This window comes from Pedobacter petrophilus (genome assembly GCF_009674725.1).
GTDB lineage: Bacteria > Bacteroidota > Bacteroidia > Sphingobacteriales > Sphingobacteriaceae > Pedobacter > Pedobacter petrophilus.
On the sequence record NZ_WKKH01000011.1, the window covers coordinates 1 to 115,343 of the forward strand.

103 protein-coding genes, 1 tRNA gene and 1 CRISPR repeat array (1 of these 105 running past the window's edge) are annotated in these 115,343 nt (G+C 39.8%); of the genes, 54 read left to right on the top strand and 50 right to left on the bottom strand.

Annotated elements, in window-relative coordinates; translation table 11 throughout:
- Positions 1-129 precede the first annotated feature (129 nt).
- Positions 130-5,189: a CRISPR direct-repeat array (repeat unit 46 nt; unit sequence GTTGTGATTTGCTTTCTTTCTTTGAACTACTGATATTTACAACAAC).
- A 113-nt stretch (positions 5,190-5,302) separates the two neighbouring features.
- The 4 genes from cas2 to cas9 are packed head-to-tail and all read right to left on the bottom strand — an operon-like array spanning position 5,303 to position 11,499.
- Complete coding sequence (gene cas2, locus GJU39_RS09050) at positions 5,303-5,608, bottom strand: CRISPR-associated endonuclease Cas2 (protein WP_245227750.1); 306 nt, start codon at positions 5,606-5,608, stop codon at positions 5,303-5,305.
- A 27-nt stretch (positions 5,609-5,635) separates the two neighbouring features.
- Positions 5,636-6,664, bottom strand: a complete 1,029-nt coding sequence (gene cas1 / locus GJU39_RS09055; protein WP_154280470.1) for a type II CRISPR-associated endonuclease Cas1 — start codon at positions 6,662-6,664, stop codon at positions 5,636-5,638.
- A 40-nt stretch (positions 6,665-6,704) separates the two neighbouring features.
- Positions 6,705-7,163, bottom strand: coding sequence for a DUF6155 family protein (locus GJU39_RS09060; protein ID WP_154280471.1), 459 nt, complete (start codon positions 7,161-7,163; stop codon positions 6,705-6,707).
- Between the two features lie 4 nt (positions 7,164-7,167).
- Entirely contained in the window at positions 7,168-11,499 is a 4,332-nt protein-coding gene (gene cas9, locus GJU39_RS09065) for a type II CRISPR RNA-guided endonuclease Cas9 (RefSeq protein WP_154280472.1), read from the bottom strand.
- A gap of 750 nt (positions 11,500-12,249) precedes the next feature.
- Between cas9 and guaB the strand changes: the two genes are divergently transcribed.
- The 4 genes from guaB to GJU39_RS09085 all read left to right on the top strand — a co-directional run bounded on the left by guaB (position 12,250) and on the right by GJU39_RS09085 (position 18,220).
- Positions 12,250-13,719: an IMP dehydrogenase gene (guaB, locus tag GJU39_RS09070; protein ID WP_154280473.1), complete on the top strand. Its 1,470-nt coding sequence runs from the start codon at positions 12,250-12,252 to the stop codon at positions 13,717-13,719.
- 524 nt (positions 13,720-14,243) lie between these two features.
- Complete coding sequence (locus GJU39_RS09075) at positions 14,244-16,823, top strand: TonB-dependent receptor (protein ID WP_154280474.1); 2,580 nt, start codon at positions 14,244-14,246, stop codon at positions 16,821-16,823.
- 286 nt (positions 16,824-17,109) lie between these two features.
- Positions 17,110-17,703 carry an LOG family protein gene (locus tag GJU39_RS09080; RefSeq protein WP_154280475.1) on the top strand — a complete coding sequence of 198 codons (594 nt, stop codon included), beginning with the start codon at positions 17,110-17,112 and terminating at the stop codon, positions 17,701-17,703.
- 55 nt (positions 17,704-17,758) lie between these two features.
- Complete coding sequence (locus GJU39_RS09085) at positions 17,759-18,220, top strand: MaoC family dehydratase (RefSeq protein WP_154280476.1); 462 nt, start codon at positions 17,759-17,761, stop codon at positions 18,218-18,220.
- 80 nt (positions 18,221-18,300) lie between these two features.
- On the opposite strand, the gene GJU39_RS09090 is transcribed toward GJU39_RS09085, so the two are convergent.
- Positions 18,301-18,741: a DUF2721 domain-containing protein gene (locus GJU39_RS09090; protein WP_154280477.1), complete on the bottom strand. Its 441-nt coding sequence runs from the start codon at positions 18,739-18,741 to the stop codon at positions 18,301-18,303.
- A 771-nt stretch (positions 18,742-19,512) separates the two neighbouring features.
- On the opposite strand from GJU39_RS09090, the gene GJU39_RS09095 reads away from it, so the two are divergent.
- The 6 genes from GJU39_RS09095 (at position 19,513) to GJU39_RS09120 (ending at position 26,050) form a co-directional block, all read left to right on the top strand.
- Positions 19,513-21,141, top strand: coding sequence for an acyl-CoA carboxylase subunit beta (locus tag GJU39_RS09095; protein WP_154280478.1), 1,629 nt, complete (start codon positions 19,513-19,515; stop codon positions 21,139-21,141).
- Positions 21,142-21,197: 56 nt separating this feature from the next.
- The gene (locus GJU39_RS09100; RefSeq protein ID WP_154280479.1) at positions 21,198-21,584 is read left to right on the top strand and encodes a DUF3060 domain-containing protein; all 387 of its coding nucleotides are present in this window, start codon (positions 21,198-21,200) and stop codon (positions 21,582-21,584) included.
- A 342-nt stretch (positions 21,585-21,926) separates the two neighbouring features.
- On the top strand, positions 21,927-22,238 hold the full coding sequence (locus GJU39_RS09105; RefSeq protein ID WP_154280480.1) for a hypothetical protein: 312 nt from the start codon (positions 21,927-21,929) through the stop codon (positions 22,236-22,238).
- Between the two features lie 149 nt (positions 22,239-22,387).
- Entirely contained in the window at positions 22,388-23,344 is a 957-nt protein-coding gene (gene trxB / locus GJU39_RS09110; protein WP_154280481.1) for a thioredoxin-disulfide reductase, read from the top strand.
- A 145-nt stretch (positions 23,345-23,489) separates the two neighbouring features.
- Positions 23,490-25,400 (top strand): beta-N-acetylhexosaminidase, encoded by a 1,911-nt coding sequence (locus GJU39_RS09115; RefSeq protein WP_154280482.1) that lies wholly within the window; start codon positions 23,490-23,492, stop codon positions 25,398-25,400.
- Positions 25,401-25,666: 266 nt separating this feature from the next.
- Complete coding sequence (locus GJU39_RS09120; RefSeq protein ID WP_154280483.1) at positions 25,667-26,050, top strand: diacylglycerol kinase family protein; 384 nt, start codon at positions 25,667-25,669, stop codon at positions 26,048-26,050.
- On the opposite strand, the gene GJU39_RS09125 is transcribed toward GJU39_RS09120, so the two are convergent.
- The 3 genes from GJU39_RS09125 to GJU39_RS09135 are packed head-to-tail and all read right to left on the bottom strand — an operon-like array spanning position 26,030 to position 27,716.
- On the bottom strand, positions 26,030-26,599 hold the full coding sequence (locus GJU39_RS09125) for a DUF922 domain-containing protein (protein ID WP_154280484.1): 570 nt from the start codon (positions 26,597-26,599) through the stop codon (positions 26,030-26,032). The genes GJU39_RS09120 and GJU39_RS09125 overlap by 21 nt on opposite strands.
- Before the next feature lie 27 nt (positions 26,600-26,626).
- On the bottom strand, positions 26,627-27,232 hold the full coding sequence (locus tag GJU39_RS09130) for a hypothetical protein (protein ID WP_154280485.1): 606 nt from the start codon (positions 27,230-27,232) through the stop codon (positions 26,627-26,629).
- Positions 27,219-27,716 carry an RNA polymerase sigma factor gene (locus GJU39_RS09135; protein WP_154280486.1) on the bottom strand — a complete coding sequence of 166 codons (498 nt, stop codon included), beginning with the start codon at positions 27,714-27,716 and terminating at the stop codon, positions 27,219-27,221. Before GJU39_RS09135 ends, GJU39_RS09130 begins: the two co-directional genes overlap by 14 nt.
- 160 nt (positions 27,717-27,876) lie before the next feature.
- On the opposite strand from GJU39_RS09135, the gene GJU39_RS09140 reads away from it, so the two are divergent.
- From GJU39_RS09140 to rpmA, 4 genes are all read left to right on the top strand, one after another.
- On the top strand, positions 27,877-29,259 hold the full coding sequence (locus GJU39_RS09140; protein WP_154280487.1) for a dicarboxylate/amino acid:cation symporter: 1,383 nt from the start codon (positions 27,877-27,879) through the stop codon (positions 29,257-29,259).
- A 135-nt stretch (positions 29,260-29,394) separates the two neighbouring features.
- Positions 29,395-29,895 (top strand): hypothetical protein, encoded by a 501-nt coding sequence (locus GJU39_RS09145; protein WP_342448190.1) that lies wholly within the window; start codon positions 29,395-29,397, stop codon positions 29,893-29,895.
- Positions 29,896-30,430: 535 nt separating this feature from the next.
- Positions 30,431-30,742 (top strand): 50S ribosomal protein L21, encoded by a 312-nt coding sequence (gene rplU / locus GJU39_RS09150; RefSeq protein WP_154280488.1) that lies wholly within the window; start codon positions 30,431-30,433, stop codon positions 30,740-30,742.
- Positions 30,743-30,793: 51 nt separating this feature from the next.
- Positions 30,794-31,195 carry a 50S ribosomal protein L27 gene (gene rpmA, locus GJU39_RS09155; protein ID WP_154280489.1) on the top strand — a complete coding sequence of 134 codons (402 nt, stop codon included), beginning with the start codon at positions 30,794-30,796 and terminating at the stop codon, positions 31,193-31,195.
- Between the two features lie 132 nt (positions 31,196-31,327).
- On the opposite strand, the gene GJU39_RS09160 is transcribed toward rpmA, so the two are convergent.
- The 5 genes from GJU39_RS09160 to GJU39_RS09180 all read right to left on the bottom strand — a co-directional run bounded on the left by GJU39_RS09160 (position 31,328) and on the right by GJU39_RS09180 (position 38,251).
- On the bottom strand, positions 31,328-32,302 hold the full coding sequence (locus GJU39_RS09160; protein WP_154280490.1) for a polyprenyl synthetase family protein: 975 nt from the start codon (positions 32,300-32,302) through the stop codon (positions 31,328-31,330).
- A 249-nt stretch (positions 32,303-32,551) separates the two neighbouring features.
- Positions 32,552-34,684 (bottom strand): ribonuclease R, encoded by a 2,133-nt coding sequence (gene rnr, locus GJU39_RS09165; protein ID WP_154280491.1) that lies wholly within the window; start codon positions 34,682-34,684, stop codon positions 32,552-32,554.
- A gap of 113 nt (positions 34,685-34,797) precedes the next feature.
- Positions 34,798-35,826 carry a sialidase family protein gene (locus GJU39_RS09170; protein ID WP_154280492.1) on the bottom strand — a complete coding sequence of 343 codons (1,029 nt, stop codon included), beginning with the start codon at positions 35,824-35,826 and terminating at the stop codon, positions 34,798-34,800.
- A 5-nt stretch (positions 35,827-35,831) separates the two neighbouring features.
- A complete protein-coding gene (locus GJU39_RS24105) occupies positions 35,832-37,538 on the bottom strand; it encodes an ABC transporter ATP-binding protein (protein WP_154280493.1) in 1,707 nt (568 codons plus the stop codon).
- Entirely contained in the window at positions 37,538-38,251 is a 714-nt protein-coding gene (locus GJU39_RS09180; protein ID WP_154280494.1) for a 3'-5' exonuclease, read from the bottom strand. Before GJU39_RS09180 ends, GJU39_RS24105 begins: the two co-directional genes overlap by 1 nt.
- A gap of 106 nt (positions 38,252-38,357) precedes the next feature.
- Between GJU39_RS09180 and GJU39_RS09185 the strand changes: the two genes are divergently transcribed.
- Positions 38,358-38,855: a DUF1579 domain-containing protein gene (locus GJU39_RS09185; RefSeq protein ID WP_154280495.1), complete on the top strand. Its 498-nt coding sequence runs from the start codon at positions 38,358-38,360 to the stop codon at positions 38,853-38,855.
- Positions 38,856-38,905: 50 nt separating this feature from the next.
- Here the strand turns inward: GJU39_RS09185 and GJU39_RS09190 are convergent, their stop codons facing one another.
- The 5 genes from GJU39_RS09190 to GJU39_RS09210 all read right to left on the bottom strand — a co-directional run bounded on the left by GJU39_RS09190 (position 38,906) and on the right by GJU39_RS09210 (position 42,710).
- Complete coding sequence (locus GJU39_RS09190) at positions 38,906-39,802, bottom strand: DUF72 domain-containing protein (RefSeq protein ID WP_154280496.1); 897 nt, start codon at positions 39,800-39,802, stop codon at positions 38,906-38,908.
- Positions 39,803-39,804: 2 nt separating this feature from the next.
- Complete coding sequence (locus GJU39_RS09195) at positions 39,805-40,167, bottom strand: DUF5615 family PIN-like protein (protein WP_154280497.1); 363 nt, start codon at positions 40,165-40,167, stop codon at positions 39,805-39,807.
- Positions 40,148-40,384 carry a DUF433 domain-containing protein gene (locus GJU39_RS09200; RefSeq protein ID WP_154280498.1) on the bottom strand — a complete coding sequence of 79 codons (237 nt, stop codon included), beginning with the start codon at positions 40,382-40,384 and terminating at the stop codon, positions 40,148-40,150. The genes GJU39_RS09195 and GJU39_RS09200 overlap by 20 nt, the downstream gene beginning before the upstream one ends.
- Positions 40,385-40,595: 211 nt before the next feature.
- Positions 40,596-41,984: an arginine decarboxylase gene (locus tag GJU39_RS09205; protein ID WP_154280499.1), complete on the bottom strand. Its 1,389-nt coding sequence runs from the start codon at positions 41,982-41,984 to the stop codon at positions 40,596-40,598.
- A gap of 363 nt (positions 41,985-42,347) precedes the next feature.
- Positions 42,348-42,710: a hypothetical protein gene (locus GJU39_RS09210; protein ID WP_154280500.1), complete on the bottom strand. Its 363-nt coding sequence runs from the start codon at positions 42,708-42,710 to the stop codon at positions 42,348-42,350.
- 193 nt (positions 42,711-42,903) lie between these two features.
- Between GJU39_RS09210 and GJU39_RS09215 the strand changes: the two genes are divergently transcribed.
- Positions 42,904-43,137, top strand: coding sequence for a hypothetical protein (locus GJU39_RS09215; protein ID WP_154280501.1), 234 nt, complete (start codon positions 42,904-42,906; stop codon positions 43,135-43,137).
- Between the two features lie 568 nt (positions 43,138-43,705).
- Here GJU39_RS09215 and GJU39_RS09220 read toward each other — a convergent pair.
- Positions 43,706-44,824, bottom strand: coding sequence for a sensor histidine kinase (locus GJU39_RS09220; protein ID WP_154280502.1), 1,119 nt, complete (start codon positions 44,822-44,824; stop codon positions 43,706-43,708).
- Between the two features lie 61 nt (positions 44,825-44,885).
- Between GJU39_RS09220 and GJU39_RS09225 the strand changes: the two genes are divergently transcribed.
- Together GJU39_RS09225 and GJU39_RS09230 are read left to right on the top strand one after the other, a co-directional pair.
- Positions 44,886-45,050 carry a hypothetical protein gene (locus tag GJU39_RS09225; protein ID WP_154280503.1) on the top strand — a complete coding sequence of 55 codons (165 nt, stop codon included), beginning with the start codon at positions 44,886-44,888 and terminating at the stop codon, positions 45,048-45,050.
- 103 nt (positions 45,051-45,153) lie between these two features.
- Positions 45,154-45,792 carry an NAD(P)H-binding protein gene (locus GJU39_RS09230; RefSeq protein WP_154280504.1) on the top strand — a complete coding sequence of 213 codons (639 nt, stop codon included), beginning with the start codon at positions 45,154-45,156 and terminating at the stop codon, positions 45,790-45,792.
- Positions 45,793-45,926: 134 nt separating this feature from the next.
- Here the strand turns inward: GJU39_RS09230 and GJU39_RS09235 are convergent, their stop codons facing one another.
- From GJU39_RS09235 to GJU39_RS09255, 5 genes are all read right to left on the bottom strand, one after another.
- Positions 45,927-47,078, bottom strand: a complete 1,152-nt coding sequence (locus GJU39_RS09235) for a cysteine desulfurase family protein (RefSeq protein ID WP_154280505.1) — start codon at positions 47,076-47,078, stop codon at positions 45,927-45,929.
- A 251-nt stretch (positions 47,079-47,329) separates the two neighbouring features.
- A complete protein-coding gene (locus GJU39_RS09240; RefSeq protein WP_154280506.1) occupies positions 47,330-47,791 on the bottom strand; it encodes an Lrp/AsnC family transcriptional regulator in 462 nt (153 codons plus the stop codon).
- A gap of 261 nt (positions 47,792-48,052) precedes the next feature.
- Positions 48,053-49,378, bottom strand: coding sequence for a sensor histidine kinase (locus tag GJU39_RS09245; RefSeq protein ID WP_154280507.1), 1,326 nt, complete (start codon positions 49,376-49,378; stop codon positions 48,053-48,055).
- Between the two features lie 5 nt (positions 49,379-49,383).
- Entirely contained in the window at positions 49,384-50,058 is a 675-nt protein-coding gene (locus GJU39_RS09250) for a response regulator (protein ID WP_154280508.1), read from the bottom strand.
- Between the two features lie 53 nt (positions 50,059-50,111).
- A complete protein-coding gene (locus tag GJU39_RS09255) occupies positions 50,112-50,864 on the bottom strand; it encodes a hypothetical protein (RefSeq protein ID WP_154280509.1) in 753 nt (250 codons plus the stop codon).
- Positions 50,865-51,011: 147 nt separating this feature from the next.
- On the opposite strand from GJU39_RS09255, the gene GJU39_RS09260 reads away from it, so the two are divergent.
- From GJU39_RS09260 to GJU39_RS09290, 8 genes are all read left to right on the top strand, one after another.
- Complete coding sequence (locus GJU39_RS09260; RefSeq protein ID WP_154280510.1) at positions 51,012-52,256, top strand: MFS transporter; 1,245 nt, start codon at positions 51,012-51,014, stop codon at positions 52,254-52,256.
- Between the two features lie 40 nt (positions 52,257-52,296).
- A complete protein-coding gene (locus GJU39_RS23555) occupies positions 52,297-52,524 on the top strand; it encodes a hypothetical protein (protein ID WP_209437614.1) in 228 nt (75 codons plus the stop codon).
- Positions 52,525-53,541, top strand: a complete 1,017-nt coding sequence (locus tag GJU39_RS09265) for an SLC13 family permease (RefSeq protein WP_209437615.1) — start codon at positions 52,525-52,527, stop codon at positions 53,539-53,541.
- Positions 53,542-53,857: 316 nt separating this feature from the next.
- Entirely contained in the window at positions 53,858-54,415 is a 558-nt protein-coding gene (locus GJU39_RS09270) for a hypothetical protein (protein WP_154280511.1), read from the top strand.
- Positions 54,416-54,716: 301 nt separating this feature from the next.
- Positions 54,717-55,100, top strand: coding sequence for a hypothetical protein (locus GJU39_RS09275; RefSeq protein ID WP_154280512.1), 384 nt, complete (start codon positions 54,717-54,719; stop codon positions 55,098-55,100).
- A 325-nt stretch (positions 55,101-55,425) separates the two neighbouring features.
- Entirely contained in the window at positions 55,426-55,914 is a 489-nt protein-coding gene (locus tag GJU39_RS09280; protein WP_154280513.1) for a hypothetical protein, read from the top strand.
- 129 nt (positions 55,915-56,043) lie between these two features.
- A complete protein-coding gene (locus tag GJU39_RS09285; protein WP_154280514.1) occupies positions 56,044-58,230 on the top strand; it encodes a TonB-dependent siderophore receptor in 2,187 nt (728 codons plus the stop codon).
- Positions 58,231-58,242: 12 nt separating this feature from the next.
- A complete protein-coding gene (locus tag GJU39_RS09290; protein WP_154280515.1) occupies positions 58,243-59,355 on the top strand; it encodes a PepSY-associated TM helix domain-containing protein in 1,113 nt (370 codons plus the stop codon).
- A 104-nt stretch (positions 59,356-59,459) separates the two neighbouring features.
- Here the strand turns inward: GJU39_RS09290 and GJU39_RS09295 are convergent, their stop codons facing one another.
- Positions 59,460-59,792 carry a winged helix-turn-helix transcriptional regulator gene (locus GJU39_RS09295; protein WP_154280516.1) on the bottom strand — a complete coding sequence of 111 codons (333 nt, stop codon included), beginning with the start codon at positions 59,790-59,792 and terminating at the stop codon, positions 59,460-59,462.
- 113 nt (positions 59,793-59,905) lie between these two features.
- On the opposite strand from GJU39_RS09295, the gene GJU39_RS09300 reads away from it, so the two are divergent.
- The gene (locus GJU39_RS09300) at positions 59,906-60,802 is read left to right on the top strand and encodes an SDR family oxidoreductase (protein WP_154280517.1); all 897 of its coding nucleotides are present in this window, start codon (positions 59,906-59,908) and stop codon (positions 60,800-60,802) included.
- Positions 60,803-61,036: 234 nt separating this feature from the next.
- Here GJU39_RS09300 and GJU39_RS09305 read toward each other — a convergent pair whose 3' ends face one another.
- The 3 genes from GJU39_RS09305 to GJU39_RS09315 form a co-directional block, all read right to left on the bottom strand.
- Positions 61,037-62,104 (bottom strand): DUF6588 family protein, encoded by a 1,068-nt coding sequence (locus GJU39_RS09305; RefSeq protein ID WP_154280518.1) that lies wholly within the window; start codon positions 62,102-62,104, stop codon positions 61,037-61,039.
- A 215-nt stretch (positions 62,105-62,319) separates the two neighbouring features.
- Positions 62,320-63,456 (bottom strand): Gfo/Idh/MocA family protein, encoded by a 1,137-nt coding sequence (locus GJU39_RS09310; RefSeq protein ID WP_154280519.1) that lies wholly within the window; start codon positions 63,454-63,456, stop codon positions 62,320-62,322.
- A 217-nt stretch (positions 63,457-63,673) separates the two neighbouring features.
- Entirely contained in the window at positions 63,674-64,834 is a 1,161-nt protein-coding gene (locus GJU39_RS09315) for an esterase (protein WP_154280520.1), read from the bottom strand.
- Between the two features lie 127 nt (positions 64,835-64,961).
- On the opposite strand from GJU39_RS09315, the gene GJU39_RS09320 reads away from it, so the two are divergent.
- Positions 64,962-65,243, top strand: coding sequence for a winged helix-turn-helix transcriptional regulator (locus GJU39_RS09320; protein WP_154280521.1), 282 nt, complete (start codon positions 64,962-64,964; stop codon positions 65,241-65,243).
- A gap of 126 nt (positions 65,244-65,369) precedes the next feature.
- Here GJU39_RS09320 and GJU39_RS09325 read toward each other — a convergent pair whose 3' ends face one another.
- The 5 genes from GJU39_RS09325 to GJU39_RS09345 all read right to left on the bottom strand — a co-directional run bounded on the left by GJU39_RS09325 (position 65,370) and on the right by GJU39_RS09345 (position 74,614).
- A complete protein-coding gene (locus tag GJU39_RS09325) occupies positions 65,370-66,188 on the bottom strand; it encodes an alpha/beta fold hydrolase (protein WP_154280522.1) in 819 nt (272 codons plus the stop codon).
- 326 nt (positions 66,189-66,514) lie between these two features.
- Entirely contained in the window at positions 66,515-68,470 is a 1,956-nt protein-coding gene (locus GJU39_RS09330) for a sigma 54-interacting response regulator (RefSeq protein WP_209437616.1), read from the bottom strand.
- A gap of 197 nt (positions 68,471-68,667) precedes the next feature.
- The gene (locus GJU39_RS24110) at positions 68,668-70,587 is read right to left on the bottom strand and encodes a sigma 54-interacting transcriptional regulator (RefSeq protein ID WP_167515670.1); all 1,920 of its coding nucleotides are present in this window, start codon (positions 70,585-70,587) and stop codon (positions 68,668-68,670) included.
- An 11-nt stretch (positions 70,588-70,598) separates the two neighbouring features.
- Complete coding sequence (locus GJU39_RS09340) at positions 70,599-72,929, bottom strand: tetratricopeptide repeat-containing sensor histidine kinase (RefSeq protein ID WP_154280525.1); 2,331 nt, start codon at positions 72,927-72,929, stop codon at positions 70,599-70,601.
- Positions 72,930-72,937: 8 nt separating this feature from the next.
- On the bottom strand, positions 72,938-74,614 hold the full coding sequence (locus GJU39_RS09345; protein ID WP_154280526.1) for a sigma-54 interaction domain-containing protein: 1,677 nt from the start codon (positions 74,612-74,614) through the stop codon (positions 72,938-72,940).
- A gap of 905 nt (positions 74,615-75,519) precedes the next feature.
- Here GJU39_RS09345 and GJU39_RS09350 point away from each other — a divergent pair.
- The 16 genes from GJU39_RS09350 to GJU39_RS09425 all read left to right on the top strand — a co-directional run bounded on the left by GJU39_RS09350 (position 75,520) and on the right by GJU39_RS09425 (position 91,513).
- Positions 75,520-76,152: a hydrolase gene (locus GJU39_RS09350; protein ID WP_154280527.1), complete on the top strand. Its 633-nt coding sequence runs from the start codon at positions 75,520-75,522 to the stop codon at positions 76,150-76,152.
- Positions 76,153-76,170: 18 nt separating this feature from the next.
- Positions 76,171-77,550: an alginate export family protein gene (locus GJU39_RS09355; protein WP_154280528.1), complete on the top strand. Its 1,380-nt coding sequence runs from the start codon at positions 76,171-76,173 to the stop codon at positions 77,548-77,550.
- Between the two features lie 11 nt (positions 77,551-77,561).
- Positions 77,562-78,305, top strand: a complete 744-nt coding sequence (locus GJU39_RS09360; RefSeq protein ID WP_154280529.1) for a M17 family peptidase N-terminal domain-containing protein — start codon at positions 77,562-77,564, stop codon at positions 78,303-78,305.
- A gap of 6 nt (positions 78,306-78,311) precedes the next feature.
- Positions 78,312-80,225 carry an amidohydrolase gene (locus GJU39_RS09365; RefSeq protein WP_245227752.1) on the top strand — a complete coding sequence of 638 codons (1,914 nt, stop codon included), beginning with the start codon at positions 78,312-78,314 and terminating at the stop codon, positions 80,223-80,225.
- Between the two features lie 2 nt (positions 80,226-80,227).
- Positions 80,228-80,668, top strand: coding sequence for a DoxX family protein (locus GJU39_RS09370; protein WP_154280530.1), 441 nt, complete (start codon positions 80,228-80,230; stop codon positions 80,666-80,668).
- 11 nt (positions 80,669-80,679) lie between these two features.
- Positions 80,680-81,153 carry a Dps family protein gene (locus tag GJU39_RS09375; protein ID WP_154280531.1) on the top strand — a complete coding sequence of 158 codons (474 nt, stop codon included), beginning with the start codon at positions 80,680-80,682 and terminating at the stop codon, positions 81,151-81,153.
- A 13-nt stretch (positions 81,154-81,166) separates the two neighbouring features.
- On the top strand, positions 81,167-81,856 hold the full coding sequence (locus tag GJU39_RS09380) for a YoaK family protein (RefSeq protein WP_154280532.1): 690 nt from the start codon (positions 81,167-81,169) through the stop codon (positions 81,854-81,856).
- 2 nt (positions 81,857-81,858) lie between these two features.
- Positions 81,859-84,156, top strand: coding sequence for a tetratricopeptide repeat-containing sensor histidine kinase (locus GJU39_RS09385; protein WP_154280533.1), 2,298 nt, complete (start codon positions 81,859-81,861; stop codon positions 84,154-84,156).
- A 17-nt stretch (positions 84,157-84,173) separates the two neighbouring features.
- Entirely contained in the window at positions 84,174-84,479 is a 306-nt protein-coding gene (locus GJU39_RS09390) for a GNAT family N-acetyltransferase (protein WP_154280534.1), read from the top strand.
- Between the two features lie 26 nt (positions 84,480-84,505).
- Complete coding sequence (locus GJU39_RS09395; RefSeq protein WP_154280535.1) at positions 84,506-85,441, top strand: ring-cleaving dioxygenase; 936 nt, start codon at positions 84,506-84,508, stop codon at positions 85,439-85,441.
- Between the two features lie 5 nt (positions 85,442-85,446).
- The gene (locus tag GJU39_RS09400) at positions 85,447-85,749 is read left to right on the top strand and encodes a GNAT family N-acetyltransferase (protein ID WP_154280536.1); all 303 of its coding nucleotides are present in this window, start codon (positions 85,447-85,449) and stop codon (positions 85,747-85,749) included.
- A 3-nt stretch (positions 85,750-85,752) separates the two neighbouring features.
- Complete coding sequence (locus GJU39_RS09405) at positions 85,753-86,367, top strand: alpha/beta hydrolase (RefSeq protein ID WP_154280537.1); 615 nt, start codon at positions 85,753-85,755, stop codon at positions 86,365-86,367.
- A gap of 1 nt (position 86,368) precedes the next feature.
- Complete coding sequence (locus tag GJU39_RS09410; RefSeq protein WP_154280538.1) at positions 86,369-86,995, top strand: TMEM175 family protein; 627 nt, start codon at positions 86,369-86,371, stop codon at positions 86,993-86,995.
- 26 nt (positions 86,996-87,021) lie between these two features.
- A complete protein-coding gene (locus GJU39_RS09415; protein ID WP_245227754.1) occupies positions 87,022-88,440 on the top strand; it encodes an alpha-L-fucosidase in 1,419 nt (472 codons plus the stop codon).
- An 11-nt stretch (positions 88,441-88,451) separates the two neighbouring features.
- Positions 88,452-89,405: a D-2-hydroxyacid dehydrogenase family protein gene (locus tag GJU39_RS09420; RefSeq protein WP_154280539.1), complete on the top strand. Its 954-nt coding sequence runs from the start codon at positions 88,452-88,454 to the stop codon at positions 89,403-89,405.
- Positions 89,406-89,830: 425 nt separating this feature from the next.
- Positions 89,831-91,513 (top strand): sigma-54 interaction domain-containing protein, encoded by a 1,683-nt coding sequence (locus GJU39_RS09425; protein WP_245227756.1) that lies wholly within the window; start codon positions 89,831-89,833, stop codon positions 91,511-91,513.
- 82 nt (positions 91,514-91,595) lie between these two features.
- Here GJU39_RS09425 and GJU39_RS09430 read toward each other — a convergent pair whose 3' ends face one another.
- Positions 91,596-91,775, bottom strand: coding sequence for a hypothetical protein (locus GJU39_RS09430; RefSeq protein WP_154280540.1), 180 nt, complete (start codon positions 91,773-91,775; stop codon positions 91,596-91,598).
- Positions 91,776-91,965: 190 nt separating this feature from the next.
- Between GJU39_RS09430 and GJU39_RS09435 the strand changes: the two genes are divergently transcribed.
- Genes GJU39_RS09435 through GJU39_RS09445 form a run of 3 tightly spaced genes read left to right on the top strand, consistent with a single transcriptional unit; the run spans position 91,966 to position 93,827 of the window.
- The gene (locus tag GJU39_RS09435) at positions 91,966-92,298 is read left to right on the top strand and encodes a phosphoribosylpyrophosphate synthetase (RefSeq protein ID WP_209437618.1); all 333 of its coding nucleotides are present in this window, start codon (positions 91,966-91,968) and stop codon (positions 92,296-92,298) included.
- Between the two features lie 10 nt (positions 92,299-92,308).
- A complete protein-coding gene (locus tag GJU39_RS09440; protein ID WP_154280541.1) occupies positions 92,309-93,553 on the top strand; it encodes an NAD(P)/FAD-dependent oxidoreductase in 1,245 nt (414 codons plus the stop codon).
- 1 nt (position 93,554) lies between these two features.
- Positions 93,555-93,827, top strand: a complete 273-nt coding sequence (locus GJU39_RS09445) for a UBP-type zinc finger domain-containing protein (RefSeq protein ID WP_154280542.1) — start codon at positions 93,555-93,557, stop codon at positions 93,825-93,827.
- Positions 93,828-94,015: 188 nt separating this feature from the next.
- Here the strand turns inward: GJU39_RS09445 and GJU39_RS09450 are convergent, their stop codons facing one another.
- Both GJU39_RS09450 and uvrA read right to left on the bottom strand, forming a co-directional pair.
- Positions 94,016-94,639, bottom strand: coding sequence for a carboxypeptidase-like regulatory domain-containing protein (locus GJU39_RS09450; RefSeq protein WP_209437619.1), 624 nt, complete (start codon positions 94,637-94,639; stop codon positions 94,016-94,018).
- Between the two features lie 214 nt (positions 94,640-94,853).
- Positions 94,854-97,346 carry an excinuclease ABC subunit UvrA gene (uvrA, locus tag GJU39_RS09455; RefSeq protein WP_245227758.1) on the bottom strand — a complete coding sequence of 831 codons (2,493 nt, stop codon included), beginning with the start codon at positions 97,344-97,346 and terminating at the stop codon, positions 94,854-94,856.
- 175 nt (positions 97,347-97,521) lie between these two features.
- Here uvrA and GJU39_RS09460 point away from each other — a divergent pair, with 175 nt between their 5' ends.
- The gene (locus GJU39_RS09460; protein ID WP_154280544.1) at positions 97,522-97,821 is read left to right on the top strand and encodes a hypothetical protein; all 300 of its coding nucleotides are present in this window, start codon (positions 97,522-97,524) and stop codon (positions 97,819-97,821) included.
- 15 nt (positions 97,822-97,836) lie between these two features.
- On the opposite strand, the gene GJU39_RS09465 is transcribed toward GJU39_RS09460, so the two are convergent.
- Together GJU39_RS09465 and GJU39_RS09470 are read right to left on the bottom strand one after the other, a co-directional pair.
- Positions 97,837-98,724: a helix-turn-helix domain-containing protein gene (locus GJU39_RS09465; RefSeq protein WP_154280545.1), complete on the bottom strand. Its 888-nt coding sequence runs from the start codon at positions 98,722-98,724 to the stop codon at positions 97,837-97,839.
- A gap of 194 nt (positions 98,725-98,918) precedes the next feature.
- Complete coding sequence (locus tag GJU39_RS09470) at positions 98,919-100,580, bottom strand: alpha-L-fucosidase (RefSeq protein WP_154280546.1); 1,662 nt, start codon at positions 100,578-100,580, stop codon at positions 98,919-98,921.
- 301 nt (positions 100,581-100,881) lie between these two features.
- Between GJU39_RS09470 and GJU39_RS09475 the strand changes: the two genes are divergently transcribed.
- Positions 100,882-102,288 (top strand): PQQ-dependent sugar dehydrogenase, encoded by a 1,407-nt coding sequence (locus GJU39_RS09475; protein ID WP_154280547.1) that lies wholly within the window; start codon positions 100,882-100,884, stop codon positions 102,286-102,288.
- 298 nt (positions 102,289-102,586) lie between these two features.
- Here the strand turns inward: GJU39_RS09475 and arsB are convergent, their stop codons facing one another.
- The 5 genes from arsB to GJU39_RS09500 form a co-directional block, all read right to left on the bottom strand.
- Positions 102,587-103,648 (bottom strand): ACR3 family arsenite efflux transporter, encoded by a 1,062-nt coding sequence (gene arsB / locus GJU39_RS09480; RefSeq protein WP_154280548.1) that lies wholly within the window; start codon positions 103,646-103,648, stop codon positions 102,587-102,589.
- Positions 103,635-104,069: an arsenate reductase ArsC gene (locus tag GJU39_RS09485; protein ID WP_154280549.1), complete on the bottom strand. Its 435-nt coding sequence runs from the start codon at positions 104,067-104,069 to the stop codon at positions 103,635-103,637. Before GJU39_RS09485 ends, arsB begins: the two co-directional genes overlap by 14 nt.
- Before the next feature lie 75 nt (positions 104,070-104,144).
- A complete protein-coding gene (locus tag GJU39_RS09490) occupies positions 104,145-104,609 on the bottom strand; it encodes a DUF6428 family protein (RefSeq protein ID WP_154280550.1) in 465 nt (154 codons plus the stop codon).
- A 53-nt stretch (positions 104,610-104,662) separates the two neighbouring features.
- A complete protein-coding gene (locus GJU39_RS09495; RefSeq protein WP_154280551.1) occupies positions 104,663-104,992 on the bottom strand; it encodes an ArsR/SmtB family transcription factor in 330 nt (109 codons plus the stop codon).
- A gap of 181 nt (positions 104,993-105,173) precedes the next feature.
- Positions 105,174-105,404: a hypothetical protein gene (locus tag GJU39_RS09500; RefSeq protein ID WP_154280552.1), complete on the bottom strand. Its 231-nt coding sequence runs from the start codon at positions 105,402-105,404 to the stop codon at positions 105,174-105,176.
- Positions 105,405-105,721: 317 nt separating this feature from the next.
- Between GJU39_RS09500 and kaiC the strand changes: the two genes are divergently transcribed.
- From kaiC to GJU39_RS09520, 4 genes are read left to right on the top strand one after another with little or no spacing between them, the layout of a single operon-like run.
- Entirely contained in the window at positions 105,722-107,473 is a 1,752-nt protein-coding gene (gene kaiC, locus GJU39_RS09505) for a circadian clock protein KaiC (protein ID WP_154280553.1), read from the top strand.
- Positions 107,473-107,760: a circadian clock protein KaiB gene (kaiB, locus tag GJU39_RS09510; RefSeq protein WP_209437620.1), complete on the top strand. Its 288-nt coding sequence runs from the start codon at positions 107,473-107,475 to the stop codon at positions 107,758-107,760. Before kaiC ends, kaiB begins: the two co-directional genes overlap by 1 nt.
- A gap of 28 nt (positions 107,761-107,788) precedes the next feature.
- A complete protein-coding gene (locus GJU39_RS09515) occupies positions 107,789-108,079 on the top strand; it encodes a circadian clock KaiB family protein (RefSeq protein ID WP_154280554.1) in 291 nt (96 codons plus the stop codon).
- On the top strand, positions 108,080-109,837 hold the full coding sequence (locus tag GJU39_RS09520; RefSeq protein ID WP_154280555.1) for a PAS domain-containing sensor histidine kinase: 1,758 nt from the start codon (positions 108,080-108,082) through the stop codon (positions 109,835-109,837). It begins immediately after the preceding gene.
- Between the two features lie 66 nt (positions 109,838-109,903).
- Here the strand turns inward: GJU39_RS09520 and GJU39_RS09525 are convergent, their stop codons facing one another.
- Entirely contained in the window at positions 109,904-110,332 is a 429-nt protein-coding gene (locus GJU39_RS09525) for a DUF1810 domain-containing protein (RefSeq protein WP_154280556.1), read from the bottom strand.
- Positions 110,333-110,874: 542 nt separating this feature from the next.
- Here GJU39_RS09525 and GJU39_RS09530 point away from each other — a divergent pair.
- Positions 110,875-111,843 (top strand): family 43 glycosylhydrolase, encoded by a 969-nt coding sequence (locus GJU39_RS09530; protein ID WP_154280557.1) that lies wholly within the window; start codon positions 110,875-110,877, stop codon positions 111,841-111,843.
- A 495-nt stretch (positions 111,844-112,338) separates the two neighbouring features.
- Here GJU39_RS09530 and GJU39_RS09535 read toward each other — a convergent pair.
- From GJU39_RS09535 to GJU39_RS09560, 6 genes are all read right to left on the bottom strand, one after another.
- A tRNA-Arg gene (locus tag GJU39_RS09535) sits at positions 112,339-112,412 on the bottom strand.
- A gap of 109 nt (positions 112,413-112,521) precedes the next feature.
- Entirely contained in the window at positions 112,522-112,959 is a 438-nt protein-coding gene (locus GJU39_RS09540; RefSeq protein WP_154280558.1) for a Fur family transcriptional regulator, read from the bottom strand.
- Positions 112,960-112,968: 9 nt separating this feature from the next.
- Positions 112,969-113,418 (bottom strand): hypothetical protein, encoded by a 450-nt coding sequence (locus GJU39_RS09545; protein WP_245227760.1) that lies wholly within the window; start codon positions 113,416-113,418, stop codon positions 112,969-112,971.
- Positions 113,415-113,858, bottom strand: a complete 444-nt coding sequence (locus GJU39_RS09550) for a hypothetical protein (protein ID WP_154280559.1) — start codon at positions 113,856-113,858, stop codon at positions 113,415-113,417. The genes GJU39_RS09545 and GJU39_RS09550 overlap by 4 nt, the downstream gene beginning before the upstream one ends.
- Positions 113,855-115,066, bottom strand: coding sequence for an ABC transporter permease (locus tag GJU39_RS09555; protein WP_154280560.1), 1,212 nt, complete (start codon positions 115,064-115,066; stop codon positions 113,855-113,857). The genes GJU39_RS09550 and GJU39_RS09555 overlap by 4 nt, the downstream gene beginning before the upstream one ends.
- Positions 115,066-115,343, bottom strand: the 3' end of a protein-coding gene (locus GJU39_RS09560) for an ABC transporter ATP-binding protein (protein ID WP_154280561.1). It continues 349 nt past the right edge of the window; the window shows 278 of its 627 coding nt (coding positions 350-627); the start codon falls outside the window, past its right edge; its stop codon occupies positions 115,066-115,068. The genes GJU39_RS09555 and GJU39_RS09560 overlap by 1 nt, the downstream gene beginning before the upstream one ends.

The window sequence follows — 115,343 nt, forward strand, 5'->3', positions numbered from 1 at the left end:
TAAAAGCTTTAAATGGTTTTACCGTAAACCGGAATTGGAAAACATAATTGGGGGGTCAACATGCTCCAGAATATCCAAACTACTGATATTTACAACAACAGCCCCAATTAAAGAAACCCCTGATAAGTTGTTGTGATTTGCTTTCTTTCTTTGAACTACTGATATTTACAACAACTCAAAAAGGATTGAAGTAATTTCTCGATACGTTGTGATTTGCTTTCTTTCTTTGAACTACTGATATTTACAACAACGATACCGTAACGGACGAACCGCAAACGCTTGTTGTGATTTGCTTTCTTTCTTTGAACTACTGATATTTACAACAACTTGCTGACGGTATTTTATATGTAATTGATTGTTGTGATTTGCTTTCTTTCTTTGAACTACTGATATTTACAACAACCCAAATATTAACATTATTTGCTTTAAGATAGTTGTGATTTGCTTTCTTTCTTTGAACTACTGATATTTACAACAACCTTTGGGATGAAGATTATGAGGTGTTCTTGGTTGTGATTTGCTTTCTTTCTTTGAACTACTGATATTTACAACAACATCAGGGAAATGATCCCAAAGGTTGGAAGTGTTGTGATTTGCTTTCTTTCTTTGAACTACTGATATTTACAACAACTAAAACACGAAACTTATTTTGTCCAAATCCGTTGTGATTTGCTTTCTTTCTTTGAACTACTGATATTTACAACAACTTTTCATTATGCTGTTAGTTTTAGTCCATCGTTGTGATTTGCTTTCTTTCTTTGAACTACTGATATTTACAACAACTAAAGGAGGGCATTAAAGATATGTCACTTAGTTGTGATTTGCTTTCTTTCTTTGAACTACTGATATTTACAACAACAAAAAAAGATAGCGTCGATAAGTCGAAAAAGTTGTGATTTGCTTTCTTTCTTTGAACTACTGATATTTACAACAACAAATTGATATACGCGATAACACCATTTCCAGTTGTGATTTGCTTTCTTTCTTTGAACTACTGATATTTACAACAACCTTTGCCATTCAGAACAATAACAGGCTACAGTTGTGATTTGCTTTCTTTCTTTGAACTACTGATATTTACAACAACAAACTTTGGGCCTTATTCAAACCAAGGATTGTTGTGATTTGCTTTCTTTCTTTGAACTACTGATATTTACAACAACGCGACGAAAAAGTGCGCAAGCGCATTCATAGTTGTGATTTGCTTTCTTTCTTTGAACTACTGATATTTACAACAACGGGCGTTACGGAAGAAAACGTGGTCGAACAGTTGTGATTTGCTTTCTTTCTTTGAACTACTGATATTTACAACAACGGTAACTTCCGCGATAGTGTGGGTAACTACGTTGTGATTTGCTTTCTTTCTTTGAACTACTGATATTTACAACAACGCCGACCGCGAAGAAAAACGCTTGGCAAAGGTTGTGATTTGCTTTCTTTCTTTGAACTACTGATATTTACAACAACTCATAAACAATATCAAAGCCAGTTGGCACTGTTGTGATTTGCTTTCTTTCTTTGAACTACTGATATTTACAACAACCCACCGCCAGAAACATCAATAAACTGGCTTGTTGTGATTTGCTTTCTTTCTTTGAACTACTGATATTTACAACAACCGAGCTCGTAGCAAAAGCGATAGCGCACGAGTTGTGATTTGCTTTCTTTCTTTGAACTACTGATATTTACAACAACAACTAAAGATGCTTTATCAATCATGAATAAGTTGTGATTTGCTTTCTTTCTTTGAACTACTGATATTTACAACAACTAGAGAGTTTTGCAACATTAGATCCTTCGTGTTGTGATTTGCTTTCTTTCTTTGAACTACTGATATTTACAACAACATTTAAGAGATTTTGTTAAAGAGCATACTAGTTGTGATTTGCTTTCTTTCTTTGAACTACTGATATTTACAACAACCGCCCTGATAGATCGGCTTTAGCGTTCCTTGTTGTGATTTGCTTTCTTTCTTTGAACTACTGATATTTACAACAACACTACTTTGAAAAGTATCGCATACATTTTAGTTGTGATTTGCTTTCTTTCTTTGAACTACTGATATTTACAACAACGAGGCTTCTGGTATTGAGAGAGAGTCACAGGTTGTGATTTGCTTTCTTTCTTTGAACTACTGATATTTACAACAACGACTAAAACAAATTTACGGCACTCAATATGTTGTGATTTGCTTTCTTTCTTTGAACTACTGATATTTACAACAACTCCTGGTTATTACCAATGGTTATTGCTTTAGTTGTGATTTGCTTTCTTTCTTTGAACTACTGATATTTACAACAACTATTGGCGCGTTTTTTGTCTTTTCAATTATGTTGTGATTTGCTTTCTTTCTTTGAACTACTGATATTTACAACAACCTCCGTCCAGTATTGCGTCGTTGTCGGCCAGTTGTGATTTGCTTTCTTTCTTTGAACTACTGATATTTACAACAACGTGGTGGAAATGCCAAGCAATCCAAGCGAAGTTGTGATTTGCTTTCTTTCTTTGAACTACTGATATTTACAACAACCATCAGATATCGAATGTGAATCGCTAGCGAGTTGTGATTTGCTTTCTTTCTTTGAACTACTGATATTTACAACAACTATGAAAAATTATTTCAGTCATTACGAAAGGTTGTGATTTGCTTTCTTTCTTTGAACTACTGATATTTACAACAACGGATTAAAGCTAAGGAGCTGCTTCCTATATGTTGTGATTTGCTTTCTTTCTTTGAACTACTGATATTTACAACAACACTAAAGATGCTTTATCAATCATGTATAAGTTGTGATTTGCTTTCTTTCTTTGAACTACTGATATTTACAACAACGAAACAATTAAACAAGATTTATCTGGCATGAGTTGTGATTTGCTTTCTTTCTTTGAACTACTGATATTTACAACAACAACATTGGATTAAAACTAAAATATTCGACCGTTGTGATTTGCTTTCTTTCTTTGAACTACTGATATTTACAACAACAAGAATTCGCTAAGCCTGAAAGCAATACCGGTTGTGATTTGCTTTCTTTCTTTGAACTACTGATATTTACAACAACCCCTTTCCTGCGATATCAACGGTATAATGGGTTGTGATTTGCTTTCTTTCTTTGAACTACTGATATTTACAACAACTATTCGAGGGTATGCTAACCAATATCCGAGTTGTGATTTGCTTTCTTTCTTTGAACTACTGATATTTACAACAACTTAAACGCTCTAACTTATCTGTTAGCGTGAGTTGTGATTTGCTTTCTTTCTTTGAACTACTGATATTTACAACAACACACCGCTGCATGATGTTCATTTCGCAGCAGTTGTGATTTGCTTTCTTTCTTTGAACTACTGATATTTACAACAACAATACGCAAAATATAATGGCATCTACAGGTGTTGTGATTTGCTTTCTTTCTTTGAACTACTGATATTTACAACAACACGCCAACATCGCTAAAGTAGATGCGCTACGTTGTGATTTGCTTTCTTTCTTTGAACTACTGATATTTACAACAACTTAAAACATTGAAAGTGTGCGCCATCTATCGTTGTGATTTGCTTTCTTTCTTTGAACTACTGATATTTACAACAACAAATCAAACCTAGCGTTGTTGTGTAGTCCCGTTGTGATTTGCTTTCTTTCTTTGAACTACTGATATTTACAACAACTGAAAGCAGCAGGTGTTGATGTTGCTGCGTGTTGTGATTTGCTTTCTTTCTTTGAACTACTGATATTTACAACAACTTAATTTTGGGGTTGTTCAACTTTCTTTCTGTTGTGATTTGCTTTCTTTCTTTGAACTACTGATATTTACAACAACCATTTGTAAACGCAGGATCACCATTTAAGCGTTGTGATTTGCTTTCTTTCTTTGAACTACTGATATTTACAACAACAGGTATCATTGTTGTAACAGACAGCCTTGTGTTGTGATTTGCTTTCTTTCTTTGAACTACTGATATTTACAACAACGGACCTTCGGTAATATATTTCCCTTATTACGTTGTGATTTGCTTTCTTTCTTTGAACTACTGATATTTACAACAACCAAAAGGCCGGGCAAAGTTTGGGTTTACTGGTTGTGATTTGCTTTCTTTCTTTGAACTACTGATATTTACAACAACCTCGTGCCGACCAAGAAGCGCAAGTTGCTTGTTGTGATTTGCTTTCTTTCTTTGAACTACTGATATTTACAACAACCAACCCGAAGGGAACAGTTTATCGCTTCAAGTTGTGATTTGCTTTCTTTCTTTGAACTACTGATATTTACAACAACAAGAATTCGCTAAGCCTGAAAGCAATACCGGTTGTGATTTGCTTTCTTTCTTTGAACTACTGATATTTACAACAACCTATCAATGATAGTGGCGCCCCTTCGTTCGGTTGTGATTTGCTTTCTTTCTTTGAACTACTGATATTTACAACAACGGACCTTCGGTAATATATTTCCCTTATTACGTTGTGATTTGCTTTCTTTCTTTGAACTACTGATATTTACAACAACATTTTTAACTAAATTTAAAGCAGACCTGGTGTTGTGATTTGCTTTCTTTCTTTGAACTACTGATATTTACAACAACATGGAAGCGTAATTTTTGAGGATGCATTCCGTTGTGATTTGCTTTCTTTCTTTGAACTACTGATATTTACAACAACAAGCGTAAGCGTAGCGTCTTCTAATTCGTCGTTGTGATTTGCTTTCTTTCTTTGAACTACTGATATTTACAACAACTAATTACTTAGCTTGACGCGCTAACTTCGCGTTGTGATTTGCTTTCTTTCTTTGAACTACTGATATTTACAACAACTTTTTGAAGACGACGACGTAAGTACGAATAGTTGTGATTTGCTTTCTTTCTTTGAACTACTGATATTTACAACAACACGGGGCTATGGGCTAAGGTGGAAGCGGCGGTTGTGATTTGCTTTCTTTCTTTGAACTACTGATATTTACAACAACTGGAGTGACTTAATGTATTCATCCCATTCCGTTGTGATTTGCTTTCTTTCTTTGAACTACTGATATTTACAACAACTCACAAAGTGCCTGTTGAAATGCGACATGTGTTGTGATTTGCTTTCTTTCTTTGAACTACTGATATTTACAACAACATCACCTGTTGTCCATTCAGTGAAGAAAGTGTTGTGATTTGCTTTCTTTCTTTGAACTACTGATATTTACAACAACATACCCTAGTTCAATTAACTATCTGTCAGTAGGTTAGTTCAAAAATTAGAATTAAAAAAATCTGGTTGTATTAACAGCCAGATTTTTATTCTAATCTTTATTTTATTTCTATTTCAGAATAACTCGAGCTGTTGAGGCGTATCAGGAAGTTCTTTTTCTTTTTTGCCATAAAATAATTCCATCATACCGAATTGTTTATCGGTAACCGTCATGATGCCGATATGACCTTTTTCTGGAAGTAATTTCTTAACTCTTTTAATGTGAACATCGGCATTTTCCCGGCTGCTGCAATGTCTTAAGTAGATGGAAAATTGAAACATCGCAAAGCCATCCCGCATAATTTCTTTACGAAACCGGCTTGCAATACTTCGTTCCTTTTTTGTCTCCGTAGGGAGATCGAAAAATACTAATACCCACAAAATTCGATATTCATTTAAGCGCATGAATTAAAATGGCAGTTTTTCCTCACCAATGTCTTTATCCTGAACTTCTATGTCTTCAGTATCGAAATTCTGAATCTCACTGGAAAAGTTATAATTGAACGGACGCCTGGTATCAAAGTTTTTCATCAGCGGGTAGTTTATTTTTCTGGTAATTCCTTCATAACACCTCGCTAAAGAGGAGGTGGTACTTTGCAGGCCAACCATCAGCGGACTTGTTCCGCGTTCGAATTGAACATCAACAGTTGCTATGCCGAGCAATTGCATTTTTATCGATGTTCCAAGCTCCAGAAAATTTTCTCCTCTATCGATAATGCCCAATACAATTTGATCTACATAAGGTCTGTAAGGCTCCATAATATCATCTGCCAGGCAATACGCATTATATTTATTTCGATGATGGATCCCCAAAGTTGGGAGTAAACCAGAACAAACCAATCCACGGGCTACAATAGCCCTTAAAATGGCATAACCATAATTCAGTAAGTTATTTGGTGGATCGCCTTCTCGACCGCGGAAAAACTCAATCTTCTTCGGGAAAACATTTTTCCAGTAATATGCTGCTGCCCTGCCTTCGTAATTATCCGGGTCGCCAGATTTAACCGATTTAGCCCAATGAACCATATTCTCACAAGGAATTCCACGATCAGACAATATAGCTGCCTGATTTAATATTTTAGCCTGAGTAGTTTGTTGCCACAATTGCTTTTTTAAAGGCTGAGATGCATTGATTTGATGTCGAAATCTTTCACTTTGAATATCATGTCCATCAATGGGCAGCATCATACCCGTAGGTAAATGGCCGCTGTTACAGGTAATTAAAGCGGCATTATTGTCCAGCAATGCCGCAATACATCCATGAGTAATGGTGATTTGTTGATGATCTAATAATATGATGCCAATATCCTCAATGGGTACTTTCTTTTTAGATTCCTTTTCGCCCAAAATTTTTAGATGGGGGAGATCGATCACCAATTGATCTTGTTGTAAACTGAGGTAAGCTGGATTAGAAAAGTGGAGCGTTCTTTTAATCATAATTATCGGAATATAAACTTAATAATATTCATAAAATGCATCAGCGATATCCTCTGCAAAACCGTAGCCACAAGGAGAGGCCATCTAACAAATCGTGGCGGGCAATAAAATCTAAAGCTGCTTTATAATTATTGTAGGTAGAATTATAAAACTGCTCAGAAAAATCACCATAGCGATGGGTGAGTTCGCAAGCGCTTTCTGGTAGATATAGCATCACATCTGTCAAAGATTCTGGTGAGGGTTGCAGGTTTTTAAAATCAGAAATAGCCCGTTTTGCAACCGAAAACTTTTCTGTACTTCGCATCGGATTTTCTACGTTGAATTCTTTACGGATTAATTTTTTGTATTTATCTACTAATTCTTTCTCATTTTTTGGGTTAAGATAGAACTTGTAAAATTCTTTTACTGAGCTATTTTTGTCATACAGATCAATGATATGTTCTATCAATTGGCCTTTAGTTAATTTTGAAAGTTCTTTTTTAAGGGATGGTTTTGACATAAATTTAATATTTTGAAATATTTCCTAAACGATCAAAGTTAATTTTAAAACAAAATTCTTTGATTGAACGCCCATCAAGATTCTGATAACAATCTTGTGTTCCAAATTCGTTCTTTTTTGAAATTACATCTGCAACCGTATGCTTTAAAAAGTATATTTCTTTTCCGCTAAATTTTTGAACAACAAAGATATTTTTACTACGTTCTTCAATATTTTTCCAATAAGACTCATAAAAAGGACTGGATTCGTCAAAAATAACTTCCTCGTCAACATTTGGAAGATAAACCAAATCTCCTTGTTTTAATGTGAACAGCAATTTTGCGTTGTTTCTTTCTCTAAAATATTTTTTAAACAAAGCTTCTTTATCAAAACTTTTCTTGTCTTCAGAAATATTAAATTCTGTTTTTAAATGGTTGGCTGCATCAAAAAAAGTAATCAAATCGTAGTGACGTTTCTTCTCGTCTTCTTTTGTCTTTTTATTTACAACTTCTTTTTCCATTATTGCAAAGAGATAATTGTCCCCTGTTTTCACATATAGCGAATCGTTGAAAGATTTTTTTCTGTCTAATTTCTGTAAGGAAATATCATCATCCTCGCTTTCGGTTTTCTTTTTTGATTTTGATGGATCTTTATAATAAATCTTTATTGTTGAAATAGGGGGATGAGGTTTTAGATTACCTTTTTCATCTACCCTTTCTGATAATTTTTTGTTTAAGTAAAGAATTCCTTCTGCAGAAAAGGCTTCCTTATTATTAAATTGATAATCATCTTGATAATGTCTCAAGACAATTGTTTTTAAAAAATCATGTGTAATTTTATTTAAATTTCCTAATGTGGCTGATTTTTCTTTGTCAAATAATTCAGATAACTGAATACGTTTAGTTTCTTTACCATTACTTAATCCATAATTTTTTGCTTCGTGCAATTGTCCTCTCAATTTTATTTGTCTATTTCCTGTTTTGTCATATTGCAAAAGAAGTTTATCTTTCGGTTTATGAGAAACTACAATTTCTTTGATTTTTTGTTCTGCGTCTTCTGGGAAGCCGTTCCAAGGCATTTCAATCGTTCTGAATTTTTCTAATTGATTAAATATTTTTTTTCTTTTTTCTTCATCCAAGTTTAATACTTCATCTAATAATTCAGCATTACTACCTTTGAATCCCGGCAAAAATTCTTCTTTATGTTTTTCTAACCATTCTTTCAGGACTTGATTTAAATCGTTCAGTCGTTTAATGTGTGCTGGTTGTGTACAGGCAATAATTAAAGCATCGATTGCGTGATGTCTGTGATCGATTCGTTTGCTCCAACCTTTAATAATTAATTTATTGTTTTTCTTTCGGATAAATTCATTTTTGAATTTTTGAATAAAAGTTTGTTCATCTAAAATAGGTTCATTAAAATTTGTTCCTGCTTTTTCATATTCTTTTATCTTAGCTTCAATATCTTTCTTGTAAGATTCGTATTCTATGTTCGCCAATTTGGGCATTATCGTTTCATACCTTTCTTTTAACAGAACTTTAAATTTATCAGTTAAACCCCAATGATTTCTCAAATAATCTGTAACACCGCCTGTTGTCGTTTTTACGTTTTCATTTCCTACAATTTTGTGAAGTTCTTCGCGAATTCTAATTGAAATATATTGAGTATCTTTTATCTGCCTTTGGATAGGATCTTCTGGTATGGATGTTGCTAATAAGTTCTTTCGTTTTTTGTTGAAAAAATACTTATTTGTGTGATCTATGAATTGATCTTTTGTGAAAATAGTATAATTGACAGAACCCGATTCAAAATATTCCATTGCGGTTCTGTTTCCTTTTTCATTATTTATAGATTTTTCACAAATTACTTTATTAGAAAATGAATCATCAAAATATCTTGATTGAGGAATGATATGGTCAATATCGTATCTCTCACGATTAAATAATTCAGACAAAGGAATGGGCTGACCAGTATAAGGCGAAATATGCCCTTGAGATTCCCAAAGCTTTATTTTTTCTACTTCTGATTTGGAAGGATCACTGTAATTTTTGATATAAGTTTCCTGTAGGTTTTCTTGCGAAATCCAAATTTTATATTTTTCAATATTTGCAATTGAGATTTCCTGTTTAAGTTCTATTAGCCGGCTTCTTATCTCTGAATTTAGTTTTTGGCTTTTCAGATTGGCAGAATACATTTTCCCTCTTTCAATAGCATTATTTTTCAGTTCCCTTGCTAGTTCCACTCTTATTTCATCCGGTTTAAAACCATATTTTCGCCAAATATCTCTTACTATAATTAATGCTTCATTAATTATTTGCTCAGCTAAAGGATTTCTTAGTTCGCCTTGCTTTAACCTTGAAACCTGAGTATATTCTTTTAATAATTCATCTTTGGAGTATTCTTTTGAGGTATGCTTATCGTACACAAGAATAGTAGCAATTGCATTTACAATCCCTCCTTCTGATAAAATATCCTGATTTTTATCCAAAAACTCTTGCGCTGATTTTTCAAAAGGGTCATCAACATTCTCATTTAAAAGTTTAATAATTTTCTGATTTAGAGTTTCTGAAAATTGATTATCAAAAAATTTCCCAGCTCTTACTAAAGGCAAAATCTTTTCAATGGCTTTTAAGCTTAGCTTTGAGTAGTTTCTTCCGAATTTAATTTTAGAAATTTTTACTGCGGTTGTTTCTTTATTTTCTAAATGAGGAGAATACTTATTTAGAAAATCTAATATTTTAGAAGTTCTGTCGCTTGTAAGTTCATATTCATTTCCTTTTCCATTGTAAAGAATATCCCATAAATGAATTTGCTTTTCTCTATTGTCCAAATCAAATTCATTCCATAAACTGCCTAAAGATTTCTGCAAAATATTCTTTGTATCATTTCCCTTTAATTTGTCTTTTGCATTCATTCCGTTCAGGAAATCCACATTATCCCTTAAATTAAATTCTTTTTTAAGTTTTGTGAGAATGGGACCAAAAGAAACTTCTTTTTTATTTTGTAATTCTTCATAAAGCCATTCTTTGAGCTGAATAGGAATAGGTCGATCAATATATTTATATCTTATCTCGCCTTTTCTGTTAACTCCATTTTCGGTTTTTGTATTGATGGCCAGTTTATTGATTTGCTCCCAAATTTTAAATTCCTGAAAAACAGGATGACTTTTCGCAACTACTTTCTCATTGGGTTCATAACGACAGTTAGAAATTAAATCTGACTGATCCTTTAATTCCCTTTGGTAAAAAACAACTTGATTCTTGATGATATATTTCAATCCTTTTTCCAAACCAGTTTGCCTTAATTTTTCCTGACTTTCCTTCTTTCCTGGAAAAATAAAATTCAAAATCTTCAGTAGCTTATTTTCATCTAAATTATCAAGAAACGGATAATGCTTCGATTGTTCTTTCCAAATAGCTTCAAATTCAGCCTCATATCGTGAACGCAGGATCACGTTATTACGGATTTTTGCCCATTTATTTTCTTTTAAAATATCTAATAAGAATTCAGAAATAAAATACTCCTTTCCGATTTCTTTTGGATTTTCAGTGAGCTGTTTTTCAATATTTTCCATTTCTTTCCTCCAACTGGTTTTGTTAGGAAGCTTGAAAGTAATAGTGTCTCCTGATTTTGCTCGGCGAATATTGATTTGTAATTCCAAAGAATCATTTTCTTTTAAACTTTCTAAAAAAGTTTCTCCTTCAATAATTCCTTCTTCTGTCTCGATGCTAATTTTTCTTTTATTAAGTTTTTTACCTTTAAATACAATTTCTTCTGGTAAACCAATACTCAGAATCTTTGAAAAAGTAATATAGCTTTCATTTGTTTTCTCTTTTTCATCATTTTCTTCGTCATTGTTATCTTCTTTTTCTGGTTCAGCATTTCCTCCAGAATAACCTCTTAATTGATTAAATTTATAGATGATTTTACCGAACTCATCCAATTCAATCTTTTCAGATAAAGCTTTTACTCGAAGTTCTACCAAATCAAAAGCTGTCAGTTGTTTTTGATTTTTAGAAATTGGCAGAATAGAAATTTTATCTATTTTATTTGGATCAGAAAATTCAGCCACCAACTTAATTTGATTAGGAAGCATTTCAAGCCTTTGTAAAATATAAATGAGTTTATTTCTACGTTGCTTATATCTCTTATTAAGTTTTCTTGTTCCTCTTGCTATTCTTCTATTAGCATTTTTAGTTTGTGCCAGACCTTGTTCAAACTTGCTTAATTCAGCTCCCATAGGTATCACTCGACTTCCCATTCCAAGAATATTTCCAGTTTTATTTTCGAAATTTTGTTGCACTAACGCCCAACCAATACTATTTGTCCCTAAATCAAGTCCTAATATTTTTTTCATCGCAATTTAGATTTTCCTAAAAATAGAAAATAAAAATTTACATCGTTTACGGTTTCCCGTATCCCGAATTAAAAAATTAATTATACCTTTGACTTGAAAGCAAATCACAATAAGGATTATTCCGTTGTGAAAACATTTAAGGCGGGGCAACTCGCCTTTTTTTATTTCCAAACTATTTAATCCAAACCAAAAACTTGTATTCTTATTCATTTAACACTATTTCAAGCAATTAAAAAGTCAGACAATAAACAAGCTAGTTTACTTGAGGTACTACTGGGGGGCATTTGAGCCTTAAGGCATGATAGTGGCATTTTAAGGCATCATTAAAAATAGGACAAAAACTCAGGTACTGATAAAATCAGCAAAAGCATAGATGAATGTTCTGATTTTCGTTTCTAGTAGGCAGAAGAGAAATAAGGTCGGTTTCACCCCTTAATTTTCAATGCAAAGAATATCAGGTTATCCCCGGGTTCTATTGGGGTTCCATTGGAGTCCTAAGGCATGATAGTCGCATTTTAAGGCATCTTTAAAAATAGGACAAGCAGCTGGGTTGTTAAAAAAGTCAGTTAGGCAAAATTATGTTTACCATTTGTAGTTATCCTTTTCATCCAGAGTTGACTTATCTATTATTTGAAAACCTAACCATAAATAGCATTCTAGACTATTTACATCCAAACCACAATATCTTTTAAAATTCAAGTAAGTTTTCTTATCTTTGCCTGGCAAATAATAAATCGTAATTTATTTGCTATGCAACTCGACTCCACAAAATTTATTGCAACAGGTTTAACATATGACGACGTACTTTTAGTACCCGCTTATTCAGAAATTCTGCCCCGCGATGTAAATACAGCCACTTTCTTAACCAAAAAAATCAAGCTTAACGTTCCGTTGATTTCTGCAGCAATGGATACCGTAACAGAAGCTGAACTTGCCATAGCCATTGCGCAAAATGGTGGTATTGGGATGTTACATAAAAACATGACGATTGAAAGACAAGCTGAAGAAGTTCGTAAAGTTAAACGTTCTGAAAGCGGAATGATTCAGGATCCGGTTACTTTATTGGAAACAGCAGTGGTTGCCGATGCTTTCAAAATTATGAAAGAACATAAGATCGGTGGCATCCCGGTGGTAAGCAGCGACAATAAATTAGTTGGAATTATTACCAACCGCGATTTACGTTTCCAAAAAAATATGGCAAGGCCAATTGCCGAAGTCATGACGAAAGAAAACCTTATTACTGCACCAGAAGGAACAAACCTGGTACAGGCAGAAGAAATTCTTCAGAATTATAAAATTGAAAAACTTCCGGTGGTAAGTAAAGACGGTTATTTAAGCGGCTTAATTACTTTTAAGGATATCTCTAAAGTTAAAAATTATCCTGCTGCCTGTAAAGATGAACGCGGACGTTTACGTGTTGGTGCTGCTGTTGGCGTAACTGCCGATACCTTGCAGCGTGTTGATGCCCTTGTAAATGCCGGGGTTGATGTGATTACCATTGATACCGCTCACGGGCATTCAAAAGGTGTAGTTGATAAGTTAAAAGAAGTAAAAGCAAAGTATCCTGATTTACAGGTGATTGTTGGAAACATTGCAACTGGAGCAGCAGCTAAATTTTTAGCAGATGCCGGCGCTGATGCCGTTAAAGTTGGTATTGGTCCGGGTTCTATCTGTACCACCAGAATTATTGCTGGTGTTGGTGTTCCACAATTATATGCAGTTTATGAATGTGCAAAGGCATTAAAAGGTACAGGCGTTCCGGTTATCGCTGATGGTGGAATTAAACATACCGGCGATATAGCGAAAGCAATCGCATCCGGTGCAGATACCGTAATGGCTGGTTCGTTATTCGCCGGAGTGGAAGAATCACCAGGTGAAACCATCATTTACGAAGGACGTAAATTTAAATCTTACCGTGGAATGGGTTCTATCGAAGCTATGGAACAAGGCTCTAAAGACCGTTATTTCCAGGATGTAGAAGATGATATTAAAAAATTAGTTCCCGAAGGAATTGTAGGTCGTGTGCCATTCAAAGGAACATTAGCCGAAGTAATGTATCAGTACATCGGCGGACTTCGTGCAAGTATGGGTTACTGTGGTGCAGCAACGATCGAGGCTTTACAAGAAGCGCAATTTGTTCAAATTACAGCTGCGGGAATGCGTGAAAGTCATCCACATGATATCACCATCACCAAAGAAGCACCAAATTATACTAGATAAGGTTGAAAGGTTGTTGAGCCTAAAGTTCCCATCTTACGTCGTCCTTTCGGCCATGGTGGAGAAATCTTCTAATTAAATAAATAAAAAACGGGGAGTCGGTAACGATAGCCCCGTTTTTTTATTTCCAAACAATATTTAAGTTCAGGTTACATGCATCAATGCATAGCTGGTAATTAAAGGTGGATTAAAAATCCACAGATATTATAGTCCGGAAATTCTTCCAGAATAATGAGGGTCACTTCTTCCGTCGTCATTTCGACTGTGGCAGAGCAATCTTTCATCATAAATAAATTTAAAAAGGCATTGACATGAACTCAATTCTGAAGAACTATTTCAAAATAAAATTTGGGAAGAAGGTTTTTTTAATATATTTGCCTACTAAATCTATAGATTTTATATAAATAATATGAAAAATATATCCAAAATCCATTGAAGCATTGTTGTTGTCGCGCTGCATGCTAAGAAAAAACACCCTGAACAGCACCCTAATCCATAAAAATAAACCGAACATTACTAAATTAATCATGAAAAAAAGTTTACTCTTACTGTTCTCTTTAATACTTTCAACCGGGGCACTTTTCGCTCAAAATGCCATCACTGGTATTGTTAAAGGCGCAAATGGGATTACGATTCCTAATGCAACGGTGAAAATAAGAGGAACCAATATTTCTGCAATTGCAGATGTAAATGGTGCCTTTACCATCGATGCAAAACAACAACCTCCGTTTTATATCCAAATCAGCTCGGTGGGTTATAAACCTCAGGATTTTCAAATTTTAAAATTTCAGGATACGCCGATAGAACTTGTTTTAATAGAAGACACACAGCTTGATGAGATCGTGGTAACCTCTAGAAGACGATCGGAAGTTTTGCAGGATGTACCCATTCCCATTACCGTGATCGGCGGACAAGCTGCTGAAAATGCCGGTGCTTTTAACGTTAATCGTTTGAAAGAATTGGTTCCTTCAGTTCAGCTTTACGCTTCAAACGCCAGGAATACAACATTAAATATTCGAGGGTTGGGATCAACTTTTGGTTTAACGAATGACGGGATTGATCCAGGGGTAGGTTTTTATGTAGATGGCGTTTATCATGCCCGTCCGGCGGCAACCTCTACAGATTTCCTTGATATTGAACAAATCGAAGTCATCCGCGGACCCCAGGGAACTTTATTTGGAAAAAATACAACGGCTGGTGCATTCAACATCACCACCACCAAACCCACTCAAACACCGACGGCGAAAGTTGAAATGAGTGTCGGGAATTACAACTTTATTCAGGCTAAAACCTCCGTTTCTGGAGGCGTGGCAAAAAATCTGGCTGCTAAAATTTCCATTTCAGGAACACAACGTGATGGTACCATTTACAATACCAGAGAGGAGCGTAGATATAGCGGACAAAACAATCTGGGTTTTAAGGGCCAGTTATACTTTACCCCGTCTGACAAATTAAAAATTTTATTAAGTGGCGATGTAAGCGTTCAGCATCCGGCAGGTTATCCGTTGGTAATAGCCGGGGTAACTACAACAGAACGAAGCGCATATCGCCAATACGCTAGAATCGTATCAGATTTAGGTTATCAGCAACCAAAAATAGATCCTTTCTCCAGAGAAATTAATACCAATACACCTTGGAGGCATAACCAATCTATTGGTGGAATTTCTTTAAATGTTGATTATAAAATTGGAAACGGAACATTAACCTCCACCACAGCCTGGAGATTCTGGAATTGGGATCCAACAAATGACAGGGATTTCTCTGAATTAGCTGCGCTCACTAAATCGCAGGGAAATTCACGTCACGATCAATATTCGCAGGAAATTCGGTATGCCGGAAACATTACAGAAAAGTTAAGCGGTGTAATCGGTGTATTTGTGTTAGGGCAAAACCTCCAGGGTTTAGGGCAGACGGAAGAAGTAGGTAAAGATCAATGGAGGTTTGTACAAACAGGAAATACAGGTACACAGGCATTGTATTCCACACCAGGTTTATTGGATGGCTTCGGCATTAAAACCAACTCTACCATTAAATCTTTAAGCGCCGCAGTTTTTGGTCAGGTAGATTGGGAAGTGATTGAACATTTACACGTTTTACCTGGCTTAAGGTTTACATACGACAAAAAAGATGTAGACTATGACCGCAATACTTATGGCGGACTGCAAACTACAGACGCGGCATTGCTGGCACTAAAAGCGGCGGTGTACAGCAATCAGCAATTTAATACCAGTACAGAAAATAACAATTTATCCGGCAACATTACGCTATCATACCGGCCTAATCCGAAATTAAACCTTTATGGTACTTTTTCTACTGCTTATAAACCAGTTGGAGTTAACGTGGGTGGCTTGCCGACCACGGCAAATGGTCAGGCTGATTTGACATTAGCCGTAGTAAAACCAGAATATGTAGAACATTACGAATTGGGTGTTAAAACAAAACCTTTTAAAGGTGCGATATTAAATGTAACGGCGTTTAATACCGATATCAAAGATTATCAAACCAATGTACAATCACCTCAATTGGGTGTAAACAGGGGTTATCTGGCCAATGCCGAAAAGGTAAAAGTAAAAGGATTAGAGATTGATGGAACATATCAATTAGAACGTTTTTTAACCCTAAATGCAGCACTGGCCTATCTTGATGGGAAATATGTAAAATTTACCAATGCACCACTTCCGCTGGAAGAAACCGGCCATACTGAATTGGTAAATGGCGTGGCTACCCAAGTAGCATTTAAAGATGCTTCTGGAGGCAGGTTGCCCGGTATCTCGAAATGGAATGTTTCCGGGGGGGCAGAGTTTAGCACTCCAGGTAATTTGGCCACTAAGCCAGGCCGGTATTTTATAGCGGGGGATGCCAGTTACCGTTCTACTTATTCTTCGAATCCTACACCATCAAGTGTATTAAATGTTCAGGGTTATTCGCTGTTAAATGCCAGACTTGGATTTAAATCTGATAAGTTTTCCGTATTTGTATGGAGCAGGAACTTAACCAATAAAAACTATTATGAGCAGCTACAGGCAGCTGCAGGTAATTCCGGTTTATATGCAGGTGTACTTGGAGATCCAAGAACCTACGGCGCTACCTTCCGTTACAGTTTTTAATTTTTAAGAACCTTGCGGAAGATCAGAGCCGCAGGGTTCATATAATGTTCTCTTAATTTTTGATTAAAAGCGTCGGGTACCCGGCGTTTTTTGTTTTAAGCTTCTATGTTATAGGAATATATAATGATTGTCACCATCATATATTTTGAATGGAGGTTAATTAAACATTGAAACAGCTGCTAAAAAAGTGTTTTAGATCATAATCGCATCAAAGTAACAGCTTTGTGCAGAATTAAAATTTATAGCACACGGATAAAATCTTAACTTCGCTAAATTTTTTAATCAGATGAATAAGCTTAAAGCGGTTTGTGTTTATTGTGGTTCAAACTTTAACGGCGATCTACAGTTACGTAAAGCCATTAAACAGTTGGCAGATGTTCTTGTCAGAGAAGAAATCAAATTGGTATACGGCGGAGGAAGTGTAGGTGTGATGGGCATTCTTGCAAATGACATTTTAAATGCCGGCGGCCTGGTTACAGGTGTGATTCCGCAATTTCTGATGGATAAAGAAGTAGGTCATAAAGGACTTACGGAAATGATCCTGACTGAAAATATGCATCAGCGCAAGCAAAAAATGGCAGATCTGAGCGATGGCTTTGTGATTTTGCCAGGCGGTTTCGGAACCCTCGAAGAGTTTTTTGAAGTACTAACCTGGCTGCAATTAGGCCTCCATCATAAACCTATAGGTGTTTTAAACGTAGATGGATTTTACGATCCGCTATTTGCACAGATGGAAATGATGGTAAGAAGCAAGTTTTTGAAACCAGCCAATCGGGATTTGGTTTTTAATGAAACTGATGCAGAAATACTGATTGACAAAATGGATCATTTTTCGGCCGTGCCGGATGAAGTCTGGTTTAAGGAAAGAAATTTAATCTAAGTAACTGTTAAACAACTACAATTTTAGGGTTACTATCACTATAAAGATTCATAAAATGCAAATTATTACATCTCACGCAGAATTTGAACAACATTTAGGTAAAGCGCTTGGTGTTTCTTCGTGGCATACCATCACGCAGGAACAAATTAACAAGTTTGCAGATGCCACGTTAGACTATCAGTGGATTCATACAGACGAAGAAAAAGCAAAAAATGAAGGCCCCTTTGGCTCCACAATCGCCCATGGATACTTAACACTTTCGCTCATTCCGTATCTCTGGAAAGAAATTGTTGATATTCAGAAGCTAAAAATGGAGATCAACTATGGGATTGAAAGCCTGAGATTTGCGCAGCCGGTCCTCGTAAATGCTAAAATCAGGCTAAAAGCCAAATTAGCCTCTATTGTTAACTTACGTGGCGTAACGAAAGTTCATATGGCAATAGAAATGGAAATAGAAGGTCAGAAAAAACCTGCGTTTTCAGGCGAAGTGGTTTTTTTATATCACTTCATTAGCTAACTTCAAAATATTTTATCTTAAGCTAATGTCGCATGGTGTAATGATTTGCATCATGCTACTTTAGCTAAAGTTCTTGATTGTTATTTCTTAAATTTCTTTTTGATGAATCCACCTAATGATTCATCGTCCAGACCTTCTAAAGTGCTCAACTCCAATTCCAGTGCTTTCGTGCTGATCTGTATTTCGATCAAAGAGATAATTAATGAAATCATGAAGAATATTAAACTGAGTGCAAAAAGTAATTCAGCAACTATATTCCATTCCAAATAAATAAAAAACATGCAGAACAGGCAACTGGCGAAACTTAACACACCAAATGCCTGCATGTTCTTAATCAGTTTTAACCGATAGCGAAGGTTTTTAATCTGATTCTGCAAACCAATATTTTTCTCGCCTTCCTCATACTTAGCTTTCAAACTCCTGACTAATGTTGCTAAAGCCAAAAAACGATTAGTATAAGCCAGCATGATCAGGCTGATGGCAGGAAACAGTAAAGCAGGAATATTGATGGTTAGCTCCATTAATGAGGTTTTTTCAAAAGTATTATTTTAAAATGATTTTGTGTGTGTAAACGCAAAGGGAAGGAAGTTTTTCGCGAAGAACGCAAAGCCGGATTATGAGCTTGAATGATGAGATTAATTGTATGTAATATAATCTTTGCGATTTCTCTGTGGTTAATATTTGCTATCAGTTAACCGCAAAGAGAAGGGAAGTTTTTCGCGAAGAACGCAAAGCCGGGAGTACAGATATTTTATGAGGTTGAATGATGAATTTAGTTGTAGGTAATGTAACCTCTGCAATTTCTCTGTGGTTTTTTCTCTGTTTCCTCTGTGGTTATTATTTTTTCTCAACAAAATGCTAAGGAGTAAGTTAACCACCGAGAACATTGAGTTTAAAAGTATAATGAGATTAAGATGTGCTTTTGAAATGATATGGTTAAACGCAAAGCAAAGAAGACTTCTCGCAAATAATGCAAAGCTGGGTGTGTAGGTTTAACCACTAAGCACACGGAGTTGGTACAGTTAATATTAAGATCAATTATTTGAAACTTATTCTCTGTGATTTTTTCTCTGTTTCCTCTGTGGTTATTATTTTCTGATCAAAATGCTAAGAGCAAGTTAACCACCGAGAGCACATAGAATACTGAAATCAATAGTTTAAACTTATTCTCTATGGTTTTTTCTTTATTTCTTTGCGGTTTTTCTTTTTGTTATTTGCGGTAAAACACACCTTAGACCAGAAACCAATTTGGTCGCCATGCTTAATTCCGAAATAAGATTTAAATTGCCATCATGGATATCGAATTCAATAAGAACGAAGATGTAAACAAACAACTGGTTTACGAGCTGAAAACCAAACTGAAAAAGATTTACCTTGGTGGCGGCGAAAAAAACGCTGCTAAACAAAAAGAAAAAGGTAAGTTACTGGCCCGTGAACGAATTGCTTACCTGATTGATAAAAATTCAGAATTTCTGGAGGTTGGTGCTTTCACCGCTGATGGAATGTATGCTGAACAAGGCGGTTGTCCGTCTGCCGGTGTGGTTTGTGGTATCGGATATGTAAGCGGTAGACAGTGCATGATCGTTGCCAATGATGCAACAGTAAAGGCTGGCGCATGGTTTCCAATGACTGCCAAGAAAAACCTTCGGGCACAGGAAATCGCCATGGAAAATCGCCTGCCGGTTATCTACCTGGTAGATAGCGCCGGCGTCTATTTACCTATGCAGGATGAAATTTTTCCAGATAAAGAACACTTCGGAAGGATGTTTCGGAACAATGCGATGATGTCGGCAGAGGGTATTGTACAAATTTCTGCAATTATGGGGGCTTGTGTAGCGGGCGGTGCATACCTTCCTATTATGAGTGATGAGGCCATGATTGTGGATAAAACCGGTTCCGTATTTTTAGCGGGCTCCTATCTCGTGAAATCTGCAATAGGAGAGGATGTTGACAACGAAACCCTGGGCGGGGCAACCACGCATTGTGAAATTTCTGGTGTTACCGATTATAAGCATCCAAATGAACAGGCTTGTTTAGACAGCATTCGGAATATCATGAGCATGTTAGGCGCTCCGCAAAATGCCGGCTTCGATCGAATCAAACCTGTCAAGCCAAAGGAAATTGAAACGGAGCTCTATGGAATTATCCCTGAAAACCGGGATAAGCAATACGAAATAATGGATATCATCAGCCGTTTGGTTGATAATTCTGAATTTGAAGAATATAAAAAGGGCTATGGACAAAGCATTGTTTGTGGTTTAGGCCGTATAGACGGATGGGCTGTGGGAATTGTAGCCAACCAACGGAAGGTGGTGAAGTCGAAAAAAGGTGAAATGCAATTTGGGGGGGTAATTTACTCAGACAGTGCAGATAAAGCTACCCGATTCATTATGAACTGCAACCAAAAGAAAATTCCGCTGGTTTTTTTACAGGATGTAACCGGGTTTATGGTAGGTAGTCGGTCAGAGCATGGGGGCATTATCAAGGATGGCGCAAAAATGGTGAATGCCGTGGCTAATTCTGTGGTGCCAAAATTCACGATCGTGATGGGAAACTCCTATGGTGCCGGTAATTATGCCATGTGTGGTAAAGCTTATGATCCGAGGCTAATCTATGCCTGGCCAACCGCTAAAATTGCGGTAATGGGCGGTGCCCAGGCGGCTAAAACCTTGTTGCAAATTCAACAAGCATCCTTGAAAGCAAAGGGAGAAGTGATCACACCAGAAAAAGAAGCAGAACTTTTAAAGGAAATCACCGATAAATATGATAGTCAGACTACTCCATACTACGCAGCATCAAGACTTTGGGTAGATGGAATAATTGATCCCCTGGAAACCAGAAAAGTTATTTCAATGGGAATTGAGGCTGCAAATCAATCTCCAATAACCAGGAAATTTAACGTCGGAATTATTCAAACCTGATGATAAATACCCAGTAGTATAATCTTTGTATAATTACCCCCCTAAACTAACCTGATATGAAAAACCTAAGAAGAACATTGACGTTAATGGCAATCTTATTTACGACAACGTTAGTTACCAAAGCTCAAAATGTAAAGCCAGGAATGCAGGAAACCGGAGAAACTATTAATGTTACGGGAAGTGGTATCGACAAAACGATCGAAGCCACCGGAAACGAAAATATTAATATCGAGGGGAGCAGCATTAATGTGGTAATCACAGGAAACTGCAACAGCATCAAGGTAGTCGGAGCAGCCATCCGGGTGAAAGCTCAAGGTGTGAGAAATATTCGCATTCAAGGCGCTGATTCTGGGGTTACCTATACTTCCAGCCCAAATAAAAATGGAAAAGCTATTTCAAGTGTTTCAGGAGCGGCTAGTTACGTCACTAAAATTAAACCCTAACTTATCAGGTTAAGCATTCGGGATAGATCCAGCTTCTGGAATGCTTTTTAGTTTATAAAAGCGCAAAGCTGCTAAATAAATTTTAAAATTTAGTTTAGATAATTAACTATGTTTGGATTATTCAGTAATAAAAAAAGAGGACTAAAAGTTTTTGATAAAATTTGGATGTGAGATAAAGCTAAATTTAAAGCTTGTCTCGAACTGAAAAAATCCAGTCCTGATGTCTTATTTGTTGCGTGGTTCGAAGAAACAAAAAACAAACTTCAAGCTTATTTTCATGAAAATCAGCTCGAGGAACATATTTACCTCGCAAATTATTTGAACATAACACAAGCAAACAAAATGTTAATTTTTGTAGAACATCATCCTTTGCAAACCGAAGAACAGCGAAAGGCCGAGGAATTAGGAAAAGATGAAATAACGGTCTTCTCATCATTATCCGAACCTATTTTTAAATTGTTCAGTGGAGAACGCATGGTTGATTTGCTTAAAAAGATGGGTTTGAAGGAAGACGAAATGATTGAAAATGATATGATAAGCAGCGCTATTCAAAGTGCGCAGAAAAAAATAGCTTTAAAAACCATAATCAGTGGCTCAGCAAGGTCGCAAGCAGATTGGATTTTAAACGCAGGTCTAAACGAACAATCTATGTAAGTTTTACAAAGAACTTTTTTATCTCGTGAAAATATCAGAGCTGTTTTATAACTGTTAATAAGTAAACTATGTTGACAATGAATACTTGTCAACAATTGTTTAAAGCATTAAATTTGCGCTACAAATAAAGAATTCAAATACACGCTATAATGTCACAAGAAAACGAACACGTTCAGTGTTTAATCATTGGATCAGGTCCTGCAGGTTATACTGCTGCAATTTATGCTGCCAGAGCCGATTTAAAACCAATTATGTATACTGGCATGCAAGCCGGTGGTCAGTTGACACAAACTACAGATGTAGAAAATTTTCCTGGTTATCCGCAGGGAATCATGGGGCCTGAAATGATGGAAGATTTCCGTAAGCAGGCAGAACGTTTTGGTACAGATATCCGTTTCGGTTACATCAGTTCAGTAGATTTCTCTTCTACGCCGCACAAGATCGTTGTAGATGAAATTAAAACCATTACTGCTGATACCGTAATTATTGCCACCGGAGCAACAGCAAAGTGGTTAGGCTTGCCAAGTGAACAGCAATATAATGGTTTTGGTGTATCTGCTTGTGCAGTTTGCGATGGTTTCTTCTTTAAAGGGCAAGATGTGGCCATTGTTGGTGCCGGAGATACCGCCGCTGAAGAAGCAACTTATTTGGCTAAACTTTGTAAAACTGTTCATTTATTGGTGCGTAGAGATGAATTCAGAGCATCTAAAACGATGGTTGCCCGTGTTTTAGCTACCCCAAACATCGTGGTTCATTACAATACTGAAACGCAGGAAATTCTTGGGAATGGTAAAAACGTTACCGCTGTAAAAGTGATCAATAACCAGTCTAATGAAGTATCAGAAATTGCTGTTGAAGGTTTCTTCGTAGCGATAGGGCATAAGCCAAATACTGATATTTTCAAAGGTCAGTTAGATATGGATGAAACCGGATATTTAAATACTAAACCAGGTTCTACGTTAACCAATATTGAAGGTGTTTTTGCTTGCGGTGATGTACAGGATATGTATTACAGGCAAGCGGTTACTGCCGCAGGTTCTGGCTGTATGGCTGCTTTAGATGCCGAAAGGTATTTAGCGGCGAAAGAACATCCTGTTGAAGCATAACATTATTATTACCCCTATTTTGAAGAGAGAAACCCAATCAGGTTTCTCTTTTTTTGTTCGTAACAAAAAAGTGTGAATAAGAATCTTCCCGTAATTTATATCTTAGATTGTTTTTAATAAAATTCGACCTAAAACAAACCTGATTATGAACAAAGCATTATCCATTTTTATAGGAGTATTAATGAGTACAACTGCATTTGCACAAAGTGATCCAAACCTGGGCATTATTCCAGCGCCGGTTTCCATCACCAGGGCCAATGGAAATTTCGTCTTAGATAAAACGACTATTTTAATTAATCAAAGCATAGACGGTGCTAAAATAAATGATCTTTTAAATGCATTTATAGTAACTAAAGCGGGTTTCGCCCTTAGAGAAGCTAAAGTTGCACAGCCAAACCAAAAAAGTATCCTTTTAACTTCAAGTGGCGCAGATAAATTACCTGCTGAAGGATATACGATTAAAGTAACTCCAAATCAGGTAGTGATTACAGGCAGTGGTGCAGGATTATTTTATGCTGTTCAGTCTGTAATGCAAATGATGCCAGCGAAAGTGGCTGATAAGATTCCTATTCCGGCTGTTACAATTAATGATTATCCTCGTTTCAGCTATCGTGGAACGATGCTCGATGTTTCTCGTCATTTCTTTCCAATTTCATTTATCAAAAAGTATATAGATCAGCTGGCTTACTATAAAATTAATACTTTCCACTGGCATTTAACTGATGACCAGGGATGGAGATTGGAAATTAAAAAATATCCGAAATTGACAACTGTTGGGGCTGTTAGAAATGGTTCGATCATTGGACATTATCCTGGAACCGGAAACTATTTAACAGAGGTAAAAGGTTTTTACACTCAGGATGAAGCTAAAGAAATTGTTAAATATGCAGCGGAACGTTACATCACAGTAATTCCTGAAATTGAATTGCCAGGCCATGCTTCTGCAGCTATTGCAGCTTATCCGGCGCTGAGTGCTTTCCCGGATCGCGATACTTTTGTAAATGAGAAAACCGCTTGGGCAGGATCGAGAAAAGGTAAACAAGTGCAGCAAACATGGGGCGTTTTTGATGATATTTTTGTTCCTTCTGAAAACACCTTTACGGTTTTAAATGATATTTTAGATGAGGTTATTGCTATTTTTCCATCTAAATATATTCACATTGGCGGAGATGAAGCACCAAAAACCTATTGGAAAGAATCGCCATTTTGCCAGGCTTTAATGAAAGAAAAAGGTTTAAAAGATGAGCATGAATTGCAAAGTTATTTTATCCAGAGGATAGAAAAACATGTGAATGGAAAAGGACGCTCCATTATTGGCTGGGATGAGATTTTGGAAGGTGGTTTAGCACCAAACGCAACGGTAATGAGCTGGAGAGGAGAAGATGGAGGAATCGCTGCAGCACAACAAAACCACGATGTGATTATGACTCCGGGTTCTATGGGGTTATACATCGATCACCAGCAGTCTGATTCACCTGATGAGCCGGTTACTATCGGTGGTTTAGCACCTTACCAAAAGATTTATGCTTATGATCCGATTCCAAAAGTTTTAACAGCTGATCAAAGAAAATACATTAAAGGTGTTCAGGCTAACATGTGGACTGAATATATTAAAACAACAAATAAGGTTGAGAATCATGCTTTCCCACGATTAATGGCCTTATCAGAAATTGCCTGGAGCCCGGTTGATCGTAAAGATCTGAAGAATTTTGCGGAAGACCGTTTACCGGTACATCTTGCCCGCCTGGATAAAATGGGCGTTAACTTTTGGGTGCCAACACCCATCGGACAAAGTGAAAAAGTGCTAAATGGTGGTGATTTTACTATTGATCTTAAGGTTCCTGTTACTGGCGGAAAAATCTATTATTCATTAGATTCTTCAAGACCATCAGAAAATGCATTCTTATACACTTCACCAATAAAAGTTACTGTTCCGAAAGGAGAGAAGAGGGCGCTTAGAACGATTGTAATTGCACCGAGTGGCAAAAGAAGTGTAACTACCGAGACGATTTTAAATAACGGAGCACCGGAGGTAAAAGCAGAAGCAAAGAAATAAAACAGTATTATTTTGAAAAGCTAATTGATTAATTTGGGGAGACCAAAATGAACCCCAGATAGCATTGTTTTACAGAAATATACTTTACAGCATCTCTTGTTAATAATAGGGATGCTGTTTTGTTTTGATCGTCCTCCTGAACTTGATTCAGGACCTTTGCGTCGATAAGATGTTTAAAAAATTAGCAAACATGATTTAAGCATAACCTTTCAAGCAGAAGCAAATACATTATCTTTCTAACCATTAGCTTTAGTACCTTTAACCCCATGGAAAAAAGCCAGAGATTTTCTGTCATAAACCGTTTAAAAAGCTTTAAATATGCCTTTAACGGTTTAAAGTTATTTTTTCAAAATGATCACAATGGTCGTGTGCACTTATTTGCTGCAGTTATTGCCATTGGGTTATCCTGGTTACTCCATATCTCAGCGCTGGAATGGATTGCTGTTCTTATGGTAATTGCTGCGGTGATGGTAACCGAGATCATTAATGCTGCTATTGAAAAATTAGCTGATGTCGTCTCTCCAGGTTATCATCCAAAAATTAAAATTGTAAAAGATTTAGCAGCTGGTGCAGTACTGATGACCACTTTTTTAGCGTTAGCTGTAGGCGCACTGATTTTTATACCTAAATTATTTGCCTGCATCAGCTAAGGCAGCCGCCTTAGATTCTTCCGCTTTATCCTGGATAATCTGATCCCAACGGGCCTGTATTTTGTGATTGCTGCCATGCTGTGTTTCTTCATCGTAATTACGCTGCATGGTGTCGAAGTACGTACTTATTTCATTTGCCAGTTGCGAAATTTGTGTCTTATAATTCGTTACCGAATAAGTTCTGTTTTTTAAAACCCTTTCAGCTTCAGAAAGTAGAATATATTGAATGTTTACATGACCTTGCTCATGATGAAGCAAATCTGCGCTTACCTGTGGGTTTTTTATCCTGTCCCATTTCACCCATGATCGATCTTTGTCTATTCTGATTTCATTTTTTAGTCTGATTGTTACCCGGTTTCTGGAAACAGCAGATTCATAACTATACTGCCATGTCATGGCAGTTAGCGCAAAGAAAGGAGAATTCATATCGGCATTGCCTTTAAAATGCGTTTCCCAGTTTAGCTGAACAGGTTCAGTAATATCTTGTTTAAACGCAAATGTACAAGGCAAAGCCAGCAAAACAAGAAAGGGAATAAGCAGTTTTTTCATTTCAATTTCTCATTGAAAAAACCGTGCCTAAAATTTTTCAGGAGCCGAAATTTGTCCGCTTATCCGTTCAAATTTCTCAATTAGTAAAGCAATTCTTTCTTTTTCCCTCTTAATTACGGCTCTACGTAAGATAGTTGAGCAAAACAAAATCCAGAGAAAGGTTAAGCCTATCGCAATTATTTTCTGAACGAGGTTAAAGTGACTTAGAATTTCAATAAAGTAAAAAAATATACCGGTTGAAAGCGCTACTGTATAGAACCAGTATAATGAATTATAAAGCTTATAACGATTTAACTGATACGTTTTTAAGTTGTTTAAGTATTCCTGAGGATGAGCTGTAAAATCTGTTTTGGCAATTAGCCTGTAGTCTCTGTAAAGAATGAGCGTGTAAATACCAATGGTAATAATGGTAATGCTTATCCCTACGTGGGTAGTCCACGAATCAAAATGAAAAAATATCCATAAAGCTGCAATGGCAATAAAGGAAGCGGCCATGCCTATAATATTAAGGGCAGATTTGAACTTCAAACCGTTTACTTCTTTTTTAGCCTGTTGCAGCATTTCATCAGCAGAAAACTTAACTTCTACCTCGTGCTTTTGCCACAACTCTTGTATTTGATCAAACGCTTGCATATTGGTTGTATAGTTCTGTTAATTTTTGTTTAATGCGGTGAATTTTTACTCTGAGGTTGCCTTCACTGATACCGGAAATGTCGGCAATTTCGTGGTAAGGCAATTCATCTAGTACCATGGTAATGATCAAACGATCATTTTCTTCGAGTTTAGATATACATTGATATAATAAGGCTACCTGTTCATTTTTCTCAGAAAACTCTTCAATTTTATTTTCAATGATATTCTCCGTTAATTCATCTTTAGCCTGTCTTTTTTCTGATCTTAAATAAGTTAAACAGGTATTTACGGCAATTCTATAGATCCAGGTAGAGATTAAAGATTTGTTTCTAAATTTATCCAGATTTTGCCAGACCTTTAAAAAAGTTTCTTGTAAAAGGTCGTTTGCTGCATCGGTATCTCCTGTATAACCATAACATAAATGGAATATCTTTTTGGAATTAGAATCAAAGATTTCTTTAAATAGTTTGTCTTTTTGTTCCATTTAAGGGCGTGTAGTTGATATTTAGATAGGAATGGGGTGTTAATGTTACAGCTAAAGTAAAAATTTAAGTGATCTTTCTCCGTGTAATAAATCAAAATTTGTTACACCACGTAAATATCGTAGTTTTACCAAATTAATAAAGCCACAAACTTTTTTATTCATGAAGAAAAACAAACTCACGCTTTTCATTTTCTTAGCGCTGATTGCCGGTATTGCATTGGGCTACATTTTAAATGTCAATTCTATTGATGTTTATAACCAAAATATTCTCAATGCAGATGCAAAAGTAAAAAGTATAGAAGTAAGTATCACTAAAACTACCGATACCAGCTCTGCTACCTTTACTCAACTCAAAGCAGAGCGGAAGGTTAATGCCGCTATCAAAAAAGAAAACGAAGAAATCCGCGAAAAGAAACTAGAGTATTTTACGCTGTTAAGCGATATTTTTCTTCGCCTGATTAAGATGATTGTAGCACCGCTCGTATTTACCACCCTGGTGGTTGGTGTTGCAAAAGTTGGTGATATTAAGGCTGTAGGCCGGATTGGTGGTAAAACCCTGGGTTGGTTTATGGCTATGTCTTTAATGTCACTGGTGCTGGGGTTAATTCTGGTTAATTTATTTGAGCCAGGAAAACACATGCAATTAACCTTGCCAGATCAATTGGTCAATACCGGGATTCAGAAAGCTTCTATGAGCGTTAAGGATTTTATTGCGCACGTATTTCCGAAAAGTATTGCCGAATCTATGGCAAACAATGAGATTTTGCAGATTGTGGTGTTTTCCCTGTTCTTCGGTGTAGCTACTGCTGCTATTGGAGATTTGGGTAAGGTGGTAATCAAAGCTTTCGATGCCATTGCCCACGTAATTTTAAAAATGACAGGCTATGTAATGAACTTTGCGCCTTTAGCGGTGTTCGGCGCCATGACGGCTATTGTAGCCAAACAGGGTCTGAACGTTTTAAATACTTATGCCATATTTATCGGAGAGTTTTATCTGGGCCTCGCTATACTGTGGTGTGTATTAATCTTTTTGGGTTTTCTAATCTTGAAAAAGCGTGTGTTCCGTTTGGTGAACGATATGAAGGAGCCTGCAATTCTGGCTTTCAGTACGGCAAGTAGTGAGGCAGCCTATCCTAAAACGATGATGCTGCTGGAGCGTTTTGGCTGTAAAGATAAGATTGTAAGTTTCGTATTGCCATTGGGTTACTCCTTTAATCTTGATGGCTCCATGATGTACATGACATTTGCTTCATTGTTTATTGCGCAGGCTTATGGGATCCATCTGGGTTTTGAACAACAAATTTCCATGTTACTGATCTTAATGTTAACCAGTAAGGGAATTGCTGGAGTACCTCGGGCTTCACTGGTGGTAATTGCTGGCACAATAGCAAGTTTTAACATTCCCGAAGCTGGCCTGGCATTGTTAATTGGTATCGATCCGTTATTGGATATGGGTCGTTCTGCAACTAATGTAGTAGGTAACTCAATTGCCACCGCAGTGGTGAGTAAATGGGAGGGAGAGTTAAAAGAGTCTGAAGTCTGAAGTCATGAGTCTGGAGTTTTAGTCATCAGTCTGGATCATTCATACGAAATTCATTAAATTTCATCAGCTTTGCATCCGTATCTTAAAAATATCGTTTCATAAAATCAAAATTTAAACATTCAATCATTATAAATCGTGTCAAGTAAAGGAAAAAAAATATTCTTAGCCATTACCATCATCGTGCCGATGATTATTTACTGTTACATCTATTATAAGCCAATTATTCAGAATGCGCCTTTCCGCAAAAATGATTTTGTGTCGATGCAGTTTAGCTACGGTCTAAAAGATACTTTAGAAAATACGTATGATTCTAAAACCGGTGTATACCATTATGTAAATAACAAAGATTCTGTGATTACTAAAAAGTTCTTTTTGAAGAGTGACGACGTTTTATACATGCATAGAAAAGCAAATGAAATAGGTTTGTGGAATTTTCCGGACACTATTGGTAGAAAAAGTGATAAATCAAAGCGGGTTCCCCGATATGATATTACTTTTAATTATAAAGAAAAATCGAAACACGTAACCGTTTATGGCGATTTTGATGGCAATCCGAAACTATTGGATGCAGCTGTTCAAATGAGAAAGATTATTCAGGAGACACTCTTGCAGGCGGAAAAACGCTCAGGTAAATAGCAATAGATATTTATCATGGAAGCCTTTAACATTAGTCTTGTTAAAGGCTTTTTTATTTTAAATTGCCTAAGGATTTGGAAATGAAAGGAAGTACTTGTGGCGGTCTTCCGTCCCGCTTTCCGTTATAAGCACCGCTAAAGGAGCGGAGGCTTCCACTGCAATCGGGTTTAAGAACAACAGCTGGTACTCTATGGCTAATCACTTCCGCAAACAATAAGGTTAAATTGGAGGGGCGCTAACACTGGTTTGACATGCTGCCCTCCGTTAATTAAACCTGATGGAAATGAAAAGCCCGGAGTGTAACGAGGACTTGTAATGTACAGCAGGGCAGGAGCAACCGAAGCATTACCGCAATTGCTTTCCAAAAACAAATATAAACATTGCTATAAATTGATCTTTAAATCTCAAAATCCTCAAAAAACTGATTACGATGAATTTTAATGAAAAATATTTTTGATATGTGTTTGTGTGTTAATCGAATTTATTCTATATTTGCACCTCGTTAAATAAAAATTAAAAAACTAATATTTAAACAATGTACGCAATAGTAAATATAGCAGGGCAGCAATTTAAAGTTGCTAAAGACCAGCACCTTTTTGTACACAGATTGCAAGGAGATGAAGGCGCTAGTATTGAATTTGATAATGTATTGTTGGTTGATAATGGTGGTGCAATCACTGTAGGAACTCCTGCAGTTAATGGTGCTAAAGTTTCAGCTAAGATCGTATCTCATTTGAAAGGTGATAAAGTAATCATTTTCCACAAAAAACGTAGAAAAGGTTACAAAAAGAAAAATGGTCACCGCCAGTTTTTCACTAAGATTCAGATCTCTGACATCACGTTATAATTAATTGTTAACCCAATAATTCGCTTTTAGCGAGTTACAAAATATAAAATAATGGCACACAAAAAAGGAGCCGGTAGTTCGAGAAACGGACGTGAATCGCATAGTAAGCGTTTAGGTATTAAAATTTTCGGTGGTCAGTTAGCTATCGCCGGAAATATTATAGTACGTCAACGTGGTACAAAACACCATCCAGATAAAAATGTTGGTTTAGGAAAAGACCATACATTATTTGCTTTGATTGACGGTACAGTAGTTTTCAGAAAGAAACAAGATAACAAATCTTATGTATCTATTCTTCCTATCACTGATGCTGAAATCGAAGCAGCATTAGTTAAAAAACCAGCTGTGAAAGAAGAAGCTGAAGCTAAAGAAGTTGTTGCTGAAGCACCAGTTAAAAAAGCAAAAGCTGTTAAAACAGACGAAGCTACTGAAGAAGCTGCAGTTGCAGAATAATTAGTACTCACACATATTTAAAAAAATCCTTCAATTAAAACTGAAGGATTTTTTTTATGCTTGAATTTTTAGCACGCAAAAAAAAAAGCTGATCATATTTAAATCATCAGCTTCTTAATTTATAGTAAAATATTAGTATTCCCTTGCCATTAATTGCCTGGTTAAGGTGAGCAGATTAGATTTTTGCTCATCAGTAACATTGATTTGATCGAATACAGTTAAGGCCTTATCTAAGTATTGGTCCATGCTATCCTTAGCAATGTTCTGAATATCCAGTGTATCGTAAACTGACCTCACTGTTGCTACCTTCTCTTTAATATCGAAGTCTTTGTAACCTGTCCAGGTATTTAGAGACTCCCTGATTTCGCCATTTGCTAATTCAAATGCTTTTAAAAGTAAAAACGTTTTCTTATTGGCAATAATGTCACCACCAACTTGCTTCCCGAATTTTTCCGGGTCTGCGTATACATCCAGAATATCATCCTGCAACTGAAAAGCAATTCCGATATTTTCACCAAACTGATAAATCAGATTAGCATCTTTTTTGGATGCGCCGGCAATAATGGCACCTAACTTTAAGGCTCCACCCAATAAAACCGCTGTTTTTAGCCGGATCATATTGATGTATTCTTCAATACTTACATCATCACGGCTTTCAAATTCCATATCTAGTTGCTGCCCTTCGCAAACACCCTGAGCCGTTGCATTAAAAGTATCGAGAACATCTTTTAAGAAAACCGGATTAACCTTAGCTAAGTTTTTATTGGCTTCAACCATCATTACATCACCACTTAAAATAGCCGTGTTGGTGCTCCATTTCTCATGTACGGTTGGTTTTCCTCTCCGCAAAGGGGCGTTATCCATAATATCATCATGTACCAGCGTAAAATTATGGAAAACTTCAATCGCCATGGCTGCATGGATAGCATCATGTGCATCTTTGCCAAATAATTCGGTACCCATTAAAACCAATAGTGGTCTGATGCGTTTGCCACCAAGGTTGATGATATAAGTAATCGGATCGTAAAGCTGTTTCGGCTGATCCGGAAACCTTAAATTTTGTATTGCAGTATTTAAAATTTTTTGTAGTTCTTCAGTTGTATGCATTGCACTGTCTTATTAGGGAGGTCGCCTAAAATTTTTATGGCCTCTTATTTTTGGCTGTTCTTTTTAACGAGATCAGACTTTCAAAAATCGACATTATAAACCACATTTTGTGTTGTTTTTACGTCATGGCTTTATTATCAATCATTTTTAGGAGGTTATTTAGTTGTTTATGTAAAATAATCATCCAAACCGTAAGCGCTCATAGCACTTAAATAATCCTAAAGAAGGAAGCTCTATTTTCATATTTGACTAATCAGCAATGAGCGTAAAATCAATCTGACGTTTAGCTAAATCTACTTTTTTCACCCGAATCATCACCTCATCTCCAAGCTGATATTTTTTCTTTTTCCTCTGGCCTACAATGCAGTAATTTTTCTCATCCAGAACATAAAAATCATCAGAAATATCACGAAGCCGAATCATGCCTTCACATTTATTTTCTTCAATTTCCACATACATTCCCCATTCGGTAACGCCGGAAATAATGCCTTTGTATTCGGTGCCAATATTGTTTTCCAGATATTCTGCTTGTTTGTATTTAATAGATGCGCGTTCAGCATCGGCAGCGCGTTTTTCCATGGCAGAAGAATGCACAGAGGCTACCTCATAAAACTCTGCGTCTGCAGATTTTCCACCATCAAGATAAGTTTGAAGTAACCGATGGGCCATCACATCGGGGTAACGGCGGATAGGAGAAGTAAAGTGCGTATAATATTCAAATGCTAAACCGTAGTGGCTAGTCTTTTTTGTGGAATAAATCGCTTTCGCCATTGAGCGGATGGCCAGAGACGTTAAGATGTTTTGTTCTTTTTTACCTTCTACATCAGCCATTAAGTTATTAAGCGATTTTGCAATTTCCTTATCCGATTTGGTATTGATTTTATATCCAAAACGAGAGGCAAATGTTGCAAATGTAGTCAGGGTTTCCATATTCGGAGAATCATGCACACGATAAACAAAAGTGAGTTTTTTCTCTCCTTTTTGTTTCTTTGCCACGTATTCAGCCACCTTTCTGTTGGCTAAAAGCATGTAATCTTCGATCAGTTTATGCGCATCTTTACGTTCTTTAACGTAAACGCCAATAGGTTTGCCAGCCTCATCCAGCTTAAATTTAACTTCAGTAGTTTCGAAACTGATGGCGCCGTTTTTAAATTTACGATCGCGTAAGATGTAAGCAAGTTCATTTAGTTTTAAAATCTCTGCTGCGTGATCGCCGGCTTTGTTTTCAATCACTTCCTGTGCTTCTTCATAGCTGAATCGCCTGTCAGAGTGAATCACTGTTCTGCCATACCATTCATTCTGAATGTTCGCTTGTTCATCCAATTCAAACACTGCAGCAAAGCACAATTTATCTTCATTCGGACGCAATGAACACACACCATTACTTAAACGTTCGGGCAACATTGGAATTACCCGATCAACAAGGTAAACAGATGTTGCGCGACTATACGCTTCTTTATCCAGGTCGGTTCCCTGAATTACGTAATGTGAAACATCAGCAATGTGCACACCAATTTCATGGTTGCCGTTTGGTAATTTTTGGTAAGATATCGCATCATCAAAATCCTTTGCATCAGCAGGATCGATGGTAAAAGTTAATACGTTTCTGAAGTCTTTACGTCTTGCAATTTCAGCCTCTGGAATTTCTTCAGGAATGGCATTAGCCTCCTTTTCTACCTGCGCAGGAAATTCAAGCGGAAAGCCATATTGTGCTAAAATGGCGTTCATTTCCGTATTATTCTCGCCTTGATTTCCAAGTACATGCTTTACAATACCGATTGGGTTTTTAGCACTTTCCGGCCAATCTGCCAAAGTAACCAGCACGCGCTGGCCATTTTTAGCATCCAGCGTATCTGCCAACGGAACAAAGATATCATGCATCATCTTCTTGTCGTCTGCAATTACAAAAGCAAAACGATCAGAGATTTTGATTACGCCGGTAAAGTCTGATTTAGCACGTTTGATAATTTCAATTACTTCGCCATCATTTTTTCGACCACTCTTTTTGGCGAAAACATAGGCTTTCACTGTATCGCCATGTAAGGCATTTTTAAGCTTTTTCGGTGCTACAAAAATGTCTTTTTCAAATTCATCCTGTGGAACAATATATGCAGAACCATCAGCAGTCATATCAACAGTGCCAATGATAAAGTTTTGAAGCTCTTTGAGCTTGTATTTGCCTTTTTCAGGCTCCAGATAGCTGCCAGCGCCTTTACCTTCCTTTAAAATCTCTAAGATTGTCTCTCTTGATTCCTGGTCGGTAAGGTTCAACTTGGCGGAAACCTGTTTATAGTTAAGTAACTGATTATTATTTTTTTCAAAAACATCGCTAACCAATTGATTCAGAACCAATTTTATATTTGCTGATTTTTTCTTTGCCATAATTAAAAAACTGAATTTATCGAAGATACAGAAAAGAAGCTTAAGCGGCCATTTTTGAGACGTAAAAAGTACGGATCGGGGCTTACTGCGTGAGGTTGTTCAGTGACAAAAAATCAGTTTATCAAATCGAGCATCACATATTTTATTTTCTTTCGCTCTGCGGTATAACTTAAATGTACGTGTCCGTTTTTATCCTGAATGATTGCCGGGTAGCTATATTCACCCTTCAGGTGGTTTTCTAAGGTGTAAATATCCTTCCAGGTTTTGCCGTCTTTGGAGATTGCCAGTTTGAGTATGGATCGGCCTTCCCACCAATTTTTCCCAGCTGTTAGCGGATTGTAGATGAGTAACTGGCGGCCATCTTTTAACGTTACAGCATCGCTGCCGGAATTGGGATTTGGTAAACCGGTAGCGGTCAGCTTAGACCAGTTTTTCCCACCATCAGCCGACCAGCTTTCTACAATAACGTTCTGTCTGCTTCTGCAAAGTAGTTGTAATTTTCCATTTGAATAGCTGAGAATGGAAGGTTGGATGACACCAAATGTATCACAATTGATCTTTATTTTTTTCCAATTGTTGTTTCTGTTGTCTGATTTTTCCAGGTGGATGCTCCAGACTTTTTCATCCAGACTTTCTGTGCTTGATGGATAAAGAATGGTATTTCTATCAAGCTGAACGGGCTTGTTTTTGATTGGTCCGAGGAAACCATCTGGCAGCTTTACAGCCTCAGACCAGGTTCTTCCATCATCGGCTGAGGTTTTATACGCTGCCCACCATTCTCGTGGATTCGGACCTATTTTATAATGCAGGGTTAACGTTCCGTTAGAAGATTTAAAGAGAACAGGATTCCAGCAGGCAAATCTGGTGGTGTCGTTCACAATTCCATCAGCTACAGCTTTTGGTGCAGTCCATTTATTTCTATTTTTCACGGCTGTCCAGATGGTTACCCCTTTATTACCTTCCTGTTTTCCACCGAACCAGGCAGCCATTATTTTTCCTTTACCCAGATCTACGAGGGTAGAGGCATGGCAGGCGGCGAAGGGTGCTTTTTCGAAAAGATAGGTAGATTGAATAATTTTGACGCTTTGCGCCTCGGATGATGTTGTACTTAGGCACAGCAGAATAAAAATGTAACGTAGCATTTCGTTTATTTAACTCCCGGGATGGCTTCGATTAACTTTCTGGTGTAAGCAGCTTTTGGTGCATAGAAAATCTGTTCGGGAAAACCTTCTTCTTCGATTTTACCCTTGTTCATTACCAGGATGCGATCAGAAATGTGTTTAACCACCGCGAGATCGTGAGAGATAAAAATATAGGTAAGGCCAAATTCGCGTTGAAGATCCTTAATTAAATTTAATACCTGAGCCTGTACAGAAACGTCTAAAGCAGATACTGATTCATCACAAATGATAAACTTTGGCTCCAAAGCGAGTGCCCTAGCAATTACTACCCGTTGCCGTTGGCCACCACTAAATTCATGTGGATAACGGTTAAAGTGTTCTTCTTTCAAGCCAACCTTGTTCAATAAATCAATTACTTTTAGTTTTCTTTCCGAATCATTTTTTAGCAACTGATGAACTTGCAACGGTTCCAAAATAGATTGGCCGATGCTTAATTTCGGATTTAGTGAGGCATAAGGGTCCTGAAAAACAATTTGCATGTCTTTTCTGAGTTTTCTTAATGCCGCACTATTGATATGGGTGATGTCTTGACCATTAAAAACAATGCTGCCGGATGTTGGCTGAATTAACCTGAGAATAGTTCTTCCAAGCGTTGTTTTGCCACAGCCGGATTCACCAACCAGGCCGAGGGTTTCACCGGGGAATACCTCAAAACTAATCTGATCAACCGCTTTTACATAATCTGTGGTTTTACCAAAAAGGCCATTACGAATTGGATACCAGGTGCATATCTCTTTAATTTGAAGAATTGGTTTTTGCGTGTACAGGAATTCCCTGCGGGCGGAGATTTCTTCTTCCGTTAATTGATTAGACGGTTGCAGATGTGCATTGGCATCATCAATTTTTCCTGTTAGAAAATCGGTAACAACAGGGAGTTTTTTCAACTGTAATGCCGGCGACGGGCGACAGGCGAGCAAGCCCTTGGTATAAGGATGCTGAGGATTTTCAAATATAGATTTTGCTGTATTCTGTTCCACAATTTCACCCTTATACATCACGGCAACTTCATCGGCAATCTCGTTCACCACACCCAAATCATGTGAAATGAATATCATGGCCATATTGCGTTCTTTTTTCAATTTAAGCAGCAGTTGAAGAATTGTTTTTTGCACGGTAACATCCAGGGCAGTTGTCGGCTCGTCGGCAATTAAGAGTTTTGGATTACAGCTGAGTGCCATGGCAATCATTACCCGTTGTTTTTGTCCGCCGGAAATTTGATGTGGATAGCTATCGAATATTTTTTCGGGTCTTGGAAGCTGAACTTCGTTAAAGAGATCAATTGTTTTTAATCTGGCTGTTTGTTTATCAACCTTTTGATGCAAAATTATGGCCTCTGCTACTTGTTCGCCACAGGTAAATACCGGGTTTAGCGATGTCATCGGCTCCTGAAAAATCATAGAGATTTGATTGCCTCTGATTTGACGGATCTCGTTTGCGCTTAAATTAAGTAAGCTGATGTTTTCGAAGTCTATTTCCCCGGTGATTTTAGCAGAACGCTCGTCGTGCAGGCGCATAATGGAAAATGACGTAACCGATTTGCCAGATCCCGATTCACCAACAATGCCTAAAACAGTTCCTTCTTTAACTTGGAAACTAATGGTTTTTACAGCTTTAAACCAGGTTTTATCTTCCTGATTGTAGAAATCGATATTTAAGTTTTCAACGTTTAGCATTAAGATACAATGGTAATGTTTTCCGGGGAAATTATTTCCATTCCCTTAAACTTTAATAGCACCTGGGCGGTAGTAATTACATCTTTTTGGCAGTAAGTCACAATTCGTTCCAGATTTTGCTCTTCATAATAAACCTGCCTCACCTGGCTACCATCGATATCATCTTTTGGTGTTGGGATATTTAAGATTGCGGCCAGAAGATTCAAGGAAGTATAATGTTTATAATCTCCAAACTTCCACATTTCCATGGTATCTAAATGGTTCACTTCCCAGGGTTTTTTACCTGAAATGTCTAAAGGTGCAGGGATTTCCAAGCCATTTACCAATAGCCGCCTGCAGAGGTAGGGATAATCAAATTCCTTTCCGTTATGGGCACAGAACATCAATGTTGGAGCTTGCTTTTCGATCAGTGATGAAAATTGCTGCAGGATTTGCCTTTCGTCATCACCGGCAAAAGATTTAAGCCGCAAGGAATATGACTTATTCTGATAACTAAAAATCCCCAGGCTAATGCAGATGATTTTTCCAAACTCCGCTAATATTCCAGCCCGTTCATAAAATTCTTCCGGGCTTTGATCTGGCTTCCGCTGGTGACTGGTTTTATGTTCCCAGAGTTCCTGCATGTTTGGCGGAACTTCATTAAAAGATTGGTATTGCGGAACGGTTTCGATATCAAGTACGATCACCTGACTTAAATCGAGTGTTTTTAGCATAGATTTTAATATTGAATAATCGAATCTTGACAGCAGGTCGGTTCTTCGCCCAATACAATTTACAATTATCATTTAATAAATCAGGAAATATTATTTAAATTTGAGAATGGCACAGCACAAATTCGAGCAATCTTTAGCAGATGGTGCTCATCATCAACTTCACAGTTTAGTTGGCAATTGGTCAGGAATCACAAAAACGTGGTTTGAGAAAGACGTTCTTGCAGACGAATCTCCTTCAAAAGCAGTCATTTCATCTATTCTCGGCAATCGATTTATTTCCTTTGATTATCATGGGAGTCTGGATGGTAAGCCTTTTGAAGGAAAGATGATCATTGGTTTCGATATCCCTTATCAAAAATTTACTTCAAGCTGGGTTGATAGCTTCCACATGGGTACTCAGATTATGCTTTCGAGTGGAGAAGCAACCGCAAATGGGTTTTCTATTTTAGGATCTTATGGAAGTCCGGAATATGGCGATCAACCTTGGGGGTGGAGAACGACGTTAGCAATCATTAATGAAAATGAAATTGTACTAACCGCCTACAATATATCGCCTGAAGGGGAAGAAGCCAAAGCAACTGAAACGGTTTATGGGAGAAAGTAGGTATGAGTACTCCTTACAGGTTTTGGAAGCCTGCAAGGATTAATTATTTCTTAAAATAAAGAAGGAGATGCCTGATTTGCCATTAACGGAATCTTTAAGTCAGTTCCAAGCGCTTTATTCAGTTTTTCGGTAAAGTAAGCAGAGAACAATGGCGATGATAGCTCTACATTTTGATGAATAAAAAAGTAGAGATTTTCGAGGCCTTGCTTTTTCCATTCTGCGATTCTTTTTACCCAGTCATCTAAACGTTTTTTATCAATTTCATCTACGTTTGCACCCACAAATCTTACAAAAGCTGTTGGTGTGGTTAAGCGCATGTGCAACATGTCTCTCCGGCCGGCAGTATCTACAATGATGTTCGCGATGCCATTATCTTCAAATAGCGTAGCAAATTCGCTTGCTATTGCCGAGTTTGAGAACCATTCCTGGTTTCTTACTTCAACGCCTAGGGGAATTACTTTAGGAAATTCGTTGGCAACAATTTTTAATCTTTCGAAATCTTTTGGCTTAAAGTTATCATGCAACTGAAGAAAAGCCATACCCAATTTATCTTCAAAATTACTGATGGCGTCGCAAAACTGCTCAACAGGTTCTTTTACATTAATGAGTCTCTTAAAATGACTTACCGTATTGGTCAGCTTCGGAAAAAACTTAAAATCTGCAGGTGTTTTTTCCGTCCAGGTGATGACTTGTTCGCTTGATGGCATGCCATAAAAGGTTGCATTAAGCTCTATAGAATTAAATTGGGTAGAATAGTAGGTTAATTCGTCCTTTGTCCCTTTGGGATAGAAGCCTTTTAAATCGGCTTTGTTCCACTTCGCGCAACCTACATAAGCTTTAAAATCTTGTTTGGATTTATTGGCTGCTAAAATCGCTGCCGTTTCAGGAGCATCAGCGGGGAGGGTGTAATCTATAATGGATGGGTCGTCTACTTTACCAAATTGCATAATTATTTTTTTATGTCAAATATATCTAAATCTCCATAAATTAATTGTGAAATAGCTTCGTGAATTTTGGATTTTAGTCTTTCCCAAAATATCTTATTTGAGGAATTTCCAAACTCAATGGCTATTAATTTTGGAGGAGTTCCTTTCCACGCTATTAGCTCGCGGAAATCAATATCTTTTGAAATAATAATAATATGATCTTTTTTTCGCGCAATGCTGTAAATAAGTTCATCAGGCGTGGCATTTAACTTTAAAGTATGGAAGGAAACGGATTTAATTTTGACTTCATCCATTAGCCACTTCGCTATTATTGGTGATATGTTTTCATCTAACCAAAATTCCCAATCATTCAAATATGTAATCATCCCTGAGTTGTTTAGCACTGAAGAGCAATGCTGCTGTTATATCTTCATTTTCGAGGATGGGATGCTCCTCCAAAATTTCTTCTTTCGTCATTCCAGATGACAATAATTCCAAGATATCAATTACGGTGAATCGATTACCTCTAATTGTTGGTTTACCGCCCATTAGTCCAGGGATGATTGTAATTCTCTTTAATAAGTTACTTTCCTGTTCTTTCATAAATTAAATATACGAAAAAGCCAGGCAAATTATTTAACCATATTAGGAATATAATTAAATATAAGCTGGGGAGTATTCTGGTTTTAGTTACCGATGATTTAATTTTGCGCTAAATTCTAAAGCTTAATTCTGCTAGGAAGGCATAAAAAAAGCGCCAGGGTATATACCTGGCGCACTTTGCGAAAAACTTGGTGTCCTTTGCGGTAAAAAATTAGTATCCCAGTATCTTCAGTACCTGCTTACTATTCTGCTCTTCTCCAAAAACTTCGAAATTGAAGCTTTCATCCCGGTTTCTGCGAATTAAAACATGTTTCGGGCTAGGCAACAGACAATGGTGAATACCGCCATAACCGCTCAAAACTTCCTGATAAGCTCCTGTATGAAAGAACCCGAGATACTGCACTTTACGCGTTTTCGGCATAAATACACTATTCATATGCGCTTCCTGGTTGTAATAATCCTGACCATCGCAGGTTATACCGCCTAAGTTAACACGCTCGTATTCAGCATCCCAATTGTTGATTGGTAACAAGATGTATTTCTGGTTTAAAGCCCAAACGTCTGGTAAGTTTGTGATGAAAGATCCATCTAGCATTAACCAACGCTCACGGTCATTTTGTTGTTTACGGCCTAAAACTTTATAAAGAATACCCGAAGCCTCCGCTACTGTGTATTTACCAAATTCAGTAATAATATCTGGTTCCATTACGTCGTGAATGGCGCAAATTTCTTTGATCCTTTTCACAATTTCGTTCACCATGTATTCGTAATCAAAATCGAAAACCAATGAGTCTTTAAATGGCATTCCACCACCAATATCAAGGGTATCTAAATCGGGATTTATTTTTTTGAACTTGCAATAAAGCGTTACATATTTCTCTAACTCATTCCAGTAATATGGTGAATCGGTGATACCGGAGTTAATAAAAAAGTGTAATAATTTTACGCGGAAATTCGGATTGTGAACAATTTTATTGTTGTAAAAATCGATGATATCTTCCATCCGCACACCTAAACGTGAAGTATAGAATTGTGAATCTGGCTGCTCTTCAGCTGCAATCCGGATTCCTAAATTGCAAGGCGTATCAATATCAACTTCATCATCAAAAAGGTTAAATTCCTCTTTGTTATCCAAAACCGGAATGATGTTTTTATAGCCATCATGCAACATATCAATGATGTATTGCTTGTATTGGTAAGTTTTAAAGCCATTACAAATGATGGTGGTGTCCTTGGTTAAATGTCCTTTTTTCTCTAAGGCATCAACCATTGGCATATCGAATGCAGAAGAAGTTTCCAAGTGGATGTTATTCTTCAACGCTTCTTCTACGATATGGCGAAAGTGCGAGCTTTTTGTACAGTAGCAATATTTATAATCGCCACGATAATTGTTTTTTAAAATGGCAGTCTGGAAAAGAATCTTCGCCTGTTGAATCTTCTTACTCACCATTGGTAAGTACGTGAAACGTAGGGGAGTACCGTAGGTTTCGATCATTTCCATCAGGTTTAAATCCTGAAAATATAATTCATCATCTATAACATCAAAGCCTTCTTGTGGAAAGCCAACGCTTAGATCGAGAAATTCTGAATAACTCTGCATTTACTTATTAATATTTTTTGCAAAAATGTAATTTTAAATCGAGAATTAATCTTTATTGAAAATATTTTTACTGTAGAGAAACGGTTTGATTTCTGGTGGAATCCGTCAGGCTTATTTAAAACTGGATTATTGGTAATAATATAGCAGCAATGGTGCCGGATAAAAATAGGTTTAAAGCCACTGTAATAAAACTGGCAAGCCATTTCATGCACCTTTCCTAAAATAAAGGGGAGTAGCGATTGATGCAGACCTGTAAAAAAATCCGTCCCCGCTGGGTTAAGAATAATTATAATTTAATAATACCTGGATGTTATAGTAGGAGTAGGTCTAATCTCTTGCAGATGCTTCGTGAAAAATTGATTGTTATTTAGATAACCGCATCAGCGTACCGTATTTCTTCTCTTTAATATCTGTTTCTGAAAGGATTTCAAATTTGAAGGTCTCCTGATCGGTCTTCACTGTGATGGTTTCCCCATTAATTTTGTAGGTTCCCCTATAATAGATATCGCCTGAGGGAACGACGTCTGCGGTTCCATCTGGACTAAGTTTCAATCCCCAGCCACCTAGAAACGGGTTATTTTGATCGGATTTGAAATCTACCTGTACGTAATTTTTGTCCTGGTCTACAATTAACTGGTCTTTTTTACAGGAGAAGAGGAATAATATCAGTGTAATTACGACTACCGGACCGATAAATGCTTTAGTTGAGGTTAAATTAAATTTCATCGTTTAAATTTTTTGCTTAAACGGTTTTTTCATTCTTAACGCTACACAGGCTTAGATATTAAATTTAATTGCTTATTAATCAGTGTTTAATGAATTATTTTAGTTTTTTTAAAGTAATTTTAAACTCAGGTCGTCTACTTCTTTAGGTATTAATGAAAATTTTAAAAAATACTTATTTGTAATCATCCCAATTATGATCTCGATCTTTAAAACCAATATTCAATCAGGAGTTGAATTGAATAATATTTCACAGCATTTGAATACACTACTTTCAGGAGCTACCTGGAGTGTCGATCTTTCTGATTCGGATAAAATCCTGAGAATCGATTCAAGTCTTGATAAAATCAGTGACGCGGTTTCACTATTAACAAAGTTTGGATACGACTGTGAAAACCTGCAGAATTTTTACGCACCGCCTGTTTGGTAATGTCTTTCAATCTGAATCCATTTCGTGCAGCCTCTTTTTCGTTTTAAAACTTTGATACAGATAAAGCGGGCACGGTGATGCGTAATTAATATATGTCGCTGAATTTGTCATTTAGATTGAAGCACGGCGTAACGGGTAAATGTTTGGTAAATGTATTGGTATCGTTCAAAGATTTCTCCGCTTCGGTCGAAATGACGATGAAACGTTCGTAACTAAGACGTAGATAAACTATCCTTTTCTTCGATCCTTAATCAGGGTGACAATCGTTTGGCCTTCTACTAGTGAATTCTTCCTTTGCGAAGCCAGTTTTTCATTGGCTGAAGCAATCTTTATCGCCTGCGTTATTATACCGGGGCACAAACCATCTAACCAACTGGTAACTAAAGCAACGTTTCCTGCTGTTTAAATCTAAAATCTTTACGCCCTGAAATAGGTTATTAAATAAATTTAGCATGACGGAGCGGTGATAACTACGATTTAGTTATGATCTTTTAAATTCATAAATCTATCTTACACCATTACCCCAAACACGATAAGCCGCTATCAATTTGATTTGCAGGATAAAATGCTAATGATCTGGTGCGTATTTAGCTAGTTTAATGGTAAAAGTAGTTCCCACGCCTTCCTGGCTTTCGCAGGCAATTTCACCATTGTGCCAGCTTACAATTTCTTTTACAATAAACAAACCCAGTCCCGTGGTAGATTCACCGTGTAAACCCGTTCTTTTGGCTATGGTATAGCGGTCGAAAATATAGGGGAGCATTTGCCCCGGAATGCCGATGCCGTCGTCTTTAAAAACCATGATCACCTCATCATCGCGTTCTTCGAGGGAGATGGATATATTTCCGTCGGTGCGTGTAAATTTAAGCGCATTGGTAAGCAGGTTATTCATCACCTGCATAAACTTGCCTTCATCCAGCGAAATCATCATTTGTTCAACCGAAGAAGTAAGGGTAAAAGTTCGCTCGTTTACCTCTTCAAAACGTTTACACTGTTCTATATATTCGCTAACTTTCTTCACCAGATCCAGCCTTTGCATCACCAGCGGTGCATCTACTGTTTCGAGGAATTCTTTAGCGGTCAGATCTTCAATCAGCTTGATTGTTTGTGCAATAATATCAGAAATGGCCTGTGTTTTCTGAAGGCTCTCCGGACTAAGGTCATCTTTATTGAGCACGGAAATAATAGAATTCGCGATTCCGAGTGGTCCGCGGAGATCGTGGGAGATCATTTGCAGGATGGAATTCTTTTTATTGGCAAATTTTAGGGCCGTTTGCAGGTTTTCCACTTCAGCAGTGATCATGATCGCGTTCGCCAGCAAGAGCGAATCTTCCCCTTTCTGGTATAAAAAAGGTGTTAATCCAATCCAGGCCACTTCAGATGCTACTAAGATGCGAAACTTAACCGTTCCAATGATTTCTCCTTTTTGCAACCTTTGATAAGCCAGCAGTACAATGTCCAGATCCTGTTCATGGATCAGCGGTTGAAAAGTAGCAAAATCCAAAGTTTGCGGGTTTCCAAGGAAGCGCAACAAGCGTTCATCGATCTCTATAATTTGCTTCGTTTTAAGATTTAACACCAGGTTGATGTTGCCGATTTCCGTAATACCCTGAGGTTGATCGCTGATTTTGTACATGTTTTTTTGAGCAGACGTTGATTGATTTGAAATTTCGCCAATTGCCGGCATATTTAACCTACTATCCCATATGCGGTGATGACCTCCTGAAGTAACGTATTTATCAATCAGAATGTTTCCGAGAATCGGAAGTTTCCCTGCATTTTCAATTGCCCGTAATCATTATTCATCAACGAGGTTAAATTCGCAGGCATTTGATGCGGTAGAAGTTTCTGGTTATTGGTTCACATGGACAGCGCGAAAAAAAAGAAAAGGACAATCTTTTCGGGTATTTTAAACCCGCTAAATCCGCTGCTAAAAAAGAAAAGGTGCTGATGCTAATCAAAAAATGAATCTATTTGTTCAACTAACAGATAAACGTTCCTTTTACACCCGTTAACATGAAAGCATTAATAATCGGCGCTACAGGCTCAACAGGAAAACACCTGGTGCAGCAGCTCTTAACAGATTCTGAATATACGGCGGTGGTGGTTTTTGTCCGCAAGCCTACCGGGCTGAAAGATGCAAAACTCACTGAGCATGTGATTGACCTTTCCAATTTAGCGCAGCATAAACACCTGATTGCGGGCGATGTTGCCTTTTCTTGTTTGGGTACCACCTTAAAAGCTGCCGGATCGAAGGAAAACCAATGGAAAATAGATTTTGATATCCCCGCAGCATTTGCCAGGATAGCCAAAGCAAATGGGGTAAATGCTTTTGTGCTGGTCTCTTCTGCTGATGCGGCCGCCACGAGTAAGCTGTTTTATTCCAGAATGAAAGGACAATTGGAAGAATTGATCCACGCACTTCACTTTAAGCAATATGTAATCTTTAAACCTGGACTTTTGCTTCGTGAGGGTTCTGATCGGCTGGCCGAAAAAATAGGGGTAAGGGTAATTGGTTGGTTTAATGCGATCGGGCTTTTTAATAAATTTAAGCCATTACCTACTCAACTGCTTGCTGAAAAACTCGCTAAAGCCCCTAAAATGTTGCCACCTGGCGTAACGACCATTAAACTTCAAAAAATAATGGAGTTGTGATGGATTTAAGACTTCAAAAAGTAGGGCAAGCCATCCAGCTTGCCCAGGTCTTCATTAACTAAACTAAAACTTTAACGGCGTTTATTACGCCGGTTTTTTATGGGCTGAACCTAAATGCGTTCAACAGCTGTTCATCAGCGTTTATAGTGCGATTGAAGGAACCGGCCAATGGTTTCCAATGCGAAATCTATGTCTTTTTCTGTAGTGAGCTTGCTGAAGGAAAACCTGACGGTGGCACCAGATCCTTTCTTGCCAATGGCCTGAATAACATGGCTCCCCAGATCGTCGCCACTGCTACAGGCACTGCCGCCCGAAACGCAAATACCGGCCTGATCTAAATAGGACAGCAGAAAATCTGGATGAATACCCTCCGGAAAGTTGACGCTAAGCACCGTGTATAGCCCGTCTTCTGCATTATTAAAGGTAAATGCTGGTGAGTGTTTTAGTAACCCGGCGCGCAAACGCCTGTTAAGGGATTGGATATAAGGCTGGTCTGTGGCAAAAGTATCCATCGCCAGTTCCAGTGCTTTAGCAAAACCAACAATGCCATGAACGTTTTCTGTTCCTGCGCGCAGCCTTCTTTCTTGTCCGCCACCATGAATCAAAGGAGTGGCTTTTGTTCCTTCTGCAACGTAAAGAATGCCCGTTCCTTTCGGTCCGTGGAATTTATGGCCGGAAGCCGAAGCGAAATGAAGGTGATAATCGCTCAGGTTAACCGGGTAATGGCCGATGGTTTGTACTCCATCAGAATGGAAAATGGCACCATAAGTTTTGCATAACTCACCCACGGATTTTAAATCAAGCAAAGTGCCGATTTCATTATTGGCATGCATCAGGCTCACCAGGCACTTTATGCCCTGTGCTGCTTTTTCTTTGAGTTGGCGCTCCAGGTCTTGCAGATCAACTTTGCCATATTCGCCCAAGGCAACGTACGAAGAAGTGACACCGTTTTGCCTGCAATGGTAGGCTACTGTATTTAAAACCGCATGGTGCTCAATGGGCGAAGTGATCATATGCTTACAGCCCATTGCCGTAACTGCCGTGGCAATAGCGGTGTTGTTGCTCTCGGTACCGCCACTGGTAAAATAAATGCTGGTGGCTTTAACACCGAGTAAACCGGCAACATTTTTACGCGCTGATTCTATGGCCGTTTTGGTTAACCTACCGATGGAATAATTTGACGATGGATTCCCAAAATATCCGGTAAGGTAGGGAATCATGGCGTCTACAACGGCCGGGTCTACAGCAGTAGTGGCTGCATTATCAAGATAGGTAATGTTTTGCATGTATATTTAAAAAAATCTCTTCAAATATCTGTCGCAATTGCTCACGCATGCAAGCGTGGCGCAGAATTCCATAAAATATTCGGAAATACCTGTTTTTTCTGTTCCAAAAAACAATAATCGTCTAAAAACTGAGTGATTTTAGTAGCTATTATTTAGGAAGCGATGATCTTTAGGGAAATTTACGGAGGGTTAGGCGTAGATGCTGCCGAATTCGATGACCTCGAACGCCTGCTGCTAATCAATTGAATGTTTTACAATGGATAGGCGGTATCGCTTTTGGTTTCTGATAACACGAAGAAACTTTGTACGGTGGTAATATTAGGGAGAGTAGCCAGTTTATTGCGGTAAAAATCGTGGTAGGCATCAATGTCTTTTGTGGCGATGCGAAGCACAAAATCGAAGGAGCCTGTCATTTGAAAGCATTCCATTACTTCAGGGAATCTAATCACTTCATCTTCAAATGTTTTTAGGGTTTCTGCTGTATGATCATTCAGCAATACCTGGCTAAAAGCAATCAGGTTCCGGTCGATTTTTTTCCGGTCCAGAATAGCCACCGTTCGTTTAATATACCCAAGCTTTTTCAGTTTTCTTATTCGTTCATGAATGGTAGCTACCGATTTATAAATCTGATCAGAAATCTGCTTATGCGTTAAACTGGCATCTTTCTGTAAGATTTTTAAAATCTCAATGTCGGTCGGATCTAGGTCGGTCATAAAGGATATTAATTAGTCGATGCCATTACGCATCTGTTCTTAAATTTTAAATAGTGATCAAAGCTGAAGGAAATAGACCACGCCAGGAAAGGGTCAAATCCTTACGTGAATGATTCGTCTAAATAATAGATTATTTCTGAAACTACAAAATTGCAGCTGCAACTACTTTTCCGGATCCAGAAGTCTGCCGGATCTGATGAGCAGCCAAATATCATGATTTGAATGGCGATAGTGAAGAAAAATTGCTATAAATACTTTTGATTAATGGGGTAATGATACGCTCACCTTAAAAAAATGATTTTTACTTTCCAGTTGAATCTCTCCTTGATGTGCCTGTACTATGATGGTACAAAGCCAGAGGCCGAGGCCTGAACCGGAAGTTACCGTTGCACCCTTTTTAAAAGGGATTCCCAATCCGGTAAGTGGTATCTGATCCTGGGAAATACTATTTTCAAATGAAATGGTTATCCTGTTTTCGGCTGTTGTAACCGAGCAAAATAATGAACCTCCTGCAGGCGAATATTTTAAGGCATTTTGCAATAAATTTTGCCATACCATCTCCATTTTATCGCCATCAACATGGCAGTCAAAAGAGTTTAGCTGCTCGCTAAACTGAATATGGTGTTTAATGTTCCTGGATTGAATTTGTCTGATGTTTCTGGAGAAAACCCTGAGGAGCTGATCAGAAAGATCTACCGTGCTTTTACGCAAGGCGATGCCGCTGTTATTAAATTCACTGATTAATAAAAACTGTTCCACAATGGCCTGCAAGCGGCTGATTTCTGCAAGCTGGCTACTTAACAGTTCCTGGTCTGCCTTCGATGTTCTACCCATCAGTTCCAGCTCCGTTTCCGCACGCAAATTGGCCAGTGGTGTCTGCAATTCATGAGAGGCAGCGGCGAAAAAAACGTTGCGTGCCTGTTGCTCCTGTTCTATCCTGCCAATCATATCATTTATGGTTTGTGCCAGCTGCTGCAGTTCATCGTGGGTTTTAACATATTTAATCCTTTCTCCCAGGCGGTCTGTATTGATGCCTTCTGCCTGGCGGGCGATAAAGCGAATAGGGTTCATCAGCCAGATCGAAGCCAGAAAAGCAAACAGGGCACTAAGCACCAAACTCACGGCGGTAATGCCAATCATCAAATGCGAAAATTGGTTTAGCTTATGCTTCAGGGGAGCATCAGAAACAGTAAGCAGAAGTTCAACCGGCCGGCCATCATAATCTTCTTTTTTCAAATACACGCCATATTCTCCCAGGCTATCTACAAGGCTGGTTCGATAGGGGACGGCTAACCTGGAAATGGTTCCGGGAGATTGAAATACCTTTACCGGCTGGTCTTCATTATTGTGGTAAAACACCCGGATAGATTCACCCGAATCAGGCAGGGCGATGATATCAGGATTAATTTCGGTTTTATCTAAAATGGATTGTCCGCGGCTGTACAAGTATTTATTGTAATTTTCTACATAGTTATTTTTAAAATATTGATAGATAATCCTTCCGAATGCGAGGTTAATGACCATAAAAATCAGACTGAATAATGCCGTCATTCTAAACCGCAGGCCCCTGTAGAAATAACTGTTCATGCGGTTTAGTTTATGGTTTTAAGGATGTAGCCCCGGTTAATCACTGTTTGAATATGCTGATGGGTAAAGCCATCATTAATTTTCTTTCTCACCTGGTAAAGGTGTACTTCGATCACATTGCTACCCGGATCAAAACTCATATTCCACACCTTATCCAAAATTTGTACTTTGGTAATGACCTGATCGGGATTAAGCATCAGCATTTCGAGTAGTAAAAATTCACGGTTGCTCAGGGAAATAGATTTGTCGCCCCGCTTTACCGTTCTGCTCAATAAGTCGATTTCCAAATCTGCAACCTTAACTTTTGACAGATTTTTAGGCGTGTGCTGGCGTTGCAGTACCCGTACCCTGGCCAAAAGTTCTTCTATTTCAAAAGGTTTCTTCAGGTAATCGTTAGCGCCTGCATCTAAACTTTTAATCACCTGGGCGGTACTTCCGAGTGCGCTGATGATCATTACCGGAACATGATTATCAAATGCCCTTAAATTAGTCAGGATATCTAAACCATTTTGAGAAGGAAGCATCAGATCCAGTAAAATCAAATCATATTGGTTAACCATAGCCGTTTGAAGACCAAGGACACCATCAGATTCATGATCGATAATGTATCCAGCCTGATCCAGGGCCAGTTTAATATAACCAGCCAGCTTAATTTCGTCTTCAATGAGCAGTATTTTCATTTGCTATAATTTAAACAATGCCACATGTTTTTACCTCATGTGGCATCAGCAGGTTATCTTATTAAATAGGTTTGACCGTTTAGTCTTAACGTTCTCGCTTTAATAAATGTTGTATTTTGGCTGTACACAACGCCAGCCCTTTTCGGCTCTTCTATTCCGGTTACGGTCACTTTTTCATTTGCCTTTAACTGGCTGGAGAGCTGCTGTGCGATATGCGGCGCAATACTCACGCGTTCACCAGATGTAAGGGTAAAACCAATAACGTTATTTTCTGGTCCGTAATTTAACGCTTTAATGCCAGCGCTGAAGCTTTTTTCTAAAGGGTTTTCGGCAAGCGGAGGGGCCAATGGCGGGCGATCAGAAATCGTTGTCTTCCCGCTAGTTGATAGGCTTGCCATTCGGAAAGCCTTCATCCCTTTTGGATCAGTAAATGCTTCGCCCCTGATGGAAACCATTTTGCCGTTTTTTGCTATAGACAGAATTTGTTCGCCCGAATGCGGCGGGAACATCACCGTTACCTCACCTGTAGCAGTTTTGATTAAAAGACCATTATATTCAAAACGATCGTTTGCAACGGGCCGGATGACCGTTCCATTAATATCAGCAAGTTTAATCAGCTGTTGCTCTTCCGGTCTTCCTATATCTGGCCCTGGCGCTTCTCCGCGTGGCGGACGTGGTTCCTCTTTTAATTGTTTTTCCGGCCCGCCGATAGCTGGCTCTGGTTTTGGTAATTCCTGTGCCTGGATGACGATAGCTCCTGTTAACAATATGGCCGTTAACCAGGCTTTTTTATTGCGTTTTTTCATGTCTTTGTTTTTTATACGTCAAAAGTACCATCGCCAAATATGCCGGAATGAACAGGAAATTAATTTTTCTTCATATCAGCAGACCATCATAAACATTTCAACCCTTGTTTGGTTTAGCATCTGGCAAATCAATCACTGCTATGACATATGGAAAGAAAAAGTGCGACAAAAAAAAGAAGCCTGAATTTTCTGAACTGGCTTAATTTTTCAGCAGCTGATGTGGCGACGGGGCTGGGTCCGTTTTTGGCAGTATACCTTGCGGCCAACTTAAAATGGAATCCTTCACAGATCGGGATTGCTATAGGCGCAATGAGTCTTGCCACGGTAATTGCCCAATCTCCGGCAGGTTGGCTATGTGATGTAAGTGATAAGAAAAGACTGGGCATTATAGTGGTTACAATCACCATCTGCCTGGCTGGGTTTTGCATGTTATTCTTCCCCAATTTTTATGCAGTCATTGCCTGTCAGATTGCCATTGGCGTGGCTGCAGCATTTTTTGGCCCGGTATTAATTGCACTGGCTATGGGAATTGGCGGCTCGAAACAATTTGATCAGACCATTAGCCGTAACCAAACCTTTAACCATGCCGGGAATGTGGCTTCGGCCATTATCATTGGTCTTTTAGGCAAGTTTACACACAATGAGGGAATCTTTTACGGACTGGCCATTTTCTGCTTCATGAGCATTATATTTACCCTGTCGATAAAAGAAAAGGATATTTCTCACGTTAGTACCGATGAGCAACCCGATGAAAATAGAAGCCAGACCAGCATTGGAGAAATGTTAAAGAATAAAGGCTATGTGGTGTTGCTGGTTTCTGCCATTCTTTTTCATTTTGCAAATGCGGCCATGCTGCCTTTGGTAGGCCAGGAGCTGGGCAAAGATGAGGGCAGCAATGCGTCGTTATATATGTCGGCTTGTATTGTACTTGCCCAGGCTGTAATGGTTCCGATTGCTTTTATGAGTGATAAGTGGGCAAGAAACGGCAGAAGAAAGCTCATGATTATTGCATTTTTAATGTTGCCAATCCGCGGGATATTATATACCCTGGCCAAAGGTGCACCATACCTGGTGAGTATCCAGGTGCTTGATGGAATTGCCGGAGGGATATTTAGCATAGTGGCCATATTGATGGTTGCCGATATCTTCAGGGGATCGGGCAAGGAAAACTTTGCACAGGGGATGATGGCCACCTCTGTTGGAATTGGTGCCTCGTTAAGCAATGTAACCAGCGGGTTTATAGTGAAAAATGCAGGTTTTAACTTTGGCATGCTCATCCTTTCGGCGATAGCATTAGTGGCATTTGTTGTTTTTTGGAGGTTAATGCCCGAAACCATCAAACAGTCAGGACATTTCGCTGAAAAAGAAAAAGTTGCCCTGCCCAATGCCTAGTTAAGATACTCTTTAACGGGATTAAAATATAATTAAATCAATGACTACAGCCCTGATCCTGTCCATTTCCATTCTTGCAATTGCAGGCGTTATTTTCAGACCTTTTAACATTTCGGAACATTTCTGGGCTGGTGCAGGTGCAGTTATTCTCCTGTTTACAGGCTTGTTGAAACTTTCTGAAGGATTTGCCGGCGTTACCAGGGGTATTGATGTGTATCTCTTTCTAATTGGGATGATGTTACTGGCAGAAACAGCGAGGATAGAGTGAATGTTCGACTGGCTGGCCGCACATGCCACCCGACTGGCTCAGGGATCTGCAATCAGGCTGTTTTTTCTCATTTACCTGGTGGGTACGGTTGTTACGATATTTTTATCGAACGATGCCACCGCCGTTGTACTTACGCCCGCGGTTATTGCTGCAATGAAGGTAGGGAAAGTTAAAAACCCGATGCCTTACCTGTTTATCTGCGCATTTATTGCCAATGCCGCTTCTTTTGTACTTCCGATCTCCAACCCTGCAAACCTGGTGATATACGGTGATCATTTGCCAGACTTATCAGGATGGCTGGCCAGTTTTTTAATTCCTGCTCTGGTCTCTATCGTGGCTACATTCATCGTACTTTTTATCATGCAGCGCAAAGCACTGGTTCAGCAAATTCAAACGGAAATCCGTATTCCTTTGCTGTCTAAGGGTGGGAGATTCGCTTTCCTGGGTATTTTATTATCTGCGGTTATATTGCTTGTTGCTTCCGCGTGGCACATTTCACTGGGCATGCCCACTTTTCTGGCGGGTTTAGCCACCGTATTGGTGGTCTTTTTAGGAACGAAGAGCAACCCTGTGAATATGGCAAGGGGTGTTTCCTGGCAGGTGCTGCCCCTGGTAGCAAGTTTATTTATCATTGTAGAAGCAATTGGTAAAACCGGACTTACGGCCACTATTGCAACGGCTTTAACCAGCGCTGCACAGGGGAATTTGACAGGAACAACATGGGTAAGTGGAATTTTAACAGCATTTGCCTGTAATCTGATGAATAACCTGCCAGCTGGACTCACCGCAGGTAATATCATCTTAATTTCGAATCCACCGGAAATGATCAGGCGTGCCATTCTTATTGGTATTGATCTTGGTCCCAACCTTTCCCTCACCGGATCTTTAGCATCCATTCTCTGGCTGGTTGCACTCCGAAGGGAGAACCTGACCGTAAGCGGGTGGACTTTTTTGAAGCTGGGTGCCGCAGTGATGATCATTCCATTACTGCTCGTGATTGCTTCCTTATTTATATAAATCAGAGATCTATCTCATCCATCAATAGTGCTTTTTCAAAAAGCTTTAGAAAAGTAAGGTAACCATCCGGTATTGGTTAGTGGAATATTTTATTGCAGATATAAAGTATGCCAATTACCGGTAAACCTTTTTGAGGAAGCATTAGCGAATTTACAATAAAAAAAGCTAAATGAATATTTCACAAGTAAGCATTTATGTACTGAAAGAAAACTTAATATTTCCGTCAATAATGTCAGTAACTTCCTGTTAACTTTAAGTTTATACGATTAAAGGTTTTAAAAGTTATACTTATCTTTGTTATAGACTAAATGATAGCGTGCAAAGTAAAAACAAACGTAAAAGAATTGACTATTCCGCCAAGGTCGGAGAAGTGGTAGTAGATGTTGAAGCATTCGTAAAAAACAAAAGTTCAGAAAACGCAAAGAAAATTTCTACTACTGCCGAACATATTGAAATTGATATTTATTTCGATAAACATTATTTTGACAGGCAACAACACGGTGATCAAGAAGGTAAACGTGATGGAATTGATAGTGATACTGTTAAAGCATTGCTTGTTGAAGCAGGAAAACATTTATTTTATTATTCGATAAAAAACAAAACTTTTTCTTTCGTTAATTTTGACGTTGTGCCAAGACCAGAGAGAATTGTTTTGACCAAAGAAGTTGAGGGCGAATTACCATTAAATATTGTTGTTGAATACCATTACCTTGGGCTAAACAAGTTCGAAGTTACGCTAAAAACTGCTATGAAAATTAGTGGTTTCAAATTGAGTGACGGGCAGTACCAACTGATACTTCATCCTGATGAAACTTCTACATTGATGCGTTTAGAAAAGACTAAGTTGTTATTAGTCAGTGAATGTACACGTTAACTTTTAATAGATTATTATTAATATTTATGATGGTTTGAAAAAAAAAATGTAAAACATTTTGTGCACATTTTTGTAATAATGTATATAAATAATATTTATATTTGTATCAGCATTTGAGACAGGATAATAATCTGGACAGCCTTGCAAAGGGCAGGATAAAATTCTGGTCAGTCTCATTAAACCCCCTTAACTGGGGGTTTTCTTTTGTATAATCATATCTGTTTTTTCATTATGGTCTAAATAATTAAATATTTGCAGATATAATTTTTTTAAAACTTGGAATGCTTAGCTTTGATGCGAAATGTTGAACAGGTTAATTGCCATATCTTTATTGTTTGCACTAATCGGCTCGAATTTTTCGCGTTTTTTCATTTACGCTGGTTTCGAACTTAACCAGAAGTATATCTCTGAAAAACTTTGCGAGAACAAAAGCCGTCCGTGGATGCATTGCAATGGCAAATGTTTCCTGATGAAGAAATTAAAACTGGCAGAAGAGAAGGAGAAAAAACAAGAGCGAGAAAACCAACGGATGCATCACATGGAAGCAATCCCATCTGCCGCATCATCCTTCACTTTTCGCAGACCAGTGCTCAAAACCATCTATCCGCAACGGCCCGTACTACACACCGTTCATCGTGCCTTCACCATTTTTCAACCGCCTAAGCCATCGTTTCTACAGGCTTAACTTACAATTAATGCGCTATTGATTTGAGCGTATTGTAATGGTATGGAATATTTTTCAATGCCATATCGCTATTTCTTTAACCTCAATTGTTGCGTTTTTGCCTGCTATTTTAATTTGATCTGATAACGAGGTGTTAAGCGACCCGAGATATTGAGTAACCGATATTAACATCGTTTTTATCTGTGTTCATCCTGTATAGCTGTGGTTAATTAATAAAATTAACAAGGCAGGTATTTTGCTGGATGTGACTTTGTTATAAGCTATCCAGGCGGGCATATAGATCTATTACAGAATTTTTTTATTGAATTTAAGCTTTATAAACAGGATGAATTTCATCATAAAATATTTCAGGACTTTTTTAATGATCCTGATCGGTGCGTCAGTTTTTTTGAGCTGTAAAAGCGAACGGAATTATAAAGAGGTGCGTCAGGAAGTAATCGATATCCATAACAAGGTAATGGCAGATGGTGAGCAGGCGGAAAAGTACCGCATGATGCTGAAGGATCTTTCGAAGATTCAGCTTGATCAGCCAATCCTGAACGATACCTTAAGTCGCCGGAATGAGATTTCCGTACTGATTGGCAAACTCACCAAAGCAGATCAAAACATGCTGGATTGGATGCAGCGTTTCCAGCCAGACATTGAAGGCAAAAGTAACTCTGAAGCCGTTAAGTATTTTAAGGATGAGATGATTAAGATAAAAAAGCTCGATGCCCAATATCAGGAAGCTTTGAAAGAATCTGGTGTCTTCCTTAAAAAGTTTAATGTAAAAGCGTTAGCAGACACCACTAAACAAGATCACCATAAACACTAAGGGCAGGCAGTTCTTTGCCTTAAACAAAATAATTAAAAACATCAGGAAATGAGTTGGCAGCTATCCGCTCAGAACGGAAAGATGCTGCTTTTTTAAATCTATACTCTTCCGCCATAAAAAAGAATTTAAATGAAAAATATATTATTAACAGTGCTTTTCTTACTCACCATTGTTGCGGCAGTTTCTGCCCAGAAGCGGGTGAAGAAAGATCAGGATTCGGTTAAAACACCAAGAGATACTTCGGCCAAAATACTGAACGAGGTAAAAATTAATTCCCGCTATTACCGCAGGTATAATCTGAACAAGTCTTCTGCCACTTTAAAATTAAATACGCCGTTGCTTCAGTTGCCGCAAAACATTCAGGAGATTGATCAAAGCCTGATTGCAGATCAGCAGGCGATAAACGTAAATGAGAGTGTAACCCGCAACGTGAGTGGAACCATTCGAAACAACAATGCAGACTTGTATAATTCTTCGGTTTTTATGCGTGGCGCACAGATTACGCCCATGCGAAACGGACTGGATCTTTCGATGATTTATGCCGGGCCTAGTCCGGAAGATGCCGCCATCATCAGCCGCGTAGAATTTATTAAAGGTCCATCCAGTTACATTAACGGTCTTTTTGATCCGGCTGGTTCTTATAATATCCTCACCAAACAGCCGATGGGAAGCAATACCAATCAGATCAGTTTTACCACAGGCAGCTTTAACCTATACCGGGTTACGGCAGATTTAGATGGCAACCTCGATCAGCATGGTAAATGGCAATACCGGATCAATGCCGCCGGGCAAAAGAGCAAATCCTTCCAGCAGTATAACTTTAATGATAAGCTTGTGGTAGATCCGGTAATTAAATACAATATCAATGATCATTCCGATATCTCTGCAGAATACCTTTACCAGACGCAACGCTTTCAGCAGTATTTTTCTACGGTATTTGCGCCCGGTGGGTTTGCCAGTCTGCCGGCAGATTTTACGATAAATGATCCCAATAAGGCTCCATTTAAATCCATTGAGCACAATGGCTTTTTAAGTTACCATAACGCTTTTAATCAGAACTGGCACCTCACCGTAAATGCGGCTTATGCCCGGGATCATTTAGAAGGGACTTATTTCTTTGTTTCCAGGTACAATGCGGCCCAGCCCGATTTGATCATGCGCAGGGCAACATACGAACGTTTAAATACAGATGCCCTGGCTATTCAGCCCTACATCAACGGCGAATTTAATACAGGAGCTGTTCATCACCAGTTTTTAGGTGGAATAGATCTCAACCGTAAGAAATTTCTTTCTTATTCAGGCTCGAGTGATCCCACGGCTAACCAGGCCCTTTACCCGCTTGATGCCTATCATCCTGTATATGGTATTAATTTTGATGCGAATGTGCGCAACGGAGACTTATCAACTATTGCCACCGATCAGCAATCCATCAGTTACCAGGCTGCTTATGTGCAGGATGAACTCGCCTTGTTCAGCAATAAATTACGCGTTACATTGGCGGCCCGGTTAACCTTTAGTGAGACTGGCGTACAAAAAAGCGCAACCAAAACCAGTTTAGGCAGTACTAAAAACACCGCTCTGACCCCAAAAGTGGGCATAAGTTATTCCCTTACTCCCGACCTTTCTGTTTATACGCTTTTCGATCAAACCTTTACCCCGCAAAGCGGAATCAATACCACCAATGGCGAGGCATTTAAGCCGCTAAGGGGTGAAAACCTGGAGGCCGGGTTGAAGAAAGACTGGATGGAAGGAAAATGGAATACCACCATTTCGGTTTACAGGATTATCCGTGATCATGTAAAGGTAAGCGATCCCTCTACCAATATCCAGACGCAGTTAGGGCAAACGCTTTCCAGCGGTATTGAGTTTGATCTGAAAGGGGAAATTGTAAAAGGCCTGAATACGCTAATTAATTATGCTTATACGGATAGCCATATTTCAGAAGAGGCAAATGCCGCGAGGGTAGGATTGGCTACACCTTTCCGCGTTAAACATATTCAAAATGCCTGGCTGAACTATATTTTCCCGTTTGCCGGAATAAAGGGCATCTCGGTATCAGCTGGCTATCAGCTCCAGGTTGGAAGAAACGGCCGTTATGAGTTGCAGCAACTGGCGCTTGCGCCTGTTTTTCGGGTAGATGGTGGAATTGGCTGGTCTAATGCCCGGTTCACTGTAAACGGAATGGTAAATAATATCTTAAACCGGTTTAATTACGGCAGTGCCTGGATTACCCCATCGGCAGCAACAGTTGGTACTTACGCGTATGTTCCTTACCCGCCACGTGAATTTAGGTTAAACGTGGGCTATAAATTTTAATTTGAAAAGGTGATGAAGTGGAAAAAGCGTTTAACCAAATTATCTTTCAAGTATCACGGGTGGCTGGGATTAACAGCCGGTTTATTTTTTATCTTGTATGGCTTGAGTGGTTCTCTGCTTGTTTTCCGGCACGATCTCGACCATTATTTCAACCCGGAATTGCATAACCTTATCCCTGCAAAGCGGAAAATATCTGCAGATAAAATCTATCGGATGATCCTGTGGACACACCCCAATCTTAGAAAGCTGGTGTTGCATGATTTTCCAAAAGATAAATATGATAGTTATGAGTTTATGCTTTATAAACGGCAGCAACACCTTGCGGATAACTATTTATACTTTGTTTTTGTAGATCCTTATTCTGGTAAAGTTTTAAGGGAAGGGGGCTATCAGGAAATGGCGCCCTCCTTTCTCCGCTGGCTTTACACCTTACACTACAGTTTACAATTGGGAATACCCGGCATGTTTATTACCGCTGTTTTAGGGTTGGTGATGCTATTGTCGTTAATTACCGGAATTGTGATTTATCGGAAGCATTTCTGGCAGGCCCTTCGTTTTAAGGCAGGTCTTAATCTTAAAAGCTGGAGTACCGGGCTTTCTTCCCTCCACCGCATTGTTGGCGTTTGGGCACTGCTTTTTAACGTCATCCTCTTTTTTACAGGCTTTTGGATGTTGAGGGAATATTTTAATCCGGCCATGTGGGTGCTTCCGAAACAGCAGGCCAACTATGAAGTACCTGCAAACATCGATAGCCTGGTGAGCCGCGCCTGCAAAAGCGTTCCGGGTTTTGTACCGGTGGCCGTGAACATTCCTACAACAAAGGATGCAGATATCCTGGTGAGGGGGGAAATGCCGCAAAGCACTAATATATTGCTTCAGGGAAAAGCCAGTAGCATTGCTTTTGATGCGGGTACCGGAGCAATTAAACGTTATACCGTAATTGATGAGCAAGGGCTCGAAGAAAAATTGGAGTACATGGCTTATCAGCTTCATGCAGGTGCTTTTGCCGGTGATTTTTTAAAGTGGATTTATGTAATCTTCGGGCTCACCCCGGGTTTTCTCTCGGTTACCGGCGCCTTGTTACGGTTGAAGAGGAGGGGGCAAAAAAGGTATAAACCAAATTAATCAGGTTAAGTTTATCAAGGACCATTGTAATCTTTTGAATATTAAATCATCCCGTTGTGCCAGCAACTCAACGGGGTGATTTTAATGGGGAAAAGATAGCAGGCTCAGACCAGGTTTTCCTGACCAAATTCGACGAACGTTGCTATAATCGGCAAAGTTTTCAGTCCAAGATCAGTCAGTCTATATTCTACCCTAGGCGGAATTTCCGGATAAGCCTTTTTACTGACCAGTTTCTTTTCAACCAGCATATTTAACTCCTGGATCAGCATTTTCTCACTAATTTCCGGAATGGCTCTTTTCAGTTCGCCGTATCTCATCACATCATCATTAATCTGGAATAAAATCAATAGCGTCCATTTGCCTCCAAGAATTTTCAAAGTTGCTTTTACCGGACAACTATCATCACAAGGAATAATTTCTTTTACTTTTTTTGTCATTGATATTCAATTAATCTAACCAAAAAGTAAGTACCCTACTGGCGGGTAAGTACTTGTGTAAAGGTAAGTTAATGCTCAACTTCGTGCAAGTTTAAATCTAAAATTGTAATAAAATGAGAGTCTTAGTATTTGGAGCCACGGGCTCACAACAATTTAATGTAATCGCAGAAGCAAATAAAAAAGGGGCAGAAGTAATTGCTGCAACAAGTACTGAAACTAGTTTTGAAAAATTAAAGGAAGCCGGAGCAACACCTGTTCTGGGGGATATGAGCGACGCAGCCAGCATGTTAGCCATTACTAAGGGAATAGATGCGATTGCCTTTATGATTCCGGTTTCTTTGCCCAATCCTTTTGATGGTGTTGTATTTGCAAAAAATGTAATTGATGCTGCTAAAGTAAATGGGGTTAAAAAGTTAGTTTGGAATACAAGTGGCTGGCTTCCTGATCAAAAAATTGGTGTTCCTACCGAAGATCTTAAATTAGATGTTAGAGATTACCTGGTTAATAGCGGACTGGAATATGTAATTATTGAACCGACCATTTACATGGAAAATATGATGGGTGGTTTTTGTGCGCCCTTTATTTCGAACGAAAAGAAATTGGCCTATCCAACTCCTGAAGCAATGCCAATCGGCTGGATTGCCTCCAGAGATGTCAGCGCATTTGTGGTGGAGGCCATTTACCATTCAGATCTGAAGGCTGATACTTTTCAGGTGAGTGGTTTAGAAAACCTGAAGGGTAACGCATTGGCAGAGCAGTTTTCTAAAGGTGCTGGTGAAGAAATCGTTTATTATCCACAACCTGCCAAAGAATTTGAAGCCATTTTAGCTCCATTTGTAGGCGAAGCGGCCGCTGCGGCTGTTGCATCATTCTATGATGGCTTGCAAAAGGCTACAGCATATCCTCCTAAATTTAATCCTGATATGAATGAAGTGCTGAAAAAATTGCCAGTGAAAATGACATCTTTAGAAGAATGGGCGAGGGCTAACAAAGCTTTTTTTGTAAAATAATTAATGCCCGGACAGATGCAGGTGAAATCTGGACCTTCCCAGATAACCAGTTGGTTGATGATGAGTTCTGGGGCGAGAATTAAACAACAGGATGAAAATGAGGCGGTCGGCAATGTATGCTTTGCCGCTTCAATTTTGCTATTTAGCCGTTTTTTTCTTTCGTTGGAATGCATTGATTTTACTGGTTGGTATGGTGATTGCAAGTCGCAGGATCAAATTTGATTAGTAAAAAGGTTAGAAGCCTATTCCAACTCCGCCACTTAACATTCCGTAACCTCCGGAAAAGCCATAGGAGCCATAAAGTCTCAATACCGGAAGCTTGATCTGAAAGCCAACATCACCGCGCAACGTTCTTAGATAGGTCCGCTTCAAAGCAAATGGATCTGAATAGGTGATGTAGGCTATCTTTTCATCTTTGATGCTATTCGCAATTGGGTAATTGCCTTTCAAGCCTATTTGTGCTTTTGAAATACTGTAACCCAGCGAAACAAAGGGTGTAAAAACAGAAAGTTCCTTAGAGAGTGTGGCCTGAATGAGGTAATTATCAAATTTTGCGTAAACGCGCTGGGTAGAAAAGTCTGCAATTTGAGCATCGTTTTCCGGAATCATGCCATCCAGCGGAAGCAGGTTTAAATCCCTCCCATATTTCACGGTGTTAAAACCTGCGAGCACAGAAAAGTCGAATGGTATTTTTTCGCTATCCTTTGGGAAAAAGTCTCGGGCAAAATTATGTTTAATTCCGAAACCGAGCAACGAAACCGATCCAAAACGTTCACCCAGCCGGATTTTAGGCGCTGCCCTAACCATTACTTCTGTATTGGCAAACAGGCCCATATTAAGTTGCAGCTGTGGAGTTGGTACTATGCTCTTGATCACTGCGCGTGGCAATTCGAAGCTAATCAGTTTGTTATTGTTTGCATCAAAAAGATCCATCAAGGGGCCATTGTTCCGGGTATCTCCGGTAAATGTAGGAGATAATACTTTTGAAGGATCGGAGGGACGAAGGGTAGGAGAAAGGCCTATGTTCGAAACATCAAAGGTTTGTTTTGATGAAGGGACTACCGATCCTGTTCCGATTACCCGTAAATCAAAATGCAGTGGTTTCAGTGCCTGTGCGGTGTTGGTCCACCCGCTATTCATGCCCAAACCAAAGCCATAAAGCAGTGGATTGGCGTATGCTTCAACAAGTTTTTCTGCATCTGCCGGACCCGACCTGATTAAATTTTCAAAATTTAATTGTGCATGTACTGCCATAGAGGCTTGCAGGAGGATAAAAAAAAGAATGGTAGCAACAGTTTTCATTGATTTATGGAGCGGCTTGTTCTACAGGTGATAAAAATCTAACCCCGCCAGGTTCAAAATGTTTGGGGTTGATTCATAAATCAACGAACTAAATACTGTTATCGGTACAATTCAAACCCGCTGAACGACGATAAAATAAGCGATCCGGCCATTTTTGTTATTAATAAGCCGGATCGCATTTGCACGCTAATTATTTTCAATAAAATGCCTTAAACTTATGCAGAAGCGAGAAGTGCGATCTTCAATGCTTCCAAAGCATCTTCAATGGTGATCTTAAGTTTGTGGTCTTTATTTTCTATTTTTTGAATCATATCAGCTAAAATTTCCTGGACGCATTTGCCATATACTTCACCTTTAGTCTGACCGATTTCGAAATGGCCGGATACCAGTTCATCAACCGCATAGCCAATCCCGCCGCAATACACCAGTTGACTATTATCGGTATCAGCAGTTTCTGAATCGCCCCAGCCTTCTGGCCGGGAAACATCGTTAGATTCGTTAAGCTTTTCGGTTTCTGTAACTTTCCAACCCGGAATACTTTTTAACTGTTCGCTGGTTTGGGCGTTCAGCATGGCCTTAATGGTCCCTTTCATCGGCATCCAGCCTTCAATCACCACCCTGCCAAGATCATAAGCTAAATTGATGGTGGTTTGCTCAAAGAAACCCGGGCCCGAAAAAGCATGGTAGTAACTGGCAATTAAGCCATCATTGTACATCACCATAGCAGCCATGCGATCGCGTTGAGCTTCATTCCGGTGATGAGAGCAGCCGTATACTTTACTGTATTGCTGTCCGCCAAGGGCCTTAATGATATCGAAAAAATGTACTCCGTGTTCGACCAAAATGCCGCCAGACATTTCCTCATTCCAAAACCAATGATGGGGTGGCAGGGAGGCATCCTGTGCATAATTGTTTACTACTGCGTGTCTAAGCTTCCCTAATGCACCGCTTTTACCAATTTCCATTAAACTCTGGATGATGGGATTATATCGGATCATGTGGTCGACCGTGATTACCTTTCCGGTTTCTTTTTGTACATCCAAAATCTGTTGGGCACTTTCTTCAGTAATGGCCACCGGTTTTTCCAGCAACACATGTTTTCCGGCTTTCATCGCAGCACATGCCATTTTTGCATGCAGACCCGGTGGCGTAACAATACAAACAATTTCTATGTCTGGATTTTTAAGCAATTCTTCCCAATCCTGATAGGCTTTACAATGCGCATCACCTTTGAAATGATTGCCGGAATCAGATATCGCGGCAACTTCTACGTTCTCCAGTTTAGCCAGCCAATGGTGAAGGAACTTTCCAAATCCTCCATAGCCGATAATTCCTACTTTATATTTTTTCATGTTTATTATGGTAGTGTTTATTTTTTCCGGTTCTAATGTACGGATATAACAGCCCTGAAAAGGGATGATTCTCACTAAAAACAAGAGACAGAATATTGATTTATAACAGCGCCTTTCATTATTTTGATCAGTTAACCAGCCAAAAGCGCTTTAGCGTGGGTGAAGCGAATAAGATTCTACAAAAGCCTAAATTAAATGTACGCGCGGTGTTTGGCAACTACTGGAAAAGCTGTGGGGCAAAAAGCACCAGGTAATCGCGCCAATTCGACCAGGTATGTCCGCCTTCACTTTCCACGTATGTATATTTTGCGCCGATCCCATCCAATGTTTTTCTGTAATCCGCAACGGCTTTATACAGGAAATCAGTTTTACCGATTCCGATCCAGTACAGCTTTAAGCCGTTATCAAACTGCTTTTTTAATGTGGTGTCAAAATTTTCATAAACGGGTGATGACGTTTTAGCAAACGGCATTATGGCCGGCGAGAACAAGCCAACATAGTCGAAGGTTTTCGGGTAAAATCTGGAAGTGTGCAAGGAATGGAAACCGCCCATAGATAATCCTGCTATGGCGCGCTGACTTTTATTGGCATTTACGCGGTAATTATTTTCAACAAATTTAATGATATCGGTGAAAGTCTCTTCCATTTTGCCATCCATGGTGTTCGGCAATTGCATGGTTGGCTTATACAAACCTTTGATGTCTTCTCCGGGTGCTGCCTGTTGTGCTACGTTTCCGTTGGGCATTACCACGATCATTTTTTTTGCTTTACCCTGCGCAATTAAGTTGTCGAGAATCTGAGCCGTCCGTCCGAGTGCGCCCCAGGCTTCTTCATCTCCGCCCATACCGTGCAGGAGGTATAAAACGGGATATTTTTCTTTATTTTCCTCATATCCTGGTGGCGTATAAATTGTAATCCTCCTGGTTTTTGCATTTCCGGGTGAGTTATACCATCTTTTGGATACCGTTCCGTGCGGCACATCGGCCACCAGATAATTATCGGCCTTGCCACCACCAATAATTACGACATTAACAACCGATGCAACGTCTCTGATTTGATATACATTATTTGCATCTACCGTTTTTAATCCATCTACCAGGAAAGAATAACTATAAAGTTCTGATTTTAAAGGCCCCGTAGTGTAGGTCCAAACTCCATCTGCCTGTTTTTTCATTGTGGCCATACCCGCTGCACCAATAATATCGCCCTGTACTTCGACTTTGGTTGCGTTTGGTGCCATTAACCTGAACGTAACACTTTTATCTGTGTTAATTTCCGGGGAAGTGATCTCCTTCTTTGCATTGAAATTTAAATTCTCCTGAGCAGTGCTCCCGAGAGATGCTAAAAGCAACAGGCCGAATACTATTTTTTTTATCATAGGATGATGTTTTGGGTTTTCATAAAGTTAAAGAATGAATTGAGGAATATAACATGTAAAATCTAAAGTTGTTTTTTGCTGGAAAGAAAGCAGAAAAAAACTGACTTCTGCTAAGAGTTTTTTTAGAATGTCTTTTCCAATTCACAATACTGTTATCCTCAATGATGAAGTTGATGGTGGTGCAATAGGTGGTGCAATAGGTGGTGCAATAGCTGATGCTGAATTGACTAATCGGCAGACAGAAGTACTATCCATTATTAGAATTGATCCAACAATAAGTTATCGGGCGATTGCCCAACAACTCAATATAAATGAATCAGCTGTATTGAAGCATATTGAAATTTTGAAAAATAAAGGATTTATCAACCGGAGCGGCGGTACGAGAGGCTATTGGGAGGTGTTAAAATAAATTAGCCAGGTTTAGCTCAGGCTGGGATGCTGTCTGTGTTCGAAAATCAAAGATAATGTAAACGCTATTAAATACTAAAAGCGGGCAATTTACATTGGCCGCTTTTAGTACTTGGGAGGCTATAAATTAAGACTTGATAAATGCTAAAATGTCTTTATTAATGGTTTCAGCTTCTGTGGTTGGCATTCCATGAGGAAAACCAGGATAGGAAATTAACTTTCCGTTAGGTAATAGTTCAGCTGCTCTTGGTGCCTGGCCGTAAGGAACAATCTGATCATCTTCGCCGTGTAAAACCAGTACAGGAATGCTAACGCTTTTCAAATCTTCTGTAAAATCTGATTCTGAAAATGCTTTAATCCCTTCATAGTGCGCTAAAACTGAGCCCATCATGCCCTGACGCCACCAGTTGTGCTTAATACCTTCCTGCACTTCTTTCCCTTCGCGGTTCCAGCCATAAAATGCTACCGGAAAATCATAGAAATACTGCGCTCTGGTAAAACCGGTACCCTGACGGATCTCATCAAATATAGACGATGGTACACCTTCAGGATTACTGTCGGTCTGAATCATAATTGGTGTAACGGCACTAATCAAAACTACCTTAGCAACACGGTCTTTACCATATTGTGCAGCGTAACGGATGGCTTCACCACCACCGGTAGAATGGCCGATGTGAATGGCATCTTTCAAATCAAGCGCTTCGGTTAACTCCGCAATGTCTGCTACATAAGTGTCCATATTGTTTCCATTTGCACTCTGACCAGAACGGCCATGTCCGCGGCGATCATGCGCAATTACCCGGTAACCTTGTTGTAGGAAAAACATCATTTGTGTATCCCAGTCATCGCCTGAAAGTGGCCATCCATGATGAAAAACAATTGGTTGTCCGGTTCCCCAGTCTTTGTAATAAATTTCTGTTCCGTCTTTTACTTTAATAGTACTCATAGCTTTTTTTATTAGATGAATTATAATTATTTGATGCAGCTTAAAGTTAAATCTGATCGTAATCATTTAACATGACCTTATGCTGTTCGTTTTTGTATGGATATATTATTTCAAATTGTGAGCCATTGTATTAACTTACTATATATTAAGTGTTTAATGATTGTTTGCCAATTAATATATCGCTATATTTCGTTAATTTACGTTGTGGTATAACCAATGGAATCTTTAACTAGTTATGGCTTGCTTATGCAATAGCAATAGCCCGGGATAAAAAGCAAGGGACACCCTGATAATTTCAAGCCATTATTTGATGTAAAGGATTTCCGTTACTTCACAAATTCGAATTTAATCCCCAGTTTCTTGATTTTAGAGTTTAAGGTAGTTGATGGGATATTCAGAATTTCTGCTGCGCCGCCCGCTCCGAAAACTTTGCCTTTGCACATTTTTAAAACGTTTAAAATGTGGTCTCTTTCCATTTCCTCCATGGTTTTAACTTTAAAATGGTCTTCGCTGCTGAAGTGGTTAGCAGAAGCCGCACCAGGCAATTCGATGTGGGTAATGGTGTCACCTTCCGTCAACAACATAGTCCGTTCAATCAAATGCTCCAGCTCCCTGATGTTTCCGGGCCAGTCGTAATCCTGCAATTCATTTAATGCGGCATCAGAAATTTGGGTAACCCCAGATGATCCTTTCTTGCCATATTTAGCAATGAAGTGATCAACAAGGAGAGGGATGTCTTCCTTCCGATCCCTCAAGGCTGGCAGTTCAATCGGAAAGACATTTAACCGGTAGTATAAATCCAGCCTGAACCGACCTTCTGCTACTTCTTTCTCTAAATTTCTATTGGTTGCCGTAATAATCCTGACGTTGATTTTTTTGGTATAATTTCCACCCAGGCGTTCTATTTCTTTCTCCTGAAGCACCCTTAATAATTTCACCTGTGCCTCCAGCGGAAGTTCGCCAATCTCATCTAAGAAAATAGAACCACCGTCAGCCTGCTCAAATTTCCCGATTCGTTTATCGTTCGCGCCGGTAAATGAGCCTTTTTCATGTCCGAAAAGTTCTGATTCGATCAGCGTTAAAGGCAAGGCTGCGCAATTAACGGTAACCAGTGGCTTGTTTTTTCGCGGAGATAGCTTATGAATGGTTTGTGCAATTTTCTCCTTGCCTGTACCGCTTTCTCCTAAAATGAGCACTGATGTATCATCAGGAGCAACGAGTTCGAGCTTTTTGAAAGCCGCATGCAGCAGCTTGCTGTTGCCTGTAATTCCATTAAAGTCTTGCGTGTTTTCGGGATCAGAAACTCTTGTAATGACTGGCTTTTCAATAATGTTCGATGCTGGTAATGGTGTTCCGGAAACAGGATCTTTCCCATAAACAACCTTATCTACAATGATTTCCAAACTTTTACTAAACTGATTGATGATGCCGGTATGGACTTTGGTGTAGAGATCTGAAAGCTGATTAAAAAATACAAACTGAAACCATTCACCGGCTCGTTCCACTTCGGTAATCAGCGCAGATTCTAGTTGATAATGATCGGAGAGGGCTTGTGTCCATGGACTCTCCATTCTCAATTTCCTAAAGTCATAACCATTAAAAATTGATTTTCCGTTGGCATTTATGGCACTGTTGTTCCAGGTTTTGAAATCACGGACGGAAACGTTCATGGCTTTTAGTAACGATTGATTGTCGATCAAACTAAATTTTCCATCGGCCAAACGCACCATGTTAATGTCTTTGGTGCTTGTTCTTGGATTTGATTTGGTAATCCAGAGGAAATCAAAAGGCACCACCGGATGCAATGCGGCACTAATCTGTTTTAACCGATCTGCAACTGGCTCTTGCTTTTCTGCAATATGTTCAATTTGTGTGTGTAAAGAGGGTTGGGACGGTTGGTTGTATTTCAGGTTTTGCTCATGACGGTACCTGGCGATATCCAGCATGACCATCAGGTCTTTTTCCCTAAACGGTTTTACCAAAAAGCCGTAAGGCAAGGTAGCTTTTGCTGCTTCCAGGATACCCTGATTGGTATTTGCGGAGATGTAAATAAATGGAATCCCCATTCCGGTGAGCTGCCCGGCCAGGTCTATACCTGTTTTATCGCCCTGCAAAAATATATCCAGTAAAATCCAGTCAGGCTCTTTGGTGGTAATAAGCTCCAACGCCTTCACTACCGACGGCGCTATTCCGCATACTTTGTAGCCGGCTTTTTCAAGCATGATCCGGAGATCATTGGCAACAATAAATTCATCTTCTACAATTAAGATTTTCTGTTTCATTTTATTTAACCGGGCTTGATATGAAAACCAGCTTAAGCAGGATTTTGAGAACATTAATTAAGTTCACGAAACCGATCGGCAGATTATGCACTGTTATGAAATCAATTTAAGTACCGTTTGTTAAGTTATTGTTTATCAACGTAATAATCTTTAATCTATTTTGTTAAATTCATGATATATCGTTGATTTACTAAATATCATGACCTGATTATCTTTAACTTTTTAATTTTAGAGTTTAATGTTGTTGCCGGGATGCCCAGTAATTCTGCAGCGCCGCCGCTCCCCGCCACGCGACCTTTGCAAAGTGTTAATACCCTGATGATGTGGTCTCTTTCATTGTCACTAATGGTTTTAATGCCGTCCTGAGCAAGAGGGGTTTCATTTTTTGAACCGATATCAAGCTGATCCGGATCAAGTTTGCCATTTGAAGAAAGCAATACACTTCTTAAAATTACATGTTCCAGTTCCCTGATATTTCCAGGCCAATCATATTGCATTAACCGGTCTGTAAACGCCAAAGGAATATCATCAATAGGCTTTCCAATGTTTTCTGCGTGTTTCTGAACAAAATAAGCTGTTAATAACGGGATATCAGCTTTGCGCTCACAAAGTGATGGTATGTGTAGGGGAAAAACATTGAGGCGGTAAAATAGATCAAGCCGGAACCTGCCTTTAGCAATTTCTTTCGCTAACTGCAGATTGGTTGCTGCAATAATTCGTAAATCTACAGCGATGGGCTGGCTGCCACCAATGCGTTCAATTTCTTTTTCTTGTAAAACCCGCAGTAATTTTGCTTGCAGGTCGAAAGGCATTTCACCTATTTCATCAAGAAAGATAGTGCCACCATTGGCCTCCTCGAATTTTCCAATCCTGGTGTTGATGGCTCCGGTGAATGAACCTTTTTCATGGCCAAACAGAATCGATTCGATCAGGTCGGCTGGTAAGGCTGCACAATTAACGGCCACGAGCGGTTTGGTATTTCTATGAGATAACCGGTGCAGGCTTTTCGCAATTTCTTCTTTTCCGGTTCCGCTTGCCCCGGTAATTAAAACAGATGTATCGGTAGGGGCCACGATCTTTACTTTATCCAGCACACTCAACAAGGCCGTGCTTTTCCCGATAATATTCCCGAAAACATTCTTATCGGTCAAATAACCATTGTTTGCCTGCTTTTTATGAACCGTTGCCGTGGCATGTTCCATTTCAATAATGTGGGTGAGTTTCTCTTCTAAGGTGGCCGATAAATAATTAAGCAACTCCATGTGGCCTTGCTGATAAATGTTTTCAGTTCTGCTGTAAAAAGAGAAACTAATTTTATCGCCGTTTTCCAAATGAAACGTTTTAACCAGGTTTGCAGAAAGGTGATAGGTTTCTGCCATCAATTTCTTCATGGGGGCTGTCAATTTAACCTGCTCGAAATCATCACCAATGTAAATCGCATCTGCGGTGGTTTCTGCCAAAAGCAGATTCTGATTATCATAATCAGCTTTTGCAATTCCTGCGCTTTGCTGAAATTCTTCGGCGGTAAAAAGACCATACTGGTCAAAATTCTTTCTGGTGATCCCAATCTCGCTATAGCGTGTTCCTTCTTTGGAGATGCCTGAAAGTGCAATAAAATCAAAAGGAATATAAGGTTGAAACGCGCTCGCTACAGCAAGAATTTTCTTCTGCCAGGTTAGCGACTTCATGGAAATATCAACGATGAAATCCCGCATAAACAGTTCGCTGCTCAGCTTCATATCGTTATTGTTTTTCAGGCGGTAGCGGGCAATATCGATGCTCAGCAGTACATCCCTCTCGCGGTAAGGTTTAACAATAAAGCCGGAGGGACTTGTAGACTTTGCTGCTTCAAGTACTTTCTCATTTGAATTTGCAGAGATGTAAATGAATGGGATTTTCTTTTGCATCAGTTGATGCGCCAAATCTATCCCGGTAAGCCGGCCTTTGAGGTAAATATCTAAAAGCACCAGGTCTGCAGATTTATTTTCGAGGATTGCTAATGCGTTTTTTACAGAGTCGGCAATGCCAGTTACTTCATAACCGCCGCGTTGCAAAATCATTTGCAGATCGTGCGCAACAATAAATTCATCTTCAACGATTAAAATTTTTTCTCTCATCACCTCATTCATTATAGAAACAAATCATCATTCGAACTGCTAAATATCAGGCTTACGGAAACCCCTCGGTCACTTTTCATCTTCAATACACTATCAATCTGGCTGCTTAAGCCTTTCATTAAAATTAAACCAAGTGTATTGCTTTGCTCGTAATCAAAATCAGGCGGAAGCCCTACACCATTATCTTTTATTATCAGTTCGTAATGGTCTTCCTGCTGCTCTTTCAAACTAATTTCAACTTTGCCACCGGCCCGATCTGGAAAGGCATATTTATAGACATTGGTAACGGCTTCATTGATGATCAGTCCTAACGGCACCGCTTTTGAAATGTCTAGTTCCAGGTTCAGGATCGCCAGATCAAAACTGATTTTCTTTCCACCGCTCATGCTGTCTTTCAGGTATTCTATCAATTCTACAATATAAGGCTGGATATTAATCGTGGCTAAATTTTCATTCTGGTAGAGCTTCTGGTGAATTAATGCAATGCTCTTCAGCCGATGCTGGCTTTCTTTGATGGCCTCTATTGCTGATAAATCTTCCAGGTAATAACTTTGGCTATTGAGCAGACTCATTGTTAATTGCAGGTTGTTTTTTACCCGGTGATGCACTTCTTTGATCAGACCTTCTTTTTCTTCAATCAGCTTATTTTTCTGCTGAATGTTTACTTCGAGTGCTGCATAAGCAATATCAATATCTGCTTTCTTTTTGATCAAAGTGTTATGGAGTTTCTTCTTTAAGCTGAATCTTCCATAAAGTAAAATCAATACCAGGCAAAGGAAAATCAAACCACCAATGGTAAAGTCTTTAATTAACCTGGATCGGCTAAGTTCCTGACTTTGAAGCTGAGATTTCTTTCTAAGTAGCTCATTTTCATTTTCCTTTTGCGAAGCCTCAAACTCAATCTGCAACCGGTCAATCGTACTTAGGCTTTCCTGGCTAAGCATGGAATCTCTCAGCTGGTGAAAATTCTGTAAGTGGGTAATGGCTTCGGCAGGTTGATTGCTGGCAAGTTTTATTTTGTAAAGAATTTCATTTAACCTGATCTGCCTTGGTAAAGTCATGCTGATCTGATTTGCTCTCGCTTTTTCTGCGTATTGTAATGCAAGACTATAGTTTTGCTGTGCGAAGTAGCATTCGCTGATGGAGAAAAAAAGAGAGGTTTGAAATGGATTGGATAAAATATCTTTTTCAGATTGTTTGAGCAGCATGTTAAAGTACAGGTTTGCAAGTTTGTAATTTTTCAATGCGGTATAGCATTCTCCATAACCTAAATAAATAAAGTAATCGAAGGTTGCTTTATCAGGTACCTCACTCCAGGTTTTTTTCAGTAAAGCCAATGCTTTTTCTGGCTGACCAATCTTAATCATTTGTGTAGCGAGCATGTAGGCCGGGATGAACCGGTAGGGATCGGTCTTATCCGGGGTATTCAAAGTTTTGGTATACCATTCGATACTTTCTTTGGGTTTACCCATTGCTTCATAGGCGGCGGCGACACGGTTAAGATAAGTATCAAGCACTTCTTCACCGCTGGATTGTGCAATTTTTACACTTTGCAATGCCGCATTTAAGGCCTTACTCAGTTCTCCTTTTCGCTGATAAACGGCAGATAGCAGATCATAGGCGGACGGAAGATCCGGAAGTTTATATTTTTTATCCAGGGCAATCACTTCAAAAAGCTCGGCAGTGGCCAGGTCGAATTTCTCCTCTTCCAGATGGAAATCGGCCATGATTCTCAGGAGCAGGGCCTCCCGGTGTTTTTCGTTAAAAGAGCGGCCGACTTCTTTATAAAGAGCATGTGATTTGGCTGCACGATTATAAAAGGTTTTGTTTCGGTAATCCTGAACGGTATCCGGAATGTTCATGAAATAAGAATACCAGGCGCTTGCCTCCAGGTGTTTATTTTTAATCTTCTGCGCAATGGAAATCGCCTGATCATAAATGGATACTTGTTGCGGCCGCATTTTTTTCTTGCTGTAGTACCGGCCATAAACCATGAGACTTCGAAACTCCCAGTAAGGTGATTTTAACTGCCTGCTTAGGTTAAGTGCCTTACTGAGATAAGCTAATGCCTTTGTTAAATTTTCAGGCTGATTATCTTGTTGATTGATAAAGTGATTGGCAATTTTAAGCTGGTACTTCACCCGGCTCGTATCTGATGCTGCTTTATATAACAACACACTTAAACGCTGCAAAGAATCTTCACCAGCTACCTGTTGGCTTTGCGCCGAACTGGTGTGGCTTAAGAGAATTAAAAAGAAAATTCCAGACCATAAAACGCCGGTGATCGTGTTTTGAACGCGACTGCGGTTTAAGGTTTTTGGAAGTACGTTATGTTGGGGCATTTTAATTTTTATTTGTTTAAGATGTGTTCACGCCTGATTTTGAACTTCTTGATCTTAGAATTGAGTGTTGTAGCCGGAAGGTTGAGCATCTCCGCTGCACCGCCCAAACCAGATATTTTACCTTTGCATTGTACCAATACCGATAAAATATGATCCCGTTCATTTTCATGGATGGTTTTAATTCTTTGCTCACCGCCATTATTAACCGAAGCGGTACGTTCCATTTTTGGTAAGGAAACCTGTTTCAGGATTTCCCCTTGATTCAGTAAAATACTTCGCTCAATTAAATGTTCCAGTTCGCGGATATTTCCCGGCCAGGTATAAGCCATCAGTTTATTTAAGGCACTTTTAGCTATCGAAGTGACTAATCGTCCTGTTTTTTTTGAAATACGCCCGATGAAATGGGAGGCCAGGTGTGGAATATCATCTAAACGCTCCCGAAGTGGTGGTAGTGAAATCGGGAAAACGTTAAGTCTGTAATAAAGATCACTTCTAAAGTTTCCTTTTTCTACTTCTTTTAATAAATTTCGATTGGTAGCTGCTACAATTCTCACATTCGTTTTGATGACCTCGCTGCCACCAATGCGCTCAATTTCCTTTTCCTGGAGGGCACGCAGCAATTTCACCTGCAGGGCAAGGGAAAGTTCGCCAATTTCATCTAAAAATAGTGTCCCGTTATGTGCCAGTTCAAACTTTCCAATCCTTCGGTCTGTTGCACCGGTAAAGCTGCCCTTTTCATGTCCAAATAACTCACTCTCGGCTAAACTTGGCGGTAGTGTAGCACAATTGATTTTAACCATTAGCTGATGATGTCGGGGAGAAGCACTGTGGATTGCCCTAGCGATGAGTTCTTTCCCTGTTCCGGTTTCTCCCAGAACTAATACTGTAGTATCAGATGTGGCAACATGATCGATTAAGTGAAAAATAGCTTTTAACGAATCGCTTTGCCCGATAATTTCGGAATGGTTGTATTGATGTTGAATTTGTTCCTGGAGGTAGCTGTTTTCATCTTCGAGTTTTTGTTTGTAAATGTTGATTTCTTCAAGCTGTTGCGCTATTTTATCATTGGCTATAATATTTGATATCGCGACAGATATTTGTAAGGAGATGCCATGGAGTAAATCGAAATAAAGGTTCGATATTGAATGGGTGTTTTTAGTGTACAGGTAGAAGAACCCAATGCAGCCGGATCGATCGACCATTTTTAATCCGATCATTTCCCTGATGCCTTTGTTATGCCAGAAGCCCAGCCAGGCAGGTGCGTCATCCGAGGTTAAAACCTCTTCAACATTAAATACAATGGGTTTTTCGCTTGCAATCATTGCCCTGCACATGCCATCATCCAGTGTGTATTTCCTGGAAGCTTCGGGCGCAATCCCTGCGGTTTTTAGGAAATCTTCTTTCCGGTTGTAAATGAAAGGGCTATGTGTTTCCAGGTCGTCGTTAATTAAGCAAATGACGAAATCGTCAAACTCAAATAATCGTTTCAGTTTCTGATCAATAACATCAAATAGATTGAGCTTATTGCGGATGGAAGCGATGGCGTTGCTTAAAGAGAGCAGGACTTTATTTTCCCTTTCTTTTTGTTCCAGCTTTTTTAACAGTACTGCAGCATCGTTTTCAATATATGTATCGGTGGATTTCGTCAGGTTTTTGGTAGTTACTAAATTGCCTTTGCTTTCCATGCCGCTAAAGTAAGGTTTAAAACTTAAAATAATAATTTTTATGGTTAAAAACAGATCACGATATTTCGTTATAAATCTTATTTATGTACTGTATTACAGTTAATTATATAGTTTTTTTTATATTTATTTATACTAAAATATTTCGCTGTTTAAATGGTTAAATAATCAGGTTGACAGTTTTTTTGCAAATTTAAGTAGTACATTTTATCTGAACGCAAGGCTAAGATGTCTTTCAATTTCATAGATGTTAATTCTATCACAATTATGTTTAAATATCCCGCTCAAGAAGGTGTTCCCGCAGATTGAAATGGATCTCTATAGTTCCAAGCGTAAGTTCGTGTTAATGTACTACATGAATGCAATGGCTTAAATGTCTTTCAATTTCTTAGATGGTAATTCTCTTTCCTACTTATTTAATACCCGCGTAATAAGGTATTCCCGCAGATTTAAGAGGATATTAAAAAGCGTAAGTTATTCGCTTCGTAGGTCGAAATGGATTTGTATAGTCAAAATCACATGACCCTTACTAGCGCACTATTTATGAAGATGTAAGCTTAAATGGCCTTCAGTTCCTTAGATGGTAATTCTTTATCACAATTAATTTTAAATACGGGCTCAATAAGATGTTCCCACAGATTGAAATGGATCTGTATAGTTCCAAGCGCAAATTCGTATTAGTGTAGTATATGAACGTAATGGCTTCAATAGCCTTCAATTTTATATGGCAAACTTAATACACTTATTAAAAACCAGCGCACCACTATCCAGCGACTCCATAAAATTCGTAAATCAACGATATATGGTTAACGTAAATTCGTCAATAATACGTTAAATCGTTGATAGATAGTTTTTTGCCGGGTGGTATGTTTCTTGGAATAAGGTGGGTAAATAAAATTATCTTAAATATGAAACCATCACCAGACTTATTATCCCCGGAAAATCATGCCTTAGTACTTATCGATTTTGAAGGACAAATGGCTTTCGCTACCAAAAGCATTTCCATTACCGAGCTACGTACAAATGTTGCCATTGTTTGCGGCGCATCTAAAATCTTCAACGTACCTACAATCGTTACCACCGTAGCTGAAGAATCTTTTGCCGGACCTGTGTTTCCAGAGATCGAAGAATGCTATCCGCAGGCCACTTCAAACTATATCGACAGAACCTCCATGAATACCTGGGAAGATGAGCCTGCTTACAAAGCCATTACCGGAACAGGAAAGAAAAAAATTGTATTAGCCGGACTGTGGACAGGCGTATGCATTGTAGGCCCTGCATTATCAGCACTATCTGAAGGCTTCGATGTTTTCGTAATTACCGATGCCTGTGGCGACGTAAGTAATGAAGCACATGAAAGAGCTGTTCAGAGAATGGTGCATGCAGGTGTGAAGCCCGTTACCGCTGTTCAATATATCCTTGAATTACAAAGAGACTGGGCAAGAACAGAAACGTATGTTCCGGTAACCAACCTCATGAAAAAATATGGTGCAGGTTATGGAATCGGCATCCAATACGCGCATAAAATGGTAAAACATTAATCGTCGTTTGCATTTAAAATGAAAATTATTTATTCCTATCCGGCAATTACAGCGGCTATTCTCCTTTGCTTCTTCGGAGCACAGGCATTTAGTCAGGGCATTAAATTAATGCGCTACGATGAGGATTACAGTAATTTAAAAGATTCGGGGAGGAACTTCTACAATAAACTAAAGTTCCTGCCACTTTCGGCCAACAGAAAAGTGTACTTCACCTTTGGTGGGGAGGCGAGAGCAGAATTCGGTGGAAAAATTAACGAAGACTGGATCAAAGATCAGGGATTTAATGATTCGTTTCTGCAGCGTTATTCCTTATACTCTGATTTAAATATCGGGCAGCGACTACGCTTGTTCGTGCAGGTAAACAGTGCCCTGGAAAATGGCAGTAAATACGGACCTGCACCCGTTGATGAAGATCAGCTTGCGGTTCAAAATTTATTTGCCGAATACAGAATACTGCTTAATGCCGACAATAAATTGGCTGTTCGGTTAGGAAGGCAGGAAATTAATTATGGCTCGGGCCGGTTAATTTCAGTGAGAGAAGGCACCACCGTTCGACAATATTTTACAGGTGCCAAACTAATGTATGCCACCCCCCGGTTTGCATTAGATGCCTTCGTTTTAGCAGCTGATGAAGTTAATTTTGGCGTTTTTGATAATCGTCCCAGCCATCAGGCAAATCTTTGGGGGGCTTATTCCAATCTGAATATCGAAAGGGGCGGCAACTTCGATTTCTATTATTTGGGAATCAGAAGGGATAATGCAGAATTTGAAGAAGGTATCGGGAAGGAAATCCGACATACCATTGCTACACGGTATTGGAAAAGTGGTGGCGGTTTTACCTATAATCTGGAGGCTGCCTATCAATTTGGGAAATTCGGCAATGGAAATATAGACGCCTGGACAATGGCCATCGAATTAGGTTACCTGTTCGAGAAAGTAAAATTTAAGCCTTCAGTTAATTTGCGAAACGATTACATCTCGGGAGATAAAAAAGCGGGAGATGGAAATTTACAAACTTTCAATCCATTGTATCCAAAGGGTGGGTATTTCGGTTTTAACCCGCTGATTGGGCCATCAAATTTAATTGATTTGCATCCATACTTAACACTTACCCTTACCAATAAGTTAACGGCCCAGGCTGATGTGGTTTTAAACTGGCGATACTCCTTAAATGACGGGATCTATCGCCCGAGTGGAAACTTTAATACAGCTGGTTCGCTTTCCCATCACCGTTTTATCGGCACCACCTATCTACTCAGTGCAGATTATCAATTTAATAATAATCTTTCTTTTAGTCTTGGCGGCCAATACTTTAAGGTCGGCGAGTTTATCAAAGACATTATTCCGGTTTGGGATAATTCAAAGTTTTTTAACGCTCAGGTATCCTATAAATTTTAATCCATAAGAAAATGAAAAACAACTTTACTCCACAATCCCGGTTGGCCATCCAAAAGATTAAGATAGCCATGATAATGTTTTCTGTATTCCTTACCGGAACAGCAGCATTTGCACAGGCAACTACCGCAATAGGCACCACCAAAGTTTGGGGCACTGTAGATGGAATTGCGGTAGAAGGCGTAGTGCAGGGGCCATCTGCACAGGTGAGTGATCTGCAGGTAGCCTGTGTTTTCGAATATACAGAGGGCGATATTTTTAATACTCCGCCAGCACTTCCAGCGGCTTTAAATGGCTTGGTTCACCTGGATCAGGACATGAAAGGCTTGCTTACCGAGATCCGCAAGAGTGGAAAGTTTCTCGGCCATGCCAATGAAACCTTATTAATTACCCCACCGAAAGGGAGCATTGGGGGCAAACGTTTACTGCTGATTGGCCTCGGTGACCGCAATAAATTCGCACCAGACCTGATGACTGGCATTGGCAGTGTGGCCATGCGGGAGGCATTAAAACTTGGCGTAACCAATTTCGCTTTTGCCAGCGATTTAAAAGATGCCGGAATAGACTCACCAACCGCCTTGGTAGCTGGAAACGTTGTTAAAGGCATTTTCGAAGCTTACCGTGCACAACTTTGGTTAAAAGATAAGCAGCTTGCCACGGTAAAACCTATCTCTAAAGTAATTCTTCTGGCTGGTCCGGCATTTTTTACTACCGCAGGGGAAGGTATTCAGGAAGCGATCAGTGCCATTAAAAACTAATATCAGTTGAACAACAATATAAAGACGATGATTGCAGATATGATTTTGTTCAATGGTAAAATACATACCATTGCCAGCCATAAGGAGAAAATAACCGCAGTGGCCATTAAAGATGGAAAGTTCATCGCCGTAGGAAACGATAGTGATGTACTTGCCTTTTCAGGTTCATCTACTAAGATTATAGATTTAAACAAAAGACGCGTTGTTCCAGGTATTAATGATTCGCACATTCACCTGATTCGTGGTGGCTTGAATTTCAATTTAGAATTGCGCTGGGATGGCGTTCCCTCACTTGCAGATGCCTTACGCATGCTGAAAGAACAGGTAGATCTTACGCCGGCGCCACAATGGGTGCGGGTGGTAGGGGGCTGGTCTGAATTTCAATTTGCTGAAAGAAGGATGCCAACGTTGGAAGAAATAAATGCGATCGCGCCGGAAACACCTGTTTTCATTCTTCACCTGTATGATCGCGCTTTCATGAACCGTGCCGCCCTGAAAGCGGTGGGTTATACGAAAGATACCCCTGCGCCTCCGGGTGGGGAAATTCAGCGGGATGCCAATGGAGAACCCACCGGGTTAATTATTGCCAGTCCGAATGCCATGATTTTATATTCAACTCTGGCAAAAGGGCCGAAACTTTCTGATGAGCACCAGGTAAATTCTACCCGTCATTTTATGAGGGAGCTAAACCGGTTTGGTATTACCAGTGTGATTGATGCCGGGGGTGGTTTTCAAAATTTTCCTGATGATTATAAAGTGGTGAACGAACTCAATGAGCAAAAACAACTCACTGTTCGCATCGCTTACAATTTATTTACCCAACGCCCGAAACAGGAATTTGAGGATTTTGATAACTGGACAAATTCGGTGGAGCTTTATCAGGGCGATGATATGTACCGCCACAATGGGGCAGGGGAAATGTTGGTTTTCTCTGCCGCAGATTTCGAAGATTTTCTTCAGCCAAGGCCGGATTTAGCGGATAATATGGAGCCAGAACTGGAGCGTGTGGTACGGTTGCTGGTGGAGAAAAGATGGCCATTCAGGCTACATGCCACCTATAACGAAAGTATCAGCCGGTTCTTAAACGTATTTGAAAAGGTAAACAGAGACATTCCTTTTGCAGGCTTGCCATGGATTTTCGACCATGCAGAAACCATCGATGAGCGAAATATTGAAAGGGTTAAAGCGCTTGGCGGTGGTATTGCTATTCAGAGCAGAATGGCTTATCAGGGGGAGTATTTCACCGAACGTTATGGCGAAAAAGCGGCCTTGCAAACCCCGCCGGTTAAAAAAATGCTCGAAATGGAAGTGCCTGTTGGCGGTGGCTCAGATGCAACCCGGGTAAGCAGTTACAATCCCTGGGTCTCCATGTTTTGGCTTACCGCTGGTAAAACAGTTGGCGGACTCAAAATTTATGATGAAGATACCGTGCTCACCAGAGAAACTGCTTTGGAACTTTATACCAGGGGCAGCGCCTGGTTTTCTAATGAACAACAGAAAAAAGGCGATATCGAAATAGGGATGCTTGCTGATTTAGCCGTTTTGAACCACGATTATTTTGAAGTTTCTGACGAACAAGTAAAAAGTATTGAATCTGATTTAACTGTAGTGGATGGCAAAATTGTATATGCCAAAGGCGATTTTTCTTCCTTTTCGCCACCAAAAATTCCGGTTCTGCCAGATTGGTCGCCAACTAAAAGTTACAATGGCTACTATTCTCCGGCTACACACCAATTTAATCAACAGGGAAAAACCAAAGGAGCAAAGGGCACATCATCTGTTTTGGCTATGGTACATTCTTGCATAGGAAGCTGTGGCGTACACCATCACAACCACGATGCGGTGCGAACCAGCAACCTTCCGGTAAATAATTACACTGCCTTCTGGGGCGCACTGGGTTGTTCATGCTTTGCATTTTAATAATGGAAAATATCATCAAATTCTTACTTTATACTGATCTGGGATCGGAAATAAACAATTACGCTGTGCTCGTATTCAGGGTGCTGCTCATGCTCGAACTTTTCAGGGTACACGGCTTAAAAAAATTCAGGGTCCAAAATGGAGAGAAAGAACATGTTCCCAATCCATTGGGCCTACCCGATAAATTAAATGGTTTAGTGGCTACTTTCTCTGATACGGTGGTGCCGTTTTTAGTAGCCTTTGGGGTTGGAACCAGGCTTTTTCTCTTGCCCTCAATCGGCGTTACGGCCATTGGATATTTTATAGTGCATAGAAAAGATGCCATCGAGGTTCGCGATGTACCGTATATGTACACCCTTGCCATGCTGTTTTTATGGGTTATTGGCCCTGGTACTTATTCAATTGATCATTACTTATTTAACACATTTTTTATTAATACTTAAACTTTAAAATCTTGGAAGCCAAAATCGGAATCAGCGCAGAAAATCTGGCTGAAGTTGCACATTCGTTAAGCAAAATTCTTGCAGATGAATACGTTTTATATACCAAAACAAGAAAGGCACACTGGAACGTTGTAGGGCCAGATTTCTACAACAAACATAAGTTTTTTGAGGAGCAGTATACCCAATTGGAAGAAATTGTTGATGAGGTTGCAGAACGCATCCGTAAGCTTGGTCATTATGCGCCGGCATCTTTAAAACAATTTTTAGAGTTAACCCACTTAACAGAAGATGATCGTGGCCAAAACGATGCACTAACCTACATTAAAACATTATTGGCCGATCACGAAAGTATCCTCATTCACCTAAGGGAAAATATTAACAATTATGCTGGCGCATTAAAAGACGCCGGAACCAGCGATTACATTACCGGTTTAATGGAAACCCACGAAACAATGGCCTGGATGTTACGGGCTCATTTATCTTAAAAAAGAATCAGTTATGGAAGAAAAACAGCAAAATATCTGGTTTGTAACCCTTGTATTAACGCTAATTGCAGGCTATTGTGATAGCATCACCTTCGTTGCAGCAGATAAAATTTTCTCGGCGCATGTAACGGGGAACTTTATTGTATTTGCTTATCAGATGATTAAGGGCTCTGGTAGCGATGCATGGATCAAGCTGCTAACCTTTCCCGTATTTATGCTTTCGGTAATGGCTGGAGGCTGGATATCGGCGAGATTTGCGAACAGGCATTTTCTGCTTTTGTGTGAGGGGATTGTTCTTTTAATCAGTGGGGTAGTAGCCTATTCACTTGGCTACATCGATAATGGTGAAATGACCTGGCCCATGTACCTGGTTACGATGATTGTAGTTGTGGCTATGGGGCTGCAGAATGCCTTTGGAAAACTTTTTGCCAAAGAAACTTATGGTCCAACCACCATGATGACTGGAAATGTTACCCAGTTTGCGTTAGATATCAGGTCATTTTGTAATTCAGGTTTCAAAAACACAGATTTTCGTTCCGCCGTTAATAAAGGTTTAATTACCCTGGGTGGTTTTCTGGTTGGATGTATTCTGGGTGCCTGGGTTGGGAAGCTCTTTGGCCTGGTGGGCATTGTGCTACCGGGTATTGCCATGGTGATTTGCTATTATAGCACTAATCCCGTTAAAAATGATATTGAGCCTTAACTATGCCCATCAAAAATAGTGCAATCAGTTTTTCGGATGTGATGATCAGGCTGCTGTTCCTTCTATCTATCAGCTTAACACCTGTTTTGCTGAAAGGCCAGGGCATAAGAACCCGGCCAGAAGCAGAAGCTGCGATGATTAAACTTCGCCGCCTGGGCCAAACGGAAAACAAAGTGGACCTGTTGATCGATTTTGGCCGCTATTACCTCAATTTGCGGGGTGAGCGAAAAGCAGATCTCACTACGGCGATGGGCATTCGCGATCAGGCTTCCGCCCTGGCTGCAAAGATTGAATATCCTAAAGGAATAGCCAAAAGTATGGTGCTTAAGGGGAACATCCTTCGTGAAGCTGGCGATAAAACGGGCAGTTTAAATATTTATCGGCAGGTGCTTGCTTACGCGAATAAACTGCAGCTAAAGGATGAACTTGCAGAAACCCATATTGCCATAGGCAATTTGTTGAGCAATGAAGGGGATGATCTCGAAAGAAAGATTGGCTATAATGAAAAAGCACTGGTCTTATACCGGCAATCGGGCAATCGTTCAGAAGAAGGCAATACGCTGAAAAATCTGGGTGATTATTATAATATTAAAGGTCAGCCGGCATATGCAATGAAGCTGATGGATGCCTCGCTTGCGGTTTACAAAGCGATTGGTTTTAAGGAGTTGCAAGGCGTTTACAACAACATGTGTATCATTAATGTTGGCCTTGGTAATTATTCGAATGCGCTGAAATACGGTTTACTGGCAGAAAAAACCGCAGATCAGCTGGCAGATACGAGCCTGCAAAGGAGCTCCATTTGTAATCATTTGGGGCTTACCTATTATTATTTAAGGAATGACGAGAAATCGCTCGCGTACTGGCAGCAGGCGAAAGCGATTGCAGAACGGTATCAGGATCCTGCCTACCTGCAAACGGTTATTGCAAACCTGGCCAGTTTGCTGGTGAGGATGAAGCGGTTTAATGAAGGCATTACTGCACTAAAAGAAATGGAGACGAAATACCCGCCCACAGATGTGCAAATGAAAGTCAGGATTCCGTATCTCTTATTTAACAGTTATTATGATCTTGAGCAATATGATTTGGCGGCTCCATATTTTAAAACCCTGATCAAATTTCATAATGAATTGCCTAAAAGCGATCCCAATCAGCTCTTTTTATATCGAAGCATCATCAGGAAGTTCATTCACGATCGTAACTTCACGGTGGCAGAAGTTTACCTTAAAGCACATGAGAAACAAAGTAAGGCGCAGAATAATCTGCTTGCGCTTGCCCAGTTGCACAGACTTTGGTTTAATGTAGATTCTGCCTTAAATAAGCCCTGGCCAGCCATTGCGCACTATAAAACATATAAACGGTTAACAGATTCCATCTGGAATAACGAAAAAAATAAGCAGATTTCTGGTCTGGAAATTGAGTTTCAGACGGAGAAAAAAGATAAAGATATCGCGTTGCTTCATCAAAGAAACCAATTGCAAAAAGTAATCATTGCCAATGACGGAAAGCTGAGGTATATGTTTATCGCCGGTCTTTTCATCGCCGCTTTATTTTTGGCATTGCTTTACAACCGCTACCGTGTAAAAAAGCAAAGCAACCTGGTTTTAGAACAAAAGCAAGAGGAAATTAATTCGCAGAACGAGTTGCTAAGAAAAATACTCGCAGAAAAGGAGTGGCTGCTTAGGGAAATTCACCACCGGGTAAAAAACAACTTACAGATTGTAATCAGCCTGTTGAACACGCAGTCGGCTTATTTAGATAATGAAGATGCCCTGATGGCGATTCGCAATAGCCAGAACCGGATGCATGCCATGTCGCTCATCCATCAAAAGCTTTATCAGTCTGATAACCTGGCAGAAATAGACATGAAGTGGTACATCACCGAGTTGGCGGAATACATGATCGAATGTTTTGGCATGGAAAAGAAGATTAAATTTGAATTGCTTACCGATGAAGTTAAACTGGATGTAGCTCAGGCAGTTCCACTCGGACTTATCTTAAACGAAGCCATTAGCAATGCGATAAAATATGCCTTTCCCGGTGATAGAAAAGGAAAGGTGAAAATAGCTTTTTTGTCCCTTGAAAATGAATTATGTAAACTGAGCATCAGCGATGATGGCATAGGCTTGCCAGTCGGTTTTAATCAGGATGACAGTGATTCTTTAGGCATGAGTTTAATGACGGGGCTCACCGATCAGCTTAACGGAGAAATTAAAATGTGGAATGAAAACGGCTTAACCCTAGAAGTTTCCTTTACGCGGCACAGCGAATTGCTGACAGAAACCACAAATCTTATCCATTAATTTAGTAGACCAGCTCCATGGAAAATGAGGAATATACAATCCGGAACAACGAAGTAAATTTCCAGTTCGAAATTGAACTGGAAGCGGAGATTGCTTATTTAACTTACCGGTTTTACAAAAAGAATATTGCTTTCATGCATACTTTTGTGCCCGCAAAACTGGCCGGCAAAGGTTTGGCATCTGCCCTGGCAATTCACGCTTTTGCCTATGCGAAAACACATAAAAAGCTGGTAATGGTCTATTGCCCTTTTGTTTCAAAGTTTATAAAAAAGAACACCGAATACCTCGCCCAGGTAGATCAATCGTACCTCGGCAGATCATAATTAATTATTAAAATAATTTAAATACAATGGAAAACAATATTTTAGGACTGCATCACATCACTGCGATCGCCGGAAATGCACAACAAAACTTCGGTTTTTACACCAAAACACTCGGTTTGAGATTGGTGAAGAAAACGGTAAATTTTGATGATCCGGGTACTTATCATCTTTATTACGGAGATGAAACCGGGTCGGCAGGAACAATCCTTACTTTTTTCCCCTGGGATGGGATTGGTCCGGGAACAGAAGGCGTTGGCATGGCTACAGAAATTGGTTATTCGGTACCTGCCGGAAGTCATGATTTTTGGCTGGAGAGATTTGGAAAAGGAAATGTAAAAACGAAAGAGATTACCGAGCGTTTTGGAGAACAGGTCCTTGCATTTAAAGATCCGGATGGCTTGTCATTGAGTTTAATTGTACCCGGAAAACCAGATAGCAGAATACCCTGGGAAACGGACGAAATTAAGAAAGATACTGCAACTCACGGATTTCATAGCACCACTTTAACCCTGCAAAGCATTGATGCAACCGCAAAGATACTGACAGATTTATTTGGCTATCGCTTATTGGGGCAGGAAGAAAACCGTTATCGTTTCATTACGGATACCGTAGAGAATGCAGCTGTGGTAGATTTGCTGGAAGTTCCATCCGGCCATCGGGGTAGAAACGCTGCAGGAACCAATCACCATGTGGCTTTCAGGGTTAAAAATGAAGCTATTCAAATGGAATTGAGAGAACAGATTTTAAGTAAAAATTTGCAGATTACGCCTCAGATAGACCGTGATTATTTCTACTCGCTCTATTTCCGCGAACCAGGCGGCGTGCTTTTCGAAATCGCTACCGAAAACCCGGGTTTTACTGTTGATGAACCTTTAAATGAGTTAGGAACACATTTGAAATTGCCCCATCAGCATGAGCATTTACGTGAAGACTTAGAAAAATTACTTCCGAAGTTAAACTAACAACTATGGCAGAAATTAAGTTAAATATTCAGCAAGGCGAACCTGGTTCGTTTGATCTGTATGATGAAGACGGGAAGGCTGGCGAGATGATTTTTGATGTAAGCGGAACCAATTTAACGGTTTACCACACGGAAGTGGAACCTGAAAAAGAAGGAAAAGGATATGCGAAATTACTGCTTGATGCAATGGTGGCGTATGTTCGGGAACACGATTTGATGGTTATTCCGATGTGTCCATATGTGCACATCCAATTTAAAAGACACGAAGATTTATACCGGGATATCTGGAATAAAATAAATGAGGGATAAAAAATGAAAGAATTATTAAAAGCCGGCAAAAGTCTTGATCAGGCAGAGAAAGTGCTGATCATGATTCACGGACGTGGCGGTTCTGCAGAAGATATATTAAGTTTAGCAGAACACTTAAATGTGGCAGAATTTGCCCTGGTGGCACCACAGGCGAGTGGCAATACCTGGTATCCGCAATCATTTTTAGCGCCACGCGTCAACAATGAGCCTTCACTTTCAAATGCATTGAATACGATCAGGGAGACCATTTCTGAGTTAGAAGAAGCAGGTTTTTCAAAATCTCAGATTTACTTTTTGGGCTTTTCGCAGGGTGCATGTTTAACGTTAGATTTTGTGGCCTCAAACGCCGCACGTTATGGCGGTGTAGCCGCTTTTACCGGCGGCGTAATTGGTGACCAGGTAGACCACCGTAATTATCATGGAGATTTTGATGGTACACCAATTTTCATCGGTAGCAGTGATCCGGATATGCATGTTCCCGTATCAAGGGTAAAAGAATCAACAGCTTTACTGGAAGGAATGGGCGCACAGGTTACCGAAATCATTTACGAAAACATGGGCCATACCATTAGTCACGCCGAAATTACACAGGTGAATAAATTAATTTTTAACGCTTAACATGGAAAAAGAAACCGGTAGGATAGAAGCTTTCAGCGATGGCGTATTTTCGATTGCCGTAACGCTCCTGGTGCTGGAACTTCACGTTCCGGAGGTAAAAGAGGGTGCAAATCCCATCCGCTTGCTGGAGGATCTGAAACTCCAGTGGCCAGGCTACATTGCTTTTATCATTTCCTTTTTCAGTATTTTTGTGATCTGGGTGAATCACCACAAAATCTTTAAGCAAATATATAAGCGAAACACAGGACTAATGTTTGCCAACGGACTGATTTTGTTTCTGGTTTCGCTTGTTTCTTACCCCAGTGCTTTGCTCGCCAGGTTTTACATGACCGACTCCAGACAACTTTCCGTTACCATATACACCGGCCTGTTTTTGGTTATTAACCTGGCTTTTAATTTATTATGGGAACAAGCCAGCAGGGATAAGAAGCTTCTGCGTCCCGGAATCAGCGATGTGGCCATCAAACAGTTGCGAAACAATTATTTATACGGCTTTCCTACTTATCTGGCCGCTTTTATTATTTCATTTTTTTATCCGGATTTTGCTTTAGTTATTTGCGTTTTACTCTGGATATTCTGGGCGGCCTCTTCAAAGAAAATAACCTTTACCGAATCTTCTATAACCTAATTTTTTTAATCAATCAAATTTAAATTATGAAACCTGTAACCAGTCAAAAAAACGTTTTAGTATTGATATTAATGGCATTCTGCAACTTTGCTGGTCTTGCACAAAGTACGCAGTCGGAAGCGTCAAAGAAATTAAATGTACTCCAGCAAAAATTTGTCGATTTACGCTTCGGAATGTTCATTCATTATAATATTCCCACTTATGCCAACGCCGATTGGCCTGATCCGGATGCTGATCCGAAATTATTTAATCCAAAGAAATTAAACGCCGATCAATGGGCAAAAGCAGCGAAATCTGCAAACATGAGTTATGGTTGTTTAACAACCAAACACCATAGCGGTTTCTGCATCTGGGATACCAAAAGCACCGATTATAATGTGATGAACAGTCCCTATAAAAAAGATGTGGTGAAACAATTTACCGATGCTTTCCGGGCCAATGGCTTAAAAGTGATGCTTTATTATTCAATTTTAGATACGCACCACAAACTCAGGCCAAACCAAATTACGCCAAAACATATCGAGATGGTTAAGCAACAAATCACAGAGTTGCTCACCAAATACGGTAAGATTGAAGCCTTAATTATTGATGGATGGGATGCGCCATGGTCGAGAATTTCTTATGACCAGGTGCCTTTTGAAGAGATCTATCACCTGATTAAAACTTTACAGCCAGACTGTTTAGTAATGGATTTGAACGGCGCAAAATATCCGGCCGAAGGTCTTTATTATACTGATATCAAAACGTACGAAATGGGCGCCGGACAAAGGATGAGTAAAGAAAGTAAAGTGATGCCATCTTTAGCTTGTTTGCCGATTAATACCTCATGGTTTTGGAAAACAGATTTTCCAACTGTTTCGGTAAGAAAACCACAGGAAATTGTAGATAATTTAATTAAACCCTTAAACGCCGCCAGCTGTAACTTCATTTTAAATGTGGCACCCAATCGCGATGGTTTAATTGACGAGAATGCGCTTGCATCCTTAAAGGAAGTAGGAAAGCTTTGGAAAAATGAAGGGCCAACCGCAGCCCTTCCAGCCTTGGCATTACCTGTTATTTCGAGTAACCTGGCGATTGATCAGGCTGCTAATTCGACCTGGAGCGACGATATGAACATCATGGATTTTGCAAATGATGATAGCTATAAATCTTCATGGACCAGCAATAGTGCAGTTAAAAAGCCATGGCTTGAAATCGACTTTAAAAATGAAAAAGACATCAATATGATGGTGTTGGCCGAACAAAAAGCGAATATTGATACTTATATACTGGAATATTGGAATGGTGTGGAATGGAAAAAAGTTTTCAGTGGAAAAAATGAAGATCGGATTAAAATTCACAGGTTCGATCGGGTTTGGACAAGCAAAGTCCGCATCCGCATAGAACATTCAAAAGAAACGCCGTCTATAGCTGAATTTCAGGTTTTTAATGAAAGAAGATCTTAAAAAAATATCATATGTCTAAATATAAAATAGCTGTACTTGATGATTACCAGGAGGTGGCCAAATCATTTGCAGACTGGACCACCATCACCGAATACGCAGATGTGAAGGTATTTACCGATCACCTTCACACTGAGGATGAAGTGGTTGCCCGGTTAATGCCCTTTGATATAATTTGTGTCATGCGTGAACGTACGCCATTACCGGCAGGTCTGCTGATGCGCTTGCCGAATCTAAAACTCATTGTTTCAACCGGTGCTAAGAACCACTCTATTGATGTGGCAGCAGCAGAAAAGCTGAAGATTGAGGTTCAGAATACGGGCTACCTCGGGCATGGTGCACTGGAACTGACCTGGGCATTACTAATGGCCATTGCCAAACACATTCCGCAAGAAAATGCAAATTTCCGTGCCGGCGGCTGGCAACATTTAGTTGGAAATGATCTGAAAGGCAAAACCCTTGGTATTTTAGGCCTGGGAAATCTGGGTGCACAAGTTGCTGCCGTTGCTAAAGTTTTTGAAATGGATGTGATTGCCTGGAGCGAAAACCTCTCGCGGGAAAAGGCAGCTGCGAATGGTGCAAGATATGTTTCCAAAAAAACGCTTTTTGAAGAATCTGATTATCTAAGCGTCCACATGGTGCTCAGCGATCGGAGCAAAGGCATTGTTGGTGCAGCAGATTTAGCTTTAATGAAGCCAACTGCCTACCTGATTAATACTTCCAGAGGACCATTGGTTGATGAACAGGCATTGATCGAAAGTCTGCAGAAAAATAAGATTGCCGGCGCTGCGCTTGATGTTTTTGACAAAGAACCAGTAGACCAGGACCATCCTTTTAGAATGTTGAAAAATGTGCTGGCCACACCGCATATTGGTTTTGTAACTCAGGATACTTACCAGCTGTTTTTTAATGATTCCGTTAAAATATTAAGGGAATGGCTGCCGGAGCATGTTAAAGCGGCTAATTAGTTAATTCAAAACATGAATAAAGTTACTAATGCAATAGCACCATTTCTATTTAGCGTTAGTGACCTTGAATCTTCATAAAGTTACTAACGCTAATAGTGCTGTTTATATTTAGCGTTAGTAACTTATAAGTTTCAGAGTTGCAGAAATCTTTCAATTTCAAATACCATATTTCGCGTTTTAAATCAGATTTTGACGAAATATCGCCATGATTTTTTTCTTCAAATTAGATGGGAAGGTCGCCAGGCCTATATTTTTCTCTTTGGCATGTTCTTTGGCTTTTGGTTGAAAGACAGATAATCTCAATTGATCAGTTTTAAGCTATCCTGAACGGATGCAGACCTGGCACAAATTGATCTTTGCGATTGCTGTAAACCCATCAACCAATGCGCTATTGAAATATTTCATGAGCACATCAATTTGAAAGAATGAGAAAGCAGGAAACCAATTTTGACCTGGCCGACGACATAAAAAATTTGCTTGCCGCACCTGATGCAAGCCATTATTTCGAAGAACGGTCTGAAGTTAGCGCAAATCCGGAGAAGAATTTCAGTTTGCGGGAGCTATTTCAAGGCGTGTTCGCAAAACTCCATCCACTATTTTCGATTGATTGTGGTGCACTCATCCTTTATAACAAAGAAATGGATCACATCACGAGGGCATATTTAACAGAAGCTACTTCAGGTAAAATATCTTGTACCGAAATCCTTTCAGATCCGGTTAGCCTTTCGCTCATCACCAAAGAAATTGCTGGTTTTGATTTCCCGGTGCTTAAATCGCGGAAAAACTGGATAGACGACTTTGGTGAAAACCATTGTCTGTCAAACCATCCGGCAGAATATCATTTCCACGGCTATATTCCGCTGGAAAGCAATGGCCGCATTTTTGGCACATTTGAACTTCATAATTATGAGAGGGAATTAAGTGCAGATGGCCTGACATTTTGCTGTAATATCGCCGACTTTATCTCCGGATTACTTGCTGTAATGGAAGAAAAAGAACATTCTGATTTGGGTAAGACCCATTATCCGGCGGCATGCGATGAATCGAAACCATCGCAAATGGCAGTAGAAAAGACCAGAAAGCTGGAAAATGAAATTGAACATTTAAATGCGCAGCTATCGGAATTCTTAGTTTTTCAGCCAGCAGAAAATGTGGGGGCGATTACGCATAGAGACATTGTGGGAAATAGCCCTGAAATGCAACGGGTTTATAAACTCATGAACAGGATCTCATCATCAGAAACGACTGTTTTAATTTTAGGCGAAACCGGTACGGGGAAGGAGTTGATTGCCAGGGCCATTCATGAAGAATCGGCAAGAAAGCACAAAGGAATGATCAAGGTTAATTGTGCGGCTATTCCACCAGATTTAATAGAATCTGAGCTATTTGGGCATGAAAAAGGAAGCTTCACAGGGGCAACTGAACGGCGGATAGGAAAATTCGAACAGGCGCACAACGGAACCCTTTTCCTAGATGAAGTTGGTGAATTAGCCTTCGGTTTACAAGTGAAATTACTTCGTGTTTTGCAGGAAAAAGAAATGGAGCGTGTAGGTGGAAAAACCACGATCATAACGAATGTTCGCATTATTTCGGCCACCAATAGCAACCTATTAAAAGAGGTGGAAGCAGGACGGTTTAGGAGCGATCTGTTTTACAGGCTTAATGTTTTTCCAATCTCATTACCTCCATTAAGGAATAGAAAAACTGATATTTCGTTGCTGGCAGATTTCTTCCTCAAAAAATTTGCAGAAAAATCGAACCGCACGCTGCAAGGCTTTACCAGAAAAGCAATTGCCATTATGGAGGCTTACAGCTGGCCTGGAAATGTAAGGGAACTGGAACATTTGGTAGAAAGACATGTGGTGATGGCGCAGGGGCCGGTGATTAAAGATGTGGAAATTCCGGAGAATACTGAGCAGGCATCGTTTTCAGTCGCAGCGGTAAAAACCATATTTGAAAATGAACGCGACCATATCTTTGCGGTTTTAGAATTGTGCAAGGGGAAAATTTCCGGACAGAATGGTGCAGCGAAATTGCTTGGTGTTCCGGCTACCACACTTAATTCTAAGATTAAGCGCCTCGGACTGGCTAAAAAACATGTGTTTTAGTAAAGAAGACAGAAGTGATTACTCAAGAAAAGATTGGAGAAATTTTCAATAGATTTCTCCAATCTTTCAACTTCAAAAAATGCTAAATGTCTAATTCAAAAGAAGATCTGGAAGCCCGGTCTGCCTGGTCTAGTAAATCTGCATCGTGTTCGCCAGCCATTTGATCACTAATTACTGTACTTTGATTTAGCGCATCTTCTTCGCTGGTTAAAGCATCTTCCTTGTCATCAGAAAGCTCCTTGTTGTTTGGGTCTGTCATCATGTTTTTTTTATTTAAAGATAGGCGTTCAGCCCATTTTTAATGTTTGAAAAACAAATTAATTTGAGTCATAAATTAACGTTATATCGTTAGTTTTTTGTGTTGCAATATAATATAGTTGCCTGATTTTAAGTAATTTGTACTGTGGATTGTTTTTTGTAAGCACATCATGATAATAAAAATAAATAGGATTATGGATCAAGATCAATTTAAACATATTGGAGAAATGACCACCGTTTCTGAAGTGATCAACGCACTGACGGCTCAGGGTTACACCTTAGATTTTAACCTCAGGAGCAGCCAGATTGATGGTGGCGAAAATCTCATCCAGGCCGCTCCTGATCAGTTTTTAATCGACAGGCATTATCGCTTTGAAGGCGAATCTGATCCGGAAGATGAAGCCATTGTGTATGCCATTTCTTCTCTTGATGGAAAAACGAAAGGTATTCTCGTGAATGGGTACGGAACCTCATCCGAAAATTGTGGGGAAGAAGTGATCAACAAACTGAAATTCAGAACTGATTAAAACGCTGCACATGAACAAATTGAAATTATATGGCAAACCAGATTCGCCGGAAATTTACCCGATAAGGGATTTTTTAAAAAGAAGTGTTGTCGATTTCGATTGGTTTGATATCACACACGATCAATTGGGCTGGGGACAAGGCATTACCTCGTTTAACAATCCGGATAAACATCCGATGATTGAATTCCCGGATGGGAAGATTATCTTCAATCCTACATTGGAGCAAATTGCCTGTAACCTGGGCTGGATTACTGAGCCTAAGTATGCTGAATATGATCTTTCCATTTACGGTGCTGGTCCGGCGGGATTAAGTGCAGCCGTTTATGCAGCATCAGAAGGTTTAAAAACGATATTAATTGAACGGGAAGCCATCGGTGGCCAGGCAGGTACAAGCTCGCTGATCGAAAATTACCTGGGTTTTCCCGAAGGCATTTCAGGTGCCAACCTTGCCGAACGGGCGAGACAGCAGGCGCTGAAGTTTGGGGTCGAAATTCTGCTTTTGAAAGAAGGGGTAAAGGGAACTTTTTATGATCACAAAATCCATGTTGATTTTGCAAGTGGCGAAAAACTGGTTGCCAAAACAAATATCTGCGCAACAGGCGTGGAGTATGCCCGGTTGAATCTTCCGGATGAAAGCAGGTTTTTTCATAAAGGTGTTTATTATGGTGCAGGAGCAAGTGAGGCTTTTTTCTGCCAGGATAAAGACCTTTATATTGTAGGCGGCGGCAACTCTGCCGGGCAGGCGGCCACTTATTTCTCTGGTTTTGCCAAACGCGTTTTCATGGTAATAAGGAAAGGCAGCCTCGCCGATACGCTTTCAGAGTATCTGATTCAAAGAATCGCCGCCATCAGGAACATTCACGTCTTGTATTTTTCTGAGGTAACGGCGCTGGAAGGAGAGGATTATCTGCAACGCATTAAAATTGTGAACAGTTTAGAAGGAACAGCAGTATGGCATGAAACATCTAAATTATTTATTTGCATTGGTGGAAAGCCAAATACGGAATGGGCTGCAGAGACTGCCATTTGCCGGGATCGGAATGGATACCTGTATACGGGCAATGATTTAGTTAATCTCGATCAGTACAAAATATGCTGGGATGTAGACCGGCCGCCTTACCACCTCGAAACCAGTGTGCCGGGTTCTTTCGCCGCAGGCGATGTTCGGTTTAATTCGGTGAAAAGGGTGGCATCTGCCGTAGGTGAAGGCGCAATGGCGGTAACCCAGGTTCATCAATATTTAGCTAAATTATAATATGGGAAATAGTGAAATTTGCATTCATCTTAAAGCTGTTAAAGTGCTGAAAACTGCCAGTGAACATGTTTGCGAGGCATGTATTAAATTGGGTACAAAGTGGGTTCATCTTCGCACCTGCCAAACCTGTGGGGTAACACTATGCTGTGATTCTTCACCAATGCAGCATATGTCTCACCATTGCCGGGCAGAAAAGCATCCGGTAGTTATCTCTTCAGAGCCTGGCGAACGATGGTTATATTGTTACCTCGATGATGAAATGGTTGGATATTGATTTCTGTAAGCACTAACCAATAGAAGAATTATTAGATGAAAGCGCAATTGTTGAGCTAATAATGAAAGGCAATAAGTCATCAGAAATTATAAGTCTAATAAAGTCGGTGATTCAACTCCCCTCCTTATTTTAAGGAGGGGTGCCTGCAAGCCCGGGGTGGTTTAATTCATCTCTCCAGGTTCAGAAGATTAGTGAAGCCTTACTTTTACAATTTCACCATTCTCTTTTACCTCAATAAATTCCTCAATCCGGTCTTTATGATCTACAGCATATCTTTTTTGCTGATAATAATCTGTTCGGCCGTAACCGCTATAACCGCTTCCAGTATATTCATTATAGGTTCCGTTACTGGTATAGCCTAAAAACCCTTGTAGAAAATACTTCCCGGGCTTCATATCCGGGAAGGTGAATTCTCCATTGCTATTGGTAATTGCTTCGAGTCTATATCTGTAAGCATCATCAGATAAGTATACATATCGCCTTCTTCTTAGGCTTTCTTTATCTTTACGTAATTGATACCATGCTTCGAAATAGGGGGTAACCGGAAATAAGGTTACTTTGATTTGATTAGCGTATATCCGCCTGCCCGATTTAAATCCTATATTATTCATCGGCTTGGTGAATGCTTTACCTTTAATAGTGGCAGTGCCTCTCGCCAGCATTTTTTTCGCCTGTAAAGAATCAAAGGCAATTTCCGGACGGAATATCTCTACCTTATCTTTTTTCTCTGGCTCCTTATACTGCGCCATTACTGTCGAAATAGCCGATAGTACAAGGATCAATGCGGTAAAACATTTTCTTAGATTCATCATTCTATAAATAAAGGGTTAACAACTTTGTTCATCAGGCCCACCAGGTATGGGGACTGATGACAAAGATATCTGATGCCTTTAAAAAAGAATATACCATGTTTTAAGGTTTCTTTTCTACTGGTTTTCAGGTATTTTTTCTACCCGAATTAGAATGGCGATCATCCTGGCCCCTCTGTTCCTATAATTTATCAGAATCAGCAGCCTTGTAAATGAACTAGCGCAGGTAATCTTTCAAAAATGGTGCAGTCTTGCTGGAAGGATGTTTCGCCAGATCTTCCGGTGTTCCGGTAAAAACAATCTTTCCGCCCTGATCTCCTGCACCCGGACCAATATCTATGATCCAATCGCTTTGCGCAATTACCTGCATGTCATGCTCCACTAAAATTATTGTGTTACCTGCATCTGCAAGCGTATTTAACTGGACAAGAAGCCGCTCCACGTCTGATGGATGGAGTCCGGTGGTTGGCTCATCCAGTACATAAACGGACGATCCTTTTTGACTTTTCTGAAGTTCTGTGGCCAGTTTAATGCGCTGCGCTTCTCCGCCCGAAAGTTCTGTAGCCGCCTGCCCTAGGCGGAGATAACCCAGACCAACTTCCCGTAAAATATCCAAAGCACGGTAAATTTGTGGGTCTTCATCGAAAAAGTTGCAGGCTTCTTCTACCGTCATCTGCAAAACCTCCGATATATTTTTCCCTTTATAGGTAACTTCGAGGGTTTCCTTTTGGTACCGTGTGCCGCCACAGGTAGGGCAAGGGGTGTATACACTGGGTAAAAAAAGCAGCTCAACCATTACAAATCCCTCTCCCTGGCAGTGCGGACAGCGGCCTTTTGCAACATTAAATGAAAACCTGCCAGCATCATATTTCCGTTTTTTTGCCAGTGGTGTGTTGGCAAAGCGACTTCTCACATGATCGAATAAGCCAGTATAAGTAGCCAGATTTGATCGTGGTGTCCTTCCAATCGGGCGCTGATCTACCACAACCAACCGGGAGATTTTTTCAAGTCCGGAGGTGATCGATCCGCTAATGGGCAGTATCTCATCTACAGGCGCATCGTTTTGATTATCAATCTCAGGATCAGTTTTCTGCCCCAGTGAAGCAGCGAGTAACTCCACCAACACCTGGCTAACCAAACTGCTTTTTCCTGAGCCCGAAATGCCCGTTACGCAAGTGACCACCCCAAGAGGAAAGTCTGCATCTACGTTTTTGAGGTTATGCCTGCTGGCGCCGCGGAGGCTCAGCATTCCATTTGGGTTTCTTAAGGTGTGGTCTGCAGGTTTTTTATTTTGGAACAGGAAAGCGGAAGTGTGTGATCCCTTGATCTTATTAAACCCCTTAAGTGGACCACTGTAGAGGATATGCCCACCATTTTCACCAGCTTCCGGACCTACATCCACAATCCAGTCTGCATGGCGGATAACTTCCAGCTCGTGTTCCACTACAAAAATTGAGTTGCCTGCCGCTTTAAGTTTATCTAAAATATGTAAGAGCGCCCGGGTGTCTGCAGGATGCAGACCTGCCGATGGCTCATCTAGTACATACACCACACCGAAAAGGTTCGAATGTACCTGTGTAGCCAGGCGCAAACGCTGCAATTCTCCGGGAGAGAGGGTAGGTGTGCTTCGTTCCAGGTTAAGGTAGCCCAGTCCGAGATCCAGCATTACCTGAATTCGGGCATAAATGTCTGAAGAAATTCGTTGCCTGATGATGTTTTTCTCTGTCTGTGTTTTGCCTGCGGGGGTTTTCGAATGTTTACCAAATATTTCTGCCAGCGCCAGCATTGGTAAACGGGAGATTTCGGCGATATCTTTTCCTTCAAAAGTAACAGATAATGATTCTTTTTTCAGTCGTTTACCATGGCAAAGCGGACAGGTGGCACTGATCATATATTGCGAAACCCGCTTTTTCATCAGCGCTGATTGCGTGGTTGAAAATGTCTTAAAAACATAAGCCTTTGCACCGATAAAGGTACCCATATAATCTGGCGGCTGATTTCTGGCAATGGCTTTAACGGTTTGTTCTGGCGAGAGTCCTGGGTAAACTGGCGCAGAGGGCGTTTCGTCCGTAAATAAAATCCAGTCGCGCTGCTTTTTAGGAAGCTCGCGCCAGGGAATATCAACATTATAACCCATCGAAACGAGTATGTCGCGCTGATTTTGCCCCTGCCAGGCCAAGGGCCAGGAAGCCACAGCGCGTTCACGTATGGTAAGGCTGTCATCAGGGACCATTGTTTTTTCGGTAACTTCAAAAACACTTCCCAGGCCATGGCACTTTTCGCAGGCACCTTGCGGTGTATTAGGTGAAAAGCCTTCAGCATAAATAATGGATTGATTTTTTGGATAATCGCCGGCTCTGGAAAAAAGCATGCGTAACAAATTGGACAGTGTGGTTACACTCCCCACAGAAGAGCGGGTAGAGGATCCGCCACGTTGCTGTTGCAGCGCCACTGCAGGCGGGAGGCCATCAATCGAATCGACTTCAGGTACGCTCATCTGATTAAAAAGTCTTCTTGCATAAGGTGATACAGAGTCCAGATAACGTCGTTGCGCTTCTGCATATAACGTTCCAAAAGCCAGCGAGGATTTTCCTGAACCGGAAACACCCGTAAATACCACAAGCTGATCTCTCGGAATATCCAGGCTAACATCCTTTAAATTGTGTGTATTTGCGCCTCTTACCCTAATCATGTTGTTGTCCTTGCTCATTGCCATCTTGTTTCGTGCCTGTTTCTAAAGATTAAAGTTATGCAACATTCAAACGAGTGCTTAAGTTTTTATTTCCCCTACATCTCACCTTTCATTGGGGAAATGTGTTTTACTTTCTGATTAGCAGGATTTGGATATGCTAAATAATTTTTCGTATTATAAACCCTCAAAAAGAATGGCAGTGAAGAATCTTCAGGAATTTAAAACATCATTAAATGCAGAAAGTCCCGATCCCGGGATTTCGATCCAGTTACAGTCGCTTTGGTATGATGGCAAAGGAAACTGGGAAAAGGCACACCGGCAGGTAGATCAGCTAAATGATCAGGCATCGGCAAGAATCCATGCTTACCTCCACCGCAAAGAGGGCGATATCTGGAATGCAGATTACTGGTATAGAAGGGCCGGCGAATCTCGCCCGGATTATTCTCTTAATGATGAATGGGAAGCACTGGTGCTGCGGTATTTGACGGATTGATCATGGTTTTATAACTTACCCCATCAGGTTAAGCGTTCTGTTCTGTGTTTTATAAGCGCCCGGTGTGAGCCCGGTTAATCTCTTAAAAACCCTCGAAAAATATTGGGCATTGTCAAAACCCGTCATTTCGGCAATTGCATCCTGTTGTTTATTGGTGGTGATGATCAGGTATTGTGCCCTTTCAATTCTTTTCTGAAGGATGTAGTTCAGCGGACTCTGACCTGTGTAACGATGGAAAATCCTGGAGAAATAATCTGTATTCAGGTTCGCGCGGCTGGCAAGCTGACTAACTTTTAAAGCCGCACTGAGGTTGATCTGAATGTAAGATATCGCGTCCATCACCACTGATGGCGTGACTGTAATCTGATCATTTTGAAAAATTTCTGGCTTCAGGAATTTTGAAATCAGCTGAAGAATAATACCCTGTGTTTCATATTGGGTAGCAATGCTTTGCAGATTATTCAGTTCGGTATACTCTTTATAATAGATATCTTTTTCATACACAAGTGGATTATCAGAACGGTTGATTCCCCTGCCGGGATTAATGGCAATGATCCGCTTGAAATTGGCAATATCATCAGCATTTGCTTCCACTTCCAAAATCTTTCTGCAATTGGCGAAAAGTGAAATTCCATCCGGAGATTCTTCAAAAAACTGAATAAAGTATTGGCTTAAAAAACAATTGCAAGAGAGGTTACATAATGTAAAGCTCGGAACAATATAAAGATAACCTGGACGTAGCGTTAAACCACCATTTTGGTCGGCGATAACGCCCTCGCCTTCATCTATATAATATAACCTGTAATACGGGCTAATAACATTCCTGAAGTTCCACTTTTTGTTAAGTTTAACATAGTCTGCATTTAGCAATTGGAATGAATGTTTAATGAGTCCTTTATTCATAGTAGCGTTGGCCCGAAGCTACCAAAGCCAGATAGCTTCACAAAGCTAACCGGAATTAGGCTAATTTTCAGCAACGCTGGATAAAAAAGAAGTAGCAATTTGGGAGAGGTGAATGCTATAGCCAATTGAGCAAAGCCAGGAGGGGAAAAGCAATAATGGCCGGAATATAATTGCCGGCCACGACCATGATTTATTTAACTGATTTTTAAAGGATTCGCGTACGATGCAACAGGTTTTTCTGCCGGAAAGTAAACTTTTAACCCATTAGCATTTCTTTCAAATTTCAAATTTTGTCCTGTGGCCACAAGCTGTACCTTATTAATTTTTTCAGGGTAATGGGCGCTACCTTCCTTTAAGCTGGTAATCTGCACCGAACCTTCGGCCGGCCAGGCCATTACTGTTGCGAAAAGACTCTTATCTTTCACCGCAAAGCGAATGTCGTGCTCACCAAATGGAGTACCTTTACCCTCATTAAATCCCTGGGCGGTTAAGGCAGGCGAATTATTTTGTGCAGGTCCTTCACCAAAGATTTTCCATGGCCTGGTGGCGTAGATACTCTCACCGTTTGCTTTCATCCATACACCGATTTCTTCCACAATCCGGCGCTCGAGTTCATCGATGGAACCGTCTCCACGAACAGGCACATTGAGCATTAAATTTCCATTTTTGCTTACCACATCTACCAGCGTATGGATAATTTTTGGTGCAGTTTTATATCCTTTCCGGTTGTAAATGCTGCGGTCATAATGCCAGTCGCCCAGGCAGGTGTCTATTTGCCAGGGAAGCGGCTCAATCATATTGCTCTGGCCACGCTCAATATCCCACGCCATTGCCTTTCTTTGTTGCTCATCTAAAATTTTGCCCGTAATTACGGCATTGAGTTTTCCTTTTTCTTTGATACTCTTGTTGTAAAAGTGTGCGGCAATGCGAAGACCAGCATCGCTAACCGGCCATAAGGGAAACTGGGAATCATCGAAATAAATCATATCCGGATTATATTTATTAATCAGATCGATGGTTCGATTATAGAACTTTTCAATATAGATTTTACCCGGCGGCGTAACACCATTGCCCCAATTCCACTGTTTGTGGATGGCGCCATTATCCAGACTGTTTTCACTCAACTGATGATTTTGTGCATAAAGCTCCTGCGGATCAAGCCCATCCCACCATTTGCCTTTTCCATCTTTCTTCGTTAATTTTCCATCGTAAGGCACGCCAGCTAAGGGACCATTTTGATCAGCACGTTGGGCCACTTCTAACCAGCTCCAGGTATGCGCTGCATGTACGCTTACCGCAAAAGGAAGATTGTGTTTTTTTGCAGCAGCGGCCCATCCGCCAACAATATCCTTCTTCGCGCCCTGCTTTGTTGAGTTCCAGTCTTTCTGGTATTTACTATCATAAAGGTCGAGGTTATCATGGTGATTGGCCAATGCCATGAAGTATTTTGCACCCGCACTTTTATAGAGTGAAACCAAAGCTTCCGGATCCCATTTCTCGGCTTTCCAGGTGTTAATTACATCTTTGAAACCAAACTGGGAGGGGTGACCATACTTCTCGAGATGGAATTTATACTTCCGGGTTCCTTCCATATACATTTCCCGTGCATACCAATCTCCCGCTTCCGGCTGGCATTGGGGCCCCCAATGTGCCCACATCCCAAATTTTGCATCCCTAAACCATTCCGGAGTCTGATAAGCAGATAACGACTCCCAGGTTGGTGAAAATGGACCAGCGATAATTTTTTCGACAAACTCCTGAGCGGCATCATCATTAGAGAACGCAGAAAGTTTACTGGCAAATAATACGGCAGGTAGACCGATGGCAAGGCTTTGAAGGAGTTTTCTCCGGTTCATATACGTTTGGTTAGGATGATCTAATATAGAAACAAATTTATCAGCAGATTAGGGAAGATCTTTATATTAAAGAGACTTCTTTTTATACAAATCCGACTTTTATCAGGATAATTACACCACAACTGATGAGCGATCCAAATATAAAAAGGTATAATATTTGGAGGTGGTATAGGTGTTAATGGTTCTTAAACAGGCGGTTTAGAATTTTATCTGAGGCAATAAATACGGAAATTCTGGTATTAATACCTGTTTTCGAAGCCTTACCCATTCTTTCCGTGTTTCAGATTAAAAGAAAAATCAAATGAAATACTTGTTTCTCTGTGGCTTGTTTACCTTATCAGTGTTGTGTACCTCTTTTGCTTTGATGAATAGCGAAGACGGTGGTTTTGAAACGCGCATTATTGCATCAGGCTTAAGTGATCCATGGTCTGTGGTGGTTGGCCAGGATAATCAATTGTGGGTTAACGAATCGAAGGGTTACCGGGTGCTAAAAATTAATCCGGATAACGGGGAGAAAAAGATTGTCCTCGATTTAAATACAGAAAGGCAGTTTCCATCTTTTGAAGAACAGAAAAAAGCGCAGCAGCCGGTTCCGCAGGGAGGTTTGATGGGCCTGGCGCTTCATCCACAATTTTTGAAGGGCAAACCTTTCGTTTACCTTTCTTATGTGTATCGGCATCTTCAGGGCAATCAGTTTTTACTGAAGCTGGCGCGATACCGGTTTAATGCCAGTAAACAGCAATTAGAAGCTCCGGTAATTATCTGCGACACGATACCGGCAAGTAATGACCATAATGGCGGACGTTTAATCATCGCACCAACAAATGGAAAACCTTACCTTTTTTATGCAGTGGGCGATCAGGGATCTGGGCAATTTTCGAATGGTGGAAGGCCTAATAAAGCACAGCAAAAAAACAGTTATGAAGGTAAAATTTTAAGATTTAATCTAGAAACCGAAGGTACTGGCGAATGGATTCCGGCAGACAATCCGGCACTGCCGGAACAAAGTGCAATCTGGACGGTCGGGCACAGAAATCCGCAGGGTTTAGCCTTTGCTATGATAAATAAAAAGGAACGGTTGTATACTTCTGAGCATGGCCCTTATTCTGATGATGAGATAAATCTCATTGAAAAAGGCAGCAACTACGGCCATCCTTTAGTGATTGGTTATAATGACGGGAACTATGATGGCCTCGCTGCATCGGTATCTGATGAAGCGAAAAGTCCCGGTAAATGGCACACTACTTACCCATTAATCGTTTCTGAAAAGAGTAACGCTAATTTAATTGGTAAGGCTTACAAAGATCCGGGAATAAGTTTTTACCCAACATCGAACGAAAAGCTTACCAGCCTATTTGAAAAAGTGAAGGCAGGAACAAAAGCGGAATGGGACGCTTATGCACCGTCAGGCATAGCAATTTACCAATCTGATGCGATACCCGGCTGGAGTCCGTCTTTACTGGTGACTACGCTCAAGGCGGGGAAATTACTTCGGCTTAAAATCAATAAGGATGGGAGCATCAATCCAAAAATAAACGAATATGTTGCTTCCAAGGTCAGGTACCGGGATGTTGCGGTATCTAATGATGGAACAAAAATTTATCTGGCTACAGACAGCTCCGCGATTACTTCGGGACCATCAGCTGAGAATCCAAAAGCAATCAGCCAGCGCGGATGTATCTTGGTGTTGAAATACCTGAAAAAGTAGTAGCTTCAGTAGTCTTCTTGTGCGGTTTTAAATATCATATAGTCAGTATGTTAGATGAATTTAGTATCATTTTTAGAAAATCGATTTTGATGGTTTGGCGTTGCAGAGCACGTAGAAAATGCTTTCAAATGTGCATCCCGATTAGCTTTGTTCTCATTCCCGGGCGCAGTAATCTATTTGAACGCAATTTCATCATTTCGGTCTTCCAAATTGCTGTTGTCAGCGCGTGGCTCTTGCAAAATGCCAAACTAACCATTATCATATAGTATGATGCGGCAATTTAACTATTGCAACATTCTTATTTATAGTATTTCTTCCGAAACCAAAATGCAAGATTAACGAGTGCAATCAACGCAGGAACCTCAACCAAAGGACCGATAACGCCTGCAAAGGCCTGCCCGGAGTTAATGCCAAATACACCAATCGCAACTGCAATCGCCAGTTCAAAGTTATTTCCCGTAGCGGTAAAAGCAATAGCAGTACTCCTGGAATAATCTGCCCCAAAGTATTTTCCGGCATAGAAGCTCACCACGAACATAATCGAGAAATAAATAACCAACGGTACCGCAATCCTAACGACATCCAGCGGTATTTGCACGATTAGATTTCCTTTAAGGCTGAACATTATAATAATGGTAAAAAGTAATGCGATTAATGTTATTGGGGAGATCTTTGGCATAAACTTCTCTTCGAACCATACTTTTCCCTTAAGCTTAATTAGGACGAACCTTGAGATAACGCCCATGGCAAATGGAACCCCGAGATAAATGCCAACGCTTTCGGAAATTTCGCCAATCGTGATGTTCAGTTCTAAACTCTTTAATCCAAAGTATGGAGGCAAAACAGTAATAAAAACGTAGGCAAGAACACTGTATAGTAACACCTGAAAGATGCTGTTCAGCGCAATCAACCCTGCAGCATACTCACGGTTTCCTTCCGCAAGCTCGTTCCATACCACCACCATGGCGATGCAACGGGCAAGGCCGATCAGTATCAAGCCAACCATATATTCCGGATAATCTCTCAAAAAGATAACAGCCAAAAAGAACATCAGAATTGGACCAATTATCCAGTTCAGTAACAGTGAAACGGTAAGCACTTTTATGTCTCTGAACACTTCGCCCATCTTCTCATATCTGACTTTCGCAAGTGGAGGGTACATCATCAGGATCAATCCGATGGCCAGGGGTATATTTGTTGTGCGAGATGAAAAGGAATTGATAAAGCCGGAAGAGGAGGGGATAAAATATCCTGTGCTGATACCAATAGCCATCGCCAGGAATATCCAAAGAGTAAGGTAGCGATCAAGGAAGCCGAGTTTTTTTCGTTCAACTAATGGTGCACAATTAGTTGCTGACATTTTTATTGTTTAGATTCTTGTTGATAAAATTTTGTGCATATTTTCGGACCATTTCCCTCACCTCGCGGAAAGTCTCCATGACTTCTTCATCGCTGCCTTTTGCCTTTGCAGGATCAGGAAAATTATGGTGTAACTTTACTGCACCCGACGGAAAATACGGGCAGTTTTCCTTTGCATGATCACAAACCGTAATTACATAATCGAAATCGATGGCCGTGTATTCATCAATATTATTTGAGGTATGCCTGGAAATATCTATTCCATCACGTTTCATAATTTCGATCGCCTTCGGGTTGACCCCGTGCGTTTCTATTCCAGCACTGTAAATTTCCGCCTTATCTCCGGCAAAATACCTGAGATATCCTTCTGCTATCTGGCTCCTGCAGCTGTTTCCTGTGCAAAGCACTAATACTTTTTTCATAAATGGTTCCTTATAATCATTTTTACATCCTCCTAATCCGGGGTTATTAAATTTCTAATCTCCAAAACCAAATGGTTAACAGCATCCGCTTCCGGGGGCGCAGCTATTCGATGTTTCCACCAGATTTACCATTGCTTTTTTCGGAACTTCGATCCCGCACGCTTCGTTTGCCAGGCATGCCGTTTGTTTGGAAAGCAATAGGAAAGTTTGTCCATCAAAACCAAGTTCGTATTTACCGATAGTGCCAGACTGGTATTCTACTTCTATCTCTAGGTCTTCCATGCCCAGTACCTTTTCAGAAAGGGAAATGATATCCAACAGTTTTCCGGCCTTTAAACGATGTTCATAATCATCCGCATCCCAAAGCTGAAAATTCGCGACCTTCTCATGTCGAACTTTGCCGCCACAATCAATAAAATCTTTTGAGATGATTCCTACTTCGGTAATGTGAAAGTGTTCAGGTACCATTGCACCCTGTTCTACTTTAAAATTTACTGCTTCGGCAGTCTGGAGGATTTTCTTAATTTCTGATAATTTCATAATTTCTATTTATTATAATATTGCAATTTAACGATTGATTTGGCTAAAAAAACCTAACAGCAGCTTGCCGGATTTTTATAGGAACCCAGAAAACTGTCTAGCAATGATTTCAAAAGTTCCCAGGTTTTGGGCTCAATACAATAGCACACCTTTACACCTTCTATCGTTCCCTGGATAATACCAGCGTTCTTTAGCTCCTTCAGATGTTGAGAAATCGTAGCTTGTGCAAGACCAAGTTCCTCAACCAGGTCACCGCAGATACAGGCGTTTGCCGATATGATTTGCTGTAAGATCGCAATTCGTGCCGGATGCGCAATCGCTTTCATAAGCGTTGAAAGCTCATTCTGTTCCGGTGTGAATATTTCTGTTTTTGTGAGTCCCATATTTTATATCGCAATATTACGATTATAATAATCAAATACAAAAAAGTCATCACTAACTTCGAAAAATCACCTGTAGTCGATTGATAATAAAGTATTTAATTTTGGGTTATGGAAGATCCGGCAATATTAAGAAGATTGGTTTTCTTCTTGATAGGTAAAAAGCAGGCAAGCAGCGCAATTCTTAGTGAATATTCATCTTGTTAATCATCTCCGATTGCATTACTTCGTAATTGTCAATCTCACTGATAATTTTCTTCTGCAAGTATTCCAGCACACAGGTTCTTCTGATGGTAACCTCAACCATGTTATCACGGGCCTCAACAGGCAGCTTCAAAAAGTTTTTATGCAAGAATGGTTCAAAAATTTCTTTATAAGTAATTTCGTCCAGTTGTATTTTATATGTATTAACCATCTCTATTTCAGTCTTGTTAATTAAATAACTGCATGTTTATTGTTTTTGTTTTGGAAATTCATAAAAAATTTTGCATAAACCTCATTAGTAGCTCAATTATTAACCACAGATCAACAGGATGAACACCGATGGAATAGGCGTTAAAATCTGTGTTTATCTGTGTCGATCTGTGGTTCAACAAGCAGAATCACAAGATATTGTAAGTCAATGTCACCAATTTTTTACCATCTAAGCCCTGGTATTTATTCCTGCTTTGTTTAACCTGGAATTTACAACATGTGATATTATTCATACATTTAGCCTTTAACAAAAAATGAATGGCTAAAAACACTAGCAAGCCCAAGTCGGAACCAATGACTGGCATTTCAAAAACCCGCACAGGAATTTCAGGTTTGGACGAAATTACATTAGGAGGTCTTCCGTCTAATAGGCCAACACTTATTTGTGGGGAGGCAGGATCTGGTAAAACCCTTTTTTCTATCGAATTTATCGTTAGAGGCGCATTGGATTACAATGAACCCGGCGTGTTTATGGCATTCGAGGAAAAGGCAGAAGAGCTTAAAGTCAATGTCGCTTCTCTTGGCTTTGATCTTGATCAGCTGGAAAAAGATAAAAAAATTAGAATCGATTACGTCCACATCGATCGCTCAGAAATAGAAGAAACAGGAGAGTATGACCTCGAAGGGCTTTTTATTCGCCTGGGGTATGCCATTGATAGCATTGGCGCTAAACGTGTTGTACTGGATACCATAGAAAACCTATTTTCAGGATTGAATAATGATGGCATTCTCCGTTCGGAAATCAGAAGGCTTTTTCAGTTTTTGAAATCAAAAGGGGTAACGGCAATCATCACTGGCGAAAGGGGAGAGAAAAGCTTAACGAGGCAAGGTTTGGAAGAGTACGTTTCAGACTGTGTAATTCTCCTCGACCATAGAATTATCAATCAAATATCGACCCGGAGATTAAGGATAGTAAAATACCGTGGGTCAGTACATGGCACCAACGAATATCCTTTCCTTATTGATAATGAAGGGATCTCTGTGTTGCCTGTTACTTCACTCGAACTTAATAAAGAGGTTTCCTCGAAATGTGTTTCATCCGGCATTCCGGCATTAGATAAGATGCTCGGTCATAAAGGTTTCTATAAAGGAAGCAGTATTCTTGCTTCAGGTACGGCCGGAACGGGTAAAACGAGTATTGCCGCCAGTTTTGCCAATGTTACCTGTCTGAGAAAAGAGAAATGCCTCTTTTTTGCCTTCGAGGAATCTCCGAAACAAATCATCAGAAATATGCGATCCATTGGAATGGATTTGCAAGCCCATCTGGATAGTGGCTATTTGTCGTTTTACGCATCACGGCCAACACTTTATGGTTTAGAAATGCACCTGGTTGCCATTCATAAAGCAATCAGAAAGTTCAAACCTGATGTGGTTATTCTCGATCCGATTACCAACCTGATCACGATAGGTTCTGTGAGTGAGGTGAAAACGATGTTGGTTCGGTTAATCGACTTTTTACAAGCTGAGCAAATTACCGTAATGTTTACGGCGCTTACGCTGAATAACATTGTAAATGAGCAAACTGATGAAGGCGTTTCCTCGTTGGTAGATGCCTGGTTGCTGATCAGAGATATAGAGAACAACGGCGAAAGAAACCGGGGTTTATATATTATGAAATCCAGGGGGATGAAACACTCCAATCAGGTTAGGGAATTTGTGATTACAGATGGTGGGCTGGACCTGGAAGATGTTTTTCTGACAGAAGATGGTGTATTAACAGGTTCCGCACGTGCTGCGAGGTTGTTACTGGAGCAAACAGGTGAGGTGATTCACGCGCAGGCCATTAGCCGGAAAGACCGGGAATTAATTCGCAAAAAGAAAGTTCTTGAATCTAAAATCGATAGCTTGCGTTCTGAATTTGAATCAGTAGAAGAAGAATTAAACAAGGTTTATGTGGAAGAAGCTTTAAAGAAACAAATTATGGGTGATACCCTGTCCAAAATGACAGATTTACGCAGAGGAAATACAGGCTTTTCATCTAAAAAAATAGTAAAAAAAAATAAAAAATAGTGGGTAAAACGTATGAGTTGCGACTTTATGTTGCGGGCAAAACGACAAAGTCTGTTGTTGCCCTTGAAAACCTTAAAAAAATCTGTGAAGACCATCTTGCAGGTAAATACAGTATTGAGGTAGTCGATCTTTTAGAAAAACCACAACTAGCCGAAGGAGATCAGATTCTGGCCATTCCAACCCTTGTAAAAAAGGTGCCGGAGCCTGTTCGTAAAATCATCGGCGACCTCTCGAATGTTGAAAAAGTGTTGGTTGGGTTAGATATTCGCCCTAAACCAGTAGTTTAATAGTTAAGGTACGGAAGGCAAAAATCAAATGGAGCAGGAGCAAGGTGAATATTTTATTTTAAGACTTTTTATCGCGGGGTCGTCGCCGGTTTCCGTTCGTGCAATCAAAAACCTGAGGGAGATCTGTGAAGAATTTCTAAAGGACCGGTATGAGCTTGAAATTATAGATGCGCACCAGCAGCCTTTGCTTGTTCGAGATGAAAATGTAACCGCAATCCCGATGTTGCTGAAGAAACAGCCAGAACCCTGCAGGCGAATCATCGGAGATTTCTCTGATCGGGAGAAAGTTTTGAGGGGCCTGGGCATTAGGATGAAGTAAATGGAAAAGTCGAAAGAAGTTCTTCAACTTGAGGCGGCCAACCGGGAGCTGCAGATTCAGCTCGAAGAGGCCAATGATATTATTCATGCCATTCGCAGCGGAGAAGTAGATGCGCTGGTGGTAAATGGAAAAGACGGACACCAGCTTTTTACCTTAAAAAGTGCCGATCAAACTTACCGGATTTTCATAGAACAGATGACTGAAAGTGCTTTGACACTTGATCAGGATGGCCGGATTTTATATTGCAATTCTCGCTTCGCAACACTGTGTACAGTTCCCCTCGAAAAGGTAATTGGTATGAAGCTCCTTGATTTCGTTTTGGAAGAAGACTGGATTTTCGCTCAGGATGTGATTGATGCCGCCTGGGAAATAGATACCAGAACAGAACTGAACCTCATTAACAGTGAACAGGAAAAAATTACCGTACAGCTATCTCTAAAAGCATTAGATTTAGATGAAGGAACCGCGTTAAGCATTATCATAACAGATTTAACAGAACTGAAAAAACATCAGTTGTTGCTCCAGGTAAGAAATGAACAACTGGAAGAAGCCCGGCAGGTTGCAGATCAGCTAAATAGCAATCTGGAAAATATTGTAAGTCTCCGTACCGCTGAACTCGAACTAAAAAATGATGAGCTGAAGATCGCCAATGGTTATCAGCGAAAAATGAATACAGAACTGAGCATTGCACTCGAGCGATTAAAAGAAAGCGATGAAAATCTTCAGTCGGCATTTAATGCAGGTGAATTGGGAAGCTGCCGGGTGGATCTCACAACCGGTAAAGCAGATATGTCGCCACGCTTTAGGCTGTTGTATGGCTTGCCTGAAGATGAAGAGATTGATTGGGCTATGGTTGTAAGTGCAATAGAACCAGAGTATGTTGCTGAAGTGACCCGCGTACTCGAAGCTTGCGCTACATCGGGCACCCCTTTAGATAGCACCTATCCAATCAGACATCTTGCTTCAGGAGAGCGGAGATGGATGCGTGTGGTGGGGAAAGTGAAGACAGATAAAGATGGGAATTTCGCCAGTGTATACGCTGTGATTATGGATGTAACCGCTCAAAAACAGGATGAGCAGCGAAAAAATGATTTTATCGCCATGGTAAGCCATGAGTTGAAAACGCCACTTACCTCCATGAAAGGATATATCCAGGTAATGCAGCTGAAGGCAAAAGGGAATGATAATGCCTTTGCAGTAAAAGCGCTGGATGGAGCAGAACGGCAGATTACCAAAATGACAAACATGATTAACGGCTTCCTGAATATTTCCAGGTTTGAATCGGGAAAGATGGTGATCGAGTTGCAGCGCGTAGAATTATCCGCTATTGTTGAAGAGATTATAGAAGAATATATCACCACCGGATCGAATCATGAAATTGCGTACAATTGCCTTCCGGGATTATTTATTAATGCAGATCAAAATAAGCTTGGCCATGTAATTAATAATTTGATTGGAAATGCAGTAAAATATTCACCCTTTCACAGCAAAATTACTATAGACTGTTTGGCTTGTGATCAGAATGCCATCTTTAAAATAAAAGATCAGGGCATGGGCATTCCGAAAGATGATTTACCAAAACTTTTTGAACGTTTTTATCGGGTAGAAAGCTCGCAAATGGCTACTGTTTCAGGCTTTGGTATTGGCCTTTACCTTTCGGCGGAAATTGTTACCAGACATTATGGTAAAATTTGGGTAGAAAGTGAGATTGGCATAGGCTCAACTTTTTATTTTAGCATCCCGCTGGATAGGGATTAAGAAATTATTGGGAATTAAACCTCAGAGATCGTCTTTCTGAACTTGATTCAGGATCTTATTTAATAACTATTTTTCCAATTTCAATAACTTAATAGTAGCCAAATCTGCCTGGTCTTCAAAAAAATAATGTAAAATTTCTTTAAAAACTACAGGAGCATTTTCAATGCCCGAAAATAAAGTCATCGAAGATTGAAGCTTTAAATCATCAGGCGATCCAAGAATTTCGTAGGCACTTTTATCACTGTGTTTTAACAGGGCAGAAGAGATTTCTTCCAATCTTTTGCCCAATACAGGGTGTTTTAAATACTGCCTGGCTTCTTCAAAATTAGCAATACTATAAAACTTAGCCATTTCGCTCTTACCTAAACCTGAGATCTGCGGAAATATATACCACATCCAATGTGTCGTTTTTCTTCCGTTTTTAATTTCGGATAAAGCGTCCGTGTAATTGGTATCCTGTGCTTTTAAAAATCTATCTAAAGTGTTTTTTCCCATGGCTAAATATAAAACCTTCCAGTCACCATTTTAGTTTTGATCAGACATTTTTTGATCCAATTTATCTGCAAACGCAGGATGCTATAAATGCTGGGTAAATGTATCGTAACAGAAATTTAAACGGTCTCGAAGAAAATGGCCTCAAAATCGAGCTTAATAACCTCATGTAAGAGGATAATAACCTCGTGAACAAGGAAAATAACATCAAAACCAAGCTTAATAACCTCATGAGAGAGGATAATAACCTCGTGAGTGAGGAAAATAGCCTCAAAACCGAGCTTAATAACCTCATGACTGAAGCTAATAACCTCAAAACCAAACGAAAATCCTGTTTAAATGTGGTCTGACCTGGGTAGATGATGGGTGGAGGAAAAGACTTTTCCTGGTTTGATACTGACAGAAGACTACTGATGGAATCCTCAGAAAATATGGTGAAACTTTCAGACCTAAAATTATTGATGGAATAAAATTTAAACAGGCTTTTAAAAAAACGGCTGATTTCTTACGTTACTTCCTGCAGATAAGTTAGTAAGTTTGATAGGATGCGAATTAAACATTTAATAATCTTTCTGCTGTTCAGTTTTGTACAGGTGCAATTGGTGCAAAGCCAGGATTTAAAACAAAATATAAATGTGCATGATCCGGTAATGATCAAGCAAAATAATCGATATTATTTGTATTGTACCGGAAAAGGAATCTCAGTATGGTCATCCAAAGACCGGATCAACTGGAAGGCTGAACCGCCGGTTTTCCCTCTGGCACCTCAATGGGCGGTAGATGCTGTGCCGGGTTTTAAAGGTTATATCTGGGCACCGGACATCTCCTTTTCAAATGGCCTTTACTATTTGTATTACGCTGCTTCAACCTTTGGTAAAAATACTTCTGCAATTGGCGTAGCCACCAATGTTACCCTTAATCCGATGGATTCCGGATATAAATGGGTAGACCATGGAATGGTGATCCGGTCTGAAGCTGGTAAAACCAATTGGAATGCCATAGACCCTAATTTAATTACGGATAACGAGGGCATTCCCTACCTTACGTTTGGATCTTTTTGGGATGGAATAAAGATTATCCAGCTTAAGGCCGATCGATTAGGGGTAGAAGGTTTCCTGCAAAACCCGCAGACTATTGCCAGTCGGGGAGATAAAGCCAATGCCATTGAAGCACCATTTATTTTCAAAAAAAAGAATTATTATTACCTATTTACCTCGATCGATTATTGCTGCAGGGGTAAAGAAAGTACCTATAAAATGGTTGTTGGCCGATCTAAATTAGTAACTGGCCCATATCTGGATGATGACGGGAAATCGCTGGCAACAGGTGGCGGAAGGCTGGTTTTGAAAGGCAGTGAAAACTGGTATGGTGTTGGGCATAATGCCGTAGCTACCTTTGATAAAATAGATTTTTTGATATTTCATGGCTATTCTGCCCTTCAAAATGGTGCTCCAAAATTATTGCTCCGGCAAATTAGCTGGAAGAACGGCTGGCCAGTAGTGGAAGAATTGTAGGCTTAATATTTTTGAAAAGATATATTGGATGATACAAATCACCAAAATTTTAATGGCGAAAAACGCATCAGAATAAAGAACAGCAGTTATTTTTCCTTTCATTTAACAGCTGGCAATTCACAAACGCTTGCTTCAGGCGACGAGGCCCTACCTAACATAATCAGGTAACCAACAATATTTTGCATATTTACATTTCCAGTTAGTTAAAAGAAAGAATGTCTCCTGGCGGAGATGAATGCATGAATGAAAGGTAGTGCACTGGATAAAAGCCTTGCAGAGATGCAGGGCTTTTTGCTTATAAGCTAAAATGCATCCTCTAATGAGCGATTTACTAATTTACATCCATTGAATTTATAGGTATAGTAATTTCTAAGTTGGAGAGACACCAATCAAATAGACGTGATTAATTAAATTATTTACAACAAGCGCAATTACACGTCGCAGATAGACTGAAAACAAAAAGGGCTCCTAGTGTTACCTAGAAGCCAATGCCTGTACCCCGGAAGGGACTCGAACCCCTGACCCTCGGTTTAGAAAACCGACGCTCTATCCAGCTGAGCTACCGAGGCTCATTTTTTAATGAGCTGCAAATATAGAAGTTCTATCTATAAAGCAAAAATATATTTTAAACAATTTTCAATCATTTTCCATTCGGCTGAATAACCGTTTAAGGACTAATTAATTAGCTTTATTGCAATCCTTGCAAATTCCGGAAACGACCAGGTTCATATCCGCTATTTGGAATCCCTTTTCAATTTTAAGGGCCGGAATCTTCACATCATCCAGGCAATAAACGCGCAAACAGTTATTACAATTGAAGTGCACATGCTCATCGTGGTGATTATGCTCAGAACAAGAATTTGAGCAAATGGCATAGTTAGCGGTCCCGTGGTTATCTAAAACCCGGTGAATAATACCTTTCTCTTCAAAAGTTTTTAAAATCCGGTACAGCGTTACCCGGTCAATTTCCTTCCCCACCACGTTTTCCAAATAGGGCTGTGAGGTTGCAGATTCGCGATGTGACAAGATATCTAAAACCTGTAAACGAGCGCCAGTCCTTTTAAGTCCGTTTTTAACCAGAAGATCTTCGTATTGCTGTGTTTCATTTTGCTCCATAACGTAAAATTAAATAATTACTTTGGCATTCGTAATCGAAACCGGTGGTTGGTAACTGGCGTTTGTATTGGCCAGTTTTAAAGTTCCCTTCACACGGATCGGTTTTTCAGTAAATTCAACGGGACTATTCAGTTCAACCATGATCATTATCGGAACACCATTTTGTCCACAAAAGTAACACTGATTTATTGGTAATGTTGCTAATAAAAATTTTTGTTGCTTTTTTGCGCTTTTTATGGGGATTAGGTAGCCTGTTAAATCAAATTCGGCATCTTTAAATCTGTTAATTGTTGCACTGTAAATGGGCAGAAGCTCGTTTTTATCGGTCAGCTCGAATTTAACCGTTCCAATCACATCCCAGTTTAATGATCGAAGTTCATCACCCGGACGATGCGGTTTTTGCTGGGCAAAACAAATGCCTGTACACATCAACAACAGAATTACAGCTAATTTTTTCATGGAACCAGTTTAGCACCTAATAAAAAGAATTCGGAACGATCATCGCCAGAATCATTAATTACAAATTTGCCTTTAATTTTAATGGGCTTGTCTGTAAATGGAATTGCTGACACCATTTTAACCTCAATCATTGAAGGAATATCTCCGGTGCCGCAAAAGGGACAGGATTCTATCGGAACAATCGACAATAAAAATTCGGAAAACTTTGCGCCAACTTTGGTAGGGTAAATATAACCCGGAAGCTCAATTACCTTATTGTTCAGGGCCATGAGTTCGGGCGGAAAAATGCTGACCCATTTTAAAGGCTTTACCTGTTTATCATAACGCAGGCCAACCAAATTCCAGGTAGGGGTGCGCATATCTTTATGGACCTTTACCTGGGCCTGCAAGCCAAAAAAGCCGGAGAAAAATAGTGCTGTCAGTAAAACGTATTTCATCATTTATCTTTTGAAAGGGTGTTGGCAATATCAACCCGGTAAGTTTGGATTGCAGGAATGATGGCCGCAATCACCCCGATTGCTAACCCGGCTCCGATTAAATAAAGTTCTTCCATTACAAAATAGATTCCCGTTAGCCTGGCTTGTGATGATTCCTGAAAATGCCCGATCAGGCTGAGCGCCACATGGCCAATCACTAAACCAATGATAGCACCTGTTACGGTAATCAGGAGACCTTCAAGCATCACCAGTAAAAATATTTTAACTTTCGATGCGCCCAGACAGCGCATAATGGCCAAATCATACTTTTTCTCTTTCATCGAATTAAATAAGCTGATGAAAACACTCAATGCAGATATCGCCATAATTAAAATGGCAAACCACTTAAGTGTTTCAATGCCTACTCCGATAAGCGAGAACAGCCTGGCACTCTCCATTGCCGGAGATGCTGCCTGCATATTGGTGCTTTGGTTTACCATTCTGGGAAAAATCACTACCGACATGGGCGAACGATATTGAATCAACAGCGACGTAATCTCCCGGTTATTAATCTCCTTTTCTTCATTTGCATGATGTGCTTCACTTTCCGCATGATTGGGCTCGTGCATTTTGTAAACACTTCCAATGTTCGTTAAAATCAGGTTATCGGTCACATTGCCCTGAGGTGCCAGAATCCCCGTTACCAAATAAGCATGTTGTTTATGTTCATCGCTGGCATCACTCAACCCGTGCGCGCCGAAAAATTTATCGCCTACTTTTAATTTTGATTCCTGCGCAACAGCACTGCCAATAGTAGCATCAAGATCTTTACTCCAGAACTTCCCCTGGTTCAGCTTTAATCCATATAAACCAGTAAAGGTTGAATCCGTACCTACAATCCTGTAGCCCTGATAATTATCACCCAGCGCCAAAGGGACAGCCCGTTTTACCATTGGGTTTTGCATCAGTTCCTGTGCATCTTTTGCCGGAATGTTTCCCGTGGGAAAATCGATATGATAAATACTACTCAAAATGAGTTGCAGCGGACTCCCTTTAGCGCCCACCACCAGGTCAATATCCTTCGAGTTACTTTCCAATTTATTGCCAATCTGCGTAGAAGCCAGAAAAAGAATAGACAAAATGCCTACACCAAACGCAACCAGAATGATATTTAAAAAGGTTGTGAGTTTATTTCTCGATAAATTTTTGGTACTTAACTTTAATATATTCATTATAATAAATATTCTTTGCTTAATCTGTTCCTTACGCGTTTATCATGTGTGGCAACGATCAAAGATGCATCGCTGGATGCGGCCTGAGTGGTTAATAAAGAAATTACATTTTCTGCATTCTCATCATCAAGACTGGATGTGGGCTCATCAGCAATGAGTACCGAAGGGCGATTAATAAGTGCCCGGGCAATCGATGCCCGTTGCAATTGCCCCTGACTTAATTCTTCAGCATAACTTTTCGCTTTACCAGCAAGCCCTAAGTTGTCCAGAAGCATTA

Coding starts and splice junctions, on each gene's coding strand:
- cas1 (WP_154280470.1), bottom strand. CDS start 6,664: ATGATTAAAAGAACGCTCCACTTTTCTAATCCAGCTTACCTCAGTTTA.
- GJU39_RS09060 (WP_154280471.1), bottom strand. CDS start 7,163: ATGTCAAAACCATCCCTTAAAAAAGAACTTTCAAAATTAACTAAAGGC.
- cas9 (WP_154280472.1), bottom strand. CDS start 11,499: ATGAAAAAAATATTAGGACTTGATTTAGGGACAAATAGTATTGGTTGG.
- guaB (WP_154280473.1), top strand. CDS start 12,250: ATGCAACTCGACTCCACAAAATTTATTGCAACAGGTTTAACATATGAC.
- GJU39_RS09075 (WP_154280474.1), top strand. CDS start 14,244: ATGAAAAAAAGTTTACTCTTACTGTTCTCTTTAATACTTTCAACCGGG.
- GJU39_RS09080 (WP_154280475.1), top strand. CDS start 17,110: ATGAATAAGCTTAAAGCGGTTTGTGTTTATTGTGGTTCAAACTTTAAC.
- GJU39_RS09085 (WP_154280476.1), top strand. CDS start 17,759: ATGCAAATTATTACATCTCACGCAGAATTTGAACAACATTTAGGTAAA.
- GJU39_RS09090 (WP_154280477.1), bottom strand. CDS start 18,741: ATGGAGCTAACCATCAATATTCCTGCTTTACTGTTTCCTGCCATCAGC.
- GJU39_RS09095 (WP_154280478.1), top strand. CDS start 19,513: ATGGATATCGAATTCAATAAGAACGAAGATGTAAACAAACAACTGGTT.
- GJU39_RS09100 (WP_154280479.1), top strand. CDS start 21,198: ATGAAAAACCTAAGAAGAACATTGACGTTAATGGCAATCTTATTTACG.
- GJU39_RS09105 (WP_154280480.1), top strand. CDS start 21,927: ATGTTAATTTTTGTAGAACATCATCCTTTGCAAACCGAAGAACAGCGA.
- trxB (WP_154280481.1), top strand. CDS start 22,388: ATGTCACAAGAAAACGAACACGTTCAGTGTTTAATCATTGGATCAGGT.
- GJU39_RS09115 (WP_154280482.1), top strand. CDS start 23,490: ATGAACAAAGCATTATCCATTTTTATAGGAGTATTAATGAGTACAACT.
- GJU39_RS09120 (WP_154280483.1), top strand. CDS start 25,667: ATGGAAAAAAGCCAGAGATTTTCTGTCATAAACCGTTTAAAAAGCTTT.
- GJU39_RS09125 (WP_154280484.1), bottom strand. CDS start 26,599: ATGAAAAAACTGCTTATTCCCTTTCTTGTTTTGCTGGCTTTGCCTTGT.
- GJU39_RS09130 (WP_154280485.1), bottom strand. CDS start 27,232: ATGCAAGCGTTTGATCAAATACAAGAGTTGTGGCAAAAGCACGAGGTA.
- GJU39_RS09135 (WP_154280486.1), bottom strand. CDS start 27,716: ATGGAACAAAAAGACAAACTATTTAAAGAAATCTTTGATTCTAATTCC.
- GJU39_RS09140 (WP_154280487.1), top strand. CDS start 27,877: ATGAAGAAAAACAAACTCACGCTTTTCATTTTCTTAGCGCTGATTGCC.
- rplU (WP_154280488.1), top strand. CDS start 30,431: ATGTACGCAATAGTAAATATAGCAGGGCAGCAATTTAAAGTTGCTAAA.
- rpmA (WP_154280489.1), top strand. CDS start 30,794: ATGGCACACAAAAAAGGAGCCGGTAGTTCGAGAAACGGACGTGAATCG.
- GJU39_RS09160 (WP_154280490.1), bottom strand. CDS start 32,302: ATGCATACAACTGAAGAACTACAAAAAATTTTAAATACTGCAATACAA.
- rnr (WP_154280491.1), bottom strand. CDS start 34,684: ATGGCAAAGAAAAAATCAGCAAATATAAAATTGGTTCTGAATCAATTG.
- GJU39_RS09170 (WP_154280492.1), bottom strand. CDS start 35,826: ATGCTACGTTACATTTTTATTCTGCTGTGCCTAAGTACAACATCATCC.
- GJU39_RS24105 (WP_154280493.1), bottom strand. CDS start 37,538: ATGCTAAACGTTGAAAACTTAAATATCGATTTCTACAATCAGGAAGAT.
- GJU39_RS09180 (WP_154280494.1), bottom strand. CDS start 38,251: ATGCTAAAAACACTCGATTTAAGTCAGGTGATCGTACTTGATATCGAA.
- GJU39_RS09185 (WP_154280495.1), top strand. CDS start 38,358: ATGGCACAGCACAAATTCGAGCAATCTTTAGCAGATGGTGCTCATCAT.
- GJU39_RS09190 (WP_154280496.1), bottom strand. CDS start 39,802: ATGCAATTTGGTAAAGTAGACGACCCATCCATTATAGATTACACCCTC.
- GJU39_RS09195 (WP_154280497.1), bottom strand. CDS start 40,167: ATGATTACATATTTGAATGATTGGGAATTTTGGTTAGATGAAAACATA.
- GJU39_RS09200 (WP_154280498.1), bottom strand. CDS start 40,384: ATGAAAGAACAGGAAAGTAACTTATTAAAGAGAATTACAATCATCCCT.
- GJU39_RS09205 (WP_154280499.1), bottom strand. CDS start 41,984: ATGCAGAGTTATTCAGAATTTCTCGATCTAAGCGTTGGCTTTCCACAA.
- GJU39_RS09210 (WP_154280500.1), bottom strand. CDS start 42,710: ATGAAATTTAATTTAACCTCAACTAAAGCATTTATCGGTCCGGTAGTC.
- GJU39_RS09215 (WP_154280501.1), top strand. CDS start 42,904: ATGATCTCGATCTTTAAAACCAATATTCAATCAGGAGTTGAATTGAAT.
- GJU39_RS09220 (WP_154280502.1), bottom strand. CDS start 44,824: ATGCCGGCAATTGGCGAAATTTCAAATCAATCAACGTCTGCTCAAAAA.
- GJU39_RS09225 (WP_154280503.1), top strand. CDS start 44,886: ATGTTTCCGAGAATCGGAAGTTTCCCTGCATTTTCAATTGCCCGTAAT.
- GJU39_RS09230 (WP_154280504.1), top strand. CDS start 45,154: ATGAAAGCATTAATAATCGGCGCTACAGGCTCAACAGGAAAACACCTG.
- GJU39_RS09235 (WP_154280505.1), bottom strand. CDS start 47,078: ATGCAAAACATTACCTATCTTGATAATGCAGCCACTACTGCTGTAGAC.
- GJU39_RS09240 (WP_154280506.1), bottom strand. CDS start 47,791: ATGACCGACCTAGATCCGACCGACATTGAGATTTTAAAAATCTTACAG.
- GJU39_RS09245 (WP_154280507.1), bottom strand. CDS start 49,378: ATGAACAGTTATTTCTACAGGGGCCTGCGGTTTAGAATGACGGCATTA.
- GJU39_RS09250 (WP_154280508.1), bottom strand. CDS start 50,058: ATGAAAATACTGCTCATTGAAGACGAAATTAAGCTGGCTGGTTATATT.
- GJU39_RS09255 (WP_154280509.1), bottom strand. CDS start 50,864: ATGAAAAAACGCAATAAAAAAGCCTGGTTAACGGCCATATTGTTAACA.
- GJU39_RS09260 (WP_154280510.1), top strand. CDS start 51,012: ATGGAAAGAAAAAGTGCGACAAAAAAAAGAAGCCTGAATTTTCTGAAC.
- GJU39_RS23555 (WP_209437614.1), top strand. CDS start 52,297: ATGACTACAGCCCTGATCCTGTCCATTTCCATTCTTGCAATTGCAGGC.
- GJU39_RS09265 (WP_209437615.1), top strand. CDS start 52,525: ATGTTCGACTGGCTGGCCGCACATGCCACCCGACTGGCTCAGGGATCT.
- GJU39_RS09275 (WP_154280512.1), top strand. CDS start 54,717: ATGTTGAACAGGTTAATTGCCATATCTTTATTGTTTGCACTAATCGGC.
- GJU39_RS09280 (WP_154280513.1), top strand. CDS start 55,426: ATGAATTTCATCATAAAATATTTCAGGACTTTTTTAATGATCCTGATC.
- GJU39_RS09285 (WP_154280514.1), top strand. CDS start 56,044: ATGAAAAATATATTATTAACAGTGCTTTTCTTACTCACCATTGTTGCG.
- GJU39_RS09290 (WP_154280515.1), top strand. CDS start 58,243: ATGAAGTGGAAAAAGCGTTTAACCAAATTATCTTTCAAGTATCACGGG.
- GJU39_RS09295 (WP_154280516.1), bottom strand. CDS start 59,792: ATGACAAAAAAAGTAAAAGAAATTATTCCTTGTGATGATAGTTGTCCG.
- GJU39_RS09300 (WP_154280517.1), top strand. CDS start 59,906: ATGAGAGTCTTAGTATTTGGAGCCACGGGCTCACAACAATTTAATGTA.
- GJU39_RS09305 (WP_154280518.1), bottom strand. CDS start 62,104: ATGAAAACTGTTGCTACCATTCTTTTTTTTATCCTCCTGCAAGCCTCT.
- GJU39_RS09310 (WP_154280519.1), bottom strand. CDS start 63,456: ATGAAAAAATATAAAGTAGGAATTATCGGCTATGGAGGATTTGGAAAG.
- GJU39_RS09315 (WP_154280520.1), bottom strand. CDS start 64,834: ATGATAAAAAAAATAGTATTCGGCCTGTTGCTTTTAGCATCTCTCGGG.
- GJU39_RS09320 (WP_154280521.1), top strand. CDS start 64,962: ATGTCTTTTCCAATTCACAATACTGTTATCCTCAATGATGAAGTTGAT.
- GJU39_RS09325 (WP_154280522.1), bottom strand. CDS start 66,188: ATGAGTACTATTAAAGTAAAAGACGGAACAGAAATTTATTACAAAGAC.
- GJU39_RS09330 (WP_209437616.1), bottom strand. CDS start 68,470: ATGAAACAGAAAATCTTAATTGTAGAAGATGAATTTATTGTTGCCAAT.
- GJU39_RS24110 (WP_167515670.1), bottom strand. CDS start 70,587: ATGAGAGAAAAAATTTTAATCGTTGAAGATGAATTTATTGTTGCGCAC.
- GJU39_RS09340 (WP_154280525.1), bottom strand. CDS start 72,929: ATGCCCCAACATAACGTACTTCCAAAAACCTTAAACCGCAGTCGCGTT.
- GJU39_RS09345 (WP_154280526.1), bottom strand. CDS start 74,614: ATGGAAAGCAAAGGCAATTTAGTAACTACCAAAAACCTGACGAAATCC.
- GJU39_RS09350 (WP_154280527.1), top strand. CDS start 75,520: ATGAAACCATCACCAGACTTATTATCCCCGGAAAATCATGCCTTAGTA.
- GJU39_RS09355 (WP_154280528.1), top strand. CDS start 76,171: ATGAAAATTATTTATTCCTATCCGGCAATTACAGCGGCTATTCTCCTT.
- GJU39_RS09360 (WP_154280529.1), top strand. CDS start 77,562: ATGAAAAACAACTTTACTCCACAATCCCGGTTGGCCATCCAAAAGATT.
- GJU39_RS09370 (WP_154280530.1), top strand. CDS start 80,228: ATGGAAAATATCATCAAATTCTTACTTTATACTGATCTGGGATCGGAA.
- GJU39_RS09380 (WP_154280532.1), top strand. CDS start 81,167: ATGGAAGAAAAACAGCAAAATATCTGGTTTGTAACCCTTGTATTAACG.
- GJU39_RS09385 (WP_154280533.1), top strand. CDS start 81,859: ATGCCCATCAAAAATAGTGCAATCAGTTTTTCGGATGTGATGATCAGG.
- GJU39_RS09390 (WP_154280534.1), top strand. CDS start 84,174: ATGGAAAATGAGGAATATACAATCCGGAACAACGAAGTAAATTTCCAG.
- GJU39_RS09395 (WP_154280535.1), top strand. CDS start 84,506: ATGGAAAACAATATTTTAGGACTGCATCACATCACTGCGATCGCCGGA.
- GJU39_RS09400 (WP_154280536.1), top strand. CDS start 85,447: ATGGCAGAAATTAAGTTAAATATTCAGCAAGGCGAACCTGGTTCGTTT.
- GJU39_RS09405 (WP_154280537.1), top strand. CDS start 85,753: ATGAAAGAATTATTAAAAGCCGGCAAAAGTCTTGATCAGGCAGAGAAA.
- GJU39_RS09410 (WP_154280538.1), top strand. CDS start 86,369: ATGGAAAAAGAAACCGGTAGGATAGAAGCTTTCAGCGATGGCGTATTT.
- GJU39_RS09415 (WP_245227754.1), top strand. CDS start 87,022: ATGAAACCTGTAACCAGTCAAAAAAACGTTTTAGTATTGATATTAATG.
- GJU39_RS09420 (WP_154280539.1), top strand. CDS start 88,452: ATGTCTAAATATAAAATAGCTGTACTTGATGATTACCAGGAGGTGGCC.
- GJU39_RS09425 (WP_245227756.1), top strand. CDS start 89,831: ATGAGAAAGCAGGAAACCAATTTTGACCTGGCCGACGACATAAAAAAT.
- GJU39_RS09430 (WP_154280540.1), bottom strand. CDS start 91,775: ATGATGACAGACCCAAACAACAAGGAGCTTTCTGATGACAAGGAAGAT.
- GJU39_RS09435 (WP_209437618.1), top strand. CDS start 91,966: ATGGATCAAGATCAATTTAAACATATTGGAGAAATGACCACCGTTTCT.
- GJU39_RS09440 (WP_154280541.1), top strand. CDS start 92,309: ATGAACAAATTGAAATTATATGGCAAACCAGATTCGCCGGAAATTTAC.
- GJU39_RS09445 (WP_154280542.1), top strand. CDS start 93,555: ATGGGAAATAGTGAAATTTGCATTCATCTTAAAGCTGTTAAAGTGCTG.
- GJU39_RS09450 (WP_209437619.1), bottom strand. CDS start 94,639: ATGATGAATCTAAGAAAATGTTTTACCGCATTGATCCTTGTACTATCG.
- uvrA (WP_245227758.1), bottom strand. CDS start 97,346: ATGAGCAAGGACAACAACATGATTAGGGTAAGAGGCGCAAATACACAC.
- GJU39_RS09460 (WP_154280544.1), top strand. CDS start 97,522: ATGGCAGTGAAGAATCTTCAGGAATTTAAAACATCATTAAATGCAGAA.
- GJU39_RS09465 (WP_154280545.1), bottom strand. CDS start 98,724: ATGAATAAAGGACTCATTAAACATTCATTCCAATTGCTAAATGCAGAC.
- GJU39_RS09470 (WP_154280546.1), bottom strand. CDS start 100,580: ATGAACCGGAGAAAACTCCTTCAAAGCCTTGCCATCGGTCTACCTGCC.
- GJU39_RS09475 (WP_154280547.1), top strand. CDS start 100,882: ATGAAATACTTGTTTCTCTGTGGCTTGTTTACCTTATCAGTGTTGTGT.
- arsB (WP_154280548.1), bottom strand. CDS start 103,648: ATGTCAGCAACTAATTGTGCACCATTAGTTGAACGAAAAAAACTCGGC.
- GJU39_RS09485 (WP_154280549.1), bottom strand. CDS start 104,069: ATGAAAAAAGTATTAGTGCTTTGCACAGGAAACAGCTGCAGGAGCCAG.
- GJU39_RS09490 (WP_154280550.1), bottom strand. CDS start 104,609: ATGAAATTATCAGAAATTAAGAAAATCCTCCAGACTGCCGAAGCAGTA.
- GJU39_RS09495 (WP_154280551.1), bottom strand. CDS start 104,992: ATGGGACTCACAAAAACAGAAATATTCACACCGGAACAGAATGAGCTT.
- GJU39_RS09500 (WP_154280552.1), bottom strand. CDS start 105,404: ATGGTTAATACATATAAAATACAACTGGACGAAATTACTTATAAAGAA.
- kaiC (WP_154280553.1), top strand. CDS start 105,722: ATGGCTAAAAACACTAGCAAGCCCAAGTCGGAACCAATGACTGGCATT.
- GJU39_RS09515 (WP_154280554.1), top strand. CDS start 107,789: ATGGAGCAGGAGCAAGGTGAATATTTTATTTTAAGACTTTTTATCGCG.
- GJU39_RS09520 (WP_154280555.1), top strand. CDS start 108,080: ATGGAAAAGTCGAAAGAAGTTCTTCAACTTGAGGCGGCCAACCGGGAG.
- GJU39_RS09525 (WP_154280556.1), bottom strand. CDS start 110,332: ATGGGAAAAAACACTTTAGATAGATTTTTAAAAGCACAGGATACCAAT.
- GJU39_RS09530 (WP_154280557.1), top strand. CDS start 110,875: ATGCGAATTAAACATTTAATAATCTTTCTGCTGTTCAGTTTTGTACAG.
- GJU39_RS09540 (WP_154280558.1), bottom strand. CDS start 112,959: ATGGAGCAAAATGAAACACAGCAATACGAAGATCTTCTGGTTAAAAAC.
- GJU39_RS09545 (WP_245227760.1), bottom strand. CDS start 113,418: ATGAAAAAATTAGCTGTAATTCTGTTGTTGATGTGTACAGGCATTTGT.
- GJU39_RS09550 (WP_154280559.1), bottom strand. CDS start 113,858: ATGATGAAATACGTTTTACTGACAGCACTATTTTTCTCCGGCTTTTTT.
- GJU39_RS09555 (WP_154280560.1), bottom strand. CDS start 115,066: ATGAATATATTAAAGTTAAGTACCAAAAATTTATCGAGAAATAAACTC.